Raw genomic sequence first — 115,343 nt, forward strand, 5'->3', positions numbered from 1 at the left:
AGTGCATTGCTTTTACTTTGCCGTACACGTCCAGTTTATTCCCGTTTTTATTATAAACTTCTGCTGCCTGAACAGATGCGGAAGCAACTACGCCCATTACCACTAATGCCAGAGTGCTCTTTTTCATTTTCAATCCTGATTTTATAAAAACGCGCTAATATTCGCTGAGTAATAAGATTCGACTTATTACCCCGTGAAAAACAGGAAGGGTTTTATCGTTCGTGGGTGAAAGTTTTATGACAAAGTAAGAATATGTCTAAAAAAGTATGTTTTAATTTTTCGGTAATAAAATTGTCAAAATCTGCCGCTACGCTTCCTGATCCCGCGCAACAAAGTGACGGGTCATGCGCTAAGGCAGTTGGCAACGGAGCTGACACCTGTTAAAACGTCTGACTGACATCATTTTCCCTTATTGTTGAACGGCAGAGAATCATGAGTGACAGCCAGACGCTGGTGGTAAAACTCGGTACCAGTGTGTTAACAGGCGGATCGCGCCGCCTGAATCGTGCCCATATCGTTGAGCTTGTACGTCAGTGCGCTCAGTTGCATGCCGCAGGGCATCGTATTGTGATTGTGACTTCCGGGGCGATTGCCGCCGGGCGTGAACACCTGGGCTACCCCGAACTCCCCGCGACGATCGCCTCCAAACAGCTGCTGGCCGCTGTGGGACAAAGCCGACTTATACAGCTCTGGGAACAACTGTTCTCCATCTACGGCATTCACGTCGGGCAGATGCTGCTGACGCGTGCGGATATGGAAGACAGAGAACGTTTCCTGAACGCCCGCGATACGCTGCGTGCGCTGCTGGATAACCATATCGTTCCGGTCATTAACGAAAACGACGCTGTTGCCACCGCTGAAATCAAAGTAGGCGACAACGATAACCTCTCTGCGCTGGCGGCGATCCTGGCAGGGGCCGATAAGCTGCTGCTTCTGACCGATCAGCAGGGGCTGTTTACCGCTGACCCGCGCTCTAATCCACAGGCTGAACTGATCAAAGACGTTCACGGCATTGACGATGCGCTGCGTGCCATTGCGGGTGACAGCGTTTCTGGTCTGGGGACCGGCGGCATGGGTACCAAGTTACAGGCCGCGGACGTGGCGTGCCGGGCCGGTATCGACACCATCATCGCCGCGGGCAGCCGTCCGGGCGTGATCGGTGATGTGATGGAAGGCATCTCTGTGGGCACTCGCTTCCACGCCCAGGCGTCCCCGCTGGAAAACCGAAAACGCTGGATCTTTGGTGCGCCCCCGGCTGGCGAACTGACCGTGGATGAAGGCGCGACCGCCGCTATTCTGGAAAGAGGAAGCTCGTTACTTCCAAAAGGAATTAAAAGCGTGACAGGCAACTTCTCGCGTGGTGAAGTGATCCGAATCCGTAACCTTGAAGGTCGCGACATCGCTCATGGCGTAAGTCGTTATAACAGCGACGCGCTGCGTCGGATTGCTGGTCACCATTCCCAGCAGATCGACGCCATCCTGGGCTATGAATATGGCCCGGTTGCCGTGCATCGTGACGACATGATTATTCGTTAAGGAGCCAGAACATGCTGGAACAAATGGGCGCAGCCGCGAAAGCCGCCTCTTATAGACTGGCGCTCCTTTCCAGCCGCGAGAAAAATCGCGTGCTGGAAAAAATCGCTGATTATCTGGAATCTCAGTCGCAGGAAATTTTGCTCGCCAACGAGCAGGATCTGCTGGAAGCGCGTCGCAACGGCTTGAGTGAAGCGATGCTCGATCGTCTGGCGCTGACCCCGGCGCGTCTGAAAGGTATTGCCGACGACGTCCGTCAGGTGTGCAACCTCGCCGACCCGGTAGGGCAGGTGATTGACGGTGGGGTGCTCGACAGCGGATTACGCCTTGAGCGTCGCCGCGTGCCGCTTGGCGTCATTGGGGTGATTTACGAAGCGCGTCCAAACGTGACGGTGGATGTCGCCTCCCTGTGCCTGAAGACCGGTAATGCCGCGATCCTGCGTGGCGGGAAGGAGACCTGGCGCACCAACGCCGCGACGGTAAACGTCATTCAGCAGGCGCTGGAGGAGTGTGGTTTACCGGCGGGTGCCGTGCAGGCGATTGAAAGCCCCGACCGTGCGCTGGTCAACGAGATGCTGCGCATGGACAAATACATCGACATGCTGATCCCACGCGGCGGCGCGGGCTTGCACAAGCTGTGCCGTGAGCAATCTACCATTCCGGTGATCACCGGTGGTATTGGCGTATGCCATATCGTAGTGGATGACACCGCGGAGGTAGAACCTGCGCTGAAGATTATCGTCAACGCTAAAACACAGCGTCCAAGCACCTGTAATACGGTGGAAACGCTGCTGGTGCATCAGGGCATCGCCAGTACCTTCCTGCCAGCGCTGAGCAAGCAGATGGCGGAAAGTGGCGTCACGCTGCATGCGGATGAGAAGTCTCTCGCCCTGCTGAAAGACGGTCCGGCGAAGGTCGTTCCGGTTAACGCGGAGCAGTACGACGATGAGTATTTGTCGCTGGATCTGAACGTGAAGGTGGTTGCGGATCTCGATGACGCTATTGCGCACATTCGTGAACACGGAACCCAGCATTCTGACGCGATCCTGACGCGCACCCTGCGCAATGCCGATCGGTTTGTGAATGAAGTGGATTCGTCTGCGGTTTACGTGAATGCCTCGACGCGCTTCACCGATGGCGGCCAGTTTGGTCTGGGCGCGGAGGTGGCTGTGAGCACTCAGAAGCTGCATGCCCGCGGTCCGATGGGGCTGGAAGCTCTGACCACCTACAAGTGGATCGGCTACGGTGATGATACGATTCGTGGGTAAATAATCGCGGGTGATGCAAAAATAGCCGTTTGATTCAAAAGGGCATTGACGCATCACCCGGTTAGATCTACTCTTTTGCCCCGTGGTTACGCTCGTAACCGGCCTTTCAGGGCCGATATAGCTCAGTTGGTAGAGCAGCGCATTCGTAATGCGAAGGTCGTAGGTTCGACTCCTATTATCGGCACCAGTTATTTCAATTACTTATCTTACATTCAAGTAAACCACGTTCTCCTCCTGTGCCGTATTTGTGGCATTAAGACCAATAATCGCGTCAATTTTGCTCGCGTGCTCTGTCAGGTGTCCGGCAGATAAATGCGCATATCGTTGAACCATTTCCAGTGTCTCCCATCCCCCATTTCCTTCAGCGCCAGAAGTGAAACGCCAGACTGAACGAGCCTGCTCGCCCATGTATGCCTGAGGTCATGGAAGCGGAAATTGCTAATTCCTGCCCGCTTTAGTGCTCCCTTCCATGCCTTATTACTATCTGTCCGCATTTTACTTACCGCTGCCGTTTTCGTCCCGTCACTTCTGTACCCTGGCTTGGTATGAACAAATACCCAGCGCTTATGCTTTCCTTGCTGGCTGCGCAATATTTCGCAAGCTGTTTCGTTCAGCGGAACGCCAATCGCATTGCCGGCTTTTGTTTCGTCGGGGGGCATCCATGCCATGCACTTATCAAGGTCAACCTGAGGCCAATCTAGAACTGTCACATTTGACCTGCACAGTCCTGAGGTAATGGCAAACATAACCACAGGGAAGAAGCAGGGCGCTACCGGGCATACGTGAAAGCGTTCATGACCGCGGAAAGTCCATTCCACTTCGGTGATAACGACCGTGGTTGGGTGGCGACGTTTGAATACCTGCTGCAATCGAAAGCATTAACCGCAATTCGTGAGGGAATAATATGAGACAGGATATCGAGGACAGTATCATCGGCGTACTTCCCATGGGAGGGTTCACTAAAATTTTCTCGGCTTCGGTTCAGTAAATTTCAGTTGCTTAAGAAAGAATGTGCATAAAAATCAGATTGTTAACTTTTAAGTGAGTCGTTAGTTTTCAAGAAAATTCTCCCTTGAAATTTTATATCACTTTACTATCAATAGCTTAATTCAAGTGATGACGATGTTGGAGTAAAGCTAAACTGAAAAAGCTGAAATCCTTTTCACTCTTTTCAGTTCCCTGCTCGCAGTATATCCCCAGTTGTGGCGTGGTCTGGCGCTATCATTTGTAAAATCCCAACTGAAAAAATTTTTGTGATCTGAAAACCGCAGGAGGGTGCAGTGAAGTGCGATTTTGGTCTAGAAGAGAATTCTATGATTAATTGCCAAATAAAATGGCTTGATCACATTTCACCTAACAGTTTGGTTGCAATAGTGTTGGGTTAAATGTCATGATTTCAGGACGATACTCATCAAATTAGTCACTGTTGGGCTTACGGAGAAGACATGGCGAGCAAAGCTATTTTAGTAAATTTGGATGCGATGATTAAGCGTGCGGATTTTGCTGCTGAAACTGATGACGAAACGACTTTTGATACAATAAATAGTATTTCGGTCAGAGATTTGAATGATTTTACTGCTATTTTAAGAAAACCAGATTTTCAACGTGAGACAAATCACTGGTCACCAAATCAAGTGGTATCAATGCTTGAAAGTTATGTTAATGGCGATCTGATACCAGCAGTAATTTTATGGAAAAGTTCATATATATTCGTAATTGATGGTGGGCACAGATTAAGTGTTTTAAAGGCCTGGATTGAGGATGATTATGGTGATGGTCCGTTGTCATTAAAATATTTTGGTGCTGAAATTTCGAAAGAGCAAAGAAGCATTGCAGACAAAACCCGAAAATTGATTAATGAGCGAGTTGGAAGTTGGCGTCATTTTAAACAACGGCTATTAGATGAAGATATATCTGCAACCGAAAGAAATAAAATAACAAATATTTTGACTAGAGGGCTAACTATCCAGTGGGTCAAAGGCAATGCCGATAAAGCAGAAAGTTCATTCTTCAATATTAATATGCAAGGCACACCTCTTGATGAGGTTGAAGAGCTACTCTTAAAAAATAGGCATAAACCGACATCTATATCGGCACGCGCAGTGATTCGAGCAGGGAAAGGGCATCGTTATTGGTCGGCATTTAGTCAAGATTACTCAGATAAAATAGAAAAGGCTGCAAAAAAACTGCATACCATACTATTTGATCCTGATTTGAATACTCCAGTTAAGACTCTTGATTTGCCCCTAGGGGGGGCCAGAGGCGTTAGGGTTGCGATTCAATTGCTTATCGATTTTATTCTTATTGCTAATAGAGATCAGCAAGGTAATCCTAAATCTTTAGATAAACAGGACGATGATGAGTTTGGTGCTACGACTATTCAGTCTTTGACTAATGCCATCAAATTGGCTGAGGTTATTACGGGAAATGGTGATGGTAGCTTAGGATTACATCCAGCAGTTTATTTTTATGGGCCAACAGGTAGACATACCAGTCCCATGTTTTTAGGTACTTCAGCTTTAATAGCTGAAAAGATAAATAATAACGATAAAGGATTCTTTAAAAAATTCACTGCTGTGAGATCTGATTTAGAGTCAATTTTAGTAAAAGATAAGGAGTTGATTTCTATGATTATTCAGAAAAATAGTCATAGGGCAAGGGATTTGAAATATAAAGAGTTCTTGGATAATTTAATAAAGAGATTAGAATTGAGTGATGAAATATCTGAGGTAGAGTTAATTCAACTAGCTGGCCTTCAAGGCAAAATTGTTGCTGGTGATCTTGCAGCAAAATCAAAGAAATTCAGCGATGACCAAAAAAGTAAGATATTTATTAATGCAGCACTATTTTCCGCTATAAAATGCCCTATTTGTAAAGGTTATTTGGATGCTACTAAATCAGTGTCATACGATCATGTCATTCGAGTTAGAGAAGGTGGGGTTGGGCATAGTGATAATGGTCAATTGACACATCCTTATTGCAATCAAGCGATTAAAAACTGATCAGAATCGTTTTGCTTGATATTATTGCTGCAATTGTTATTTTATGCGTTTCAAGGTGTCATATATGAGAATGGTATGACACCTTCCTTTACTGGCCTCAACCTTTATATGAATATGGGACTACTTTAATGGTCTCTAGTCTCACGGTGGGGGCATTTTTTTATATTCCCATATAAAACTTATTTTTTAACAGTTATTTGTATTCTTGAATTATTCTTATTATGGGCCCCATTTCAAATCAAACGGTAACCTTGCATTCCAGTAAATCTCGTTCTCAGACCATGGCAGCAAATATTGCCATTGGCTGCACATTTTCGCGTCATCGTTTTGTACCTCAAAGAAGTTGAACGGCGGCATAACCCTAAAGGCTATACCGCCAGCGCCATGTTATCGCGCCATTAACGCAAACACCCCCCAGCCAAAGTACTCCCGCGTGTACGTCACATGACGTTCAGGCGCTATCGTCAGCTCCGCCCGAACCTCCTGCGCGAAGTCATCGTCTGGGTTTTCCTCCAGCCAGCGCCGCATGGTCATCCATTTTGCGGCTTCGTACCTGTCCCAGCCTTCCTGATCAGCCAGCACCATTTCAACCAGGTCATAGCCCTGTTGATCGAAAGACGCAACCAGACCGGGCAGAGTAAGAAAGTCTGCAATCGACGAGACGCCGCAGGCCTGAGCTATCTCTGCCGTCGCGGGTACCTGACGCCAGTACGGTTCGCCGATGAGCATTATTCCCCCGGGCTTGAGGCTTTTTGCCAGCAGATCCATCGTCCCGGCTACGCCACCCGCAATCCAGGTTGCGCCAACGCAGGCCGCCACGTCACATTTTTCATTCGCGACGTAGCCGGCCGCGTCGTTATGAATGAAATGGACGCGTTCGCTGACGCCGAGTTCCTCTGCGCGCCGCGTGGCCTGCGTGGTGAAGAGCTGGCTCATGTCGATGCCGGTACCGGTAATACCGTAATCACGTGCCCAGGTACAAAGCATCTCTCCCGAGCCGCTGCCGAGATCGAGAATGCGTGTGCCTGGCTTCATGCGTAACACGCGGCCCAGCGTCGCGTACTTCTCTGGTGTAAAGGGGTTATGAATGCGGTGTTCGCTTTCGCTAACAGTAAAAATACGTGGGATATCCATCATCCTCTCCTTAACGATTATCAGGCTGAGCGCGAACATTGTTCAGCCCGGTGGTGTTAATGCGGTAGGGCTGACCGTTAACGGATTTGATCAGCTTTTTGGTTTTGAGCTTTTTGAAAACGGCGAGGGTGCAGTCAGCCAGCAGTAGCCCTTCGCGGCTATAGCATTCAACGGCGGTGACGCGGCCAGAGTTATCGCGGACGTGCACAATACGGCCACCTTTGGCGAGAACGTGTAAGGTACGTTGTTCCTGACGGGATAAATTCATACTGGAAAACCTGTTTAATCATCATGTGCAAAACGTGCAAACACACAGCGGTGTCCGCATACGATTTCGGCGCATTGATAATCAGTCCGGCCTGGAAAGGTCGGGAAGCTGATTATCGGATGATTACATTCTCCAGCATCAAAGCCTCGGATTGAGTTGATAGGTATTTACGGGGTGAATGATAACACCTGTTTATTGTCAGTGAATACCCAGGGGCGAAAAATGTGATCCCGGTTGGTATCGGGCTGAGGAGAGGGGATCATTCCTGGCCGCTCTTAATTTTGCTGTCGACCTGAGGCTGTGGTTTGCTGAAAAGATATCCCTGCACAAGCTCGCAACCCAGAGCCTGAAGCCGCTCAAGCTGCTCTTCGGTCTCAACGCCCTCAGCTATGACGCCCATATTAAGGCTTTTAGCCATACCGGTAATCAGCTTCACAATATTAAGCGCATCTTCCTGCGTAGATATCGGATTGACAAAAGATTTATCGATCTTGATTTTATCAAAATTCAGTTCGCTGAGTCTGGAGAGCGACGAATAACCCGTGCCAAAATCATCAATAGAAATTCTTACGCCCAGTGAGCGTAGTTTTTTGAGGATCGCAATGGGGTTATTTCTGTCACTGAAGAGGGAAGACTCTGTGACCTCTAACTCAAGACGGTTAGCCGGGAGCCCGGTCTCAGCCAGAACGGACTGCACCGTATTAATAAATGATTTGCTGCCTAACTGAACAGGCGAGACGTTGACGGAGATCCTGGCCGGAACAGCCCAGGAGACCGCTTCCCTACAGGCCAGCTTAAGTACAGTTTTACCTATCTCGTTGATCATGCCTGTTTTTTCAGCGGCGAAAATAAAGCTATCCGGGGAGAGCATCCCCTTGACGGGGTGCATCCAGCGAATAAGCGCTTCATAGCCGTAAATTTCCTTGCTGACGGAATTCACAATAGGCTGGTAATAAACAATAAACTCATCATTCTCTATTGCTCTTGCCATATCATTTTCAAGGGTTCTGCTCTCCTGCAACTTCTGTAGCATTCGCTGGCGGAAGACTTTGATTTGCTGAGAACCTTCTTTCTTGGCTTCATAGAGCGCCAGATCGGCAAATTTATAAAGGTAATCTGAACGTCGTTCGTTATCCGATAAAACAATACCCACACAGGTGGCTATTTTGATGAGTTGATTATTAATTGTATAGGGCTTGCTGATGCTATCACTGATTTCTCGCGCGCGTGAAACAGCTGCGGCTTCGGTTAAGCCACTGGAGAGAAAAGCAAATTCGTCGCCGCCCAAACGATAAAATGTCTCTGAAAAGCGGCTCAAAGCGTTAAGGCGCGTGGATACCTCACGTAACAGTAAATCGCCAGCATCATGACCGTAGGTATCATTCACCTCTTTGAACCGGTCTAAATCGAATAACATCACCGTGACCGAAATATGTTTTTCCTCAGCCTGTAGATTAAGTTTATTGAGATCATCCCAGAAGAAAAGACGGTTTTTCATGCCGGTAAGGGAGTCATGATAAACATCGTATTCCAGTTTTGTATTTTGGATTTGCAGGGTTTCTTTGGACAGCTGAAGTTCTTCAGCTAACGTTTTAACTTGTGTATGTGCTTTGAGGATGTTTTTATTTTGATAGATAATCAAAAAGCCCAGTATGAAGCTTAAAATAACCAGTAACAGCGAAAGTGCTGAATAAATATAATACAGAACCTGTATTTTTAGGTTAGTTTCATTGATTGTATTAACATCTTTTGTTAAAGCCGTTGATGAAAGCTGGCTTAGCGGGGCATCCAGTGAATGCATATTTTTCAGATAGAGCTTTAACTCTGAACGGCTCATTTTCTCAAGATGACCATCCAGATAGTTCAGTATCTTTTCCAGGCGTAAGGCGAGCGCCTGATGCGCTTTTTCGCTGTTTATATAACGACCCAGGCCGCCCTCTTTCAATAAATCATTCTGGCTCAGCATGATTTCCAGGCGCATGCGAACCTGGTCTACCGTAACGTCATCAGTCTCGGTTGCGTACAGTCCAATCCATGATTCAAATCGGTAATATTCAGATACCAGTTGGGCTACAGACCAGGACTCAGTGTAGTGAGTCAATTTTTGCAACTCTTGCTGACGATCGTAGACAAGAAAGGCTATATATCCCGTAGTGATAAAAAGAGAAAAAATGATACCAACCAGTATCCTGTTCATTATGTTCTCCTGAACTACTATTCAATCTTCATTTTGCTGACCTGCCATGCCGATCGCGAGTAATAAATCTGATTATTGAGTTCAGGAAGACTGTCATAAGGGTAGACGATGAATGACGGACCTTTATCGCGGATGCGCATATATTCGCCATTGACCTTTAACGCCAGGATGGCGTTGTATTTCTGGAAGTCGCTGAGAGGGATGACGGTAGTATAATCATTGAGTGCAACCACATTCAGAACAGAACCCTTAGCACCCACATACTCCATGAGTTTGCGCATCGGGATACCCTCAAACTTCGTGCGGCCATTATACCAGGGAGAGGTCGTCTGGAAACTCACCATCCCCAGTTTTTCCAGGCTGGCAATATCAAAAACGGCTTTTCCATTTTCGTTCGTATTTTCTATATTACCGGTAATGGTTAAGATGGGTTTGCCCACAGGCTTTGGCAGTTCGCCAGCCCAGCTTAAACTTTGTACCAAAAAGCAGCACAGCATTAGGATTATTCGCATATTGGCCTCCTCTTTTTAACAGAAGTATAAGAATTATAAGTTATTTATCCTATAAGTTTGTCTATTTTGTTGAACGCCACGGCTTTTTGCAAACGATACTTCATTAAATGTATTAAAATCAAATGGATAATCGTTGTTTGCCCCGTGATTGCAGACCTCTGGCTGGAGCTTACGTTTTTTAAAACATAAAAACTCAGTGTAATTAGCCACCCGGGTTTAAAAAATGATCGCTTTGATTTATTGATATATTTACGCACCCCCATTTTTTATCAATGGTGGCATCGTTAAGATTAATTTATTTGTACAAAGAATGATAACGCACCCTCAATGTGAGGGAATAAGAGAGTGCGAGTACCTCTGACGTCATTTGCACTGAGTTTCGGTTAACCCGTCTCCAGCATACTGAAACTGACGATCCGCGAGCGCCCCAACTCTTTCGCCCGGTAAAGCGCCACATCTGCCGCGCGCAGCAGGTCGTCGCTTTGGGCGTGCTGCGGGTAACTGGCGATCCCGATCGACACATCCACCGGGCCAATCTCAGCAAGCCCATAGCGCAGCGACAGCGTATGGACGCCGTTATAAATCTCAGTTGCGCAGGCGTGAGCCGCTTCCTCATCCGCACCCGTTAGCAGCACCAGAAACTCTTCGCCACCAAAGCGGAAGGCCAGGCCGGCATCGTGCACGGCACGCTGAACGATTGTCGCCACGCTCTTAATCACATGATCGCCAGCCTCATGGCCGAAGCGATCGTTAATGCTTTTAAAGTGATCGATGTCGATCATCATGCAGCTCACCGGCTCATCATTGCGCATTGCCTGAGCTATCTGAGTGCGCAGGGTATCTTCCAGGTGGTGGCGGTTACGCAAGCCGGTGAGCGGGTCGAATAGCGCTTTTTCCAGCAGGGCATCGCGCAGACGCTGGTTGGCCAGCGCCAGACCCAGGGCTTCCGCCATTAATTCGAGATATGCGCGGGACGGCGCCGTTTCAGGCGTGATGTTCTGAAACGACAGCAAACCAATGGCTTCCCCCTGCGCAATGAGCGGCACGCACAGTGAGCTGTCTTTTTGTGATTCAGGCAGATGCTGGCAACCGATATCCGGCTCGCCGTTGACCGGTGGATGGCTCTGACCACGGCGTATGGCCCAGCATTGATCGGGGTGGAAAGCATTTTTTTCGCCCTGTGGAGATAACCATTCCGCCGCACAGCGCATCTCCCACGGGTTTCGATCCAGGATATACAGACGTCCGGCGATACCCGGCGCAATGTTGGGAGCAAACAGCTCTGCCACCTCAATCACGTCGCTGACGTTCTCGCACCCCTGCAAGCGCTGGGTCATTCGCGCGAGCAGCTCGCGGATGGCCCAGTCTGCGTCGCGTTCTTTTTCAAGCCGCTGCCTTGCCAGCCCGTTCTCGCGGAAAATGCGAATGGCCTGCGCCATATCGCCTATCTCATCGACCTGGTTGAAATTGGGCGTTTCGACGCCGTAATCCTGTGAGGCCAGGCGGTGAACCACATCGCTGAGGCGCACTACCGGGCGCAGCACGCGGTGCTTGAGAATAAAGCCCATCACGAATAAGAAGAGCAGGGCGGTCAGGCCGACCATCACCTCTGAGGCGGTACGCAGCGTTTTCGACGTGTTGGTCGTCGCCTGGACATCGGCAATAATGCGCTTATCCAGCAGCATACGAAAATGGTCAATCTTGCTCTGGGCGCGTTCCGTTTCAAGTTCGTAGATTTTGCCGAAGAGTAACGCAATGGCCTGTTGTTCCTCACCCCGGGCGACGCTGGCAATTGCTGCCTGCTGTTCATCCTGTAGGCCATCAACAATCTTCAGCCCTTCATACAGCAGCGCCAGCTCTTCGCCCGTTGCGCCCGTATCTTTTAACTGTCCCACTTTGTGTTCAATATTCTTCAGTTCACCTTCTTTCGCCTGGTACGCTTTCAGCACATCGGGCTCTTTTTTGATGGCGTAAAGGCGCGCTAAATCGGAGAGCATCCAGGTTTCTGCTTCAATCTCTTCCGTAAGCTGGTCAAAAATTTGTCGTTGCTTAACAGCCTGACGCTCTACGTTGTCGGCATGGGAAGCCATCAGCATGACGATACCGGAGGCAATGGTCAGGCACACCGTGACACCATAGGCCCAGTTTGTGATCGTGGCGATTCGCACCTGTTGGATCCTTCTACGACAAATGTGGAAGAGCGTTCATTTCAGATTATAGAAAACCCCTGATTTATCGCGAAAAAAAAGGCGGCACAGGGCCGCCTGACAAAACGCGTTTCGTTAGAGATCCGGAGGGTTTTTTCCCTCTTCGATAAAGTCTGCGTCCAGCTCCTCGGCGTTGCCTGCGTGGTCGCGGCCGGAGAAGAGGTTCCAGCAGGCGATAAACAGGGCGGCAATCAGCGGCCCAATCACAAAACCATTTATGCCGTACAGCTCCATACCGCCGAGCGTGGTGATCAGTATCAGGTAGTCCGGCATTTTGGTGTCTTTGCCCACCAGCAGCGGACGTAAAAGGTTGTCCACCAGCCCGACGATAATGACAAAAAAGCCCACAATGAACAGACCCTGCCACAGCTGGTGAGTGGCAAACAGGAAGATCGCGGCGGGAACCCAGACGATAGCCGAGCCGACGGCGGGCACCAGGGAGAGAAACGCCATCAGCGCTCCCCACAGTACGCTACCGTCAATACCGACGATGGCAAAGGCGATACCGCCAAGCGTACCCTGAACCACTGCCACGACCGCCGTACCTTTTACCGTGGCTCGCGAGACGCCGACAAACTTAGCGAACAGGTGCTGTTTGGCGAAGTCAGACAGCGGCAGCGAGTCGAGGATCTGGCGCACCAGATAGGGCCCGTCTTTGAGCAGGAAAAACAGCAGGTACAGCATAATGCCGAAGCTAATAGCAAAGCCGAACGTCCCTTTACCAATCAGGAACGCGCTTCCCGCCAGATACTGTCCACCCTGTAACGCGACATCGGAAAGCTTTTTCTGAATCTGCGCGGCGTTGGTCAGGTTGTGATCCGCCAGGAAGCCGCTGGCCCAGTCCGGTAGTCGGTTGAAAATACCGGCGATGACTTCCGGGAACTGCGTGTTGTTCTGTTGCAGCTTGGTGTAAACCATGTTCAGTTCCACCGCGAGCGAGGAAAGGATCACCATCAACGGAATAAACACGATCAGGCAGATAATGCCGAGTGTTAGGAGAGAAGCCAGCCCGTTGCGATCGCCCAGCGCGGTACGCAGTTTGTTTTTCACCGGGTTGAAAATGATGGTCAGGATCGCGGCCCACAGAATCGCCGAGAAATAGGGTGACAGCACGTCAAAGAAAGCCCAGGTGACAAGGGCCAGGATGAGAATAAAGAAACCTTTGGTCAGTCCGTTAAATCGCATAGTGAGTCCAGGTGAAGAAGAAACTGTGTCGACTATAGAACTGATTTAAAGATTTACCAATAATTGCGCCGAAGTCGTGCCGGGTGGCTTTTTGTTAACAATCGCGGTATAACACCCTTCTTTGGATGTTTAGATGTCCATACGTTTAGAAGGTAATATGCAAACAGAACAACAAAACGGGCAGCTTAAGCGCACCATGAAAACCCGTCACCTGATTATGCTCTCGCTGGGGGGCGTTATCGGCACAGGTTTATTCTTCAATACCGGATACATCATTTCGACAACCGGCGCGGCGGGCACGCTGCTGGCGTATCTTATTGGTGCGCTGGTGGTCTGGCTGGTTATGCAGTGTCTGGGCGAGCTTTCCGTAGCGATGCCGGAAACCGGCGCGTTCCACGTCTACGCCGCTCGTTATCTCGGCCCGGCGACAGGGTATACCGTGGCGTGGCTCTACTGGCTTACGTGGACAGTGGCGCTGGGATCGAGCTTTACCGCAGCCGGGTTCTGTATGCAGTACTGGTTCCCGCAGGTTCCCGTCTGGACGTGGTGCGTCGTCTTTTGCGTGGTGATTTTTGCTCTTAACGTCATTTCCACGCGCTTCTTCGCCGAAGGGGAATTCTGGTTCTCGCTGGTGAAAGTCATCACCATCATCGCCTTCATTATTCTCGGCGGGGCGGCGATCTTCGGTTTTATCCCGATGCAGGACGGTTCACCGGCGCCGGGCTTAAGCAACATTACTGCCGAAGGCTGGTTCCCGCACGGCGGTATGCCGATCCTGATGACCATGGTGGCGGTCAACTTTGCCTTCTCCGGAACGGAGCTTATCGGCATCGCGGCAGGAGAAACGGAAAACCCACACAAGGTTATTCCGGTTGCTATTCGCACCACCATCGCCCGGCTCATCATCTTCTTTATTGGCACCGTGTTTGTGCTGGCGGCGCTGATCCCGATGCAGCAGGCTGGCGTGGAGAAAAGCCCGTTCGTGGTGGTGTTTGAAAAGGTCGGCATTCCGTATGCGGCGGATATCTTTAACTTCGTGATCCTGACGGCGATCCTCTCGGCGGCGAACTCGGGTCTGTACGCCTCTGGCCGTATGCTGTGGTCTCTGTCTAACGAGAAAACGCTGCCGCGCTGCTTTGCCCGCGTCAACAAAAACGGCGTGCCGCTGACGGCGCTCTCCGTTTCCATGCTGGGTGGCGTGCTGGCGCTGTTCTCCAGCGTGGTCGCGCCGGATACGGTGTTTGTGGCCCTGTCAGCCATTTCCGGTTTTGCGGTGGTGGCGGTGTGGATCAGCATCTGCGCGTCACACTTCGTGTTTCGTCGCCGTCACGTGCAGTCCGGGCAGCCACTTTCGGCGTTGCAGTATCGCGCGCCATGGTATCCGCTGGTGCCCGTGCTTGGCTTTATCCTCTGTCTGGTGGCCTGCGTCGGCCTGTGGTTTGACCCCAGCCAGCGTATTGCCCTTTATTGCGGGCTTCCGTTTGTCGCCCTGTGTTATGGTGCGTACTACCTGACCCGAAACATGACCACGCAGGAGCCTGAACATGTCGCAGAATAATCCGCTTACCGCCCTCCTTGAAAACCAGCCGTTTGTCGTGCTGGATGGGGCGATGGCAACGGAGCTGGAAGCGCGCGGTTGTAACCTTGCCGACAGCCTCTGGTCGGCCAAAGTGCTGATGGAAAACCCTGAGCTGATCCGGGACGTGCACCTCGACTATTACCGCGCGGGGGCACAGGTGGCGATCACCGCCAGCTATCAGGCCACGCCTGCGGGCTTTGCCGCACGCGGGCTGGACGAGGCGCAATCCCGGGCGTTGATTGGCAAAAGCGTAGAGCTGGCACGCAAAGCGCGGGAAGCGTACCTGGCAGAGAATGCGCAGGCGGGCACGCTGCTGGTGGCGGGGTCGGTAGGGCCGTACGGCGCGTACCTTGCCGATGGATCTGAATATCGCGGCGATTATGTGCGTCGCGCTGAAGAGTTCACCGCGTTCCACCGTCCCCGCGTGGAGGCGCTGCTGGATGCGGGCGCGGATCTGCTGGCCTGTGAAACGCTGCCTTCTTTCCCGGAGATTAAGGCGCTGGCGGCGATGCTGACGGCGTATCCTCGCGCCCGGGCATGGTTCTCATTTACCCTGCGTGACAGCGAGCACCTGAGTGACGGGACGCCGCTGCGGGATGTCGTTTCTGCGCTGGAAAACTACTCGCAGGTTGTCGCGCTGGGGATCAACTGTATCGCGCTGGAAAACACCACCGCGGCGCTGACGCATCTGCACAGCCTGACGTCGCTGCCGCTGGTGGTCTATCCGAATTCCGGCGAGCATTATGATGCGGTGAGCAAAACCTGGCATCACCACGGTGAAGCCTGCGAGACGCTGGCGGGGTATTTACCGCAGTGGCTGGATGCCGGTGCGAAGCTGATTGGCGGCTGCTGTCGCACCACGCCGCAGGATATTGCTGCGCTGACGGTTCAGCGCTGAGGTCTTTGCCGGGTGGCGGCTGCGCCTTACCCGGCCTACAAATTGCACGAACCGTAGGCCGGGTAAGCGCAGCGCCACCCGGAGAAACAACCGCACAAAATTCACTATCCTTTCCCGCTTTTTTTCTAAAAACGAATCGTCATTAGCGATTCTTTTTTATTCCTTTATCAAAATTCTCGCGCCGGAAATACTGCCCTCATAACAACAAGGGGAGCAGACATTATGGCAATTTCATCGCGGATCACACTTCTCGGCGCACTGGCGCTGTGGGCATTTCAGGCGCAGGCGGTGGACGTCACCGTCGCGTATCAGACTTCCGCTGAGCCGGCGAAAGTCGCGCAGGCGGACAACACCTTCGCCAAAGCGAGCGGGGCGAACGTCGACTGGCGCAAGTTCGACAGCGGCGCGGCGATTGTGCGGGCGTTAGCCTCGGGCGATGTGCAGATTGGCAACCTGGGCTCCAGCCCGCTGGCGGTGGCCGCCAGCCAGCAGGTGCCGATTGAAGTTTTCCTGCTGGCGTCGCAGCTCGGAAATTCCGAAGCGCTGGTAGTGAAGAAAACTATAACGAAACCCGAAGATTTGATCGGCAAACGCATCGCGGTGCCGTTTATCTCCACCACGCATTACAGCCTGCTGGCAGCGCTGAAACACTGGGGCATTAAGCCGGGCCAGGTGCAGATCATTAACCTGCAACCTCCGGCGATTATTGCCGCCTGGCAGCGTGGCGACATCGACGGAGCATACGTCTGGGCGCCCGCCGTCAACGAGCTGGAAAAAGAGGGCACCGTGCTGACCGACTCCGAAAAAGTGGGGCAGTGGGGCGCGCCAACCCTTGACGTCTGGGTCGTACGTAAGGACTTTGCCGAGAAACACCCTGAAGTGGTGAAAGCCTTCGCCAAAAGCGCCATCGACGCACAGCAGCCATACATCAGCAACCCGGATGAATGGCTGAAACATCCCGCCAACCTGGAGAAGCTCTCACGTCTGAGCGGCGTGCCGGAAGCTGACGTGCCGGGGCTGGTAAAAGGCAACACCTATCTGACGCCTGCGCAGCAGGTCCAGCAGTTGAACGGGCCGGTGAGCAAAGCGATTGTCGACACTGCCACGTTCCTGAAAGAGCAGGGCAAAGTGCCTGCGGTGGCGGCGGATTACAGCCAGTTCGTGACCGATCGCTTTGTGAAATAAGGGGGCTGCAATGCTGAACATTACAAACCTGTCTGCCGATTACGGCGGCAAACCCGCCCTGGAAGAGATCAACCTGACGCTGGACAGCGGTGAACTGCTGGTGGTGCTGGGGCCGTCCGGCTGCGGGAAAACGACGCTGCTGAACCTGATCGCCGGGTTTGTACCGTATCAGCACGGCACGATCCAGCTGGAAGGGAAACGGGTAACGGGGCCGGGCGCAGAGCGCGGCGTGGTCTTTCAGAATGAAGGATTACTCCCGTGGCGAAACGTTCAGGAAAACGTTGCGTTTGGTCTGCAACTGGCCGGTGTAGCGCGTGAACAGCGCCTGAGTACGGCGCGCGATATGCTGAAAAAGGTCGGGCTGGAGGGGGCTGAAAAACGCTTTATCTGGCAGCTTTCAGGCGGGCAGCGTCAGCGCGTCGGGATCGCCCGTGCGCTGGCGGCTAACCCACAGCTGCTGTTGCTGGACGAACCTTTCGGGGCGCTGGATGCCTTCACCCGCGAGCAGATGCAAACCCTGCTGCTGCGCCTGTGGCACGAAACCGGCAAGCAGGTGCTGTTAATCACTCATGATATCGAAGAGGCCGTGTTTATGGCGACGGAGCTGGTGCTGCTCTCACCGGGGCCGGGACGCGTGCTGGAGCGCCTGCCGCTTGAGTTTGCCCGCCGCTATGTGGCGGGAGAGCCGGTACGCAGCATCAAATCCGATCCGCTGTTTATTGAACAGCGTGAATACGTCTTAAGCCGCGTGTTTGAGCAACGGGAGGCGTTCTCATGAGCATTGTTTTCAGTGAAAAAACGCGGCGGACGCGCCTTGCCTTACGCTGGCCGTTCTCTCGCCAGCTCACCTTAAGTCTCAGCACGCTGGTGGTGGTGCTGGCGGTATGGTGGGCGGTTGCCGCGCAGCAGTGGGTCAGCCCGCTGTTTCTGCCCCCGCCAGGCCAGGTTCTGGAAAAACTGATTACTATCGCCGGGCCGCAGGGCTTTATGGATGCCACGCTCTGGCAGCATTTAGGCGCCAGTCTGATGCGTATTCTGGTGGCGCTGCTGGCGGCGGTCATTATTGGCGTTCCGGTGGGGATCGCGATGGGACTGAGCCCGACGGTACGCGGCATTCTCGACCCGCTGATAGAGCTTTACCGTCCCGTCCCGCCGCTGGCTTACCTGCCCCTGATGGTGATCTGGTTTGGCATCGGCGAGACGTCAAAGATCTTACTGATATACCTGGCGATATTTGCGCCGGTAGCCATGTCGGCCCTGGCTGGCGTAAAGAGTGCGCAGCAGGTACGCATACGTGCGGCGCAGTCGCTCGGCGCCAGCCGCGCGCAGATACTGCTGTTCGTCATTTTACCAGGCGCGCTGCCGGAGATACTGACCGGGCTGCGCATCGGCCTTGGGGTGGGCTGGTCTACGCTGGTGGCGGCAGAGCTGATAGCCGCCACGCGCGGCCTTGGGTTTATGGTGCAGTCGGCGGGAGAGTTCCTGGCGACTGACGTGGTACTGGCAGGGATCGCGGTGATCGCCGCGATTGCCTTTGGATTAGAACTGGGACTGCGCGCGCTACAGCGTCGCCTGACGCCCTGGCATGGAGAAATACAATGAGTGAACGACTGACCATTACCCCGCTGGGGCCATATATTGGCGCGCAGGTGTCGGGCCTGGACGTAACCCGTCCGCTGAGCGATAACCAGTTTGAGCAGCTGTACCACGCGGTGCTACGTCATCAGGTGGTATTCCTGCGTGAACAGGCCATTACCCCGCAGCAGCAGCGCGCGCTGGCCCTGCGTTTTGGCGACCTGCATATCCACCCGGTCTACCCGCATGCGGAAGGGGTGGAGGAAATTATCGTGCTGGACACCCATAACGATAACCCGCCCGATAATGACAACTGGCACACGGACGTTACCTTTATCGACACACCGCCAGCCGGGGCGATTCTGGCAGCAAAACAGCTGCCGGAGACGGGTGGGGATACGCTGTGGGCCAGCGGGATTGCCGCGTTTGAGGCGCTCTCCGCGCCGCTCCAGACTCTGCTGAGCGGCCTGCGGGCGGAGCATGACTTCAAAAAATCGTTCCCGGAGTACAAGTACCGCAAAAGCGAAGAGGAGCACCAGCGCTGGCTGGATGCGGTCGCAAAACATCCCCCGCTGCTGCACCCGGTGGTGCGTACCCATCCGGTGACCGGAAAGCAGGCGCTGTTTGTGAATGAAGGGTTCACCACGCGCATCGTGGACGTAGCGGAAAAAGAGAGTGAGGCGCTGCTCGGCTTCCTGTTCGCGCACATCACCAAACCGGAGTTCCAGGTGCGCTGGCGCTGGCAGGAGAACGATCTGGCGATCTGGGATAACCGCGTCACGCAGCATTACGCTAATGCGGATTACCTGCCGCAGCGAAGGATTATGCAGCGGGCGACGATCCTGGGGGATAAGCCGTTTTACCGTGCGCCTTGATTGCCGGGTGGCGGCGTTGCCTTACCCGGCCTACGTTTAATTGTAGGCCCGGTAAGCGCAGCGCCACCGGGCAACGGAGCTAGAGGTGTGCTTCTATATACCGCTGATAGCGGTTTGCCTTCAGATAACACAGATCCACCAGCACCAGCCCGTCGATACAGTTATTGAACGCCGGATCGCTGCCGAAATCGATAAACTGCACGCCGCCGGGTTCGCATAGCTCGGAATACTGTTTGTAGAGCGGCGGGATGCCGCAACCCAGGTTGCCGAGCAGGGATTTCAGCTTTGTCAGGTCATCCACGTAATCCACCCCGCCAAACTGTGCCAGCACGTCCGGAAGTGAGGCCGGGTAGGGTTGACGCGAGGCGGCTAAGGGATGGCTGGCCGGAAACCAGAGACGATAAAACGCCACCAGCAGATCCCGTGCGGCAGGCGGTAAGCCGCCGGAGATGGACACCGGACCAAACAGGTAACGGTAATGTGGATAGCGTGCCAGATAGGCGCCAATGCCTGACCACAGATAGTCCAGACCGCGACGCCCCCAGTAGCGCGGCTGTATAAAGCTGCGCCCCAGCTCAATACCGTGCTCAAGTATGTCCTGCATTTTTTCGTCGTAGTGGAACAGGCTGTAGCTGTACAACCCCTCGACGCCGCGCTTTTCCACCTGCATGGCCGTTGGCATAAAGCGGTACGCGCCGACAATCTCCAGGTCATCGTCATCCCACAGAATAAGGTGCAGATAGTCATCATCGTAGCTGTCGGTATCCCGGCGCTTCCCGCTGCCTTCCTCCACGGCACGAAAGGCAATCTCGCGCAGCCGCCCAAGCTCGCGCAGCAGAGGCGCCTCTTCCTGCCCGTTGCGCTGCCAAAGATAGATGGCCTTACCATCGCTGGTTTTGCCCAGACACTCGGCCTGCGCCAGTTCGCGCTTCAGCGTGGCCCTGTCTTCCGGGCGGGCAATGGCGCACTGGGTTTTAAAGACGCCAGGCAATCCCTTGCCAAGACGTATCACGTGCTGACGACACTGCTCGGCCATCTCACGTGATGAAAGGGTAGAACTAAACCGGTCATTCCAGGCAATCTGCTGGCCGATTTTGATCGGCAGCTGACTGTGACGGCGGCGAAACATCTGTTGCATCAGCAGCAGCATGGATACCGTTGGCGAGACCAGGGTACTGGCATAAAACAGCAGGCTGTTGTGCGCCTGGATATGTACCGGGAGTAGCGGCACCCGTAGTTTGCCGGCCAGCTTGATAAAGCCCGGATGCCATTTTTTATCGCGGATGCCTTTGCGCGTTGGGCGGGAAACTTCGCCCGCCGGAAAGAAGATCAGCACGCCGGCGTTTTGCAGGTGCTGCTCCATCTGTATCAGCGAGGATTTTGCGGTTCTGCCGCCCATATTATCTACGGGAATAAATAATGAACTGAGGGGCTCAAGGTGGGACAGCATCCTGTTGGTAACAACCCTCACGTCGCGGCGCACGCGGGAAACGGCATACAGCAGCGCCAGCCCATCCAGGGTGCCGGTGGGGTGGTTCGCTATCACAATGAGTGGGCCGTGTTCGGGGATTTGTTCGAGGTCGCGGGCGGAAACGGAGCAGTGAATATCAAGGTGTTCCAGAACCTGCTCCACCATATCCAGCCCTTTCAGGTGACGGTGGCTGGCGGCAAACTGCTGAAATTCGTCTTCGTGAAGCAGTCTTTTTAACAGACTTTTTTGCCAGGGTGCGGGCCTCGCCTGAGGCCAAAGGTCATCAAGAACGCTGTCGAGACTAAACATTGATCACTCCTCCTGCCGTCTTGCCCAGACAGTAGAAGGAGGAGATGTCGTTTGTATTGCAGTTTGGTGAAGATTAGCGCAGAGAGCAGGCCGGGTAAGGCGAAGCCGTTACCCGGCGCTAAAGCGGATTAACGCAGAATTTTCTTCTCAGCCAGATCCAGCGCGAAATAGCTGAAGATCAGATCCGCGCCCGCGCGTTTGATCGCCCCCAGGCTTTCGAGGATCACTTTCTCTTCGTCGATGGCACCCGCCTGCGCGGCGAATTTGATCATCGCGTACTCGCCGCTCACCTGGTAGGCGCCCAGCGGCAGTTCGGTGCGTTCGCGAATGTCGCGCAGGATATCCAGGTATGCGCCAGCCGGTTTCACCATCAGGCAGTCAGCGCCCTGGGCTTCATCCAGCAGAGACTCACGAATCGCTTCGCGGCGGTTCAGCGGGTTCATCTGATAGGTTTTACGATCGCCTTTCAGCGCCGTGCCGGCTGCTTCACGGAACGGGCCGTAGAAAGAGGAGGCAAATTTGGTGGAATAGGACATGATGGCGGTGTCGGTGAAGCCCGCAGCGTCCAGCGCCTGACGGATCGCCTGTACCTGCCCATCCATTGCCGCAGAAGGCGCAATGAAATCCGCACCCGCAGCGGCGGCAACCACTGCCTGCTTGCCCAGATTCAGCAGGGTCGCATCGTTGTCCACGCCGTGATCGCACAGCACACCACAGTGGCCATGAGAGGTGTATTCGCAGAAGCAGGTATCGGACATGACGATCATCTCCGGCACACTCTCTCTGCAGATGCGCGACATGCGGGCGACGAGGCCGTCTTCTTTCCAGGCATCGCTGCCGGTCGCGTCAGTGTGGTGGGAGATACCGAACGTCATTACCGAGCGGATGCCCGCATTCGCAATGCGTTCGATCTCGCGGGCCAGATGCTTTTCAGGAATGCGCATCACGCCCGGCATCGCGTCGATGGCTTTGTAGTCATCGATCTCTTCTTCAACAAAAATCGGCAACACCAGATCGTTTAAGGTCAGTGTTGTCTCTTCAAACATGGCGCGCAGTGCGGGAGACTTGCGCAGGCGACGGGGACGTGCAATTAAATCGGTCATGGTATGCCTGATGTTTGTGGAACAAAGAGGTATAGTGTACCTGAAAGCAGGGAGCGGTGTTTTACTAAAGTTGTCTTTTAGATTTTCGAAATCGACTAATATTCGCTGTATGTATTTTGTCTATATTATAAAACTTATTCTGGTGTTCAGCGTGGTGTTTAATATTGGTGAGGTTTCTATATTGGTTCGGGATTATAAATATAAATGATTTATTGCTTTTTATTATATGTGCCGAAGCAACTAAAGTAGTTTGCAATCAGTTGAATTTATAATATTTATTCATAATGATTGATATTTCCATGGTTTTATAAGCCTATTTGTCTGAATACGGACTTAATGGAATCATTCATTGAACCTTTTCGAAGTGAAACTGCATAATTCCTTCCGCAATTTAATGTTGCTAAATGATTTGATGGACAAACTTGCTTACGTCCCTGAGGAGGGATGACCCAATGCAAACATGGAAAAAGAAACTGGTTGTATCACAACTTGCATTAGCCTGCACACTGGCTATCGCTTCTCAGGCCAATGCGAAAGATATATCCGGCACAACATATAATACTTTTGGCTATGACAATACCGCGTCCACGCCCTGGTATTATGGTTATGCTGACTGGGGTTATTCAGATGCCACACATGATGGTGACATTTATCCAGTCATCAATAAATCAACCGTAAACGGAGTTATTTCGACATACTATCTGGATGATGGTGTCAATGGCCGTGCGAACGCGTTGAGTATTTCTAACAGCACCATTAACGGCATGATCACGTCAGAGTGTATGACCACGACGTGTGCAGATGGCGTGGATACTGACGGTACCACTCATACCCAGTATGATCGTTTTAGCCTGACTGTTGATAACTCCACCATCAACGATACCTACGAGCATTACGCCTACGATGTCGTCAATGGTGAAACCACTGAAACGCATTATCTGGACACCTATGGTCTGGGTAACGCGATCACGCTGGACGTTGAATCTGACATCGTTATTCAGAACAACTCCCATATCGCGGGCATCACGCTGACGCAGGGTTATCAGGAGCTGGATAACACGCCATACGACGGTGTTGAAGGCGTTGCTAACAGCAGCAATATCTTTACCGATACGCTGGTGGTGAAAGATTCTGTGCTGACCTCTGGTGCGTACAGCGATCTGGGTACCAGTGGCTTCTACGGTCAAACGGCGAAGCCGAGCGACTACGGTGAAACCAACGCCACGGCTGCGGATGATGCGGCGCTGATCGTTGTTGCTGGCGCGTCTGATAACGCTATGCAGACCACCGCTACCTTCGATCACTCTACCATTACCGGCGACATCCTTTTCGCCAGCACCTTTGATAACAACTTCTACGAGAATGGCGATCCGGCAACGGATACCACCGATGACGGCGTCTATAACCCAACTACCAACGGCTGGGATGATACCGACAAGCTGGATGTCATGCTGACCAACGGCAGTAAATGGGTGGGTGCCGCGCAGTCCAGCGTTGAAGCCATCGGCACGGCGCAGATGTATGGTGAAGGCTACAGCGATGTAGACTGGCACACGCTTTCTCCAAACAGCATCTGGCCTGATTCTACCTTTGACAGCAACGGTCATGTTGCAGGTGAAGAAGTTTATCAGAGCGGCCTGTTCAACGTGGCGCTGGATAACGGTTCCGAGTGGGATACCCGTAAGATCTCCAACATCGACGCGCTGACGGTGAACAACCAGTCTCAGGTCAATGTTGAAAACTCCGGCCTGCTGGCAGATTCCATCACCCTGACCAATGCGTCTAGCCTGAATATTGGCGACAGCGGTGGTGTGGCTACCGACAGCCTGTATCTGGATAGCTACAGCCGTGCTGCACTCACTGAAGAGACAGCTGAGCTGTATGCCAACACCATTACCGTGGACAACGGTGCAGAGCTGGCGCTGGGTCTGGGTCAGGTTGATACGCACAATATGGTGCTGACCGATGGCGGTGTGCTTAACGTTGCCAGCCGTGATTATGTGCTGAACAGCGACCTGAACAACGCACGCTATATCACCAACGATCGCTCTAAAGCGGACTACGACTATGGTGTTGTCGCGCTGAACTCTGACGGCCATCTGGCGGTGAACGGTGACGTTGCCGGTAACTATAAAGTGCGCATCGACGATGCGACCGGCGCAGGCTCCGTAGCTGACTACGAAAACAAAGAGATCGTTCGCGTCTATGACAATAACGCGGATACCGCAGCCAGCTTTACTGCCGCAAACAAAGCCGATTTAGGTGCTTATACCTATCAGGCGCAGCAGAAGGGCGACACCGTTGTTCTCCAGCAGGAAGAGCTGACTGACTACGCCAACATGGCGCTGAGCATTCCTTCTGCTAATACCAACATCTGGAATCTGCAACAGGATACCGTGGGTACCCGTCTGACCAACAGCCGTCATGGCCTGGCAGATAACGGCGGCGCATGGGTGAGCTATTTCGGCGGCAACTTTGACGCGGATAATGGCACCGTTAGCTACGATCAGGACGTAAGCGGCATTATGGTAGGTCTGGATACTCAGATCGACGGTAATAACGCGAAGTGGATTGTCGGTGGTGCGGCTGGTTTCGCGAAGGGTGATATCAGCGATCGTACTGGTCAGGTCGATCAGGACAGCCAGACTGCGATGATCTACGCGTCGGCGAAGTTCATGAACGACATCTTCCTCGACAGCTCCCTGAGCTACACCCGCTTCAACAACGACCTCTCTGCTACCATGAGCAACGGTCAGTATGTTGACGGTAATACCACGACTGACGCCGTTGGTTTCGGGATGAAACTGGGCTATGACTGGAAACCAAACCTGTCTGGCTACGTCACGCCTTACGCGGCGATCTCTGGCCTGTTCCAGTCCGGTGATGACTACCAGCTAAGCAACGACATGCGTATCGATGGTCAGTCTTACGACAGTATGCGTTATGAACTCGGCGTGGATGCAGGTTATACCTTCAACTACGGCGGCGAGCAGGCATTAACGCCTTACTTCAAACTGGCTTACGTGTATGACGATGCCGACAACAATGCTGATATCAACAATGACAGCATTGATAACGGCGTGGAAGGCTCTGCGGTTCGCGTGGGACTGGGCACTCAGTTCAGCTTCACGAAAAACTTCAGTGCTTACACTGATGCGACTTATCTGGGCGGCGGCGACGTTGACCAGAACTGGGGAGCAAACCTGGGTGTGAAATACACCTGGTAATATAGAAAGCGCGGGGGATTTTTCCCCCGCTTTTTTATGTGTTTTAAAAATTATAAAGAACCGACAGATACAGATGACTTGAGGTATGCATGAGCGTTAATGCGAAGCCACTTTCTGAATTAAGCCGGCTCATAAAGTGTCTGGAAGTCGCCGGTACCCCATTCAAGATCGAACCACAACAATTAATAACTACCGGCAATAATGATGATGAACCATTGACCGTTGTCATACAATCCGGCCTGACGGCCGTCCACCGTAAATCAGACGAATTACTTATGGGTATTGCGCGGGCACCGTATATCCACGGTTTAAGCGCATGGATAAATGAAAACTATCTTGAATATTCTCTGATGGCACAAACGCCTTGTACCGGGTTTTATTTACCGGCATCTGACGCGTACCAGCTTATTCAGGACGCGCAACTTTGGCAAGAGGCTTTCTGCTGGCTGTCATGGCTTAACCATTTATTGGGAAAACGTGACATGCAATTGGTCGGAAATAATTCCTATAGCCAAATCCGGGCGATGCTGATCAATATGGCCGAGTGGGATGACACGCTACGTTCAAAAATTGGTGTTATGAATCATATTCAGCGTAGCACGCGTATTTCTCGTTCGGTCGTTGCTGAGGTTCTGGCGGCGCTGCGGCAGGGGAACTACATCAATATGAGCCGGGGCAAACTGATCAGTATCAACCGTTTGCCCACGGACTATTGAGATCAGTTAGAGGCCGTAAGCACCTGCGCTTTATTGGCGCTCAGCTCGGCCACCAGATTATTTACGCCATCACTCATATTCACGAAGCGTGTATTTGGCGACCGGGTGACCACCACAAAAGCGCCTACGTTTGATTGCGGAATCATCGCCATGTAGGTGATGAACCCGCCACCTCCACCGGTTTTTTGAATAATCCCCGGTCGGCCATCTTTTGGCGCCATATACACCCAGCCCATGCCGAGGGCATCGGCTTTACCTGGAACATCCATGCCAATGACGCGTCGTAGCTGAGCACGCTGGTAGATGAGCGTCTGCATTCGGTCGGCCTGATTGCTGCGCGCGTAAAAATCCGATGAGAGGAACTGTTGCATCCAGCGCATCATGTCGCCAGGCGTAGAGTAAACGCCACCGCTGCCAATGGCGGCCAGCGTGTTATTGCACGGGCTGGCCCCTTTTTCCGCCACCATCAGACGCTTGCACTGGTCCGGGGAGGGGGTGTAAGTGGTATCTTTCATCCCGAGCGGACGCGTGATCTGCTCTTCAAACAGTTGAGGGTAGGGCTTACCCGACGCCGTCGCTAAAGCGTCGGCCAGCAGATCAAACGCCAGGTTAGAATAGCCGGCCTGCGAGCCCGGGGCCGATTTCAGGGTTGCTGTGCTCAGGTAGTTCCAGCGTTGCTCGCGGGTTGGCCAGACAAAGACAGGGCGATGCGCAGCGCCACCGGGCTGTTCTCGCGGCAGGGCGCTGGTATGGGTCGCCAGATTCACCAGTCTGATCGGCGTTCCCTGATATGTCGGAACGCGAGCGCCGGGCGGTGCATATTTGCTGAGTGGATCGTCGAGTTTCACCACGCCCTGATCGAGCAGTTTCACCAGCATTTCGCTGGTCATCAGCTTGGTTATCGATGCGACACGGATAACGGAATCCAGCTGCGGACGAACGTTATTTCCCGGTCGTGTTTCACCGAAGCTGCGAAACACCCGCTGGTTACCGTCGATCACGACCAGCGCCATTCCCGTCGCACCGCTGCCGTAATAAATAAGGTTCGCGTAGCGATCGGCAATGTCAGAGGCCAGAACCGGGGCCGTCAGAGGCTGTGCTGCCTGGGCGGTGGACAGGCTCACCGCACACAGCGCGGCGATAGAGAGCAGACAACGTTTCAACGAAAAGCATCCATCAAGTGAATAAGGAAAGTTACGGGTAGTTATACTACTAATCGGCGTCGGGCAATGGCCCGATTTGCATAACGATAGCGAGAAAAACGTAACCGTGGGTAAATTTGAACAATTTACTTGCGGCGTGGCTCCCATTTTGTGACATCGACCGTATGATAGACGCTACGATCGCTGTTGCGAATGAAACGCACCGAAACAATTCCTGAAAACTGTGAAGCGAACTAATAATTCACCCGCAGGTCTCACTTTTTTGCCTGAGCCGGGAGGCTGGCACAGGCAAGGTTTCGTGTGGCGATATGTTGAACACAGCAACAGCCATAACAACAAGAAGGAAGCACAATGTTTAAGTCTTTTTTCCCAAAGCCGGGGCCCTTTTTCCTGTCGGCATTTATTTGGGCACTGCTGGCTGTCATTTTCTGGCAGGCCGGTGGCGGCGCGTGGCTGACCCGTCTTACGGGGGCAACGGGCGATATTCCCATTAGCGCAGCGCGCTTCTGGTCCATGAGCTATCTGCTTTTCTACGCTTATTACGTGCTCTGCGTAGGGCTTTTCGCCATGTTCTGGTTCGTCTATTCTCCTCACCGCTGGCAATACTGGTCGATTCTCGGCACGTCGTTAATCATCTTTGTCACCTGGTTCCTGGTGGAAGTGGGCGTAGCGGTCAATGCCTGGTATGCGCCGTTTTACGATCTGATCCAGACGGCGCTGAGTTCGCCGCATAAAGTGACCATTAACCAGTTCTACCATGAGGTGGGGATCTTCCTCGGCATCGCCCTCATCGCCGTGGTGATTGGCGTGATGAATAACTTTTTCGTCAGCCACTATGTATTCCGCTGGCGTACCGCGATGAACGAACACTATATGGCGCACTGGCAGCACCTGCGGCATATCGAAGGTGCCGCACAGCGTGTGCAGGAAGACACCATGCGTTTTGCCTCTACTCTGGAAGATATGGGCGTGAGCTTTATCAACGCCATCATGACGCTGATCGCCTTCCTGCCGGTGCTGGTGACGCTCTCGTCGCACGTTCCGGAGCTGCCGATTGTCGGCCATCTGCCATACGGCCTGGTGATTGCTGCGATTGTCTGGTCGCTGATGGGAACGGGGCTGCTGGCGGTGGTGGGGATCAAGCTGCCGGGGCTGGAGTTTAAAAACCAGCGCGTGGAAGCGGCCTACCGTAAAGAACTGGTGTATGGCGAAGACGATGCCAACCGTGCGTCACCGCCTACCGTGCGTGAGCTGTTCGGCGCCGTACGTCGTAACTATTTCCGCCTCTATTTCCATTACATGTATTTCAATATCGCGCGCATTCTTTATCTTCAGGTTGATAACGTTTTCGGGTTGTTCCTGCTGTTCCCGTCCATCGTTGCGGGTACGATTACGCTCGGTCTGATGACCCAAATCACCAACGTCTTTGGTCAGGTTCGCGGTTCGTTCCAGTATCTGATCAGCTCCTGGACTACGCTGGTGGAGCTGATGTCCATCTACAAACGTTTACGCAGTTTCGAGCGTGAGCTGGACGATAAGGACGTGCAGGAAGTCACCCATACATTAGGTTAAAAAGGAATTGCTATGCCATTTGCCGTACCACGTGCATTACCGCTGACGTTACTCGCCGCTTTTGTGCTGGCGGGCTGTGCCGAAAAAGGGGCTGCCCCGCTCAAAGAAGGGGAGAAGCCCGTTGATGTGGCGAGCGTGGTGCGGCAAAAGATGCCCGCCAGCGTGAAGGATCGCAGTGAGTGGGCTGATGCGCTGGCAGCGACCTTCAAAAGCCAGAAGATCGCGCCTACCGAGGAGAATATCTGCTCGGTGCTCGCGGTGGCGCAGCAGGAATCGATGTATCAGTCAGATCCTGTAGTGCCTGGCCTGAACAAAATCGCCTGGAAGGAGATCGACCGCCGGGCCGAATCGATGTATATCCCGGTTTTCCTGGTGCATACCGCCCTTAAAATCACCTCGCCAAACGGTAAAAGCTACAGTGAACGGCTGGATACGGTGAAAACCGAGAAACAGCTTAGCGCCATTTTCGATGATTTCATCAATATGGTGCCGATGGGGCAGAAGCTGTTTGGCTCACTGAATCCGGTGCATACCGGCGGTCCGATGCAGGTCAGTATCGCATTTGCGGAAAAGCATACCGACGGCTATCCGTGGGATATCGACGGTACGGTACGTCAGGAGGTCTTCTCCCTGCGCGGTGGGCTGTGGTTTGGGACGTATCACCTGCTGAATTATCCGGCCAACTACGATAAACCGCTGTATCGCTTTGCCGACTTTAACGCGGGCTGGTATGCCAGCCGAAATGCAGCCTTCCAGAATGCGGTAAGCCGCGCCAGCGGTGTGAAGCTCGCTTTGGACGGCGATCTCATTGCTTACGGCAGCAGTGAGGCCGGGACCACCGAACGTGCGGTGCGAAAACTCTCGACGAAGCTGGAGATGAGCAACAGCGACATTCGCCGACAGCTGGAGAAGGGCGACAGCCTGGCGTTTGAGAAAACGGATCTGTATAAGCAGGTCTTTGCGCTGGCCGAGAAGAAAAGTGGAAAGGCATTACCCAGAGCCATTCTGCCAGGCATTCAGCTGGAAAGCCCGAAGATCACGCGTAACCTGACGACCGCCTGGTTCGCGAAACGCGTTGACGATCGTCGGGCACGCTGTATGGGACTGTAATCAGTGGCGGTTGCGCCAGCGCAGGACAAGGGCAATCACGCCCAGAACCATGCTGCCCGCGAGGAAGGGAATGAGTCCAAATACGGTGCTCACGCCTAAACCGATTTCAACGCGCGGGCGGCCTGTATCCTGCACCTGCATCAGATGCTCATACACGCCAGGGGCATGCACCAGCATATTCAGCAGTTGGGTTCCTGCCCAGAAACAAAACAGAACAAACAGGGCATAGGCAATATTCCCCGCCGTGGAGGTTTTTGGTTGTTTTCCGCCAAAAATCGGTTTCGACAATGTAAAGTCTGCCATAAGACCTCCCGAAAATATCACTCTGTTTTAATACGCGTCGTACAGGGTGAGTGTGACAGGTCATAGCATTTGTCAATATCAGAATCGTGGGAAATTCGGCTCAGGATTTCTCCTGGATTGTCGATTTCTGCATCACGTCACAAATTGATAACATAAGTGAAACTGCGCTGCATTTCAGAATTTACGTATCCGCCACAGACGCCATTATCAAACTGTGAGAGGATAGTTTTTTTCTGCCGGAGTTGTCATGAAGCTCACTTCCAAATTACGCCGTGACTGGCATTACTACGCCTTTGCGATCGGGCTGATCTTTATTCTCAACGGTGTTGTCGGGCTGCTGGGATTTGAAGCGAAAGGCTGGCAAACCTATGCGGTTGGGCTGGTAACCTGGGTAATCAGTTTCTGGCTGGCGGGATTTATTATCCGCCGTCGTCCCGATGAGACGACGACGGCAGAGAAAGCTGACTAACCGTTAGTTAACGGAACTTTTCAGGGCGCTGTCAGCGGCGTGACGTTCCAGCGCCAGTTCAATCAGGCGGGTGATCAGTTCCGGATAGCTTATCCCGCTGGCCTGCCACAGCTTCGGGTACATGCTGATATTGGTAAAGCCCGGCAGAGTGTTGATTTCGTTAATCACCACCTCGTTATCCGGCGTCAGAAACACGTCGACGCGCGCCATCCCACAGCATCCCAGCGCCTGATAGGCTTCAACGGCGATCGCCCGGATCTTGTCGTTAACGTCAGGATCGAGCGCGGCGGGAACCACAACCTGGGCACCTTTGTCGTCAATATATTTGGTGTCGTAGGAATAGAAGTCACTGTTCAGTACCACTTCACCACAGGTACTCGCCTGCGGGAAGTCGTTGCCCAGTACGGCGCACTCAATTTCACGACCGTTAATTCCCTGCTCAACCACCACCTTATGGTCAAATTCAAAGGCCAGACGAACGGCATCGTTAAACTGCGCTTCGCTGGTGACTTTGCTGACGCCGACGGACGAGCCCTGATTCGCCGGTTTCACAAACAGCGGCAGGCCGAGTTGCGCCTGGATCTGCGCGAAGCTGTGTTTATCGCGGTTGGCGCGAGTGAGCGTCACGAACGGCGCAATATTCAGACCGGCGTCGCGCAGGAGACGTTTTGTGACGTCTTTATCCATGCAGGCGGCAGAGCCCAGCACATCGGAACCGACAAATGGCAGGTTCGCCATCCGCAACATGCCTTGCAGGGAGCCGTCTTCGCCCAGCGTGCCGTGAACGATAGGGAATACTACGTCAATCTGTGCCAGCGCCTGCGCGTTCCCGGCATCGATAAGCTGTCCCTGTTCCACGCCTGGAACCGTTGCGACGCTGACATCAGAAGGATTAAGGGCAATGTGCGCCGGATCGTCAGCGTGTAACAGATACTGGCTGGCATCGTTAACATGCCACTGGCCCTGTTTATCAATGCCCAGCAGCACCACGTCAAAACGGCTTTTATCAATCGCATCAACGATATTTTTAGCCGATTGCAATGACACCTCGTGCTCTGCCGATTTTCCCCCAAAGACAATACCTACGCGCTGCTTTGCCATCTCACTCTCTTCCAGTCTGACGAAAAGCCCATAACATACCACGATGCCCGGCGGGTTTCGCGGCCTTCTGCCATAATGTTTTGGGGATGCTGAAGGGGGGCGCGTGAAAGGAAAAGGTCTGCTTATTCTTATTGTTATTGCCGGGATCGCCACGGTGGGCTACCGCTGGTTGCCGCCGTATTACAATCCTTTCGTGCCGCTTACGCTTGACGATCCGCCCGGAAAAATAACCCAGTTTAAACTTCGACGTTTAACACCGCAGGCATGCGAAAGCCTGTTAGCGCAGGCGAATCAACGCCAGCTTATCCGTACCCAGGCTGTCGCTGACAGCGCCGGTGAGTGTCCGCTGAGTAACGTGGTGCGCGTGCGCGATTTTGGCCCGGTGAGCCTGAACAGCAGCTTTCTGGCCAGTTGTCCGCTGGCGTTAAGTTCGGCGCTGTTTGTCAGCCAGCAGGCCCGACCGCTCACCAAAACCTGGACCGGAAGCGAGCTTACGCGTATTGAACATCTGGGCAGCTTCGCCTGCCGCAATATCTACAGCCGCCCGGATGCGCGGCGCAGCGAACATGCCACGGCGGATGCGCTGGATATCAGCGCTTTCAGGCTGGCAAATGGACAGCGCGTTACCGTCCTGAACGGCTGGAAAGCGGAAAAGACGCAGCCCTGGCTACAGGCCCTGCTCTCGGCAAGCTGTGGCTATTACGGTAACGGTCTGGGGCCGGACTATAATGCCGCCCATGCCAACCATTTCCATCTGGGGATGCGCGGCTATGGATTATGTCGATGAAGCATAATCTTCCGCCAAAAATTGGATAAATTGTGACTTATTTCACAAATATGATGACTGGGAAGATAAAACACCAAAGTCTGCAAGGCCGCATCTCTGGCGCTATGTCATTGCGCGTAACTTGCTAATCTGTCGGCGAATTCGCCTAAAAATGAAGACTATTTCTGTTATGGAATCCTGGAAAGTTAATCTCATTTCAGTCTGGTTCGGCTGCTTCTTCACCGGACTGGCTATCAGCCAAATATTGCCCTTCCTGCCGCTGTATGTGTCGCAGCTGGGAGTGACTTCCCATGAAGCGCTCTCGATGTGGTCCGGCCTGACGTTCAGCGTGACGTTTCTGGTCTCCGCCATTGTGTCGCCGATGTGGGGCAGCCTGGCGGATCGCAAGGGGCGCAAGTTGATGCTGCTCCGCGCCTCGCTGGGGATGGCGATAGCCATTTTGCTCCAGGCCTTCGCCACCAACGTCTGGCAGCTGTTTATTCTGCGGGCGATAATGGGGCTGACCTCCGGTTACATTCCGAATGCCATGGCGCTGGTGGCCTCACAGGTACCGCGTGAGCGAAGCGGCTGGGCGCTCAGCACGCTTTCCACGGCCCAGATCAGCGGGGTCATTGGCGGCCCGCTGCTCGGCGGCTTCCTGGCGGACCATGTCGGGCTGCGTGCGGTCTTTATCATTACCGCGATCCTGCTAACGATCAGCTTTCTGGTCACCCTTTTTCTGATTAAAGAGGGCGGGCGGCCTGTTGTCAGTAAATCCGAACGCCTGAGCGGAAAAGCGGTTTTCGCCTCGCTGCCTTATCCTGGCCTGATGATTAGCCTCTTTGTGACGACGATGGTGATCCAGCTCTGTAACGGTTCGGTAGGGCCGATTCTGGCGCTGTTTATCAAGTCGATGGCGCCGGACAGCAGCAACATTGCTTTTCTGAGCGGGATGATTGCCGCGGTGCCGGGCGTGTCGGCGCTGATGTCTGCTCCGCGTCTGGGGAAACTGGGCGACAGGATCGGTACGGCACGTATTCTGATGGCAACGCTCATCATTGCGGTGATCCTTTTCTTTGCCATGTCATTCGTCACCACACCTCTTCAGCTCGGCATCCTGCGCTTCCTGCTTGGCTTCGCAGATGGCGCCATGCTGCCCGCTGTTCAGACGCTGCTGGTGAAATATTCCAGTGACCAGGTAACCGGCCGCATTTTTGGCTACAACCAGTCGTTCATGTATTTAGGCAACGTAGCGGGCCCGCTTATCGGCGCCTCGGTCTCGGCGATGGCGGGTTTCCGCTGGGTATTTGCCGCGACGGCGGTGGTGGTCCTGCTGAATATTATTCAACTGGCCTTTGCCTTGCGACGCCGCAGGCGAATCGCTGAGGCAAAGTCGGCCCGGTAAACACGATAATATATTATTTATTCTTATGAACGCCGCATTTTTATATAACGAAATGCGGCGCCTTTCTTTCAGGAAAACGTTTCGCTTTCGCGCTGAAATATCTTTTTTGGCAGCGATGTCACTTTTGCATAAGATAAAGCTAATCCATGCTTTTCATTATTCAGAGAGGGTGTTAATTTCAGGGGAAATCACATAAGGAAATAGCACCATGAAAAATCTCATTGCTGAGTTGTTGGTTAAGCTTGCCCAAAAGGAAGAAGAGTCGAAAGAGCTGGTTGCCCAGGTCGAGGCGCTGGAAATCGTTGTGACGGCGCTGCTGCGACAGATGGCAAAACCGGAGCAGGAGGCGTTGATCGACAACGTTGAAGGTGCGCTGGAAAAAGCGCGTCCTGATTCCCAGGTGCCTGCGGAAGATGCGGAGCTGCTTCAGCAATACGTAAAGAAGCTTTTAAGGCATCCTCGCAGCTAACCTGCCTGAGGTGAAATGACGTGTCACAGAATTGTCATGCAGGATGCCTGGCGTCGCTCTGTTTTTATTTTTACACATTTATGCAGGGAAAATTAAATTGAGACAGAGCACACCTTTCACCGCATAATTTCTGTTATTAATTACCGCCTCCCACCCGGCCAAACCGGTTAATGAATATTGTGCCGATACAGGGCTGAAATAACCGCAGAGCCCGGCGAAAATCAGAGTCGCAGGGTGGTTTTTTTCCCGTAACGAGCCAGACTTAACGTGGAACTTCACATAAAGGATGGTGCAATGAAAACAACAATACTGGTTACCCTGCTCTCTGGCCTGTGTCTGATCGCCTCAGCACACGCGGAAGAGAAAACGTTAACGCCCCAGCAGCAGCGCATGACGACCTGTAACCAACAGGCGACATCGCAAAGCCTGAAAGGGGATGCCCGTAAAACGTACATGAGCGACTGCCTTAAAAATGGTGCGGCTAAACCCGGTGAAAAAAGCCTGACCCCACAGCAGCAAAAAATGCGTGAGTGCAACGCCCAGGCGACACAGCAGATGCTGAAAGGCGACGATCGCAGCAAGTTTATGAGCGCGTGCCTCAAAAAACAGGCGTAGTGCTAACGGGTGAGTCACGGCTGTGGCTCACCCAAAATTTCATACTTTCCCCGCTATCCCCCTCTCTATAATTTGGGAAAATGTTTCAGAATATTCCCAAAAATGATGAATGATGAGTTTTATGACAATCACGAGAACATTCGGGAAGCGTGGCACCAGCAGCTTTCTCAGGATGATTCATACCGTTCCGGTCTGCGATTTGCCCGGCGAATACGGCTGGCACGCATCGTTGGTCTGGCGGCGCTATTCGTTCCGCTTGCCAGCGTCCTGGTGAGCCAGTTTCTTTCCGGCGTCTGGTGGTTATTGCTGGTGGGCTGGGTCTTTGTCTGGCCCCATCTGGCCTGGCAGCTGGCTTTTCGTTCGGCTGAACCCCACAGCAGTGAAATTGTTAATCTGAAAATCGATGCCATTATTGCCGGTGTCTGGATGGGGCTAACAGGGTTCAATGCGCTACCAACAGCGGCGCTGATCGTGATGATCGGCATGAATATGATGGGATCGGGGGGATGTCGGTTATTTCTGACAGGACTGGCGCTGCTTGCTCTGTCTGCTCTGCTCACCGTGCAATCCACGGGTAGTCCTGTGGTATTGACCTCTGAACCGCTGGCGTTGTGGCTGACGCTCCCCGTGCTGGTGGTCTACCCCATACTGTTTGCCTGGCTCAGCCACCGCACGGCGATCCGTCTGGCAGAGCATAAGCGTCGGCTTGAGCTGATGAGTACCCGCGACGGAATGACCGGCGTATTCAATCGCCGTCACTGGGAAACGCTGCTGCGTAACGAATTTGAGGCCTGCCGTCGAAGCCATCGACAGGCGACGATACTGCTCATCGATATCGATCACTTCAAGACGATCAACGACACCTGGGGGCATGACGTGGGGGATGAAGCGATTGTCGCCATCACGCGCCAGCTTCAGCTGACCCTGCGCTCAGGCGATTATATTGGCCGTTTTGGCGGGGATGAGTTCGCGGTGATCATGTCCGGCACGCCTGCCGACAGCGCGATTGCAGCGATGTCGCGCGTCCACGAACGGCTGGTCAACATGCCGCTGCACGGAGCACCTATGGCGAGGTTGTGTATCAGCGTTGGGGTTGCCCCCTGGGGGGCGCAGTTCACCCACTATCGTGAATGGCTAAAGGCGGCGGACGTGGCCCTCTATAAAGCCAAAAATGCCGGACGGGGCCGCACCGAAGTGGCCGCCTGACGCCCGGCGTAGCGCATCAGGACTTACTGAGCTTCTCTGATTTTTCCATGCATTTTTCCATCGCCTCGATCACGGCGGAGCGGAACCCGCGATCTTCCAGCACGCGCACGGCTTCAATGGTTGTGCCCCCCGGTGAGCACACCATATCTTTCAGTTCGCCCGGATGTTTACCCGTTTCCAGCACCATTTTGGCCGAACCCATCACCGCCTGCGCTGCAAATTTGTAGGCCTGCGCGCGCGGCATTCCACCCAGTACGGCGGCATCGGCCATGGCTTCGATAAACATAAAGACATACGCCGGGGCAGAGCCGCTCACGCCGACTACCGGGTGGATCATCGGTTCGGCAATCACTTCCGCTTCGCCGAAGCAGCGGAAAATATTCAGTACATCCGCCACGTCTTCAGATGTGACCAGCGCGTTCGGGGTAACGGATGTCATACCGGCATTCACCAGCGACGGGGTGTTTGGCATGGCGCGAACAATCTTACGGTCGTGGCCCAGCGCGCGGGCGAGCTGATCGAGGGTCACGCCTGCGGCAATCGATACCACCAGGGTCTCTTTGTTAAGGCTGGAGGTGATCTCGCTCAGGACTTTAATCATGATATTCGGCTTAACGGCGCCAAAGACAATATCCGCCACCTGAGCCACGTCCTGTGCGCTTTCGGCAGCGTTGACACCATACTCATCACGCAGCGCCGCGACTTTATCCGGGGATGGGGTATAGACCCAAATCTGCCCCGGCAGCACCTGCCCGCTGGCAATCAGTCCGCCGAGGATAGCTTTGCCCATATTTCCGCAGCCGATAAACCCGATTTTCTTATCCATCACGTCTCTCCGTTATTATGCGTTGTTATCTCTCATTGATAGCTTAACAACGAAATGCAGGCGACAATAGTCACCAGAATCATAATGGGGAGAGACTATGGCGATTTGGGTTGATGCGGACGCGTGTCCGAATGTCATCAAAGAGATTTTATTTCGTGCTGCCGAGCGCGTGCAGATGCCGCTGACGCTGGTGGCGAACCAGAATATCCGCGTGCCGCCCTCCAGATACATCCGTTCTCTGCGCGTTCCGTCCGGGTTTGACGTGGCGGATAACGAGATAGTACGCCTGTGTGACGCAGGAGATCTGGTGATCACCGCGGATATCCCGCTGGCTGCCGATGTACTGGCGAAAGGGGCGGCGGCGCTGAACCCGCGCGGAGAACGCTATTCGCCGGCAACGATCCGGGAGAAGCTCACCATGCGTGATTTTATGGATACGCTTCGTTCCAGCGGCGTGCAAACCGGTGGGCCGGACAGCATGTCGCAGCGCGATCGCCAGCAGTTTGCCGCCGAGCTGGATAAATGGCTGCTGGAAGTGAAGCGCCGCCCGGCGTAGCCCACCTCCGGGCGGTTTTGTGGTACAGTGTGGCTTCCACAGGCTTGTCATTCCGTACCGCTTTGCAGTAAAGTTAGCGCAACATCTACTGCAATCATTTCTTTACAGCCTTCAGTTATCCGGCAGCAAGGGGAACACCTGGTTATGAACCCACCCATCTTTTTAGTTGGCCCTCGCGGCTGTGGGAAAACCACCGTTGGTCTGGAGCTGGCGCGTCTGTGCCAGAGTCAGTTTGTCGATACTGACCACTGGCTCCAGGAGAATGCCGGTAAGACCATCGCCGATATCGTTGAAGATGAGGGTTGGGAGAGCTTTCGTGCGCGTGAAACAGCCACGCTGGAAGCGGTGACCGCGCCGTCAACCGTGATCGCGACCGGTGGGGGCATTATTCTGGCGCCGTATAACCGCCAGTTTATGCGCGAAAAGGGTGTCGTGATCTACCTCTGTGCCCCGGTTTCTACGCTGGTGGGGCGGCTGGAGGCGTTTCCGGAAGAGGGACAGCGCCCGGCGCTGACCGCGAAACCGCTGAGTGAAGAGGTCAGCGACGTCCTCGCCGAACGCGATGCACTGTACCGCGAGGCGGCACACCACGTTGTGGATGCGTCAGCGTCACCCGAGAAAGTTGCGATTCAGATTATTACCGCCCTGCGTTTGGCTTGCGCCAGCTAACAGCCGTCTATACTCATAGCTCAGACATAAAAAAAGGATGAGCTATGCCAACCAGACCTCCCTATCCGCGTGAAGCCCGCATCGTTACCGTTGAAAAAGGTAACGGCGATCAGACCGTAACCTGGTACCAGCTGCGTGCCGATCACCCTAAACCTGATTCGCTGATCAGCGAACATGAAACCGAACAGGAAGCGCTGGATGCGAAACGGCGCTATGAGGATCCTGAGAAGTCCTGACAGGAATCCGAATTCGTTACAACCGTGCCTGAATCACACTTTTAACATATCGCTGATGTTAAGCAGCAGTTAATATTTAGTTATTACAGGTGGATTCGGAAAGGCCAGTCGATCTTTACATTACGGTGTAGAGATCCCCTGCTACCCTTGGTGCTGTTTTGTTGAAAAAATGAACAGTGCAGCGTAGTGAGCCTGTACCTGTGTGGCAGTTGTGGTAGTAACGGAAGGCGATCAAAATGAAGGCGACGTTGGCGATCCTCACGATTGGTGTGGTGCCTGTAAGCGAAGTATTACCGCTCTTAACCGAGCATGTCTCTGAACAACAAATTACGCATCTCAGTCTGTTAGGGAAGCTGAGTCGGGAAGAGGTCATGGAAGACTACGCGGTCGGAGAGGGGGAAGATCCCCTGGCAACGTTACTCAGTGACGGTAAACTGGCGCATGTGTCGCGCCAGAAAATCGAACGCGCGCTACAGGGCGTGATCGAAGTGCTCGACAATCAGGACTATGACGTTATTTTGCTGATGAGCACGGCACCCGTTAAAGGGCTCAGCGCGCGTAATGCCATTCTGCTCGAACCGATGCGGATTATCCCCCCGCTGGTGGCCTCAATTGTTGATGGTCATCAGGTTGGGGTCATCGTTCCCGTTGAGGAACTGCTGGATAACCAGACGGTGAAGTGGGCCGCGCTGGAGCACACCCCGCTGTACGCACTGGCAAACCCGTTCTGGGACAGCGAAGCGAAGCTGATTGCGGCCGGGCAGGAGTTGATCGACAGAGGGGCGGATGTCCTGATGCTCGACTGCCTGGGCTTCCATCAGCGGCATCGTGATTTACTGCAAAAGGCGCTGGATGTTCCGGTGCTGCTCTCTAACGTCCTGATGGCGCGCCTGGCGTCAGAATTACTGGTGTAATGATTTTGCGTGACAGGTCATGAGCATGGCCCCTATAGTGGATTTTTCTCTATAAATATAAGGGCCAGTTCATGCTTCAAAGTAACGAATACTTTTCCGGTAAAGTGAAATCCATTGGTTTTACCAGCAGCAGCACTGGCCGCGCCAGTGTCGGCGTAATGGCGGAAGGGGAATACACCTTTGGCACCGCAGAAGCGGAAGAGATGACGGTGGTCAGCGGCGCGCTGAACGTCCTGCTGCCGGGTGAAACGGAGTGGAAAGTCTATAGTGCCGGGCAGGTCTTCAACGTGCCGGGCCACAGCGAGTTCCATTTGCAGGTTGCAGAGCCAACCTCTTATCTGTGCCGCTATCTGAAATAAAAGCATGCCGGGTGGCGCATTCGCTTACCCGGCCTACGTTTTGCCTGTCAGCGCTGCGCTTCGCCGCCGAGACCTTCCACCAGGTTCTGAATCAGCGCCGCCAGCTCGCCGGTCATCAGGATAAAGTCTGCGTCAAAGCGCTGAGCATAATCTTCGCGGTCGATATCTTCGTTCTGATCGCGCAGTTCATCGCAGAACTTAAGGCGCTTCACGGAGCCGTCATCACACATCACAAACTGAATGCGCTGCTGCCAGTCGAGTGCCAGTTTGGTCACCACTTTGCCCGCTTCAATGTGCACGGCGATTTCGTCGCTCACCAGATCCTGTTTCTTCGCGCGGATCACGCCGCCATCTTCCAGCAGCGCTTTCAGCTCTGCTTCATCAAGGATCTGGAAGCCCTGCGCGGCAGTCCCGCTGCGCACCCACTCGGTCAGGGTCAGCTCAATCGGCGTTTCCAGCGCCAGCGGTACCACCGGTAATGAGCCAAGGCTCTTACGCAGCAGCGCCAGCGTATCTTCCGCTTTTTTGGCGCTGGCGCAGTCCACCATGATCAGCCCGTTCACGGTGTCGATCCACATCATGGTCTGGCTAAAGCGGCTAAAAGCGCGCGGCAGCAGCGAGTGCAGCACTTCATCCTTAAGCGAATCTTTTTCGGTTTTTTTAAGCTTACGGCCCTGTTCAGCTTCCAGCTTGAAGATCTTCGCTTCGAGCGCCTGCTTAACCACGGGCGTCGGCAGGATCTTCTCTTCTTTACGGGCGCAAACGATGATTTGCCCCGTGCTGCTGGCGTGGGTCAGCGCATCGCTTTGAGAACCCATTGGCGGAACCCAGCCGGTTTTTGCCATATCCTGGCTACCGCAAGGGGTAAAGGAGTAAGCGGCTAACTGTTTTTCCATCTCTTCTGCACGCAGCGAAACGTCGCGGCTGAGACGGTAAACCATCAAATTTTTGAACCACAGCATGATAATTTCCACGGCCTTGTCGTTAAATCAGCGGGCATGATAACGAATTGTCGCATCGCTTGCATTGCTAATCGGGAAGCGGGCTTCTACTCTGTTGATAATCAAAATAATGAGGAGTGTCTTGTGCGTATTGGGATTGATTTGGGCGGCACCAAAACAGAAGTTATTGCGCTGAGCGAGCAGGGGGTGCAACTGTTTCGCCACCGTCTGCCTACGCCGCGCGATGATTATCACCAGACCATAGAGACGATTGCCCGCCTGGTCGATATGGCAGAGCAGGCAACGGGCGAGACGGGCACGGTCGGGATGGGGATCCCCGGCTCCATTTCGCCGTATACCGGCGTGGTGAAAAACGCCAACTCCACCTGGCTCAACGGTCAGCCGTTTGATAAAGACTTAAGCCAACGCCTGAACCGGGAGGTGCGTCTGGCGAATGATGCCAACTGCCTGGCGGTGTCTGAGGCCGTGGATGGCGCAGCGGCTGGCGCGCAGACCGTATTTGCGGTCATTATCGGCACCGGCTGCGGGGCGGGCGTGGCCTTCGGTGGGCGCTCGCATATTGGCAGCAACGGCACCGCGGGCGAGTGGGGACACAATCCGTTGCCGTGGATGGACGAAGATGAACTCAAATACCGCGCCGAAGTACCGTGCTACTGTGGCAAGCAGGGCTGTATTGAGACCTTTATTTCCGGCACGGGGTTTGCCACCGATTATCATCGTCTGAGCGGTCAGCCGCTGAAAGGTAACGAGATTATGCGTCTGGTTGAGGAGCAGGATCCGGTGGCTGAACTGGCGCTCAGCCGCTACGAAATGCGGCTGGCTAAGTCACTGGCGCATGTGATCAATATTCTTGATCCCGACGTGATTGTACTGGGCGGCGGCATGAGCAACGTCGACCGGCTGTACGCCACGGTGCCAACGCTGGTGAAACAGTGGGTATTTGGCGGCGAGTGCGAAACGCCGATCCGCAAAGCCGTCCACGGAGATTCCAGCGGAGTGCGCGGCGCGGCGTGGCTCTGGCCGGAATAAACGCAAAACCGTTTTTGATGTTTGTGCCCTCTCCCCGTGGGAGAGGGCCAGGGTGAGGGCACCAGAGCGCATCATCCCCCCATTTACTGCACCGCAAACTCCCTGTCCAGCCTGCTATATCCCAGCCCGTTGATCTTCTTCACTTTGATCTGCACCGGAATGCGCTCTTTCATTGCCTCTACGTGGCTGATCACGCCGATAGTTTTCCCGGTGGCGTTCAGCGCGTCGAGCGCATCCAGCGCGGTGTCCAGCGTTTCGCTGTCGAGCGTGCCGAATCCTTCATCCAGGAACAGCGAGTCAATGCGCGTTTTGTGACTGACCAGATCGGAAAGCGCTAAAGCCAGCGCCAGACTGACCAGGAAACTCTCCCCGCCGGAAAGGGTACGGGTATCGCGTACCGCATCGGCCTGCCAGGTATCGACCACTTCCAGCTCCAGCGCGTCGCTGGCTTTACGCTGAAGCAGATAGCGGCCATGCAGACGGTTGAGCTGCTGGTTGGCAAGCCACACCAGATTATCCAGCGTCAGCCCCTGGGCGAATTTACGGAATTTATCGCCGGTGCTGGAGCCTATCAGCGCATTGAGATAGCCCCAGTCGTCGGCCTGACGCGCCGCCTCCTCAATCTGCTGCATAAGCGCCTGCTGGTGCAGACGGTTATCGGCGTCCTGTTTGAGCTGCTGGCGGATCTCCCCCTGATGCGTGGTGTTGTCCCGAAGCTGTTGCGCCAGCTGGTGTAACTGCGCCTGAAGCGTTGCGGCATCGGTTTCCAGCCCCTCGGGGCGCTGTGCCTGATGCGCCTGAAGCTGCATGCTTGCCTGCACCGAAAGCGCCGTGGCCTGCTGGAGCTGGTTCTCCAGCGTCTGCTTTTGTTGTTCAAGCTGGCGGATCGACGTTTCATCCAGCAGGGCGGAGAGAAATGCTTCCCGATCGGCAAAGCAGCTCGCGGTCAGCGCGGCGTTGAACTGAGCCTGTGATTGCTGGAGCCGTTCACGCTCAAGCGTCTCCTGTTGCTGTAGGGTGGTGAGCTGACTTTGCAGCGACACGCATTCGTCGTGGATGCCGCGCCAGTTCTCAGGGATAACCGCGTCGGCTTCTGCATCATTGGTAACCGGCAGCGTCTCCAGAATGGGCATCAGGGCGTTAATACCTTCCTGAATCGTACCGTGCTGGGCCTGTTTTTCCTGCCACAGGGTATATTCGCTTTCGCGCGCGCTCAGCCAGGCGCTTTCAGCCCCTTCATCGGGCACGCTAAGCGACAGCGATTGTAACGAGGCCGCCAGCGCCTGACGCGTCGCCGTCAGCTGCTGCTGGTACTGGCGCGCCTGACCTTCCTGTTCATTGAGCTGGTTTTGCAGCGTCAGACGCTGGCTGAGCTGATACAGCTGGCGTTCATACTGTTCCTGTTCGCTCATCCAGGGGGCAATATCATCCTGAATATTCAGCGCTATGTTCAGGGAGGTGCAGACCTCCAGCCACTCTTTAGTGAGTGCTTGCTCTTCCTCAGAGAGAGCCTGTGCTTCCTCTGTCTCGCGCTGGATCTGCTGGGTCAGCGCATTCACCTGCGCGAGCACCAGCAATCCTTCCTCTTTTAGCGCAGCAACCTCTTTCTCCAGCGCGTCGCGGCGGCGCTGATTGTCAGTCAGTACAAGCGCCTGATACTGCACAACTGCCGGATGTTCGCGTGAACCGCAGAGCGGGCAAGGCTTACCCGCTTCGAGCTGTGCACGATAGTTCTCAAGATCCTTGATTGTCGCCTCACGCTCACAGAGCGCTTTCAGGTCGGCATAGTGCTGATTTTTCTCTTTGAACTGCTGACGCCGCAGGATCAGCGTTTCATTGAGCTTAGCCTGCTCAGCCTGTGCTTTCTGCACGCTTTCCGCATTCTGGCGCAGCCGTTTTTGCAGCGGCTGAAAGCGAGCGTGAAGCGCTGTCAGACGCTGGCGGAGCGCCCGCGATTGTGCCTGTTGCTCCATTGCCGTCGCGAGATCCTCAGCCGTCAGCATCAGCGTACTCTCCGGCATCTCAGCCAGCTTCTGACGAAGCTCAGCCATGCGCGCTGCCTGGGCAACAAGCTGATTTTTATCGCGATTCAGCTGCGTAAAATGCGCCCGCCAGCCGGCAATTTCCTGCCCCCACTGACGGAAACGATCGTGTTCGGTCAGCCACTGCGTCAGTACCGTGTGCTCTGCCTGCAACTGTTCACGGTTGCGCAGCGCACCGTTACGGATACGCGAGCGCTGCGCCGCTCTGTCGAGTAAGCGAGTATTTACTTCAACAATTCGCTCTGTTGTCTGTGCCAGGCGGGTGGTCTGCTCCTGCTGATACTCCCATAGCGGACGTAGCTGGGCGGCGGGCTGCGCCAGCTTGAGCTTCGCCAGTTGGGGCGCGGCGTCCGTCAGAGCCTGTTGCGCCTGCTGCTGCGAAGCGGCTGCGCGCTGCTGCTCACGTATCAGTTCGTCGTTACGCGTAAGCCACTGAAAATCTTTCTGTTGGCTCTGCTGCTGTGCCAGCAGGACTTTTTCTTCGTCAGTAAGTGCCTGCAAACTTTGCTGCAAGTGCTGCTGCTGTTCCTCGCTCAGCAGCACAACCCCTGCGGCCTGCGCTTCGCACATCTCCAGCGCGTTACGTGCCGCTTTGTGTTTTTCAAAAACCATGGCGGAAATCTGGCCGTAAATTTCCGTGCCGGTCAGTTCCTCCAGCAGTTCAGCGCGATCGCTCGGTTTGGCATTCAGGAAGGCGGCAAACTGCCCCTGAGAGAGCAGCATCGAGCGGGTAAAGCGACCATAGTCCAGCCCGGTAAGCGCGGCGGTTTGTTCCAGCTTATCCGTGACTTTGTCGGCCAGAATTTTGCCGTCTTCGCAGCGGGCCAGTTCTACGCGCGGTGCCTGTAAGTTCCCGTCCGGTTGGTTGCGGGCGCGGTTCTGGCTCCAGAAAGCGCGATAAGCAACGCCTTTGACCTCAAATTCTACTTCCGCCAGGCATTCGGCGGTATCGCGCGTCATCAGGTCGTTTTGTGCCTGAGAGACCTTATTAAGACGCGGCGTTTCGTGGTAAAGCGCCAGGCAGATGGCATCCAGCAGCGTGGTTTTACCCGCGCCGGTTGCGCCGGTGATGGCAAACAGTCCGTTGCTGGCGAACGGCTCCGCGGTGAAATCAATTTTCCACTCACCCTTTAGCGAATTCAGATTTTTCAGGCGCAGGCTCAGAATTTTCATGCGTTTTCGTCCTCGTCATGGAGGGAATGCAGGGTCTGGGCAAACAGCTCGTTAAGCCTGGTGCGTCTGGCCTCGTCCACCTCTTCATGCGCAAGCCGCCGCGCGAACACCTCTTCAACCCGAAGTTCGCTAAGCGTTTCACGCTGGGCGTTGAGCAGTATTTTCTCGCGCTGCTCGCGGCTGCGGCGTACCAGCAGCACCTCCACGGGAAGGTCTTCCGTCAGCGTCTGTATTTTACGCTGCATATCGTACAGGTAGTCGTCGGTGGTGATTTCGATATCGAGCCAGACGGGGGGATTAAGCGCTGCGCCGCGCCACTGCTCAAGCTGAGCGGTAATGGCGGCCAGATCGCCTTTCAGCACCGCCAGCGGCTGGGTGACCGGCACCTCAAGCGTCTCAACGGCGCTAAGTTTGCCTCCGGTGAAGCTCACCAGATGCACGGATTTGGCTTTGCCCGTTTCGTCAAAACTGAGCGAAATGGGCGAGCCGCAGTAGCGGATATGCTCGCAGCCGCCGATGATCTGCGCCCGGTGAATATGCCCGAGGGCAATGTAGTCGGCGGGGGGGAAGTTTTGCGCCGGAAACGCGTCCAGCGTACCGATATAGATCTCGCGCACCGCATCACTCTTACTGGCTCCGACGGTGGTGAGGTGTCCGGTGGCAATGATCGGAATGGCCTGATCGCCGCGCAGGGCGCAGGCTTCCGTATGTTGCTGGTGATAATAGCGGGTGATGGCCTGCAACAGATGCTGCTGTTTTTCGCTGCCGGACAGACCTGCCTGGCTTTGCACGATATCGCGCGGGCGTAAAAACGGAATTGGGCACAGCACTGCGCCCGGCGTGCCGTCGCGTTTTTTCAGGATCTGCGGCGCGTGTCCGGCGCTGGCCACCACGGTGGTATTGAGGAACGCCAGAATATCGCGGGATTCATTCAGCGTCGCCACCGAGTCATGGTTTCCGGCGACAATCACCAGGTGACAACCGGTTTGCTGGAGGTTGACCACAAAACGGTTGTACAGCTCACGCGCATAGCTCGGCGGCGATCCGGTATCAAAAATGTCGCCCGCCACAATAATCGCGTCCACCTCGTGAGCCTGAGCCGTCTCCAGCAGCCAGTTCAGGAACGCTTCATGTTCCGCGGCGCGGCTTTTGCTGTAAAAATTTTGACCCAGGTGCCAGTCTGAGGTGTGAAGTATGCGCATAAAAGATCCGTGGCAATAATAAGAAAGCAGGATTATAAACGTTCGGGGAACGGAAAATAACCGCTGTAATAAAACAACAGTTTGCTATTTATAGTGGTAATGTTTTTCATAAATCTGTCATAAATCTGACGCATAATGACGCCGCATTACAGACTTGTAACTTAAATACGATAAGACAGGGCAAAGTATGGCGAGACGTATTCTGGTCGTAGAAGATGAAGCTCCGATCCGTGAAATGGTGTGCTTCGTGCTTGAACAAAATGGCTTCCAGCCGGTTGAAGCGGAAGATTATGACAGCGCGGTGAACCAGCTGAATGAACCCTGGCCCGATCTGATCCTGCTGGACTGGATGCTGCCTGGCGGTTCCGGATTGCAGTTTATCAAGCATATCAAACGCGAGGCGATGACCCGCGATATCCCGGTGGTAATGCTGACGGCGCGCGGCGAGGAAGAGGATCGCGTGCGCGGTCTGGAAACCGGCGCGGACGATTACATCACTAAACCGTTCTCCCCGAAAGAGCTGGTGGCGCGTATCAAAGCCGTGATGCGCCGTATTTCACCGATGGCGGTGGAAGAGGTGATTGAGATGCAGGGGCTGAGCCTGGATCCTACCTCACACCGGGTCATGACCGGTGAAAATCCCCTCGATATGGGACCGACCGAATTTAAACTCCTGCACTTCTTTATGACCCACCCGGAGCGCGTTTACAGCCGCGAACAGTTGCTGAATAACGTCTGGGGAACTAACGTCTATGTCGAAGACCGAACGGTTGACGTCCATATTCGCCGCCTGCGTAAAGCACTGGAACTGAGCGGCCACGATCGCATGGTACAGACGGTCCGCGGCACGGGTTATCGTTTCTCGACCCGTTTCTGAACAATGACAGGAGTGTGACGCGTGCTGGAACGTCTGTCATGGAAAAGGCTCGTCTTTGAACTGATCTTATGTTGTATTCCGGCCCTCATTCTGGGGGCTATCTTTGGCTATCTGCCGTGGTTCTTACTGGTGGCCGTGACGGGATTGCTCGTCTGGCATTTCTGGAATTTACTGCGTCTCTCCTGGTGGCTGTGGGTCGACAGAAGTATGACACCCCCGCCGGGAAGCGGGAGCTGGGAACCGCTACTCTACGGCCTGCACCAGATGCAGATGCGTAACAAAAAGCGCCGTCGTGAGCTGGGAAGCCTGATCAAACGCTTTCGTAGCGGTGCGGAGTCGCTGCCGGACGCGGTGATCCTGACGACAGAAGAAGGGACAATCTTCTGGTGTAATGGCCTCGCGCAACAGCTGCTGGGCCTGCGCTGGCCGGATGATAATGGTCAGAACATCCTGAACCTTCTGCGTTATCCCGAGTTCACGCTGTATCTGAAAAAGCGGGATTTTTCGCGCCCGCACAATCTGAAGCTCAATAACGGTCGCCATCTGGAAATCCGCGTGATGCCCTACAGCGATCGGCAGTGGCTGATGGTAGCGCGGGACGTTACCCAGATGCACCAGCTTGAGGGCGCGAGACGTAACTTCTTTGCCAACGTCAGCCACGAGCTGCGTACGCCGTTGACGGTGCTTCAGGGCTACCTGGAGATGATGCAGGAGCAAACGCTTGAGGGGGCGCCGCGTGAGAAAGCACTGCATACCATGCGGGAGCAGACGTTCCGCATGGAAGGGCTGGTCAAACAGCTGCTGACGCTTTCAAAGATTGAGGCTGCCCCGTCGCTGGCGCTAAACGACATCATTGATGTGCCGATGATGTTGCGGGTGGTGGAGCGCGAAGCCCAAACGCTGAGTCATAATCAGCACACCCTGAGTTTTGACGTTGATAACACGCTGAAAGTGCTCGGCAGTGAAGATGAGCTGCGAAGCGCTATCTCAAACCTGGTCTATAACGCCGTGAATCATACCCCGAAAGGGACGCATATCGCGGTGTGCTGGCAGCATACCCCGGCGGGCGCTGAGTTTAGCGTCGAGGACAACGGGCCGGGGATTGGGCCCGAGCACCTCCCGCGTCTCACCGAACGATTCTACCGGGTGGATAAGGCGCGCTCGCGGCAGACCGGCGGGAGCGGACTGGGACTGGCAATTGTGAAGCATGCCGTCAGCCACCACGAAAGCCGGCTCAATATCGAAAGCACCCTGGGTAAGGGCACGCGCTTTAGCTTCGTGATTCCGGAACGATTAATTGCCAAAAAAAGCGCCTGACGGCAGATGTGTCAGGCTACCTTTCCACGGGCCAGCGATTGCTGGCCCGTTTGCTTTGCAGTCAAGCGAAACGCGGATGAATATTATACGGCTGGTGCTTTTTTGTTCGCATGATTAGCCATGAGTTTTTCTTATACATGGCATATTATTTTGGTCTGAATTTTCATGCTGGCATATTGTTCTGGTTTTACGATCCCTTCTTGCCTTTAAACGTTATAAGCGTTTAAATTGCCCCCCATATACTGTCAGACCGACTGTATTTGCGTGGTAAATCGAAAAACTATTCTTCGCCACACCAGGACGGGAGCATATCCCGCTGAAATTGAGCAAATTTTCCGCTGTATCGTCCCGTGAGGGATGGCGAAAATCTCAACGTATTCAACACCACATCCACAGGCAGTAAGGTTTTATGACCCATCACTTGAAATCGCGTGACATTATCGCGCTGGGCTTTATGACATTTGCGCTGTTCGTTGGCGCAGGTAACATCATTTTTCCTCCAATGGTTGGCTTACAGGCGGGTGAACACGTCTGGACGGCTGCGTTTGGCTTCCTGCTTACTGCCGTGGGCCTGCCGGTACTGACCGTTATCGCGCTGGCGAAAGTCGGTGGCGGTGTGGACAGTCTCAGCACCCCGATTGGCAAAGTGGCTGGCGTTCTGCTGGCAACCGTCTGCTATCTGGCCGTTGGCCCGCTGTTCGCGACCCCACGTACGGCGACCGTCTCCTTTGAAGTGGGTATCGCCCCGCTGACCGGTGACGGCGCGATGCCGCTGTTTATTTACAGCCTCATTTACTTCGCCATCGTGATTCTGGTTTCTCTCTATCCCGGCAAACTGCTGGATACCGTGGGTAACTTCCTGGCTCCGCTGAAAATTGTGGCGCTGATCGTGCTGGCGGTTGCGGCCATCGTCTGGCCTGCGGGGCCCATCAGCTCCGCGATGGACGCTTATCAGAACGCGGCGTTCTCAAACGGTTTCGTGAACGGCTATCTGACAATGGATACGCTCGGTGCGATGGTGTTTGGTATTGTTATCGTTAACGCCGCGCGTTCCCGCGGGGTGACCGAAGCGCGCCTGCTGACTCGCTACACCATCTGGGCTGGCCTGATGGCCGGTGTCGGCCTGACGCTGCTATATCTGGCGCTGTTCCGTCTGGGTTCAGATAGCGCAACGCTGGTCGATCAGAGCGCAAACGGCGCGGCGATCCTGCATGCTTACGTGCAGCATACCTTTGGTGGTGCAGGCAGCATGCTGCTGGCGGCGCTGATTTTCCTGGCCTGTCTGGTGACGGCGGTGGGTCTGACCTGCGCCTGCGCGGAGTTCTTCGCTCAGTATCTGCCGCTCTCTTACCGCACGCTGGTGTTTATTCTTGGCATCTTCTCCATGGCGGTGTCAAACCTCGGTCTGAGCCACCTGATTCAGGTGTCAATTCCGGTGCTGACGGCGATCTATCCGCCATGTATCGTGCTGGTGGTGCTGAGCTTCACCCGCCCGTGGTGGCATAACTCGACGCGAATTATTGCGCCGGCCATGTTTATCAGCCTGATTTTTGGTATCCTAGACGGGATCAAAGCATCAGCATTTGCAGAAATCCTGCCAGCCTGGACACAGCGTCTGCCGCTGTCCGAGCAGGGCCTGGCCTGGCTGATGCCTTCCGTTGTAGCGCTGGTTCTGGCGATTATCTGGGACCGTGCGGCAGGGCGTCAGGTGACATCCAACGCCCATTAATCAACGGCAACAAATTGTTTAACCACGGGGCTTAAGGCCCCGTGGTTTTTTGTTTTTTTCGTGTTGAATGGCAAGATTTTAATGGAAAGCACTAACAAACTTAAACGTGGATTGAGCACCCGCCACATCCGCTTTATGGCGCTGGGCTCGGCTATCGGCACCGGTCTTTTTTATGGCTCGGCAGATGCCATCAAAATGGCCGGTCCAAGCGTTCTGCTGGCCTACATCATCGGCGGCGTGGCGGCCTATATCATCATGCGTGCGCTGGGGGAGATGTCGGTTCACAACCCGTCTGCCAGTTCCTTCTCCCGCTACGCACAAGAAAACTTAGGCCCGCTGGCCGGGTTTATCACCGGCTGGACCTACTGCTTCGAAATCCTGATTGTCGCCATTGCCGATGTGACGGCGTTTGGCATCTATATGGGGGTCTGGTTCCCCGCCGTGCCGCACTGGATCTGGGTCCTGAGCGTGGTGCTGATCATCTGCGCCGTTAACCTGATGAGCGTGAAGGTGTTTGGCGAGCTGGAGTTCTGGTTCTCCTTCTTCAAGGTCGCGACCATTATCATCATGATCCTCGCCGGTTTCGGCATCATCATCTGGGGTATCGGCAACGGTGGGCAGCCAACCGGCATCCATAACCTGTGGAGCAACGGCGGCTTCTTCAGCAACGGCTGGCTCGGGATGGTCATGTCGCTTCAGATGGTCATGTTCGCCTATGGCGGTATTGAGATTATCGGCATCACCGCCGGGGAAGCGAAAGATCCGGAGAAGTCCATTCCGCGCGCCATCAACTCGGTGCCGATGCGTATCCTGGTGTTCTACGTGGGCACGTTGTTTGTGATTATGTCCATCTACCCGTGGAACCAGGTGGGCACCAACGGCAGCCCGTTTGTCCTGACTTTCCAGCATATGGGCATTGCGTTTGCCGCCAGCATTCTCAACTTTGTGGTACTGACCGCCTCGCTGTCGGCCATCAACAGTGACGTGTTCGGCGTGGGTCGTATGCTGCACGGCATGGCGGAGCAGGGCAGTGCGCCGAAGGTGTTTGCCAAAACGTCGCGTCGCGGCACCCCGTGGGTAACGGTGCTGGTCATGACCGTGGCGCTGCTGTTCTCGGTTTACCTGAATTACATCATGCCGGAGAACGTCTTCCTGGTGATTGCGTCACTGGCGACCTTTGCGACGGTGTGGGTGTGGATCATGATCCTGCTGTCGCAGATTGCGTTCCGTCGCCGCCTGTCGCCAGAAGAGGCCAAAGCGCTGAAGTTTAAAGTGCCGGGCGGCGTGCCAACGACCATTGTCGGTCTCATCTTCCTGGTCTTCATCATTGGCCTGATTGGTTATCACCCGGATACCCGTATTTCCCTGTACGTGGGCTTCGCGTGGATCGTCCTGCTGCTGCTGGGCTGGATGTTTAAATGTCGCCGCGATCGTCAGCTGGCGGAAGCACAGTAAGGTAAAAATGCCGGGTGGCGCTGCGCTTACCCGGCCTACACTCCCTTTTGCCCTGGAAAAAATCTCCTCCTCCGTTCTCCTCCCCCAATAATCCCGAACACGATGAGCTATCTTTAATCACCCTGTGGCAAGGTGACGTCAATTTCATCAAAGGGGATTCGTGATGTTAAACGCCTGGCACCTTCCGGTTGCCCCATTTGTTAAGCAAAACAAAGACAACCTTGTGATTACGCTCTGGCTGGCAGGGGACAATCAGCCTGAACGTGTGACCCTGCGCGCCGAAGTGGATAACGAAGAAACGTCGCTGAAAATGCACAAAGTGCGCAGCCAGCCGCAGCCGGGCGTCACGGCGTGGCGGGCAAATATCGATTTGCTCAGCGGGCAGCCGCGTCGCCGCTACGGCTTCAAGCTGCTGTGGAACAACCGGCAGCTGTGGTTTACCCCGCAGGGCTTCAGCCGTTTTCCTCCGGCCCGGCTGGAGCAGTTTGCCGTGGATCACCCGGATAACGGCCCGCAGTGGGTTAACGATCAGGTCTTTTACCAGATTTTCCCGGACCGCTTTGCGCGCAGCGAAAAGCGCACCGCCGATCAGGACAAGGTTTATTACCATCATGCGGTCGGTCACGACATCATTCTGAAAAAATGGGACGAGCCGCTGACCGCCCAGGCGGGGGGATCGATCTTTTACGGCGGCGATCTCGACGGTATCAGCGAAAAACTGCCGTACCTGAAAAAGCTCGGCGTCACGGCGCTGTACCTGAACCCGGTGTTTAAAGCGCCAAGCGTGCACAAATACGATACGCAGGACTACCGCCACGTTGACGAGCAGTTTGGCGGTGACGAGGCGCTGCTGCGGCTGCGGCACAACACGCAAAAAGAGGGTATGCGCCTGATCCTTGATGGCGTGTTCAATCACAGCGGTGATTCTCACGCGTGGTTTGACCGTCATAATCAGTCGATGAGCGGCGCATGCCATAATCCGGACTCACCGCAGCGTGACTGGTACAGTTTTGATGAGAATGGCCGCGCCCTGGACTGGCTGGGCTATCCGAGTCTGCCGAAGCTCGATTTCCAGTCGCCATCGCTGGTGAATGAGATCTACGGCGGCGACGACAGCATCGTGCGCCACTGGCTGAAAGCGCCGTGGAGCATGGACGGCTGGCGGCTGGACGTGGTGCATATGCTGGGTGAAGCAGGCGGGGCGCGGAATAACCTTCAGCATGTCGCCGCCATTACCCGGTCGGCAAAAGCGGTCCGGTCGGAAGCATTCGTCTTCGGGGAGCACTTTGGCGACGCGCGTCAGTGGTTGCAGGCTGATGCAGAAGACGCGGCGATGAACTATCGCGGCTTCACCTTCCCGCTGTGGGGTTTCCTCGCTAACACCGATATCTCTTACGATCCGCAGCATATCGACGCCGAAACCTGCATGGCGTGGATGGAAAACTATCGCGCTGGCCTGTCGCATCAGCAGCAGCTGCGGATGTTTAACCAGCTCGACAGCCATGATACCGCGCGCTTTAAATCATTGCTGGGTAAAGATGTGGCGCGTCTGCCGCTGGCAGTGACCTGGCTCTTTACCTGGCCGGGCGTACCCTGCATCTACTATGGCGATGAAGTGGGGCTGGAGGGGAATAACGATCCGTTCTGCCGTAAAACCTTCCCGTGGGAGAGTGAAAAACAGGATCAGGATCTGCTCAGCCTGTACCAGCGTATGGCGACGCTGCGCAGGCAGAGTCAGGCCCTGCGCTACGGGGGCTGTCAGGTGATGTACGCCCACGATAACGTGGTGGTGTTTGTCCGCGTCTATAACCAGCAGCGTGTGCTGGTGGCGATCAACCGGGGCGAGGCGTGTGAAGTGGTGCTGGAAGATTCACCGCTGCTGGCCGGTAAAACGTGGAAGATCAAAGAGGGTAAAGCGACGTTCCAGGAGAGCGTGCTCACGCTGCCCGCGATTTCCGCTGCGGTCTGGTTCGGCAGCTAAGCGCAGGCAGAATGGTTTTCACCTTTTAAGATGGCGCAAATGCAACGATTTATGTCAATCTTAGCGGATCGTTTACGGTGAAGGTGGAAACATGGACGAGCTTTACATCCTTGGCTGTTTGTTCCTGGTTTTTGCGCTGGTCGTGGCACCCGTGCTCGCGGTGATAGGTTTTAACCGAAGCACGGCGGCGCGGCAGGAGATCGCCCGGCTTCGCCAGCGCATTGAGGCGCTTGAGCAGCGCGGTGTCACTGAGAAAGCGCCGGAGCCGGTGCAGACCGCCGCGCCGGTGGAGACGCCAGCGTCGGTGGCAGAAGCCGTTACCCCACCTGTCGATCCCTGGCGTCCCGAACCGCCCGTCACTGAAGCAGAACCAGCGCTTGTACCGGCGGCAAAACGGCCTTCCGCCTTTGGCGGCATCCTGTCCTCGCTGACGCGCTGGTTTATGCAGGGCAATCCGCTGGCAAAACTGGGGATTGTACTGCTCTTCCTCGGCCTCTCTTTCCTGCTGCGCTATACCGTTGAACATTCACTGTTTCCGATTGAGCTGCGTCTTGCCGCCACGGCGCTGTTTGCCATGGTTCTGCTGGCCGTTGGATGGCGGCTGCGGCACAGGCAGCGGATCTACGCGCTGATCCTCCAGGGCGGGGCGACCGGCGTGCTTTATCTGACCGTCTTTGGCGCATTCCGGCTGTGGCAAATGCTGCCGATGACGCTGGCGTTTGCGCTGCTGGTGGTGATTTGCGCGGCGAGCGTCGGGCTGGCCGTGCTGCAAAAGGCGCTGAGCCTTGCCATGCTGGCGAGCCTCGGCGGATACCTTGCGCCGCTGCTGTTGTCTACCGGAGGCGGCAGCGTTGTGGCGCTGTTCTCCTTCTATCTCATGCTTTCCATCGGCATTCTCGCCATCAGCATCTGGCAGCACTGGCGCGAGCTCAACCTGCTCGGGCTGCTCTTCACGTTTGGCGTTGGCGGGGTATGGGGGCTGAGCGACTACCAGCCTGAAGACTATGCTATCTGTCAGCTGTTCCTGATTGCCAATACGCTTATTTTTGGCGTGTTTAGCGTGGCGCTGTCGCTGCGGGCGCAGGAAAAAGGCAAACAGATTATTGACGGCGCACTGCTGTTTGCTCCGCCGCTGATTGGTTTTGGGATGCAGTATGGCATGACGTCTCACTGGACGTACGGCCCGGCGCTCAGCGCGCTGGGCTATGGTGCGTTTTATCTCTCACTGGCGTTTCTCGCACTGCGACGCTATCCGTCTGTCGGGCGGCCACTGGTTATGGCGGCGCTGGCGATCGGCGGCGGGTTTGCCACGCTTGCCATACCGCTGGCGCTTTCAGCGCGCTGGACGGCGATGGCCTGGGCGCTGGAAGGGTTGGGTATTCTCTGGCTGGGCGTGCAACAGCAGCAGCGGCGCATGAGCTATAGCGGGACGGCGCTGCTGGTGCTGGCGCTCGGCAGCGCGATATGGGCGCAAATGGACGGCGTCACCTCGTTGAGCCTGCTGCTTATTTTCGCAGTGCTCAGTCTTTGCTGGCTGGCTGCGGCCTGGCTGTGGCAGAAAATCGCACAGCCGGGCAGTTGGGCATTGCTGGCCGGTGGGCTGCTGTTCTGGTTAGTGGCGCAGCTGGGCGTGTCGCAGCTGTTCCTGAAGCAGGAGTTATCGGTTCTGGAAGGCGTAATGGCGCTGACGGCGGCGTCGGCCTGGGGATGGCGGCAGGCTGCCGCTCGTCTGGCGTGGCGGGAGCTGGATGCCAGCAAATGGCTGCTGTGGCCGGTGATGCTGCTGATGGTGCTGTATCAGATCTGGCAACAGCAAATCCTGGCGGCCGGCTGGGCAAATCTGGCCTGGGCTATTGCGCTGCCTGCCGCCCTGATGCTGCTGCGGCGCGACGAAGATAAACTTCTGCCGCGCATCTCAATGGGACTGCATCTGTCGCTGGTGTGGATGATTTTACTCGCCATAGCCGCCGAGCTTTACTGGTTTGCCCGCTCCCTGCCGTGGGGCATGGCGGCCTGGGGAAGCGGCATTGCGATGGCTGTTGGCGGTGGGGTGATTATGGCGCTCTCCGCGGCCGTACGGCGTCGCGGGTGGCCGTTCCGGGTATGGCCTGCGCTCTACGCCTGCCTTGCCGCGATCCCTGTGGTTGTGGCGCTGGTGGTATTGCTGGTCGTGACCAATTTGCAGGACGGTGTGGTCTATCAACAGACATGGCTGCCGCTGGTGAACCCGCTTGAGGAAGGGGCGGCGTTCGCGCTGCTGGGGCTGGTGGTGTTTTATCGGGAAGTGGATCGCTACTATCCGGCATCGTTTGCGCAGTCCCGTCCGTGGCCCGCCGTTGTGCTGATGGCCCTGGGTTTCTGGTGGCTTAACGGCGCATTGCTGCGCGCGCTGGCGTGGTACGGCGAGGTGGCCTGGAATTGGGAGTCGTTGTGGCATTCGCGGCTTATCCAGACCACCTTTGCCCTGTTCTGGATGTTGTGCGCGCTGGTGGTCATGATCCGCGCCACCCGTCACGCCTCCCGTCAGCAGTGGCTTGGCGGTGCGGCGCTACTGGCGGTGGTCATGCTCAAACTGATGCTGGTGGACAGCGCGGGCGGTGGCGGCCTGGCGCGCGCCGTCGCGTTTATTGGCGTGGCGATCCTGGTCCTGATTGTGGGCTATTTCTCGCCGCTACCGCCTAAAGCAGGAGAAGAAAAATGAAATGGATGAACGCGGTTGTTTGTACGGCACTGCTGGCCGTGGCCGGTCCGGCATTCTGCGAGGGCGCGCCAGCGGAATCCCCGCGGGATTATGCCTATGGCCTGTCCCTTGATACCTCTGCCTCTTCGCCGTGGTATCGGGTCATGCTGCCGCTGGCGGTTTATCAGCAGAGCACATCGCCCGATCTGCGCGACGTGCGCGTGTTTAATCAGTCGGGCGAGCCGGTACCGTTCAGCCTGGTTACCACGACGCGTCCGCAGCCGGCACCGACCACCACGGCGCTGCGCCTCTTTGCGCTTAACGCCTCGCCGGGCGGAGAAGAGGACAGCGGCGATAAAATTATGCTACGGGCCAGAAACGGCGTGGAAATTGTGCTGGAAGGGCAACACGCAGCGGCTGCCGGACAGCACTATCTGCTGACCCTGCCGGAAAACGCGACGGAGGTTCCGCTCTCTCAGCTCCAGCTTTTCTGGGACACGCCGCAGGGCTCGTGGCAGGGGACGGCATCGGTCTATTACAGCGAGGATCTGAAAAACTGGTATACCCTGCGCGAAGAGATGCCCCTGCTGGACGTGATGAGTGGACAGGATCGCCTGAAGCTCGACCGCATCGATACCGATCTGGTGTTATCGCCTGAGGCGAATCGTTATCTGCTGCTGGTGCTGAACACGGGGCGTTCTGCCCTGACGTTAACCGGCGTCAACGCGATTAACGCGACTGAACAGCCGGAATCTGAGCACATTAGCCTGGCGGGAGAGGGGGAGCGGTTATCCGAAAGCGAAGCCGTGTGGCGCTGGAAACATCCGCAGCCTCTGAGTGCGATCGGCTTCATGCTGAATGGCGACGGTGTTCTCCCGGCAGAAATAGCCTGGCGGGAGGCGGATAAGGATCGGTGGCATACGCTGAAAAAAGAGGTGATCTACCAGCTCGGCGGCAAAACGTCTGAACCTGTTCCGCTCCCTGGCGGACTGGTCGAGGCGGTAAAAATCAAGACCCTCAATGCGCGTTTGCCTGAGAACCTGCCTGGCGTGACCGGGCAACGCGTGCGCTACGATCTGGTGTTTAACGCGCAGGGGAAGGGGCCGTACCTGCTCGCGTGGGGGAACGGGGCTGCGAAACCGGCGAGCGTGGAGACGGATATGCTGATCCCGACCGAACTGCGTAAAACCTACGATCTGGCAGCCCTGCCGATGGCGGATACGCTGGAACCTGTCCCGCTGGGTGGCGAGGCGCGTTTAACCGCGACGTCTGCGGCTGAGCAGGAAAGCAGAATGAAAACGCTGATGGTCTGGGGCGTACTGATTGCGGGGGTGATGGTGCTTGCGGGTATGGCATGGCGCATCTGGCGCGAGGTAAAAAAAGACGGCGCAGCATAAGCCATAAAAAAACCCGCGTATTCGCGGGTTTTTTGGTAAACCGTGCCGATTACAGGCTGGATACGTTCTCGGACAGGTATTTAGCTACGCCGTCTGGGGAAGCCGCCATACCTTCTTTACCTTTTTCCCACTGAGCCGGGCACACTTCACCGTGCTCTTCGTGGAACTGGAGCGCGTCAACCATGCGCAGCATTTCGTCGATGTTACGACCCAGCGGCAGATCGTTCACAACCTGGTGACGAACGATGCCGTTCGCGTCGATCAGGAAAGAACCACGCAGTGCAACGCCAGCGTCCGGATGTTCGATACCGTAAGCCTGCTGGATTTCGCGTTTGATGTCCGCAACCATCGCGTATTTCACCGCACCGATGCCGCCGTTTTCGACAGGGGTGTTACGCCATGCGTTGTGTACAAATTCAGAGTCGAAGGAGACGCCAACCACTTCCACGCCACGCTTCTGGAATTCTTCGTAACGTTTGTCGAACGCGATCAGCTCAGACGGGCAAACGAAAGTGAAGTCCATTGGCCAGAAGAACAGAACGGTCGCTTTACCGTTGGTGTGCTGTTTGAAGTTGAAGTTTTCAACGATTTCACCATTGCCCAGAACGGCGGCAGCTGTAAAATCCGGAGCCGGACGAGTTACCAGAACCATATGATTCTCCTGTAGATACTAAGGTTATTTGGAACGCAACGCGGGCCAGTATAGAGGCAGTACGGGAATAAGACAAAGAGGTGGTAACAATCGTTCCACCAGCTTTTACCTATCAATCGAACCGACTTCACAGTTCTTTATTTTTCGCCTGCGTCATCATACGCGGGTAGAACTGCCAGAAGCGGGTTTCCAGCGCATCATAATGTTCATCCAGGTCATGCCATGAGTCGCGCAGCGCGTCCAGACGCGGTCGACGGCTCGCCATGCCGTTCAGGACGTTCTGAATGAAATCCATCTCGCGGTATCGCTCCAGCCAGCGTTCAGACCAGAGATAGTTATTCAGATTCACAAAGCGCGGCGGGGAGTCCGGCAAAATGATCGACACCTGCGCGTGGGCGTAGCGCACAAACTCAGGCAGCGACATATCAGGCGACAGCCGGGACCAGTGGCGCGACAGGAAATGATCCCACATGACGTCGAGCGTGATCGGCGCCACGCGTCGGGTTTCGGGGCGGAACCAGGCTTTGGCTTCCGTCACTTCCGGCAGGTTATCGGTCAGCACGTCGATGCGGCGGTGCATAAAAATCCCGTCGACAACCTCAGGGGAGTACGCTTCCGCGGGGTTGCCGCGTACAAAATCGGCCAGCAAATTGCCGGAGAGGGAGCTGTCCGCGAGATGAGCGAGATGCATATGAGCGAGAAAATTCATGCGTTTTCGTTGTCCGGTGGCGGCTAGTTGTTGCAGCAAAAGGGTGTGAGCACTAGACTATGCCGCCTGTTTTTAAGTCACGAGTATACGTCATGCGCGTCGCCGATTTCTCCTTTGAACTACCTGAATCCCTGATTGCTCACTACCCCATGCCTGAGCGTAGCAGCTGTCGCTTGCTGTCACTGGACGGGCCAACGGGCGCGCTGACGCACGGTACTTTCACCGATCTGCTCGACAAGCTCAACCCTGGCGATCTGCTGGTCTTTAACAATACCCGCGTGATCCCGGCGCGTCTGTTTGGCCGTAAAGCCAGCGGCGGTAAGATTGAGGTGCTGGTCGAACGTATGCTCGATGATAAACGTATTCTGGCACATATTCGCGCCTCTAAAGCGCCGAAGCCGGGCGCTGAACTGCTGCTGGGGGATGACGAGAGCATCAAAGCGACCATGACCGCGCGTCACGATGCGCTATTTGAAGTGGAATTCAACGACGAGCGCACGGTGCTCGATATCCTCAACGCCATCGGCCACATGCCGCTGCCGCCGTATATTGAGCGCCCGGACGAAGAGGCCGACCGCGAGCTGTATCAGACCGTCTACAGCCAGAAGCCTGGCGCGGTGGCGGCGCCAACGGCGGGCCTGCACTTTGATGAACCGCTGCTGGAAAAGCTGCGCGCGAAAGGCATTGAGATGGCGTTCGTGACGCTGCACGTCGGCGCGGGGACCTTCCAGCCGGTGCGCGTGGACAGCATCGAAGACCACATCATGCACTCTGAGTATGCCGAAGTGCCACAGGAGGTTGTGGATGCGGTGCTGGCGGCGAAAGCGCGCGGTAATCGCGTCGTGGCCGTCGGTACAACGTCGGTACGTTCCCTTGAGAGCGCTGCGCAGGCCGCGAAAAGCGAGCTGATTGAGCCGTTCTTTGGCGATACGCAGATCTTTATCTACCCGGGCTATCAGTACAAAGTCATTGATGCGCTGGTGACCAACTTCCATCTGCCTGAATCGACGTTGATTATGCTGGTTTCCGCGTTTGCGGGGTATCAGCATACGATGAACGCCTACAAGTCTGCGGTAGAACAAAAATATCGCTTTTTTAGCTACGGTGACGCGATGTTTATCACGTACAATCCGCAGGCTTTGAATGAGCGTGTCGGGGAATAAGTCCGCGGCACCGTATTACAACGTTGGACTGTTTTTCTGACGTCGGAGAAAAAATGAAATTTGAACTCGATACCACCGATGGCCGCGCGCGTCGCGGTCGTCTGGTGTTTGATCGCGGCGTGGTAGAAACCCCCGCGTTTATGCCTGTGGGCACGTACGGCACCGTAAAAGGAATGACGCCGGAAGAAGTTGAAGCCACTGGCGCACAGATTATCCTCGGCAACACCTTCCACCTGTGGCTGCGTCCGGGCCAGGAGATTATGAAGCTCCACGGCGACCTGCACGATTTCATGCAGTGGAAAGGCCCGATCCTCACCGACTCCGGCGGTTTCCAGGTCTTCAGCCTGGGCGATATCCGTAAGATTACTGAGCAGGGCGTACACTTCCGTAACCCGATCAACGGCGATCCAATCTTCCTCGATCCGGAAAAATCCATGGAGATTCAGTACGATCTCGGCTCCGATATCGTAATGATCTTCGACGAATGTACGCCATACCCGGCGGACTGGGACTACGCCAAGCGTTCTATGGAGATGTCCCTGCGTTGGGCGAAGCGTAGCCGCGACCGTTTTGACGCCCTGCAAAACAAAAATGCGCTGTTCGGCATTATCCAGGGCAGCGTTTACGAAGATTTACGCGATATCTCGGTTAAAGGTCTGGTAGAGATAGGCTTTGATGGCTACGCTGTCGGCGGTTTGGCTGTGGGTGAGCCGAAGGAAGATATGCACCGCATTCTGGAGCATGTCTGCCCGCAAATCCCGGCGGATAAACCACGATACCTGATGGGTGTGGGTAAACCAGAAGATCTGGTGGAAGGCGTACGTCGCGGCATTGATATGTTCGACTGCGTTATGCCAACCCGAAACGCGCGTAACGGTCATCTGTTCGTTACCGATGGCGTGGTGAAAATCCGTAACGCGAAGCATAAGAGTGACACCAGCCCGCTCGATTCCGAGTGCGATTGCTATACCTGTCGCAATTATTCTCGCGCGTATCTGCATCATCTCGATCGTTGCAACGAGATTTTGGGGGCGCGTCTCAATACCATTCATAATCTTCGTTATTATCAGCGCTTAATGGCTGGTTTACGTAAGGCTATCGAAGAGGGTAAATTAGAGAGCTTCGTGACCGATTTCTACCAACGTCAGGGGCGGGATGTTCCACCGTTGAACGTTGATTAATTTTAATAATGAGGGAATTTGAATGAGCTTTTTTATTTCTGATGCGGTAGCAGCAACGGGTGCACCAGCGCAGGGCAGCCCGATGTCTCTGATTCTGATGCTGGTTGTGTTCGGTCTGATCTTCTACTTCATGATCCTGCGTCCACAGCAGAAGCGTACTAAAGAGCACAAAAACCTGATGAACTCCATCGCGAAGGGCGATGAAGTCCTGACCAATGGTGGCCTGGTGGGTCGCGTAACCAAAGTAGCGGAAAACGGCTACATTGCTATCGCCCTCAACGACACCACTGAAGTGGTTATCAAACGTGACTTCGTAGCTGCCGTTCTGCCGAAAGGCACCATGAAGGCGCTGTAATCCCAACTTTTCCCAAAGGGAACTGCCGTGTTAAACCGTTATCCTTTGTGGAAGTACATCATGCTGGTCGTCGTGATTATCGTCGGCCTGCTGTACGCGCTTCCCAACCTGTATGGTGAGGATCCGGCCGTTCAAATCACTGGCGCGCGCGGTGTCGCCGCCAGTGAGCAAACGCTGATCCAGGTCCAGAAAACGTTACAAGAAGAAAAAATTACCGCTAAGTCTGTGGCACTGGAAGAGGGCGCAATTCTTGCTCGCTTCGACACCACCGACACGCAGCTCCGCGCACGTGAAGCGCTGATGGGCGTGCTGGGTGATAAGTATGTCGTGGCGCTTAACCTTGCTCCTGCAACCCCACGCTGGCTGGCTGCGCTGAACGCAGAGCCAATGAAACTGGGTCTTGACCTGCGTGGCGGCGTTCACTTCCTGATGGAAGTGGATATGGATACCGCGCTCGGCAAGCTACAGGAACAGAATATCGACAGCCTGCGCAGCGATCTGCGCGATAAGGGCATTCCGTACACCACCGTACGTAAAGAAGATAACTACGGCTTGAGCATCACGTTCCGCGACAGCGCGGCACGCGATCAGGCTGTGACGTATCTGTCTCAGCGTCACCGCGATCTGGTGATCACCTCTCAGGGCAGCAACCAGCTGCGTGCGGTAATGACCGACGCGCGTCTGAGTGAAGCACGTGAATACGCCGTTCAGCAGAACATTAACATTCTGCGTAACCGTGTAAACCAGCTGGGCGTGGCTGAGCCACTGGTACAGCGTCAGGGTGCTGACCGTATCGTGGTCGAACTGCCGGGTATCCAGGATACCGCCCGTGCGAAAGAGATTCTGGGCGCGACGGCGACCCTGGAGTTCCGTCTGGTTAACTCCAATGTCGACCAGGCTGCTGCGGCTTCAGGCCGTGTGCCGGGCGATTCTGAAGTGAAACAGACCCGCGAAGGCCAGCCTGTTGTGCTGTACAAACGCGTGATCCTGACCGGTGACCATATCACCGACTCCACTTCAAGCCAGGATGAGTACAACCAGCCGCAGGTTAACATCTCGCTGGATAGCGCAGGCGGCAACATCATGTCTAACTTCACCAAGGACAACATCGGCAAGCCGATGGCGACCCTGTTCGTGGAGTACAAAGACAGCGGTAAGAAAGACGCCAATGGCCGTGCCGTGCTGGTGAAAGAGGAAGAGGTGATTAACATCGCCAACATCCAGTCTCGTCTGGGTAACAGCTTCCGTATTACCGGTATCAGCAACCCGAACGAAGCGCGTCAGCTCTCTCTGCTGCTGCGTGCCGGTGCGCTGATTGCGCCAATTCAGATTGTTGAAGAACGTACCATCGGTCCAACCCTGGGTATGCAGAACATCAAACAGGGTCTGGAAGCGTGTCTGGCCGGTCTGGCGGTGTCCATCATCTTCATGATCTTCTTCTATAAGAAGTTCGGCCTGATTGCGACCTCCGCGCTGATTGCCAACCTGGTGCTGATCATCGGTATCATGTCCCTGCTGCCGGGGGCGACGCTGACCATGCCGGGGATTGCGGGTATCGTTCTAACCCTTGCGGTGGCGGTCGACGCCAACGTACTGATAAACGAACGTATCAAAGAAGAGCTGAGCAACGGTCGTTCTGTACAGCAGGCGATTGAAGAAGGCTACAAAGGGGCGTTCAGCTCCATCTTCGATGCGAACGTAACAACACTGATTAAGGTTCTTATCCTGTATGCAGTGGGTACTGGCGCGATCAAAGGCTTTGCGATTACTACCGGTATCGGTGTCGCAACGTCGATGTTTACCGCTATTGTCGGCACCCGTGCCATCGTGAACCTGCTGTACGGCGGCAAGCGCGTCAAAAAGCTGTCTATCTGAGGAGTGCGTTGTGGCACAGGAATATACTGTTGAACAATTGAACCACGGCCGTAAAGTCTGGGACTTTATGCGCTGGGACTACTGGGCCTTCGGCATTTCAGGTTTTCTGCTGATCTTGTCCATCGTCATTATGGGCGTGAAAGGCTTTAACTGGGGTCTGGATTTCACCGGTGGTACGGTGATCGAAATTACCCTGGAAAAACCGGTCGATATGGACCAGATGCGTGAGTCTCTGCAAAAAGCGGGCTTTGAAGAGCCGCTGCTACAGAACTTTGGCAGCAGCCGCGACATCATGGTGCGTATGCCGCCGGTACACGATGCCAACGGCAGCCAGGAGCTGGGCAGCAAGGTCGTCCAGGTTATTAACGAAACGACCAGCCAGGATGCAACGGTTAAGCGTATTGAGTTTGTCGGCCCGAGCGTTGGTGCTGACCTGGCGCAGACCGGTGCGATGGCGCTGCTGGTGGCGCTGATCTCGATCCTGATTTACGTCGGTTTCCGCTTTGAGTGGCGACTGGCGGCAGGCGTGGTTATCGCCCTGGCGCACGACGTGGTGATCACCATGGGCATACTGTCTCTGTTCCACATTGAGATTGACCTGACGATTGTGGCATCCCTGATGTCCGTTATCGGTTACTCACTGAACGACAGTATCGTGGTATCTGACCGTATTCGTGAAAACTTCCGTAAGATCCGTCGCGGCACGCCGTACGAAATCTTTAACGTGTCGTTGACCCAGACGCTGCACCGTACGTTGATCACCTCCGGCACCACCCTGATGGTGATCCTGATGCTGTTCCTGTTCGGTGGCCCGGTGCTGGAAGGCTTCTCGCTGACCATGCTGATCGGTGTGTCTATCGGTACGGCCTCGTCTATCTACGTCGCGTCCGCACTGGCGCTGAAGCTGGGCATGAAGCGCGAGCATCTGATCCAGCAGAAAGTCGAGAAAGAAGGGGCGGATCAGCCGTCCATTCTGCCGTAAGAGTCTTATGTAGTATTGAAATCCCGGCCTGTTGGCCGGGATTTTTTTTGTCTGCATCTCACAAACACTCCTGACAGTATGCTGTCAGGAGCCCTGTCGTAGACTCCTTCTGAACCCTAACAACAGGCAGGAGGACGTATGAAAAGTGTTATTAACTGGTTTGAAATTCCGGTCGCCGATATGGATCGCGCCATCAAATTTTATGAGTCGGTGATGCAGGTCGCGCTGCGGCGCGAGAAGATGGACGTGGCTGATCTGGCGATTTTCCCGCACGAGGATCCGGCCACCGGCGGCGCGCTGGCGAAATTTGACGGCGTTACACCGTCTTCGCAGGGCGCTATTATTTACCTGCATACTGACAATCTGGCGGCCACGCTCGATCGTATTGCTTCTGCGGGCGGTGAGTGCGTGTTTGGCCCGCTGGAACTGCCGCAAGGCATTGGCACTATAGCCCTGTTTACCGACAGCGAAGGTAATCGCGTCGGCCTCCATCAACCGGTATGAGAGTAAACCGATGACCCGACGCGCTGACCGTTTGTTCCAGATTGTGCAGATCCTTCGGGGCAGGCGTCTGACAACGGCAGCGCATCTGGCGGAAAGGCTTGGCGTGTCCGAGCGCACGGTGTACCGCGATATCCGCGACCTGTCGCTTTCCGGCGTGCCGGTGGAAGGCGAGGCGGGAAGCGGATATCGGCTGATGTCGGGTTTTGATTTACCCCCGCTGATGCTGACCAACAAAGAGTCCGAGGCGCTGATGGTGGCGATTCGCCTGCTCAAAACCTGGGGCGGGGAATCGCTGTCGCGCGAGCTGGAGTCGGCCCAGGAAAAAGTGCTGGCGATCCTGCCAGAAGAGAGCCGCCGCAAAGCTGAGCAGACGCGGATTTACGCGCCGGATATTGCCCTTCAGCCCCATTCCCGTAGTGGTTTCGACGTGATCCATCAGGCGATTTCCTCCCAGCGCGTGCTGGCACTGCATTATCGTGATGAGGCTGGGCAGTTAACCTGGCGTGAGGTGCAGCCGCTTGGGCTGTTCTTCTGGGGGGAGCACTGGCTGTTGGCTGCGTGGTGCGAGCGACGCGATGACTACCGCTGTTTCCGGCTCGACCGATGCCTCAATATTGTGCAGACGGAGAGGCGGTTTAGCGAAAGTGCGGACAGGTCATTGGCAGATTTTTTGCGCAAGGTGAGGCAGTAAAAAGCCGGGGGGCGGCTACGCCTTACCGGGCCTACATTCGGATCGTAGGCCCGGTAAGCGTAGCGCCACCGGGCGGAATCCGCACTGATTAGAAGTTGTAACCCACGACCAGGTAACCACCCCAACCGGTAGAGCGAACGCTGAAGTCGCCGTTGCCAAAGTTCAGGCTGGCGTCGTCGTTCCACTGGCCACCGTTGTGCCAGTAACGCGCAACAACAGAGTAGTGCCAGTGATCGTAGTTCAGCGCCAGGATGTGGCTGGACGCGATGGAGTCGTTAGTGCGCGCTTTTCTGCCGTTCAGGTCGCGGAAATCGTTATCGCCCAGGTCTGAACCCCAGTCAAAGTTGGTGAAGCCGATATAGCTCAGGTTACCGCCCCACAGTTGGGTAATTGGCACGAAGTATTTCACTTTGAAACGGTAGCCGTCCCACTCGTTCTCGTTCGCGGCGCCGTAGTTCTGCCACTGGTATTTTGCGTAGACGTTCATGGACAGGCTCATCGGCAGGCCAGTCTCAATGTCTGTACCCAGACCCATGTACCAGGTGCTCTGGCGACCGGACTTGTTGCGACCCATGTCGTAGATGTAGTTGTTTGCGAAATACCACTCTTTGAACGGACCAAACGCCAGACTGGTACCGGTCAGTTTATCAATGGAGAAGCGGGGTTCGATCTCCATGAACAGTGGGGAACCGTGGTTCCAGATACCTTTCGCGTCGGTGTTACCGCCGAAGAATACCGGTGCGTCCATGTAGCCATAGAAATCAAACCAGTCTTTTTTAGCGAATGCTTCGTACTCGAGGTAGGTATCGTTACGGATCTGCGGTCCGAAACGGGTATGGTAGCTGCCTACAACGTTAACGCTCTGATGCCACCAGTCGGAAAGGTATTGTGGTTTGTCGTTTTCCGCTGCGTTAACAGTGAAAGAGGTGGAGAGTGCCAGAACTGCACCGGCTGCGAGTAATGTTTTTTTCATAATCATGCCACTGATTGAAATTCCCTTCCGGGAGTGAAAAATGCGCGAATTGCGTTTCTAAATATTTCGTATTTCTGCGGAGCCTATTATAGGAATCCTTGCTCACAAAAATATGTGTTGTTTCACATATCTCTCACATACGTAATCGATTGCGTTCACGTTTGCGTACTTTAGACGGGCGGGATTGTAGCGGCAATCATTTATGTTGCCAATCCATACGAAATGTAAATGTTAGCGGAGTGACATTTCACTCCGCCAGAAGGGCGGGTTATTGCGCGGCGGGTTGAATGTCGTGAATACGGATAAAGCCCAGCTGTTCTGGGGTCAGTCCGCTCAGCTGGAGCGGGATATCAACATCGCTCGGCGCCAGCGTGCTGGCGGGGGCGGTGAAGAGCTGATTCTTCACGTTCACTTCCTGATAGCTCTCCGTGGTGCCCTGAATCTGGCCCCACTCTACGGTGCCGCTGAACGCGGGAAGCGGATCGTTGGACTCACCCTGAATGCGTAATGTTGCGCGAGTACCATCGGCATTCGCTGCAACATTCACCACAGACATCTTTAGCATGCCAATCTGGCTGTTCAGACGCGCGGGCGTGTTTGCACCTGGCAATAAATAAACGCCATTGCTGGATTTGGCATTCAGCGCGTTCTGCTGGGTGATCTTCACGGTTTCTTTGTTAAGTTTGTCCATCGCCACGTTAAGCGTATTCACGCTTTGTTTCATCTCGCGGACTTCGCTTTGCTGTGCGCAGGCGCTGAGCGTGAACAGGCTCCCCACCAGCACTATTTTCAGGTAACGTCTTGTCATTGCGTTTAATTCCTTGAAATCACAGATTGCTGCAATGGTAGACAGGATAGTGCCGTCAGGCATAGATCCTTTGTCTCAAAAAGCTCTTCCTTTGTTGTCGGGCCAGTTCAGGGTAAAATAGAAATCAGTTAACCAGATAACAGGGACATCGTATGCATTGCCCATTTTGCTCCGCTGTGGATACCAAAGTCATCGACTCGCGTCTTGTAGGCGAAGGGTCTTCCGTGCGTCGTCGTCGGCAGTGTCTGGTGTGCAACGAGCGTTTTACCACCTTTGAAGTGGCAGAGCTGGTAATGCCGCGCGTGGTAAAAAGTAACGATGTGCGCGAACCGTTCAATGAAGAGAAACTGCGTAGCGGGATGCTCAAGGCGCTGGAAAAACGGCCCGTCAGCTCCGATGACGTCGAAATGGCGTTAAACCATATTAAATCTTATCTGCGGGGGTTAGGCGAGCGCGAAGTGCCGAGCAAAATGATCGGCAATCTGGTGATGGAACAGCTGAAGAAGCTCGATAAAGTCGCCTATATCCGCTTTGCCTCCGTTTACCGCAGCTTCGAAGACATCAAAGAGTTTGGCGAAGAGATCGCCCGCTTACAGGATTAAGCCCATGCACGATGAGATGTACATGGCGCGCGCCATGAAGCTGGCGCAGCGCGGTCGGTTTACCACTCACCCTAACCCCAATGTCGGGTGCGTCATTGTTAAAGATGGCGAGATCGTGGGGGAAGGTTTTCACTACCGCGCAGGCGAGCCGCATGCTGAAGTGCATGCCCTGCGCATGGCGGGTGAGAAAGCGCGTGGCGCGACGGCCTATGTGACGCTGGAGCCATGCAGCCATCACGGACGTACGCCGCCGTGCTGTGAGGCGCTGATTGCGGCGGGCGTCTCGCGCGTTGTCGCCGCCATGCAGGATCCTAATCCGCAGGTGGCGGGCCGCGGGCTGTATCGTCTGCAACAGGAAGGCATCGACGTCAGCCACGGCCTGATGATGCAGGATGCCGAAAACATCAACAAAGGCTTCCTGAAGCGTATGCGCACCGGCTTCCCGTTTATCCAGCTTAAGCTTGGCGCGTCACTGGATGGCCGCACGGCGATGGCGAACGGCGAGAGCCAGTGGATCACCTCGCCGCAGGCAAGGCGCGATGTGCAACGTCTGCGCGCGCAAAGCCATGCTATTCTCACCAGCAGTGAAACGGTACTGGCTGACGATCCGGCCATGACCGTGCGCTGGGAAGAGCTGAATGCGGATACGCAGGCGCTCTATCCGCAGGAGAACCTGCGTCAGCCGCTGCGCATTATTGTTGATAGCCAGAACCGCGTGACGCCGGAGCACCGCATCGTGCAGCAGCCGGGTGAAACCTGGATTGCCCGCACCAAAGAAGATACGCGCGAGTGGCCGGAAGGCGTGCGCAGCATTATGGTGCCGGAACATAACGGGCATCTCGATCTCGTGGTGCTGATGATGTTGCTCGGCAAACAGCAGGTCAACAGCATCTGGGTTGAAGCCGGTCCGACGCTCGCCGGCGCACTGCTTCAGGCGGGGCTGGTGGATGAGCTTCTCGTCTACGTTGCGCCTAAACTGTTAGGTAATGACGCGCGCGGCCTGTTTGTGCTGCCCGGCCTTGAAAAACTGGCCGATGCGCCGCAACTCTCATTCAGCGAGATTCGTCCGGTAGGCCCGGATGTCTGCCTCCATTTAACGACAGCGTAATTGCTCCTGAAATAGGGAAGCAGTGCGCAAAGTATTATGATAAAATCCGCCCCCCTGCGGGGCCAAATGAACCCGTAAAGGAAGAGTATGAACATTATTGAAGCTGCTGTAGCTACCCCGGACGCTCGCGTCGCCATCACCATTGCGCGTTTCAACAACTTCATCAACGATAGCCTGCTGGAAGGTGCGGTTGACGCCCTGAAACGTATCGGCCAGGTTAAAGATGACAACATTACCGTCGTTTGGGTACCAGGTGCTTACGAACTGCCACTGGCAGCGGGCGCGCTGGCGAAAACCGGTAAATACGACGCGGTGATTGCGCTGGGTACCGTTATTCGTGGCGGCACTGCGCACTTCGAATACGTTGCGGGCGGTGCAAGCAACGGTCTGGCACACGTTGCACAGGATGCTGAAATCCCTGTCGCGTTCGGCGTGCTGACCACCGAAAGTATTGAACAAGCCATCGAACGTGCTGGCACTAAAGCCGGTAACAAAGGTGCAGAAGCTGCACTGACCGCGCTTGAAATGATCAATGTATTGAAAGCCATCAAGGCCTGATTTTTTTGTAAGGGGAATTCCGTGAAACCTGCTGCTCGTCGCCGCGCCCGTGAATGTGCCGTCCAGGCACTTTACTCCTGGCAGTTGTCCCAGAACGACATCGCTGATGTTGAATACCAGTTCCTGTCAGAACAGGACGTGAAAGACGTTGACGTTCTGTACTTCCGTGAACTGCTGTCGGGAGTGGCGACTAATAGCGCGTATCTCGATGGTCTGATGAAGCCATACCTGTCCCGTCTGCTCGAAGAGCTGGGCCAGGTCGAAAAAGCAGTGTTGCGTATCGCGCTGTTTGAGCTGTCTAAACGTGATGATGTGCCGTACAAAGTGGCCATCAACGAAGCGATCGAACTGGCGAAAACCTTCGGCGCTGAAGACAGCCACAAGTTTGTTAACGGCGTGCTGGATAAAGCCGCACCTGCGATCCGTCCCCACAAAAAGTGATCCGCAAACCGGAGTCTTGCATTGCCTTTTTGGCAGTGCGGCTCCGGTTTTTTTATTTAATTTGCTGAGGCATAACGTATGGCATGCGGCGAATTCTCCCTGATTGCCCGTTATTTCGACCGTGTCAGAACCTCTCGTCTTGATGTTGAAACCGGCATTGGCGATGACTGCGCACTTCTCAATATTCCCGAAAAACAGACGCTGGCAATCAGCACCGACACCTTAGTGTGTGGGCGTCATTTCCTGCCGGATATCGATCCTGCCGATCTGGCGTATAAAGCGCTGGCGGTGAACGTCAGCGATCTGGCGGCAATGGGCGCCGACCCGGCCTGGCTGACGCTGGCTCTGACCCTGCCGGAGGTGGATGAAGCCTGGCTTGAAGCCTTCAGCGATGCCCTGTTTGAACAGCTGAATTATTACGATATGCAGCTGATTGGCGGTGATACCACCGCCGGTCCGCTGTCCATGACCCTGGCAATCCACGGCTATGTGCCTGCCGGGCGCGCGCTGAAGCGCTCGGGTGCAAAACCAGGCGACTGGATCTACGTGACCGGTACGCCGGGCGACAGCGCGGCAGGGCTGGCGATCCTTCAGAACCGTTTAACGGTTGAAGATGCTGACGATGCGGCGTATCTGGTGAAGCGCCATCTGCGGCCAACGCCGCGTATTCTGCACGGTCAGGCGCTGCGCGAGCGGGCCAGTTCGGCTATCGATTTGTCTGACGGGCTGATCTCCGATCTCGGCCATATCCTGAAGGCCAGCGGCGTGGGCGCACGCGTTGACCTGGATCTGTTCCCGCTGTCGGAGCAACTGCTTCGCCATGTCGAACCTGAACAGGCGCTGCGCTGGGCGTTATCCGGTGGAGAAGATTATGAGCTGTGCTTCACCGTGCCTGAGCTGAATCGCGGGACGCTGGATGTGGCGCTAGCGCATCTGGGGGCGAAATTTACCTGCATCGGGCAGGTGATGCCGGAAAGTGAAGGGCTGCTGTTTGTCCGCGACGGCGCCCCGGTTACGCTTGACTGGAAAGGGTACGATCACTTTGGGTGAGTGTTTTGCCGGGTGGCGGCTTCGCCTTACCCGGCCTACGATCGCACTTTATTTGTAGGCCGGGTAAGCGCAGCGCCACCCGGCAAGTGTTTATTTAAACCCTACCACCGGATGCTGCTGATACGGCGTCTCCAGCTCGGCAATCTGCTCCGGCGTCAACGATAAGTCCACCGCACTCAACAACTCATCCAGCTGTTCTTCCCGCGACGTGCCCACAATCGGTGCGGCGACACCGCGCTTGCTCAGCAGCCACGCCAGCGCCACCTGCGCGCGCGTTGCACCGATATCGTCGGCGATCCCGGCTAAGCGTTCGGCAATTAACGCATCGCTGGCTTCTGTATCGTCATACAGGTTTTTACCCACTTCATCCGATACCAGCCGGGCGGTAGTTTCGCCCCACGGACGGGTTAACCTTCCGCGCGCCAGCGGGCTCCACGGGATCACCGCCACGCCTTCCTGGTAGCAGAGCGGCAGCATCTCGCGCTCTTCTTCCCGGTAAATCAGGTTGTAGTGATCCTGCATAGTGACAAAGCGCGCCCAGCCGTGCTGCGCCTGGAGATCGAGCGCCTGGGCAAACTGTGAGGCATGCATGGACGATGCGCCGATGTAGCGCGCTTTACCGGCTTTCACAACGTCGTTCAACGCTTCAAGCGTCTCTTCGAGCGGGGTGTTGTAATCCCAGCGGTGGATTTGCAGCAGGTCGACGTAATCCATGTTCAGGCGTCTGAGGCTGTCATCAATGGAACGCAGGATCTGCGCGCGAGAAAGGCCTTCCGCCAGATCGCCTGACGGGTAGTACACCTTAGTGGCGACCACAACGTCATCACGACGGGCAAAATCTCGCAGGGCGCGGCCCACAATCTCTTCGCTGCTGCCGTCTGAGTAGCTGTTGGCGGTATCGAAGAAGTTGATGCCGCCGTCAATGGCGCGCTTGATGATAGGGCGGCTGCTCTCTTCCGGCAGCGTCCAGGCATGATTTCCCCGGTCAGGCTCGCCAAACGTCATGCATCCCAGGCAAAGCCGGGACACCTTAAGGTCCGTTTTTCCTAATGTCGTGTATTGCATGGTTCCGCTCCTGCTGTTTAAACAATACGTTTAAGCATAGCAGGAGCAGAAAAGGGGAGGGATCAGGCCAGCCAGGTGCGGATTTTAGCTTCGATACCGGCGGCGTCCAGACCAATGTCGGCGCGCGCCTCATCCTGGGTGCCTTGCGGGATGAAGTGGTCAGGGAGGCCGAGATTAAGCACCGGAACGGCTTTACGGTTCGCCATAAGCACTTCGTTCACGCCGCTACCCGCTCCACCCATGATGGCGTTCTCTTCCAGCGTGACCAGAACGTCATGGCTTTCCGCCATGCTCAGAATCAGAGATTCATCGAGCGGCTTCACGAAGCGCATATCGACCAGCGTCGCATTCAGGTTTTCAGCGACTTTTGCCGCTTCCGGCATCAACGTACCAAAGTTCAGGATCGCCACTTTTTCACCACGGCGTTTCACCAGACCTTTACCGATATCCAGTTTTTCCAGCGGCTGTAATTCAACGCCAAGGGCATTACCGCGCGGATAACGTACCGCGCAGGGGCCGTCCTGATAGTGGTAACCGGTATACAGCATCTGACGACACTCGTTTTCGTCGCTTGGCGTCATGATCACCATATCAGGGATGCAGCGCAGGAAGGAGAGATCAAACGCGCCCTGGTGCGTCTGGCCATCAGCCCCCACAATGCCCGCGCGATCGATAGCAAACAGCACCGGCAGCTTCTGGATGGCAACGTCATGGATAACCTGATCGTAGGCGCGTTGCAGGAAGGTAGAGTAGATCGCTACCACCGGTTTGTAGCCGCCAATCGCCAGGCCCGCAGCAAAGGTTACCGCGTGCTGCTCGGCGATAGCCACGTCGAAATACTGGTCCGGGTATTTTTTGGAAAACTCCACCATGCCGGAGCCTTCACGCATGGCAGGCGTCACCGCCATCAGCATGTTGTCTTTCGCCGCCGTTTCGCACAGCCAGTCGCCAAAGATTTTTGAGTAGCTCGGCATCCCGCCGCTGCTTTTCGGCAGGCAGCCGCTGGTATGGTCGAACTTAGGCACCGCGTGGAAGGTGATCGGATCTTTTTCCGCCGGTTCGTAACCACGCCCTTTTTTGGTCATGATATGCAGGAACTGCGGGCCTTTCAGGTCGCGCATGTTTTTAAGCGTCGTCACCAGGCCCAGCACATCGTGGCCGTCCACCGGGCCAATATAGTTAAAGCCCAGCTCTTCGAACAGCGTACCCGGCACGACCATGCCTTTGATGTGTTCTTCGGTACGCTTAAGCAGCTCTTTAATCGGCGGTACGCCGGAGAAGACTTTTTTACCACCTTCACGCAGTGAGGAGTAAAGCTTGCCGGACAGCAGCTGCGCCAGATGGTTATTCAGCGCGCCGACGTTCTCGGAGATCGACATTTCGTTATCGTTGAGGATCACCAGCATGTCCGGTTTGATATCGCCCGCGTGGTTCATGGCCTCAAAGGCCATCCCGGCGGTGATCGCCCCGTCGCCAATCACGCAGACGGTGCGGCGTTGTTTATTCTCTTTTTCGGCGGCAACGGCAATACCAATGCCCGCAGAAATGGAGGTGGAAGAGTGGCCGACGCTTAACACATCATATTCACTCTCGCCGCGCCACGGGAACGGGTGCAGGCCCCCTTTCTGGCGAATGGTGCCAATTTTATCGCGACGTCCGGTCAGAATTTTGTGCGGATAGGCCTGGTGGCCTACATCCCAGATCAGCTGATCGAACGGCGTGTTATAGACGTAATGCAACGCCACGGTCAGCTCAACCGTGCCAAGTCCGGAGGCGAAGTGGCCGCTGGAGCGGCTAACGCTGTCGAGCAGGTAGCGACGCAGCTCGTCACACAGCTTCGGCAGACTCTCTTTCGGCAACAGACGTAACTCCTGAGTGGAGTCAACTAACGCCAGTGTCGGGTATTTGGCAATATCAAAACTCATCAAAGGCTCATCGAGATTTATAGTTTATTTATCACGCTGGATTATGTAGTCCGCTAGCGCTTCCAGTGCCGAGGTATCCAGCGATTGCGCGGCCAGCTCATTCAGCGACCGGCGGGCATCGTCTATCAGATCCCGGGCTTTACGTTGGGCATGCTCAAGGCCCAACAGGGCGGGGTAGGTACTTTTGCCAAGCTGCTGATCCGCACCCTGACGTTTTCCCAATGTTGCAGTATCGCCCACCACATCCAGAATGTCATCCTGAACCTGGAATGCCAGACCGATACTTTCTGCGTATCTGTCCAGAACCGGCAGGGCTTTACGCCCGCGTTCACCCGCGCTCAGCGCGCCCAGGCGAACGGCTGCACGAATCAGTGCGCCCGTTTTGTGACGGTGGATGCGCTCCAGCTGTTCCAGAGTAACCTGACGCCCTTCAGCCTCTAAATCCAGTGCCTGGCCGCCGCACATCCCGGCGACGCCGCTGGCCATTGCCAGTTCGGACACCATTGCCAGACGATCGCGATCGCTCACCTCAACCATCGGCGCATCGCTCAGAATGGAGAAGGCCAGGGTTTGCAGCGCATCCCCCGCCAGAATGGCATTCGCTTCGCCAAATTTGATATGGCAGGTTGGCTGACCGCGACGCAGATCGTCATCGTCCATGGCCGGCAAATCATCGTGGATCAGCGAATAGGCGTGGATACACTCCACGGCGGCTGCCGGGGCGTCCAGCGTGTTATCGCTGATACCGAACATATTGCCCGTGGCATACACCAGGAACGGACGCAGGCGTTTACCCCCCAAGAGTGCGCCATAGTGCATGGCTTCAACCAGTGGAGTGTTCTGAAAAGGCTGCGGCTCAATGAATCGGCGCAGCGCATCGTTGGCGCGGATGACGCGCGCCTGAAGCGCGTTGGAAAAATCCATTTACTCGGCGTCCGGTGTGAATGGCGTGGTTTTAGCGTCTTCGCTGTCGGAAAGCAGGATCTGCACACGCTGCTCGGCCTGCTGGAGTTTTACCTGCCCCTGGCGCGCGAGCTGCACGCCGCGTTCAAATTCGTTGAGCGCGTCTTCCAGCGGGAGATCGCCACTCTCAAGACGGGTAACGATCTGCTCCAGTTCACTCAGCGCAGTTTCGAAACTGGCCGGTGCGTCGTTTTTCTTCGGCATAGTGAATTGACTCTTAAATTTTTCGCCCTGACATGGTAACGGACTCGGGGCAATTATCAAATAACGCGAGTGGCGCGATGGTGGTATACTTGCGCGCCTGGATGCAGCCACGGGTGTGGGCTGCTGTATCATTTTCCACTACAAGCCTTTATAAGCTTGCCTAAGAAACATTGCCGCCATGAAGTTTATCATTAAATTGTTCCCTGAAATCACCATCAAAAGCCAATCCGTGCGTTTGCGCTTTATTAAAATTCTCACCGGGAACATTCGTAACGTATTAAAACACTACGACGAAACGCTCGCCGTGGTGCGTCACTGGGACCATGTAGAAGTCCGCGCGAAAGACGAAAACAAACGTCTTGATATTCGCGACGCGCTGACCCGTATCCCGGGTATTCACCATATTCTGGAAGTGGAAGACGTTCCCTTCACCGATATGCACGATATCTTCGAAAAGGCGTTGGTGCAGTACCGCGACCAGATCGAAGGGAAAACGTTCTGCGTGCGCGTGAAGCGCCGGGGTAAGCATGAGTTTAGCTCTATTGAGGTTGAGCGCTACGTCGGTGGTGGTCTGAACCAGCACGTTGAAACGGCGCGCGTGCGCCTGACTAACCCGGACGTCACCGTTAATCTTGAGATCGAAAACGATCGCCTGCTGCTGGTCAAGGGCCGTTACGAAGGTATTGGCGGTTTCCCTATCGGCACTCAGGAAGATGTGCTGTCGCTGATCTCCGGTGGTTTCGACTCCGGCGTGTCCAGCTATATGCTGATGCGTCGTGGCTGCCGCGTGCACTACTGCTTCTTTAACCTGGGCGGCGCGGCGCATGAAATCGGCGTACGTCAGGTGGCGCATTACCTGTGGAACCGCTTCGGCAGCTCTCACCGCGTGCGTTTTGTGGCGATCAACTTTGAGCCGGTGGTCGGCGAAATCCTCGAAAAAGTGGACGACGGCCAGATGGGCGTGGTGCTGAAGCGTATGATGGTGCGTGCGGCGTCCAAAGTGGCTGAGCGCTACGGCGTGCAGGCGCTGGTCACCGGTGAAGCGCTGGGACAGGTCTCCAGCCAGACGCTGACTAACCTGCGTCTTATCGATAACGTGTCTGATACGCTGATCCTGCGTCCGCTGATCTCTCACGATAAAGAGCACATCATCGATCTGGCGCGTAAAATAGGTACTGAAGATTTTGCCCGCACCATGCCGGAATATTGCGGTGTGATCTCAAAAAGTCCAACCATCAAAGCGGTGAAGGCGAAGATCGAAGCGGAAGAAGAGAACTTCGATTTCAGCATCCTGGAAAAAGTGGTGGCGGAAGCGTCCAACATCGATATCCGTGAGATCGCTCAGCAGACCGAGCAGGAAGTGGTTGAGGTGGAGACGGTCAGCGGCTTCGGTGCTAACGATACGATTCTGGATATCCGTTCTGTTGATGAGCAGGATGACAAGCCGTTGCAGGTGGAAGGCGTCGAGGTGGTTTCGCTGCCGTTCTACAAGCTGAGCACCCAGTTTGGCGATCTCGACCAGAGCAAAACGTATCTGCTGTGGTGCGAACGTGGGGTCATGAGCCGTTTGCAGGCGCTGTATCTGCGTGAGCAGGGCTTCGCGAACGTGAAGGTGTATCGCCCGTAGTTTCTCGCCCGGTGGCGCGAGAGCTACCGGGCCTGCGATTCTATGCTCTTTTTGGCCGGGTAATCGACAATGGAAAAAAAACATAAGTACTGGGAAATCAAAGAGAGAATCAAAAAAGATATTCTCAATGAAGTCTACAAAAAGGGCGAAAGCATTCCGTCGGAGCGCGATCTTGCCGGTATTTATGACGTTACGCGCGTAACGGTTCAGAAAGCCATGGCGATGCTGGTACAGGAAGGGTATATCGAGCGTATCCACGGCAAGGGCATGTTTGTTTTAAAGAATACTGCCAGCAATATTTACATTCTGAATAATGAAAAGAGTGACAGTATTCTCGGGTTTTCCCGTGAATTTCAGGGGCGGGTCAACGTAACCAGCCGCTTGCTGACGTTGACGACCCTTCACGCCGACGCGGCGCTGGCACAGCACCTCGAAATTGCGCAGGGTGATGATGTCTGGTTTATTCGCCGTATCCGTTTACTGGACGGACAGCCGGTGTTAATTGAAGACAGCAATATTCCTCACAAGGTGGTTGCCACTGTTCCGCAGGCTATTCTCGAAGAGGGATCGCTGTATGGCTATATTGAAGACTTTACCGGTAAGAAAATCAGCGACGCCGATTCACTGATTGAAGCGGATCTTTTTGATGAGGAGCTGGCGGCCCATCTCAATATTCTGCCAGGCCAGCCGATGTTGAAAATTACCGAAGTCACGCGCCTCGATGACGGTAGAGCATTTAACTTCTCCATCAGCTACAACCGGGCAGATATTTTCCGCGTCAAGAATATGCATATCAAACGATAACAGGCGCATCAGCGCCTGTTTCTCTTTTACAGCTTAGCGGCTGCCGCTTTATCGACAATGATCCTTAACCGTGGGTGCGGCTTTAGCAGCGTCGCGGGAACCGCCGGGTCCGGTGCAGAATTGACGGTTGTTGCGATGATGTCGGCTTTTTTCTCGCCGCTTGCCATCAAAATAATGGCCCGTGAGGCCAGGATAGTCTTCATCCCCAGCGAAATGCCCTGACGGATATGACGCTGCTGGCCGAAGTATTTAACCGAAACGGCCTGCGTCACCGCATCCAGGTCCACGATGTGGCAACCGGTATCGAGGGCGGCGCCCGGTTCATTGAAGCCGATATGGCCGTTCATACCGATCCCCAACACAATGATGTCAGGCCCACCGTGGGCCGTAATAAAGTTATCCACACGCTGACACTCTTCCTCGGGGGATTGCGTCAGGCCATCAAAGAAACAGATCTGATCGTCGCGCAGGGCCAGGTGGCTGAAGAAATGGCCCCATACCATCTCCCGGCAGCTGCCTTTATCGGCCTGACCGAGCCCCAGCCACTCATCCAGGCCAACAAATGCCGCACGGGAAAAATCGACCCTACCCTGTTTGCTGGCGTGCACAAGCGCGGCAAAAACGCCCAGCGGCGTATCTCCACCCGCGATGCAAATCAGCGCATCGGGTTTTTGCGTAACGGTTTCAATGACCGCTTTCGCCACGGCGTCACTCAGCGCCGCATAATCGTCTGTCTGTTCTACGTTCATTGTGCGTCCTTACGTTTAGCATACTGGGGTAAATAACGGTGGTTGACCTCAAGATATTCATTAAGGATCTGTTCTGCCGCGGCGGCAGAAGGCACAAGGGGATTTACGCTCAGCGCCAGCAGCGCCGTGTCGTAATTTCCAGTGACAGCGGCCTCAACGGTGAGCTCTTCATAGGCCTTCACGCTCTGGATCAGGCCGCGGATCTTCACGGGCAGCCTGCCATAGGCGAGGGGATGCGCGCCGTTTCGGTCGATCATGGCGTTGGTTTCCAGCGTAACGTGATCCGGCAGATCGGGTGTTGTGCCCCTGTTAGGAACATTTACGACGTGGATCTCTTTTTTATCGTTATAAATAGCGCTGATGATCGAGCATGCAGTATCGGAGTACCATGCGCCTCCGCGCTGCTCCAGCTCTTTCGGCTTGTGCGCGAGATGGGGATCCTGATAAAGCGTAAAAAGCCGTTGCTCAATTTCGCGCGTCTGCTCGCCGCGGGTTCCCTTAGTATTTGCATCGCGCAGCGCGGCGTCGGTCATCTCGCGGGTCAAAAAATAGTATTTGAGGTAGGAGATAGGGTACATATGGAGTGCCCTGGCAAAGCGGGCACTAAACCCAATGTCCGGTATATTTTTCAGGGAGTTATTTGCGCTGCCCGCGGCCAGTTTTTCAATAAAGTCGTCGGTATAATCCTCTCCCTTGAGGAAAATTTGGTCGGCAAAAATAAGATGGTTCAGACCAATAATGCGTGCGTAAACGTCCGACTTCTGCACGCCGTAGGCTTTGGCGATGTCCATCATCATGCTGTTTGCGCCACTGCAAATGCCTATGGTCCGAATGGCCGAGTGGCGGGTGATTGCCTCGGTGACAATCCCGGCCGGGTTGGTGAAGTTAATCAGCCAGCCGTTCGGGCACCATCTTTCCATGTCCTTACAGATATCCAGCAGGACCGGGATCGTGCGTTGAGCTTTCATAAACCCGCCGGGACCTGTCGTCTCTTGCCCCAGAACGCCGTATTTTAGCGGGATTTTTTCATCGTTGATGCGGGCATCAAGAAAGCCGACACGCAGCTGCGTGGTGACAAAATCGGCATCTTTCAGCGCCTCTTCCCGATCGAGCGTCAGGTGGATATTCATTGGGAGCCCGGCTTCAGCTACCATGCGCTGGGCCAGCTTTCCGACAATCTCCAGCTTCTCTTTTCCCTCTTCAATATCCAGCAAATAATAATCGGTGACCGGCAGCTCTGCGTAGCGTTTGATAAAACCGTCGATCAATTCTGGCGTGTAGCTGGAGCCGCCGCCAATAGTGACAACCTTGAGCTTTTTCATCGTGGTTCCTTTTTACAAGATGGGGTCGGAAAGCGTGTCCGCGTTGCGGCGGGCATTCTCTTCGGCCGCTTCGGTTTCAAGTTGTTTGCGCTCGGCCAGTTTGAAAAACGGCAGCCAGACCAGGGCGGAAATAACCAGCGTGCAGACGGACCAGATCACGGCAGGGATATTGCCGCCGGTCACGAACCATGCGGCGAAAATCGGCGGCATGGTCCAGGGGATCTGTAAGACGGGACGACCAATGATGTCGAAGTACATCAGCGACCAGGTTGAGATGCACAGGATCATCGGCGTCAGGGTAAACGGGATCATCAGCAGTGGGTTGAAGACTATCGGGCAACCGAAAATGACAGGTTCGTTAATACAAAATATCGCGGAGGGCAGGGAGAGCTTGCCCACTGATTTGTACAGCCGACTGCGGGAACGCAGCATGGCAATGACCAGTCCCATGGTCGCGCCCGTTCCGCCCAGGCACATAAAGACGATATAAAACCCGTCGGCGGTAATATGGGGAATGGGCTGATGATGCAGATAGGCCTGAGTATTTTCAGCGATGTATTTCAGGAAAATGGGACTGGTGATGCCGGAAAGCACGTTGTCGCCATGTATGCCGCAGCACCACAGCAGCGAAATCAGAAAAATAAGCACCAGCATGCCCGGCAGCGAACCGAGGCCGGAGACGAGCGGGCTGAGCAGCAGGGTGAAGAAGTGGTTGATATCAAAATTCAGGATGACCCGAATCAGCCAGATCAGAGTGATTGCTACCGCGGCGGGGATCAGGCTCGCAAAAGATTGCGCCACGGCAGGAGGCACGCCCTCCGGCAGGGTGATCACGACGTTGTGCCGGATAAAAAATCGCACGATGTGCACCGTCAAAATCGCCAGGATGATGGCAGAAAACAGCCCCGCCGCACCAAGATTGTCAACGTTGAGCTGATAGCTGTCGTTGAGTTGCGCCAGTAAGAACACCACCAGCGTGACTATGCAGCAGGTGATAGCGTTGAGGTTGTACTCCTTCGCGAGGTTGTAGCTGATACCCACCGCAGAAATCAGCCCTATCGCACCAAAGGTAACGCCCACCGGGGCGCTGAGCTTTTCGGCAAACGGGCCAAGCCATTCACTCCAGCCGGGTATCGGTAGATTGGCGAGAATGAGAAACAGGCTACCGGTGATGGTGAAGGGTAAGGTCAGCGCAATACCGTTGCGCACGGCGACCAGTATTTTATTTTCGCCTACGCGAATCAGTACAGGAATGACTCTGTGCTCAAGAAATGTAATCACATTGCTTACTCCAGAAGAGATTTCTGCTCTCCCGCCGCTGTTGATGTTATCAGGCTTTGCTGGCGGATTTTTAAACTGGTATATACCAGTTGAATGCAGTTTTTCACGGTTCTTTTAGCCTGTCAAACAGGCATGCAATGCGGTGCAGATTTGATTATTTGTCTGAAAATAAAGGGTTTTTGAAAGGGTAAAACGGTGGAGAGACGCTTTAGGGCAGGAAAATGAATCACAGAACTGTGACGCTGGCTGCACTATTTCTGTAGGGCAGACGGGCCAGCGCGTTGCCAGCCCGGGAGGACATCAGGCTTCGTAGAAATTATAAATCCCCGCCGCCATCACCAGCGATGACGCCACTTCGTACGCTTTTTCGCGCCCGACCAGCAGGTCAATAATCTTCAGGCCAAAATCAATGGCGGTGCCCGGCCCCTGGCTGGTGAGCAGGTTAACGCGCGGATCCCAGACCACGCGTTTATCCACCCACTGATCTTCCGGAATTGTGTCCTTCAGGCCAGGAAAGCCTGTCATATTGCCGATGGGGAAAATGTCGTGCGGAACCAGCACCGTACCCGCGGCCGCACAGATTGCCGCGACGATACGCCCGGAAAGATGAAACTGACGAACGGTTTCAACCAGCAGCGGGCTGTCGCGGAAACACTCTGCACCCTTCAGCCCACCCGGCAAAACGATCATGTCGTAATCACCGTCCGCCACCTGTACAAGCGGTGCATCCGCCAGGATCTTCACCCCACGCGAGCAGGTAATCGCCAGACTTCCGTCGCTGGCGACGCTGGCGGTAGTAACCTTAATACCACCACGCACCATCAAATCAATGGTGGTGACCGCTTCTGTCTCTTCGCTACCAGGGGCGAGGCATACCAGTGCCGATGCGCTCATACTCACTCTCCTTTCGTTTTACTAACTCAAACAGACGACTGTTTTCCGCAACGGTAATACCGTGTGCCCGGGCGCGTTTTAACAGATAACCGGTAATGTAATCAATTTCGGTATGCCGCATAGCCCGGATATCCTGCAACATTGAGGAGATATTTTCTGCCGTACTCTCAATGACCTGGTCGACATAATAACGTAAATCGGACTCTGAGGTGTGGTAGCCTTCGCGTTCAATGACGGCGGCAACTTCCCGGCAAATCAGCGCTACCCGATCGGGATGCTTGCGCAGCTCACCGTTAGGGCAATCCAGCAGGGCGGTCAGCGGATTGATCGCGCAGTTGACCGCCAGTTTGCGCCACAGTTCCGCGCGAATGTTATTGTGCCAGGCGACGTCAGGCAGCGTGCTTTGCAGGGTATCCGCAAGATAGCTGTAATCGCCGGTCTGTTCACGCGCAGGACCGATATGGGTGATACCACTGGCAACATGGATAATGACGTTACCGTCGCGACGTGCCGCGTGGGTGGTTGTCCCCATCAGCAGCGGTTGCCGGACAGATTTTAGCTCTTCAATGGTACCCATACCGTTGTGAATCAGCAGGATTGGCGTGCTTTCAGGTAACTGGGCGGCCAGGCTTTTCACCGCATCGGAGACCTGCCAGGCCTTCAGCGTGACCAGCAGCAAATCGCTGGTGGCAAGAAATTCCGGATCGTTTGCCGTCAAAGACTCGTTGAAAATTGAACCGTCTGTACCAATTACGTTCACACTGCAATAGGGCTGGGGAATTCGCAGCCAGCCCTGAACGTCGTGTCCCTGTTTGCATAGCGCTGTAAGCCAGAGTTGGCCAAGGGCTCCGCATCCAAGCACTGTTACTTTCATCGTTCCTCCTCACCTGCAACGGCGCCAGGTGCTATGACGCTAAGTATAGCGCCATCAGCTAAGCTTCTCGTTATGCCTCGTTGCGGGTATTATGCAACGCAACAAAAATGAAGGGAGAAGAAAAGATGCCATCTTTCGATATTGTTTCTGAAGTTGATTTGCAGGAAGCGCGTAACGGCGTAGAAAATGCTGTCCGTGAGGTTGAGTCACGTTTCGATTTTCGTGGCGTTGAGGCGACCATTGAACTGAACGACGCGAACAAGACGATCAAAGTCCTGAGCGAGTCTGATTTCCAGGTCAACCAGTTGCTGGATATCCTGCGCGCCAAGCTGCTCAAGCGCGGCATTGAAGGGACCTCACTCGATGTACCGGAAGATTTTGTTCACAGCGGCAAAACCTGGTTTGTGGAAGCGAAGCTGAAGCAGGGGATTGAGAGCGCGGTACAGAAAAAAATCGTTAAGCTTATCAAAGACAGTAAGCTCAAAGTGCAGGCGCAGATCCAGGGTGAAGAGATCCGCGTGACCGGAAAATCCCGTGATGACCTGCAATCCGTGATGGCGCTGGTGCGTGGCGGCGATCTCGGTCAGCCATTCCAGTTTAAAAACTTCCGCGATTAAGACAATCATGCCCGGCTAAACCGGGCATTTTTTCAGGCCTTCAGCGCCTGCTCCACCTCAAAGCGGTTAGTCACTTTGCTGTCAATTTTGACATACGCACTGCGCTCTTCCGGGACAATCAGCACTTCGCTCACGCCCTCTGTCGCTTCCAGACGCTGTTTTAACGCGTCACCGATTGCCACGTCATCGGGAATTTCTACCCGCAGGCTACTTACATAGCGCGGCTCTTTCATGGTGCTGGCAACAAACAGCCAGAGCATCGCCAGCAGCGCACCGGCGAGGAAAACGGTCTGGGAGTCAAACAGACCGTCCACCCAGCCGCCGAGCGACCCGCCGATCGCCACGCCGAGAAACTGGCTGGTGGAGTAAATGCCCATCGCGGTGCCTTTGTATCCTGCCGGAGACTCTTTGCTGATAAGCGACGGCAGCAGGGCTTCCATCAGATTAAACGCCAGGAAGAACAGCTGTACGCCGGCGATCAGTTCCCAGAAATGCGGGCCAGCGCCCCACAGCACAATCTCGGCAATCAGCAATAACGCCACGCAGCCCACGAAGACGCGTTTCATTTTGCGCTTCACTTCGGCGTAAATAATGAAGGGCACAACGGAGACAAACGAGATCAGCATTGTGACCAGATAAATTTTCCAGTGCTCTGCCGCCGGGAAACCTGCTGCGGCAAGTTGACCGGGCAGGGCGACGAAGGTGGACATCAGCAGAATGTGCAGGCACATAATGCCGAAGTTCAGCTTAAGCAGGCGCGGCTCGGCGATGACTTTGCTGAAGCAGCCTTTCACCATCCCGGATTCACGGTTGAGGATGTGGTTTTTACTGTCAGGCACAACCCACAGCGTGAGTGCGATCCCGATGGTCGCCAGCACCGCAATCATCCAGAACAGGGCGTGCAGGCCGAGCGCATGAGTGATAACAGGCCCCAGCACCATGGCAATGGCAAACGTGACGCCGAAGCTGACGCCGATAAACGCCATGGCTTTGGTGCGGTTTTGCTCGCGGGTTAAGTCTGACAGCAGCGCCATCACGGCGGCGGCAATCGCCCCGGAACCTTGCAGGGCGCGCCCAAGAATAATTCCCCAGATGGAGTGGGAGAGGGCGGCGATGATGCTGCCAAGTACAAACACCAGCAGCCCGCCGACAATCAGCGGTTTGCGACCTACGCGGTCGGAGAGCAGGCCAAAGGGGATCTGGAATATCGCCTGCGCCAGGCCGTAGATACCAATCGCCAGACCAATCAGCGCTTCGCTGGCACCCTGTAACGCCATGCCATATGTGGTCAGAACGGGCAGGACCATAAACATGCCAAGCATCCGCAGCGAGAAAACAGTCCCTAAACCCCAGGTCGCACGCAGTTCGCCTGGCGTCATTTTATAATCGTTCATTACCACCTCTACCAAAAAGCAGGCCATAGTTTAGGCGGGGTGATAAGTGCGGTAAATAGGTGTTTGTTTAAGAGATATTACGAGGGTGTGATAAAAGCACCCCCGGATAAAAAATTACGCCTCGACGCGCAATCCGTAGCTTTTGAATTTCTCAAGAACAATGGCAATTTCATCGTCACTGAGTACCGGAACGGGATCCACGATCGCCAGCGTGGCCAGGTAGAGTTTTGCCAGCACCTCTACCTCCTGCGCCAGCCACAGTGCCTTTTCAAGATTTTCTTCGCAGGTTATCAGGCCGTGGTGCTGTAATAGCGTCGCTTTGCGATCGCGTAATGCGACCGCGACATGCTCTGACAGCGCGCGCGTCCCGAAGGTCGCGTAAGGGGCGCAGGGAATGGAGTTTCCCCCGGCGGCGGCAATCATATAGTGAATAGCAGGAATGGGGCGGTTGAGTATCGAGACGGCGGTACAGTTAACCGCATGGTTATGGACGACGGCGTTAGCATCCGGGCGGGTCTGATACACAACCTGATGAAAACGCCATTCGCTGGAGGGCAGTTTATCTTCTTCGTGTCGCCCCTGTGCATCTACATAGACGATACTCTCTTCGGTCAGATGCTCGTAGGGAATTCCGGTCGGCGTAATCAGCATGCCGTCGCGATAGCGAACGCTGATATTGCCGGCGGTGCCCTGATTTAACCCCATGCGGGTCATCTCAAGGCAGGTGTCGATAATGTCTCTGGCTAATCGGGCTCGTTCCATTTTTTATTCTCCGGGTACAGTTTTATTTTTACTGGCGGGAACGTTTGACCAGCTTCATATCGACTTTCGCCGTCTCGTTGACCGCTTCGCCGTCGATGGCTCGCTGCATCAGTTCAAACGCTTTTTCCGCCCAGGTATCTTCATCCTGCTGCATGGACCAGACGCTGTTAGGCAGGAACCCCAGCATGGGGTGCTCATCGAAGGTGCCGATATTGATGTGTTGGGGCACGGTGCCGGTACGCGTCCGCAGGGCTTCGATTGCCCCTTCCAGAACGGGTAACGATGAGGCGATAAACGCCTGCGGAACACCCTGGCTGTCGATAAGCGAATCCATCAGGGCATATCCGCCCTCCGGCGTATTGTCCGGCCCTTCGATGACCCACTCGCGATGGTGAATACCGGCTGTTTTCAGGGCCTGTAAGTAGCCGTTCAGACGGTCCGTAATACTGGGCAGTGCGGTATCGCCCACAAGGAACCAGAGCGGCGTTTTTCTCTCTGCCAGCATGTTGCGGGCCAGTTCATCCCCCCCGGCCTCGTTATGACTCTCAACCAGCGCGTTGTCAGTAAAGCCAAAATCCCGGTCGAGAAGCACCAGTGGTTTTTGGATCTGCCGCAAATGATGCTGCTGGTTTTCCAGCGTCGAGGGAACGATAAACAAGCCGTCCACGTTGCGCGCCATCAGGGCTTTGACCAGCTTGTTTTCGTAATCCACATCGTTGTAAGTACAGCTGATCATCAGCTGGTAGCCCGAACGGCGGCAGCGCAGTTCGAGTTTCTCGGCGAGCGTTGCAAAGAACACGTTCGAGATGTTGGGTACGATGAGTCCCAGCGTCTCGGTTTTGTTTAGCTTAAGACTGCGCGCCGAATGGTTGAGGGTATAGCCGAAGCGCTCGACGTGTTCATTAATTCGGGACTGTGTTTTCACGCTGATCCGATACTGTTCGGCTTTCCCGCTCAGTACCAGCCGCACGGTGGTGACGGATAAATTCAGATCCTTCGCTATCTGTTCAACTGTTTTGGCCATCGCTACGCCTCAATCCTTAACGTACGTAAAAAACTGCTGATAAAGCATACGCATCCTGCCATTACATTTCCTGCTGCATCAGGAGATTAAGCGCCTGCTGCTGGGTCCACAGCATCAGGTACGCCTCATATTTTTGCCGGTGGAAAGCCGCGGTTTCCGGCCGACGGGTGATGATGTCGCCGGCTTTGACCATTTCCCGGGTGGCATCGGTGAGCGTTGCCCATGCACCGCTCGCCACAGCGCCGCAAATGGCCGCGCCGAGAGTGACGGCATCTTCTTCGGCTAAGAGATGAATATCGCAGCCCGTGGCATCGGCATACTCCCGCAGCCAGAGCCGGTTATGGGTGGCTCCTCCACAAATGACAATGCGCGACAAGGTGTGCCCGTGATGTTTCAGGGTATCCATAATATGTCGTGTGCCATAGGCTATGGCCTGTAGCGTGGCCAGATAGAGCCTCGCCAGCGCACGTTCACCGGTTTCTAATGTCAGACCGACCACGCTGCCCCGCGCATCCGGACGCGAACGCGGCGAGCGGTTGCCGTGGTGATCGGCCAGAATGTGCAGGTTGCGGGTGGGATATTTTTCTTCCTGTTCAAGCGCGGCTACCCAGTCGTTGAGCAGCGCCACCGGATGGCGTTGCGCCGCTTCTGCTTTTGCAAACAGGTCTGCGCTGGCTCCGTGCTCGCGCAACGTCCAGTCGACCAGCGCCCCGGCAGCACTTTGCCCGCCTTCCGTCAGCCAGTAGCCCGGCAGCATGGCGCTCCAGTAAGGCCCCCAGACGCCGGGCGTATGGATCTCCGTCTGACTGGCAAGCATATGGCAGTTCGAGGTTCCGCTAATGAGCGCCAGCGTGCCCTCCGGGTGTGAGCCCGTCAGCGCCACGCCACCCGCGTGGGCATCGATCATGCCGCTTGCCACAACCACCTCTTCGGGCAACCCCAGAGCTTGCGCTGCCTGTGGGCTGAGTTTCCCGACGCATTCAGCGACGTCCAGAATAGTATCGGGAATTTTTGTCAGTAAGGTCTCCAGCCCCACCTCCCTGAGCAGCGATTCGCTGAACTGCGCCTCATGCGCAAGGTAGTTCCATTTGCAGGTGAGGGTGCACAGGCTGGCGGCGTCCTGGCCCGTCGCTTTCCAGACCAGAAAATCGGCAAGGTCGAAAAAGCGCCAGGCCTGATTCCATGTTTCAGGATGATGTCGCTGCAACCACAGCAGTTTTGGCAATTCCATTTCAATACTCACCTCGCCGCCCACGTAGCACAGGGCAGGATCGCGTGTGGCATTGATGCGAACAGTTTCTTCGTGAGCACGATGATCCATCCACATAATGATGTCCTGCGATGCCGGACTGTCGGGGGACACGCTCAGGCCGTTACCCTCAGCATCCAGCGCGACCAGCGAGCACGTGGCGTCGAAGCCAATCGAACGAATGGCGTCGGGTGAGATCCCAGAGGAGTCGACGGCTTCCCGCACCACCGCGCAAACCTGCTGCCAGATCTCCGCGGAGGACTGTTCCACGCGCGCGTTGCTGGCGTGAAACTGTGAAATCGGACGGGTCGCGAAGCTCAAACGCTCGCCTTGCGCAGAGTAAAGCCCAGCACGAACGCTGGCTGAACCCACATCGACCCCGAGGAAATAGCCGTCACTCATCATAAACTTCCTTATTTTTTACCAAACGGATGTAACAGTTTATCAATTTCAGGGGTGTTGATATTCTGCGCATTGACATATTTCACTGGAATATCAATTTCCTTAGCCACCGTCTGTCCGGAAATTACCGCGTTCAGCGCCTTTATGCCCTGATAACCAATCTGGTACGCGTCCTGCACCACGAAGCCCTGAATCACGCCGTTTTTGAGGAAGTTAATGATGGCTTCGGTGCTGTCAAAACCGATGACTTTCACTTTGCCCTTCAGATTCTGGCTGTCGATAGCGTTCGCAACGCCCAGGGTTGATCCTTCGTTGGTGGCATAAATACCGGCGATATCCGGGTTGGCCTGAACCATATCAATGGTTTTATCCATCGCCTTTTGCGGGTCGCCATCGCTATATTGCACCGGCAGTACCTGAATATTCGGGTACTTCTCTTTCATTCGCTCGCTGAATCCTTCAGAGCGCTCAATGGCGGACGTCGTTCCGGCTACGTGGGCGATAATACCCACTTTCCCCTTCTGACCTACCTGCTCCGCCAGCGCATCCGCAGCCTGTGCGCCCGCCTTACGGTTATTGGTGGCGACAAAGCTGGCCGGGATATCGGAGTTCACGCCCGAGTCGAAGGTCACCACTTTGATCCCCCGGCTGTTGGCAGTTTCGACCAGCGGGGCAAGGGCGTTTGCATCAAGCGCGGCCAGCAACAGGCCGTTTGGCTTTTGTGCCATGGTGTTTTCGACTAACTGGATCTGCTCGGCGATTTGCGTTTCATCGGCAGGGCCAACGTAGCTGGTTTTGTCACCCAACTCTTTTGCGGCAGCTTCCGTCCCCATTTTGACCGTCTGCCAGAATTCGTGCTGGTAACCTTTACTGACTACCGGCAGGTTTAAATCTTTTGCCAGCGCGCTGCTGGACAGGATGGCAACGAGCGACAGGGCGCTCAGGATATGGCTGGTTTTCATTATTTTGCTCCGTTGTAGGGGTTGGCAGGGCTTGTTGTATCGAGAACCTAACGCATTCTTTTACGTAACGTGTCCAGGTAGACGGCGGCAACGACGACCACGCCCATCGCCACCATCTGCCAGAACTGGGACACGCCCATGAGATTGAGGCCGTTTTTCAGCACGCTCATAATGAACGCGCCTATGATGGTGCCGCCAATCGTGCCCACGCCGCCCATCAGACTGGTACCGCCGATCACTACCGCCGCAATGGCTTCCAGCTCATAACCCACGCCTACGGTTGGCTGGCCTGAATTGAGACGAGAGGCGAGGATCACCCCGGCCACGCCGGTTAACAGGCCGCATAAGGCGTAAACGAAAATTTTCACTCGCTGGACTTTAATCCCGGAAAGATGTGCCGCCGTTTCATTGCTGCCGACAGCGTAGATATAGCGGCCCATCACCGTTTTCTTCAGGATCCACATGGCGATCAGTGCCACGATGACCAGGTAGAACACCGGGTAAGGCAGGACGTCGAACAGGCGACCCTGCGCTAGCAACTTGAACTGCGGGTAGTCAGAAAAATAAATCGCGCGGCCATCGGTCATCACCATATTGATGCCGCGTACCGACATCATTAAGCCGAGGGTGGCAATAAACGGTGGTATGGTCATTTTGGTGACCAGAAACGCGTTCACATAGCCGCAAAGCCCGCCGGCGAGCACGCCTGCCAGAATACAGACCGGCAGCGGCATACCAAACCCGGCGGCGATGCCCACCGCAACCCCTGAGAACGCCACCACCGATCCGAGCGACAGGTCGATCCCGGCGGTAATAATCACAAAGGTTACGCCAATGGCCATGATGCCAATCACCGCCGTTTGCAGGGCGATAGTCATGATATTTTCAGTATTAAAGAAGAACGGTGAGCTGAAGCTGAAAAACAGAACCAGCAATACCAGGCTAAAAAGAGGCGCCAGACGCATCAGGAGCGCTTTATTTATTTTCATCGTATGACTTCCGCTTTGCGGCGATGGAACGGTAACGGACATGATTAATCCTCCAGCGTGGCGTATTGCATGATTTTTTCCTGGGTGGCGTGCTCAGCCTCTATTTCGCCGGCAATGTGGCCGCTGCGCATCACAAGTATGCGGTCGCACATTCCTAATACTTCCGGCAGTTCGGATGAAATCATGATGATCGATTTACCTTTAGCGACAAGGCGGTTCATTAGTTCATAAATTTCCAGCTTGGCGCCAACATCAATTCCCCGGGTTGGCTCATCAAAAATTAAAATATCGGTATCTTTACAGACCCAGCGGGCAATAATGATCTTCTGTTGATTACCGCCGCTTAAATTCAGTGCCGCCTGTTCCAGATGCGGCGTTTTTATTCGCAGCGCATCCACCAGTTTCTGGCTGGACTCCCGGCAGCGTTTTTCATCGACATTACCCGCGGCGCCGGCGTAGTCCGGGTAATTGCCGAGCATAATGTTCATCTCAACGGAAAGGCCGAGGGCGAGTCCCTCTTTTTTGCGGTCTTCTGTTAAATAGCTGATGCCTTTCTCAATGGCGTCAGCCACGTCTTTAATCCGTGTGGGGGTGCCGTTCAGCGTCAGGGTACCGGCGTCGATCGCATCGGCGCCAAACAGGGCCCGGCCCAGTTCCGTTCGGCCTGCGCCCATTAAGCCAGCGAGGCCGAGGATCTCACCGCGCCAGAGGGTAAAGTTGATGTCGTGCAGTACACCATTTCGCGTCAGGCCATTCACCTCCAGCACTTTTTCTCTGCGCTGATGCGGCGGGCGTTTTGGGTAGATGTTATCGAGATTGCGGCCAACCATCATGGCGATAAGCTCGCCGATCTGAACCGTTTCATAATCTACGGTGGCGATGTATTGTCCGTCGCGCATGACGGTCGCGCGATCGGCGATCAGCGCCAATTCTTCCAGGCGGTGCGAGATGTAGACAATCCCCGTGCCCTGAGCCTTGAGCATCCGCGTGACGTCAAACAAACTCTCGATTTCACTTTCGGTCAGCGCGGCGGTGGGTTCATCCATGATTAGCACTTTGGCATTGACCGAAATCGCTTTGGCAATTTCAACCATCTGCTGCTGGGCTACGGTTAATTCACTGACGCGGGCGTCCGGGGCGATTTTTAAATTCAGCGTGTGCAGTATTTTCTCAACCGCCTGTCGCTGGGCGCGTTTATCTAACTGCCAGCGACTATTTTTGCAGAATTCACGGCCAATAAAGATATTCTCTTCCACGGTTAAATCGGGAAAGAGATTAAATTCCTGATGGATAATCGTAATACCTGCGTGCTGAGCACTTAGCGGATCGCTGAATGATACGGATTGCCCTTCAAAGCGAATTTCACCGGAATCGGGTTGGTAAACTCCGGATAATATTTTCATCAGCGTCGATTTGCCGGCACCGTTTTCACCTAACAGGGCATGAACTTCGCCGCGGCGTAAATCGAAATCAACCTGATTCAGCGCCAGCACGCCGGGAAAGCGTTTGGTGATGCGCGTCATCTGAATAAGAGTCTCTGACATTGCAAAATTCCTGTGTTGGAAAGGCAATGAATCACAAGCCATAGTGATTTAGTTATTAAGCTAACTCGACTTAGCTTTCGTCCTTAAAAGCTATTTTAGGGTCATAATTTAGCCAAATAATTTGTATTCAAATTGTGACGTCGTGCAAAGGTATTTTGTTATTTAATTGAATTTAAACGATATGTTTAGTTTTTGCTGAATCGGAATACCTGACGCTGATCGAATTTTGACCTCTCATCGTGAAACTGCTCACAGATCCTGCACATTTATCTTGTCTCATTTTTAGTGAGAACCCTAAGCTAATTCGAGTTAGCAAATTTCACCGCTTTCCGTTCACGGTGCTGCCCGGGCGCTTTTTCACGGCTATGCCCCTGAGACGGATAGGTTAACCAACGTGAGGAAAGGCTATGAAAACGATAAAAGCGTTACCCCGGATTGGCATTCGACCTGTTATTGATGGCCGCCGAATGGGCGTACGCGAGTCTCTGGAAGAGCAGACCATGAACATGGCGAAAGCCACGGCGGCGCTACTCAGTGAAAAATTACGCCACCCCTGCGGTACGCCCGTAGAGTGCGTAATTGCCGACAGCTGCATTGCCGGAATGGCGGAATCCGCCGCTTGCGAAGAGAAGTTCAGCACGTGCCACGTTGGTCTGACGATCACCATCACCCCCTGCTGGTGTTACGGGAGTGAAACCATTGATATGGATCCGCTGCGCCCGAAAGCGATCTGGGGCTTTAATGGCACCGAGCGTCCGGGGGCGGTATACCTCGCAGCGGCGCTGGCAGCGCATAACCAGAAAGGGATCCCGGCGTTTTCCATTTACGGCCACGATGTACAGGATGCGGGCGACGAGACCATCCCGGCAGACGTTGAGGAAAAATTGTTGCGCTTCGCCCGGGCGGGCCTGGCGGTCGCCAGCATGAAGGGGAAAAGTTATCTGTCGGTGGGCGGTGTCTCAATGGGGATCGCGGGCTCGATTGTCGATCACAACTTCTTTGAATCCTGGCTGGGGATGAAGGTGCAGGCGGTGGATATGACCGAACTGCGTCGCCGCATCGATCATAAGATTTACGACGAGCAAGAACTTGAGCTGGCCCTGAGCTGGGCGAAGGCACATTTCCGTTTCGGCGAGGATAAAAACGCAGAGCAGTATCGTCGCAATGAACAGGAAAATGCCGCGATCCTGCGGGAGAGCCTGCTAATGGCGATGTGCATCCGCGACATGATGCAGGGCAACCCTAAACTCGCTGCGATGGGCCGCGTGGAGGAATCGCTGGGCTATAACGCCATTGCGTCCGGTTTCCAGGGGCAGCGCCACTGGACGGATCAGTATCCAAATGGTGATACCGCAGAGGCGCTGCTGAACAGCTCTTTCGACTGGAACGGTATTCGCCAGCCGTTGGTAGTGGCGACGGAAAATGACAGCCTTAACGGGGTAGCGATGCTGTTTGGGCATCTGATGACCGGCACCGCGCAGATTTTTGCTGATGTACGCACCTACTGGTCGCCGGAGTCGGTTGAGCGTGTTACAGGCCAGAAGCTCACTGGACGGGCTGAGCACGGCATTATTCATCTGATCAACTCCGGCTCGGCGGCGCTGGACGGTACAGCGGAGCAGAAAGACGCCGAGGGGAAACCGACCCTGAAACCACACTGGGACATTACTGAGCAGGAAGCCAGCGCGTGCCTGGCCGCAACCCACTGGTGTCCGGCGGTGCATGAATACTTCCGCGGGGGCGGTTTCTCATCAAACTTCCTCACCCGGGGTGGCGTGCCATTTACCATGACCCGCGTAAACCTCATCAAGGGTGTGGGTCCGGTATTACAGATAGCGGAAGGCTGGAGTGTTGAGCTGCCGGAACACGTACATGACATTCTGAATAAGCGCACCGATTCAACCTGGCCCACCACCTGGTTTGCCCCACGCCTGACCGGTAAAGGCCCGTTCAGCGACGTCTATTCAGTGATGGCGAACTGGGGCGCTAACCACGGGGTATTAACCGTCGGGCACGTCGGCGCTGATTTCATCACCCTGGCGTCCATGCTGCGCATCCCTGTATGCATGCATAACGTACCGGAGGCGCTGATTTATCGGCCGACGGCCTGGGGCGCTCACGGTATGGATCCGGAAGGGCAGGATTACCGCGCCTGTGAAAATTACGGACCGTTATACAAACATTAATCCGGCCTGCCAGCCTGCTCCGGCGGGCTGACAGCCTGTGGGGACCGCGATGAAAAAATGTTTTCTGGTTCTCGATTGTGGCGCGACGAACGTGCGCGCCATTGCGCTGGATCCCGAAGGGAATATTGTGGCGCGCGCCGCGGTGGCGAACGAAAGCGAAAGCGCCGCTGAAAATCCGGCCTGGCACCAGTGGTCGCTCGACGCCATCATGCAACGGTTTGCCGTCTGTTGTCAGAAAATCAGCGCAGCGCTGAGCGAGCATCAACTGTGCGGAATGAGTGTGACGACCTTTGGCGTGGATGGCGCACTGGTAGATGAGCGGGGAGAACTGCTTTACCCGATCATCAGCTGGAAGTGCCCGCGAACCGTGCCGGTGATGGAAGCGGTTGCCCGTTCATGCTCCCCGGCAGAACTACAGCAGATCACCGGCGTTGGGCAGTTTAGTTTTAACACGTTGTATAAGCTAGGCTGGCTTCAGGACAACCATCCCGATCTGTTACAGCGTGCTCACGCCTGGCTTTTTATCTCCTCGCTAATCAACCATCGCCTGACCGGAAAGATGACGACCGATCTCACGATGGCCGGTACCAGTCAGATGTTCGATCTGCATCAGCAGCGCTTCAGTGAAACGATCTTAAGCAAGATCGGCGTGCCTCATTCCCTTTTCCCGCCGCTGGTTTCCCCCGGAGAAAGGATTGGTGAATTGCGGCCCGACGCTGCATCCAGGCTCGGATTGCCTTGCGGTGTGCCGGTGATCTCCGCCGGGCACGACACGCAGTTTGCCCTTTTTGGCGCCGGGGCGGGAATTAATGAGCCAGTTCTCTCTTCGGGTACCTGGGAGATTTTAATGGCGCGCACCACGCAGGTTGATACCGCTTTGCTGGGGCAATACCCGGGCGCGACCTGCGAACTGGATAGCCGGACGGGGCTCTATAATCCGGGAATGCAATATCTGGCGTCTGGCGTACTGGAGTGGATCCGCGCGCTGTTCTGGTCGCCTGGTACCGACTGGGACACTATTCTGGCTCAGGCGGCGGCAATTCCGAACGGCGCGGATGGCGTCACGATGAATACCCAACTGCTCGACTCTCCACTCGCCGGCTGGCAGGGCGTTACGCTCACCACCACGCCAGCCCATTTTTACCGCGCAGCCCTGGAAGGACTCACGGTGCATCTGCAAGAAAAACGCCTGGCGCTGGAGGCGATCGCGCAATTTAAGGCGCGTGAACTCCTGCTGGTGGGGGGAGGTAGCCGCAATATGCTGTGGAATCAGCTCAAGTCCAATGCGCTTGGGATCCCGGTGAAGGTTCTTGAAGAGGCTGATACGACCGTGCTGGGGGCGTCTTTGTACGGATGGTGGGGCGTCGGAGAAACGGCCAGCGCTGAGGCTGCTCGCGATCGGGTCCACTATCGTTACCGTTATTTCTATCCTGAGGAGCAACCTTGTGCTTAAAACGATATCCCCTGTGATTTCACCCGAGCTGCTGAAAACGCTGGCAGAAATGGGTCATGGTGACGAGATTATTTTTGCAGATGCTCACTTTCCCGCGCACAGCCTGGGGCCAAAGACGATCCGCGCAGATGGCCTGCTCATCAGCGATTTGTTGGCCGCGGTGATACCGCTGTTTGAACTGGACAGCTATGCGCCACCGCTGGTGATGATGGCCCCTGTCGACGGGGATACGCTCGATATACAGGTAGAAGCGCGCTATCGCAACGCACTCTTTGGTGAGGCGGAAGGGGAGGGGATTACGCGTATTGACCGTTATGCGTTTTATGCGCGGGCACAGAAAGCGTACGCCATCGTGGTGACGGGCGAGACCGCGAAATACGGCAATATACTGCTAAAGAAAGGGGTTACGCCGTACCAATAAAAAACGCCGGGCTAAACCCGGCGTTTTTACATCAGTCTTCTTACCAGACGTAAGTCAGCAGGTGTTGTGAATCTGGCACCATGAAGTCTACGGACATCATCACGGACAGGGAGGTGATGGCGACAATCGAGAACACAAACAGCTTGCGTGCCCAGACCTTGTCATCTTCCACTTTGTAACCGCGCAGGGCCATGCCGAGCCACCATACGCTCACCGCAGCTGCTACCACCAGATATTTATATCCGGCGTAACCGCCCAGAGAGAGCATCAGCGTTGCCACGGCAAAAGCGATGATGTAGAGCGTGATGTGGTTCTTGGCAACCGAAATGCCTTTCACGACCGGCAGAACCGGAATGTTCGCCGCCTGATAATCCTTAAAGCGGAAAATCGCGATGGCGTAGGAGTGCGGCATCTGCCACAAGCTAAAGATAGCCAGCAGGATGAGCGCACCGCTGTCGAACTCGTTCGTGACGGCGCAGTAGCCAATCACCGGCGGCGCCGCGCCGGAGAGAGAACCAATCAGCGTGCCGTAGACGGAGTGACGTTTCATATACAGGCTGTAGACGCCCACATACACCACGAACCCCATCACCCCCAGCCAGCAGGCCAGCGGGTTAGCACCAAACCACAGCAGCATAAAGCCAGCAATACCCAGCAAGGTGGCGTACACCAGCGAGACGGAAGGAGCAATCAGGCCTTTAACCAGCACCCGATTTTTGGTCCTTTCCATCTTCTTGTCGATATCCATGTCGATGTAGTTGTTAAATACACAACCGGACGCAACCACCAGTGACACACCGACCAGCGTGTAAATAAAGAGGGTGTAATCAATGCTGCCTTTAGAGGCCAGCAGGAACCCTCCGATTACGGAGATCAGGTTGCCAAAGATGATGCCTGGTTTCGTGACTTGCAGGTATTGCTTAAACATACTCGCCGCTCTTAGTGAACCATCATGTTGTAGTTAAGGTTCCACATAATCCAGATGGAACCGACTACCAGGATAGCGATGATAATCACGGTAAAGATAAAGGCCGTCATGTTCCAGCCTTCATCGGACTTGGTGTTCATGTGCAGGAAGCAAACCAGATGCACCAGAATCTGAATCACCGCGGTCACCAGGATTGCGCCCAGGATAACCGGCTTAGATGCAGAACCGTTCATCACCATCCAGAACGGGATCACCGTCAGAATGATCGACAGGATGAAACCTGTCATGTAGGTTTTTACGCTGCCGTGGGAAGCGCCATGATCGTTAGAATGACTCATTACATCGCCCCCATCAGATAGACAACAGAGAACACACAGATCCATACCACGTCCAGGAAGTGCCAGAACAGGCTCAGGCACATAATACGGGTACGGTTAGTACTGGTCAGGCCGCGACGGGAGATCTGGAACATCAGCACCGCCATCCAGATCAGACCCGAGGTCACGTGCAGACCGTGGGTGCCTACCAGCGCGAAGAACGCTGACAGGAAGCCGCTACGATCCGGGCCGAAACCTTCCATGATCAGGTGATGGAATTCATAGATTTCCATCCCGATAAAGCCAGCACCAAACAGCCAGGTCAACGCCAGCCAGGAGACAACCTGGCTCTTGTTGTTTTTGTACATGGCGATAGCCGCCATGCCGTAGGTGATGGAGCTGAATAACAGCAGTGCGGTTTCAACCAGAACGAACGGCAGTTCAAAGATGTCCTTACCGGTCGGGCCGCCCGCTGTGCCGTTCACCAGAACGGCATAGGTTGCGAACAGACAGCAGAACAGGATGCAGTCGCTCATCAGGTAGATCCAGAAACCGAAGACTTTCGTCGGTCCTGTATCATGGTGCGCATGTTCATGCGCGTGGGCAGTTGAGTGCGCCAGAGTATCAGTTGCCATTTTTCAGCCCCGCTTTAGAAATCTCGTCAAAATGCTGGTTTTCCAGCTTTTCAACTTCACGGACTGGTACGTAGTAGTCCACGTCCTCGTCAAAGCTCTTCACAATCCAGCTGATTACGATGCCAGCGAAGCCAACAATCGCCATCCACCAGATGTGCCAGATCATTGCGAAACCAAATACCGTTGCGAAAGCGGCAATGACCATGCCCGCGGCGCTGTTTTTCGGCATATGGATCTCTTCGTAATGCTCAGGTTGCTTGTACGCTTCACCTTTTTCTTTCATTTCCCAGAATGCATCACGCTCGTGAATGTGCGGCACTACGGCAAAGTTATAGAACGGAGGCGGAGAAGAGGTCGCCCACTCCAGCGTACGACCACCCCATGGGTCACCGGTCAGGTCGCGGTTCAGGTTACGGTCACGGATAGACACGTAGTACTGAATCAGCTGGCACAGAATACCGCAGGCAATCAGCGCTGCGCCGCCCGCTGCAACCATCAGCATTGGGTGGAACTGCGGATCGATCTGCTGGCTCAGACGACGGGTCATCCCCATGAAGCCCAGCACGTACAGCGGCATAAACGCCACGAAGAAGCCGATGATCCAGAACCAGAACGCGCGTTTACCCCATTTTTCGTTCAGGGTGAAACCGAACGCTTTTGGCCACCAGTAGGTCACACCAGCGAAGCAGCCGAAGACCACGCCACCGATGATAACGTTATGGAAGTGCGCAATCAGGAACAGACTGTTGTGCAGAACGAAGTCAGCACCTGGTACCGCCAGCAGTACGCCGGTCATCCCACCTACGGAGAAGGTCACGATGAAGCCGATGGTCCACAGCATAGCTGAGTGGAACACGATACGACCCTGGTACATGGTGAACAGCCAGTTGAAGATCTTAACCCCGGTCGGGATCGCGATAATCATGGTGGTAATACCGAAGAAGGCGTTTACGTTGGCACCCGCACCCATGGTGAAGAAGTGGTGCAGCCAGACGATGAACGACAGGACGGTAATACATACGGTTGCCCACACCAGAGAGGTGTAACCAAACAGGCGTTTACGCGAGAAGGTTGCCGCGATTTCGGAGAACACACCGAACACCGGCAGAACCAGGATGTACACTTCCGGGTGACCCCAGGCCCAAATCAGGTTGATGTACATCATCATGTTGCCACCCATATCATTCGTGAAGAAATGGGTACCCAGATAGCGATCCAGGGTCAGCAGCGCGATGGTGACGGTCAGAATTGGGAACGACGCGATAATCAGGACGTTGGCGCACAGAGATGCCCAGGTAAATACTGGCATCTTGAACATCGTCATACCTGGTGCACGCATCTTCAGGATAGTCACGAAGAAGTTAATACCGGTCAGGGTGGTACCGACACCGGAGAGCTGAAGCGCCCAAATCCAGTAGTCAACGCCCACGCCCGGACTGTACTCAATTCCCGACAGCGGCGGGTAGGCCAGCCAGCCAGTCTGAGCAAATTCGCCCACACCCAGTGACAGGTTAACCAGGATAACGCCGACAACCGTGAACCAGAAGCTCAGGTTGTTCAGGAACGGGAACGCAACGTCGCGCGCGCCGATTTGCAGCGGAACGACCACGTTCATCAGACCGATTACCAGCGGCATCGCCACGAAGAAGATCATGATAACGCCGTGGGCGGTAAAGATCTGATCGTAGTGGTGCGGTGGCAGGAAGCCGGCTTCGCCCGCAGACGCAAGCGCCTGCTGGCTACGCATCATGATTGCATCCGCAAAGCCACGAATTAACATGACGATACCGACGATGCAGTACATGATACCGAGTTTTTTGTGGTCAACCGAAGTCAGCCACTCATTCCACAGGTAGCTCCACTTACCGAAGTAAGTGATCAGGCCAACTAAGGCCGCGCCACCAATGATAATTGCAGCCACCGTAACCATAATAATCGGTTCATGGTAGGGCACTGCATCCAGTGTCAATTTTCCGAACATTTTCTTCCTCGGCCCCTTAGTGAGCGGTTTCCGCGTGGCTCATGTCCATGCCTTCCATACCCTGGTGCGTGTTGTGCTCGCCTTCAGGCTGGGTCATGTCCATGCTCATGCCGTGATCCATAAATTTGCCAATAACGTCTTTGAACAGATTCGGTTTCACGTTAGAGAAGTACTCCACCTTGTTGTATTCGCTAGGTGCAGCCACTTTTTCGAACGCCGCCATGTCAGACATGGTGTTTGGAGACTGCTTCGCTTTTGCAACCCACTGGTCGAAAGTCGCGCGGTCTGGCGTAGCGATAGCTTTGAACTTCATACCCGAGAAGCCCGGGCCACTATAGCTGGCGGAGATACCGTCGTAGGTGCCTGCTTCATTCGCGATCAGGTGCAGGTTAGTCTGCATACCGGCCATCGCGTAAATCTGGCTGCCCAGACGTGGGATGAAGAAGGAGTTCATTACGGAGTTGGAGGTCACTTTGAACTGAACCGGAGTGTTCGCCGGGAAGGCGATTTCATTCACGGTAGCAATGCCCTGTTCTGGATAGATGAAGAACCATTTCCAGTCCATGGAGACCACTTCAATGGTAATAGGTTTTTCATCGTGAACCAGCGGTTTGCTCGGCTCAAGTGCGTGAGTGGTTTTCCAGGTCAGTACAGCAAGGAACAGGATGATCAGAATAGGTACCGTCCAGACCACAGCTTCCACTTTATTGGAGTGTGACCAGTTAGGGCTATACTTCGCATCTTTATTGCTCGCACGATACTTCCAGGCGAAACCAACAGCCATCAAGATGGCAGGAATAACCACAATCAACATCAGGCCAAAAGCCGTCAGTATCAATGAACGTTGTTCCAGTCCAATCTGTCCTTTGGGGTCTAGTAGTGCAGAATCGCAGCCACTGAGTAATACAGTGCCTGCGAATAATGACAACCATCCCAAACTTTTATTGTATTTCCTGAGTCTCATTTAACGACCTCAATTCCACGGGAGTCTGGTGGCGTTTAAAGTGTGGGGGCATTTTACGGGAAGGTTACATTACTGTAAACATCATTAGCCCTGTGTCAGGAAGGTGTTACCGGGTTCTGCCGCACATGTCACAAGTGTTGCAAATTATGTCGCGTTTTCCGGGGGAAGCCGCACGGAGCGGGCGTTATAACGAAAGGGTGCCCCAGCATACCGCAAAAGGGACAATTGGTATAACCATTGTGAAAAACACACAAATGATTAACAATTAATTATCAATAAAAAGACAACTAAAAAACGAAAATTCAATCTTTCGAATGCTGAATCGTTTAACGGAAAATAGCGTAGCGAAATAAGCTCCAATAATTTCCGAATGCTATCCCGCACAAAACAACAAATATTTTTTTTGCCGATGGCGGTTATTTCGCCGTTATAATTTCGTGTCGTTATTACAACGGGAAATAACCTTTCGCTTTTTACTTCATGTCATCTGCGTTTTCCGCAATGACATGAAATCCAGCATCCCACCGGTCAGGATACCCACGATGGCGAGTAACACCCCTGCATCAAGCAGCTGGGTTTCAAACGGAAGCGACAAGGTGGTCGTCGCATTCAAGATGAGTACCGCGAGCCACACTACCAGCGCAAGACAACCAGCCATCAGCAGACGCAGGGCAAACCGATAGGCAGCCTGATATTCCGTGCGCGGCATGAAGTGTTCCGTCCGCTGGGTATATTCCAGCGTCTGGCGACAGACCAGCAGCAATAAAATCCCCGGCACCGCCGCCACCACCGAGAAGAGATAAAACGTCGGCCAGCCGTGAGCTTCAACAAACCAGCCCGCGACGGGGCCAACGTATACGCGCCCGACGGCAGAAAGGGCAGACAGTAGCGCAAACTGGGTGGCGGAAAATGACTTATTGCACAGCGTCATCAGCAGGGCGACAAATGCCGCAGTACCCATACCGCCACACAGGTTTTCAAAGAATACCGCCGTCGCCATGCTGATCATATGCTTGTCGGTGATCGACAGCAGCCAGTAACCGGCATTCGATGCGCCCTGAAGGATGCCGAAGATCAGCAGAGCGCGGAACAGCGTCAGGCGCTGCATCAATACACCGCCGTACAGCGCGCCGACGATCGTGGCAAACAGTCCCAGGGTTTTGTTTACCACGCCGACTTCGCCCGCATCAAACCCGACGCCGCGGATCAGGAAGGTGGTGGTCAGACTCATGGCGAAAGCGTCGCCAAGCTTATAAAGGACAATCAGCAGCAGGATCAGCCAGGCATTATTGCGACCAAAGAAATCGCGGAGCGGTGCGGCGACGGCCTGCTCCAGCGAGCGGGGGACCGGAATCACATCGCTCGGTTCAGGCGCGAATAGCGTGGCAATAATGCAGGGGATCAGCAGAGCGGCCATCAGCCAGTACATTCCCTGCCAGCCGAGATAGCGGTCGGCAAGCCAGAGGGCCAGCCCGCCGGAAACCAGCATACCCAGGCGGTAGCCAAGCACGCTGATTGCCGCACCGGCGCCACGCTCTTCCGCTGGCAGGACGTCCGTCTTCCAGGCGTCAAAAACAATGTCCTGCGAAGCGGAGCAGAAGGCGATCACCACCGCAAGCGCGGCCATCCAGCGCAGCTGTGTTGACGGCTCAAGGAAACCCATTGCGGCAATGGCCAGCAACAGCAGCACCTGCGTCATCACTAACCAGCCGCGACGGCGCCCGAGGAACGGTGGGGTATAGCGATCCATCACCGGCGACCACAGGAACTTAAAGACGTAAGCCTGGCCGACGAGCGAGAAGAAACCAATGGTTTTAAGATCGATGTTCTCAACCGTCATCCACGCCTGTAACGTGCCGGAGGTGAGCGCAAGGGGTAAACCGGAGGCGAAACCAAGGATCAGCAGAATAGCTGATTTCGGTTGCTGGAAAATACGTAAGTAGTGACTGGACATGTTCTTATGAACTGACCCGGTGAAGCACCGGGTCAGTCAGCAGGATTAACGGGCGTTCTGCTTGATGAAGTCGTGAATGCTGGTGTCCTGTGCCATGTCGGCAATGGTGTCAGTCAGCACACTGTTAACCGCGTCAGCGATATTTTTGTTGGAGGCCTGGAATGCGCCTTCAACGGAATAGCTTGCACGGTAGTTTTTGTTCATTTTATTGCCGTTCTTCGCGGTAGCAATGATGGCGATATCGGCTTTGGTCGCAATGTTGTAGCGAACGTTACCCTGGGAGACGTCAGCGTACAGGTTGTTCACGATGATTTGCAGATCAACCGCGCCGCTTGGGCCAATCATGTAGCCACGGGAGGTCATCTGTTTTTCCAGCACTTCCTGCAACAGGAAGCGCAGGTCGCGGGAGGCGGTCAGCGTGACCTGCTGGTTGTCGCGAGTCACTTTCGCCAGCGCCTGGTCCTGACGCTGATCGGCGCCATTAATGCTGACTGTGACGCCCATCAGGCTTGGATCCTGCTGAGGCAGGGTAATTTTTGGTGAAACGTCAATGGTCGTCGGCGGAGTCGCGCAGCCGGCGAGCATAAAGAGTGCTACCAACGGAAAGAAGAGTTTTTTTAACATTTTCGGGTTCTCAACGAATCGTAAGCAAAGAGAGAAAAATTGCCGCCATCATAACATCGCTAACGGCCAGGGGAAGTGGTCAACGCATGTAAATTCATCGCCTTGTCCGAAAACTGACCACCTTTCCGCTTTTCTCTGCCTGTAAGTGACAAAACGTATGAACCTCATAGTGAACTTCATTCGTTTGGATGAGAAAATCAGACGAAAGCTAAATATTTGTTGTCAAGGTGTAATGGAACCGGTAAAAGCGGCTAATATTTAAAGGGATGGGTGACACCTTAGCGTTGTCGGAGGAGTGATTTCATGATGATACGTGAACAGATAGAAGAAAAATTAAGGGCAGCGTTCAACCCTGTGTTTCTCGAAGTTGTCGACGAAAGCTATCGTCATAACGTGCCGGCAGGTTCTGAAAGCCACTTTAAAGTGGTTCTGGTCAGCGATCGCTTCACGGGAGAACGTTTCCTGAACCGACACCGCTTGATCTACAGCACCTTGACGGAAGAACTCTCCACAACCGTACATGCGCTGGCGCTGCATACCTACACCATTAAGGAATGGGAAGGGCTACAGGATACGGTATTCGCATCACCGCCTTGTCGGGGTGCAGGCACCATCGCCTGATAAATCGGATTTGCAACCGCCGGAGTTTTTCCAGTATGTTGCTTACAGATTTCGTCAAAACGGCCTTCAGGCCGTTTTGTTTTGTCTGAGTTTTGAGCGGATGGCGCGTTTTTAAGGCTAAAAATAGCCTTAAAGTGTGAAAAAAGCCGCAGCAACATGCTCCAACCGTTCTCGACTCACCTAAGTGATGCCGCTATAATGCCGCGTCTTATTGAATGTCTTCGGGATGATTCTGGCGACAGGGAATGTGAATCTGCACATAAGAGAGCATCCCGGTATAACAGACAGATTCAGAGTTGACCGAGCACTGTGATTTTTTTGAGGTAACAAGATGCAAGTTTCAGTTGAAACCACTCAAGGCCTTGGCCGCCGTGTAACGATTACTATCGCTGCTGACAGCATCGAAACTGCTGTGAAAAGCGAGCTGGTCAACGTAGCAAAAAAAGTACGTATTGACGGCTTCCGCAAGGGCAAAGTACCAATGAATGTTGTTGCTCAGCGTTATGGCGCTTCCGTGCGTCAAGATGTGCTGGGTGAACTGATGAGCCGCAACTTTATCGACGCGATCATCAAAGAAAAAATCAATCCAGCCGGCGCGCCGAACTACGTTCCAGGTGAATACAAGCAGGGCGAAGACTTCACCTACTCCGTAGAGTTCGAAGTGTACCCGGAAGTTGAGCTGAAAGGTCTGGAATCTATCGAAGTTGAAAAACCGATCGTTTCCGTGACTGACGAAGACGTTGACGGCATGCTGGATACCCTGCGCAAGCAGCAGGCGAACTGGAAAGAGAAAGAAGGCGCTGTTGACGCGGAAGACCGCGTAACCATCGACTTCACCGGTTCTGTAGACGGCGAAGAGTTCGAAGGCGGTAAAGCGTCTGACTTCGTACTGGCGATGGGCCAGGGTCGTATGATCCCAGGCTTCGAAGACGGTATCAAAGGCCACAAAGCGGGCGAAGAGTTCACCATTGACGTGACCTTCCCTGAAGAATACCACGCTGAAAACCTGAAAGGTAAAGCAGCGAAGTTCGTTATCAACCTGAAGAAAGTGGAAGAGCGCGAACTGCCAGAACTGACTGAAGAATTCATCAAGCGTTTCGGCGTGGAAGATGGTTCTGTTGCGGGCCTGCGTACCGAAGTGCGTAAAAACATGGAGCGCGAGCTGAACGGCGCTGTACGTAACCGCGTGAAGTCTCAGGCGATTGAAGGTCTGGTGAAAGCGAACGACATCGACGTTCCTGCTGCCCTGATCGACAGCGAAATCGACGTTCTGCGCCGTCAGGCTGCACAGCGCTTCGGTGGCAACCAGCAGCAAGCGATGGAACTGCCACGCGAGCTGTTCGAAGAGCAAGCGAAACGTCGCGTTGTTGTCGGCCTGCTGCTGGGCGAAGTGATTCGTACCCACGAGCTGAAAGCTGACGAAGAGCGTGTGAAAGGCCTGATCGAAGAGATGGCTTCTGCATACGAAGACCCATCAGAAGTGATCGAGTTCTACGGTAAGAACAAAGAGCTGATGGACAACATGCGCAACGTCGCACTGGAAGAGCAGGCTGTTGAAGCGGTACTGGCGAAAGCGAAAGTGACCGAAAAAGAGACCTCTTTCACCGAACTGATGAACCAGCAGGCGTAATTTCGCCCCGACGGTTTAAAGTTTGAACAAAAAACCCGTTGCCCTCCGGCGACGGGTTTTTTTTATCACAGCTTTAGTCCTGGAAGGGTGCTAAAACGCCCTTTCAGTGTTAGCGTTACAACAAAACGTTGTTATGCTTGAAATAGGGCATGACGACCCCCATTAGTATGTAATCACGATGATTGAGACTGGCTGATAATCCGTCCATAAGGTTACAATCAGTACAGCAGGTGTTTTCAATTTTGAACCAGGAGACGGAAATGTCATACAGTGGCGAACGAGATAACTTTGCACCCCATATGGCGCTGGTGCCAATGGTTATTGAACAGACCTCACGCGGTGAGCGTTCTTTCGATATCTATTCCCGTCTGCTCAAGGAACGCGTTATCTTTCTGACCGGCCAGGTGGAAGACCATATGGCTAACCTGATCGTGGCGCAGATGCTGTTCCTGGAAGCGGAAAACCCGGAAAAAGACATTTACCTGTACATCAACTCGCCAGGCGGTGTGATTACGGCGGGCATGTCAATTTATGACACCATGCAATTCATCAAGCCGGATGTCAGTACCATCTGTATGGGGCAGGCGGCGTCCATGGGGGCTTTCCTGTTAACCGCAGGGGCGAAAGGTAAGCGTTTCTGCCTACCTAACTCCCGCGTGATGATTCACCAGCCGCTGGGTGGTTACCAGGGCCAGGCGACGGATATTGAAATCCACGCCCGAGAAATTCTGAAAGTAAAAGCGCGCATGAATGAACTTATGGCGCAGCATACGGGTCAACCTCTCGAGCAGATCGAGCGCGATACCGAGCGCGATCGCTTCCTCTCTGCACCAGAGGCAGTTGAGTACGGCTTAGTCGACTCCATTTTGACCCATCGTAATTGATGCCCGCGACGCGAGTGTGCCGCTATACTAAGGTAGGGCGGCACGTTGCCTGTAAGCAGCTTGCGTCTGAGAATGGCATTTGCGTCGTCATGTGCGGCACATAGAACTTAAAAAGAGGTTTGGACTCATGACAGATAAACGCAAAGATGGTTCGGGCAAACTGCTGTACTGCTCTTTTTGCGGCAAAAGCCAGCATGAAGTGCGTAAACTGATTGCCGGGCCGTCCGTGTATATCTGCGACGAATGCGTCGATTTATGTAACGACATCATTCGCGAAGAGATTAAAGAAGTCGCGCCGCACCGTGAGCGCAGCGCGTTACCAACGCCACATGAGATTCGCCACCACCTGGACGACTATGTCATTGGTCAGGAGCAGGCGAAAAAAGTGCTGGCGGTGGCGGTATACAACCACTACAAACGTCTGCGTAACGGCGATACCAGCAATGGCGTAGAGCTGGGCAAAAGTAACATTCTGCTGATCGGGCCTACGGGTTCTGGTAAAACCCTGCTGGCGGAAACGCTGGCGCGCCTGCTGGATGTTCCGTTCACCATGGCGGATGCCACCACCCTGACCGAAGCCGGTTATGTGGGTGAAGACGTTGAAAATATTATCCAGAAGCTGCTCCAGAAGTGCGATTACGACGTACAGAAAGCCCAGCGCGGGATCGTCTATATCGATGAGATCGACAAAATCTCCCGTAAATCAGACAACCCGTCGATCACCCGTGACGTCTCGGGCGAGGGCGTGCAGCAGGCGCTGCTGAAGCTGATCGAAGGTACGGTTGCGGCTGTTCCACCGCAGGGTGGGCGTAAACATCCGCAGCAGGAATTCTTGCAGGTTGATACCTCCAAGATCCTGTTTATCTGTGGTGGTGCGTTTGCAGGCCTGGATAAAGTGATCTCTCACCGTGTGGAAACCGGCTCCGGCATTGGTTTTGGCGCAACGGTGAAAGCCACGTCTGAAAAACCAAACGAAGGCCAGCTGCTGGCGCAGGTTGAACCGGAAGATCTGATCAAATTCGGTTTGATTCCGGAATTTATCGGCCGTCTGCCGGTTGTGGCGACCCTGAACGAACTGAGCGAAGACGCGCTGATTCAGATCCTGAAAGAGCCGAAAAACGCGCTGACCAAGCAGTATCAGGCGCTGTTTAATCTGGAAGGCGTTGAGCTGGAATTCCGTGACGAAGCACTGGACGCGATTGCCAAGAAAGCGATGGCGCGTAAAACCGGTGCCCGTGGCCTGCGTTCTATCGTAGAAGCAGCATTGCTCGACACGATGTACGATCTTCCTTCTATGGAAGACGTTGAAAAAGTCGTGATCGACGAGTCCGTCATTGGTGGCCAGTCCAAGCCGTTACTGATTTACGGTAAACCGGAAGCGCAGCAGGCATCTGGCGAATAATTCACCATTTCATACAATCAGTTAATCAAAAAGGGGGGATTTTATCTCCCCTTTACTTTTTCCGTATTCATGGCGTTGAATGTATGGGAAACATCCCCATATACTGGATTACATGTTAATGGTTGTGTGAAGCACAGTTACATGACCAGTTTACCTGGCGGACACTAAACTAAGAGAGAGCTCTATGAATCCTGAGCGTTCTGAACGCATTGAAATCCCCGTATTGCCGTTGCGCGATGTGGTGGTTTATCCGCACATGGTCATACCCTTATTTGTAGGGCGGGAAAAATCTATCCGTTGCCTCGAAGCCGCCATGGATCATGATAAAAAAATCATGTTGGTCGCGCAGAAGGAAGCATCAACGGATGAGCCGGGTGTAAACGATCTTTTCACCGTCGGGACCGTGGCCTCTATTTTGCAGATGCTGAAGCTGCCAGACGGCACCGTGAAGGTGCTGGTGGAAGGCTTACAGCGTGCGCGTATTACCACTCTGTCAGACGATGGCGAGCACTTCTCTGCGAAGGCAGAGTACCTTGATTCACCGGAACTTGATGAGCGCGAACAGGAAGTGCTGGTACGCACCGCGATCAGCCAGTTCGAAGGCTACATCAAGCTGAATAAGAAAATCCCACCTGAAGTGCTGACGTCGCTGAACAGCATCGACGATCCTGCACGTCTGGCGGATACCATCGCTGCCCATATGCCGCTGAAGCTTGCTGACAAACAGTCCGTGCTGGAAATGTCCGACGTTAACGAACGTCTGGAATACCTGATGGCGATGATGGAGTCTGAGATCGATCTGCTCCAGGTTGAGAAGCGCATTCGCAACCGCGTCAAAAAGCAGATGGAAAAATCGCAGCGTGAGTACTATCTGAACGAGCAAATGAAAGCCATTCAGAAAGAGCTCGGCGAGATGGACGATGCGCCGGATGAAAACGAAGCGCTGAAGCGTAAGATCGACGCGGCGAAGATGCCGAAAGAGGCGAAAGAGAAAGCCGAAGCTGAGTTGCAGAAGCTGAAAATGATGTCTCCGATGTCGGCAGAGGCGACCGTCGTGCGCGGCTATATTGAGTGGATGGTGCAGGTTCCGTGGAATGCCCGCAGCAAGGTCAAAAAAGACCTGCGTCAGGCGCAGGAAATCCTCGATACCGACCACTACGGCCTGGAACGCGTGAAAGACCGCATTCTTGAGTACCTCGCGGTACAAAGCCGTGTGAACAAAATCAAAGGCCCAATCCTTTGCCTGGTAGGGCCTCCAGGCGTGGGTAAAACCTCTCTGGGCCAGTCCATCGCCAAAGCGACCGGACGTAAGTATATCCGTATGGCGCTGGGCGGCGTACGCGATGAAGCGGAAATCCGCGGCCATCGTCGCACCTATATCGGTTCCATGCCGGGCAAGCTGATCCAGAAGATGGCGAAAGTGGGGGTTAAAAACCCGCTGTTCCTGCTCGATGAGATCGACAAAATGTCTTCGGACATGCGTGGCGATCCGGCGTCGGCGCTGCTGGAAGTGCTTGATCCAGAACAGAACGTGGCGTTCAGCGATCACTACCTGGAAGTGGACTACGACCTGAGCGATGTGATGTTCGTGGCGACCTCCAACTCCATGAACATTCCGGCCCCGCTGCTGGACCGTATGGAAGTGATCCGCCTCTCCGGTTATACCGAAGATGAGAAGCTGAACATTGCTAAGCAGCACCTGCTGCCGAAACAGATTGAGCGTAACGCGCTGAAAGCCAACGAGCTGACCGTCGAGGACAGCGCGATTATCGGCATCATTCGCTATTACACCCGTGAAGCGGGCGTTCGTAGCCTCGAGCGTGAGATCTCTAAGCTGTGCCGTAAGGCGGTGAAACAGTTGCTGCTGGATAAGAGCCTGAAGCACATTGTGATTAACGGCGACAATCTGCATGCTTACCTTGGCGTTCAGCGCTTCGACTACGGTCGTGCGGACAACGAAAACCGCGTTGGTCAGGTGACCGGTCTGGCATGGACGGAAGTGGGCGGCGATCTGCTGACCATCGAAACCGCCTGTGTCCCGGGCAAAGGCAAGCTGACCTACACCGGTTCACTGGGTGAAGTGATGCAGGAGTCCATCCAGGCGGCGCTGACCGTGGTGCGCGCGCGCGCGGAAAAACTGGGTATCAACCCGGATTTCTACGAAAAACGCGACATTCACGTTCACGTTCCGGAAGGGGCGACGCCGAAAGATGGCCCAAGCGCGGGTATTGCCATGTGTACGGCGCTGGTTTCCTGCCTGACAGGGAACCCGGTTCGTGCTGATGTGGCCATGACCGGTGAAATTACGCTGCGTGGTCAGGTACTGCCTATCGGCGGGTTAAAAGAAAAACTGCTGGCGGCACACCGCGGTGGGATCAAAACCGTATTGATCCCTTACGAAAATAAACGCGATCTGGAAGAGATTCCGGACAACGTTATTGCCGATTTGCAGATCCATCCGGTGAAACGCATTGAGGAAGTTCTGACTCTCGCACTGCAAAATGAACCGTCCGGAATGCAGGTTGTAACCGCAAAATAGTGACCTCGCGCAAAGAGCGCCAATAAAAATAAGGCTGGTAAGTCATTTCGTACTTGCCAGCCTTTTTTTGTATAGCTAATTTAGATTGCTGATTGGGTTAGCCATCAACAACGGGTGTTGTAAGGTCATAGCAGGACTGATATAACTGCTGCGCGGTCGCGCTGTGAAGGATTCAGGTGCGATATAAATTATAAAGAGAGGAAGAGAACAGTGAATAAATCTCAACTGATTGACAAAATTGCTGCGGGTGCTGATATTTCTAAAGCTGCAGCGGGACGTGCTTTAGATGCTTTAATTGCTTCTGTTACTGAATCTCTGCAAGCTGGGGACGACGTTGCACTGGTAGGCTTCGGTACTTTTGCGGTTAAAGAGCGTGCAGCCCGTACTGGCCGCAACCCTCAGACCGGTAAAGAGATCACCATTGCTGCCGCTAAAGTGCCGGGTTTCCGTGCAGGTAAAGCGCTGAAAGACGCAGTAAACTGATTGCTTTCCCGCTCCAGGGAAGCTGAAAAGTACAAGGGCGCATCGTTTGATGTGCCTTTTTTGTTTGTCCAGACCTGATTTGTGCGAGTTTATGCGAGTTGTGGGCTGACAATTGCCCTGTTTTCTTGTCACAATACGCCTTTACGCGCGACGGTCAGGATTTTCCGTCAGCGTCAGGTAACCAGTCACCTACAGCGGAGTGTTGTTACACCATGATGGACAGCTTACGCACGGCTGCTAACAGTCTCGTGCTCAAGATTATTTTCGGTATCATTATCGTGTCGTTCATATTGACCGGTGTGAGTAGTTACCTCATCGGCGGTGGCGCGAACTACGCCGCAAAAGTGAATGGCCAGGAAATTAGCCGTGGGCAGTTCGAGAACGCTTTTGCTGGTGAACGTAACCGCATGCAGCAGCAACTGGGCGACCAATACTCTGAACTTGCAGCCAACGAAGGCTATATGAAAAACCTGCGTCAGCAGACGCTGAACCGCCTTATCGACGAAGCGCTGCTGGATCAGTACGCGAAAAGCCTCGGTCTGGGCATCAGCGATGAGCAGGTTAAAAAAGCCATCTTCTCGACGCAGGCTTTCCAGTCTAATGGGAAGTTCGACAACGCGCGTTACAACAGCATTGTTAACCAGATGGGTATGACGGCTGACCAGTACGCTCAGGCGCTGCGTAACCAGTTGACCACGCAACAGCTGATCAACGCGGTGGTGGGCACCGATTTCATGCTGAAAGGCGAAACTGAAGAGCTGGCGGCACTGGTGGCGCAGCAACGCGTGGTGCGTGAAGCGACGATTGATGTCAACGCACTGGCAGCGAAACAGCAGGTTAGCGACGCTGAAGTTAATGCTTACTACGAGCAAAACAAGAACAACTTCATCTCTCCGGAACAGTTCCGCGTAAGCTATATCAAGCTGGATGCAGCTGCGATGCAGGAAAACGCGACTGACGCCGAGATCCAGTCTTATTACGACCAGCATCAGGATCAGTTCACTCAGCCGCAGCGTAACCGTTACAGCGTGATCCAGACCAAAACGGAAGCAGAAGCGAAAGCCGTGCTGGACGAGCTGAACAAAGGCGCTGATTTCGCCACCTTAGCGAAAGCAAAATCCACCGACATTATTTCTGCCAAAAACGGCGGTGATATGGGCTGGCTGGAAGAGTCCACTACCCCGGACGAGCTGAAAAATGCAGGCCTGAAAGAGAAAGGCCAACTGTCTGGTGTAATCAAATCCTCCGTTGGTTTCCTGGTGGCGCGTCTGGACGATGTTGTGGCGGCGAAAACCAAGCCGCTGGCTGACGTTCGTGATGATATCGCTGCGAAAGTGAAGCAGGAGAAAGCGCTGGACGCCTTCTATGCTCTGCAACAGAAAGTGAGCGATGCCGCAAGCAACGACAATGAATCACTGGCGGGTGCTGAGCAGGCTGCTGGCGTTAAAGCGGTTGAGACGGGCTGGTTCAGCCACGAAAACCTGCCGGAAGAACTGAACTTCAAACCAGTTTCAGATGCCATTTTCAATGGTGGTCTGGTCGGTGAGAACGGTACGCCGGGCAGCAACTCAGACATCATTACCGTTGACGGTGACCGAGCGTTCGTACTGCGCGTCAGCGAGCACAAAGCCGAGGCAGTGAAGCCCCTGGCGGAAGTGAAAGATCAGGTGGTGGCGCTGGTCAAACACAACAAAGCGGCACAGCAGGCAAAACTGGATGCAGAGAAAATTCTGGCCGATCTGAAAGCCGGTAAGAACGATGCGCTGAAAGCGGCTGGCCTGAGCTTTGGCGAAGCAAAAACGCTGAGCCGTACCGGTCAGGATCCTGTCAGCCAGGCGGCGTTTGGCCTGAGCCTGCCGGCGAAAGACAAACCTGTCTTTGGCACCACGACCGATATGCAGGGTAACGTGGTGCTTCTGGCGCTGGATGAAGTAAAAGCCGGTACGCTGCCAGACGCGCAGAAGAAGGCCATGGTTCAGGGAATTACCCAGAACAATGCCCAGATTGCTTTCGAAGCGATGATGAGCAACCTGCGTAAAGAAGCCAAAATCAAACTGGGTGATGTGGTCACTCAGGAGCAATAATTACGTATCTGCTCGCAGATTTTAGTAACGCTCTGCAAAAACTAAAGGCCGCTTTCGCGGCCTTTTCCATTTCTGCAATCTGTTGTTTGTCCCTGTTTTCCCGTGCGGTTATCGTGGCGTGGCTGTCAACAAACAAGGAGAAAACAGCATGAAATGTGGAATCAAAGCACTGTTAATTACACTGGCTATTGCCACTTCCGGGATGAGTGCGGGCGCGCTGGCCGCGTCCCCCTCGGCTAAAGCGCAGGCTGCACAAAACCAGGCCGATGCAACGTCACAAGGTCATGTTAAAGCCAACGCGACGGCCAGCACGAAAGCCATTGAGGACGAGGGTACGCGGGTCAGTATCAATACTGCCTCTGCGGACGATCTTGCCCGCGTTATGAATGGCGTGGGTCTAAAAAAAGCGCAGGCCATCGTCAGCTATCGTGAAGAGTATGGCCCTTTCAAAACCCTTGACGATCTCAAGCAGGTGCCGGGTATGGGCAGCGCGCTGGTTGAGCGCAATCTCGCACACCTGACGCTGTAATCGCGTAATCACTTGCACTGCGGCAAAAATTTGCCAGGATAAAGAGGTCATACCAGTTATGACCTCTGAACCTATAACAACGAAAGGCTATTGCGCTATGCAGACACAAATCAAAGTCCGTGGTTATCACCTCGATGTTTACCAGCACGTCAATAACGCCCGCTACCTTGAATTTCTTGAAGAGGCGCGCTGGGACGGCCTGGAGAACAGCGAAAGCTTCCAGTGGCTGACCGCACACAACATCGCGTTTGTGGTCGTCAATATCAACATTAACTACCGCCGCCCGGCTGTGCTGGGGGATGTGCTCACCGTGACCAGTGAGGTCCAACAACTGAATGGCAAAAGTGGTGTATTGAGCCAGGTCGTTACGCTGGAGCCAGAAGGGCAGGTGGTGGCCGATGCGCTGATCACCTTTGTCTGTATCGATCTCAAAACCCAGAAAGCGTTGCCGCTGGAAGGGGAGTTGCGCGAAAAGCTGGAGCTGATGATCGCGTAAGAAATGTTCAGGAATAACTGTGCTGTCGACACTTACCGTTCGACAGCACGGTCAGGTAGCCCTTATTTCAGCCCGGTCTTTTTCTGCATCGCGGCCATCACGCCCGCTTTATCCGCAAAATAATGATTCAGACCGTTCGCGCGCAGGTTACAGGCGGCACACTGCCCGCAGCCGTCCCCTTTAATGCCGTTGTAGCAGGTCAGGGTCTCGTTGCGAACAACATCCAGCTTGCCCCAGTAGTCGGCCAGGGCCCAGGTTTCAGCCTTATCCAGCCACATCAGCGGCGTTTCGAAGCGGGTCTCTTTTGCCATTCCCAGATCGACGGCGTGATTGAGTGCTTTCACGAATTCATCCCGGCAGTCCGGGTAGCCAGAGAAGTCGGTCTCACACACGCCCGTGATCACCGCTTCGGCTTTCACCTGGTAGGCATAGATCGCCGTCAGGGTCAGGAAGAGAATGTTGCGGCCCGGTACGAAGGTGTTCGGAATGCCGCTGGCATCCGGTTCGTAATCAGGCACCGGAATGCTGTCGCGGGTGAGGCTGCTGACGGCCAGTTCATTTAACAGCGTCACGTCCAGCACTTTATGAGCGCGGGCGCCCAGTTTGAGGGCCAGTTCACGAGCGACATCGATTTCAGCGCGATGACGCTGACCATAATCAAAAGTGACGCAGTGCACTTCATCATACTGGTGAAGCGCCTGAATCAGGCAGGTGGTGGAATCTTGTCCTCCGCTGAACACGACGACGGCACGTTTCATAGATCATCTCGACAGTTACAGTAAAAGCGTCATGTTAACGCCTGGCTAAAGCGGCGACCAGCTTCTTCACGCGTTTGGGGGAGGAAGCCAGGCTTCGGTGAAGTCAAACCAGCCGCGAGTGTTAAGGCGTATGCCGTTGACGCCCGGAGGCGCGCTGATTTGATACTGGTAGTTAAAGAGCGGCGTCAGGACGGCTGTCTCCATTAACCGGCTGAAGATAGCCTGAAGTCCTGCGTGTCGGTCACGTTCGTCGGCCTGCGTCTGCACCGCATCCAGCGTGGCCTGCAAATGGGCATATGCCGGTGCGCTCAGCAGATGCGGCCA

The 115,343-nt window shown here is 54.8% G+C and carries 103 protein-coding genes, 1 tRNA gene and 2 pseudogenes (1 of these 106 running past the window's edge); 60 read left to right on the plus strand and 46 right to left on the minus strand.

Features of this window, described 5'->3' with window-relative positions; translation table 11 throughout:
* Positions 1 to 127: pseudogene (locus IMQ56_RS01295) on the minus strand (phosphoporin PhoE); the annotation flags it as partial.
* A 305-nt stretch (positions 128 to 432) separates the two neighbouring features.
* Here IMQ56_RS01295 and proB point away from each other — a divergent pair.
* The 3 genes from proB to IMQ56_RS01310 all read left to right on the plus strand — a co-directional run bounded on the left by proB (position 433) and on the right by IMQ56_RS01310 (position 2,988).
* Positions 433 to 1,536, plus strand: a complete 1,104-nt coding sequence (proB, locus tag IMQ56_RS01300) for a glutamate 5-kinase (protein ID WP_015571369.1) — start codon at positions 433 to 435, stop codon at positions 1,534 to 1,536.
* A gap of 11 nt (positions 1,537 to 1,547) precedes the next feature.
* Positions 1,548 to 2,801, plus strand: coding sequence for a glutamate-5-semialdehyde dehydrogenase (gene proA / locus IMQ56_RS01305; RefSeq protein ID WP_126543017.1), 1,254 nt, complete (start codon positions 1,548 to 1,550; stop codon positions 2,799 to 2,801).
* A 111-nt stretch (positions 2,802 to 2,912) separates the two neighbouring features.
* Positions 2,913 to 2,988 (plus strand) — tRNA-Thr (locus IMQ56_RS01310).
* 14 nt (positions 2,989 to 3,002) lie between these two features.
* On the opposite strand, the pseudogene IMQ56_RS01315 reads toward IMQ56_RS01310, so the two are convergent.
* Positions 3,003 to 3,556 (minus strand): annotated as a pseudogene (locus IMQ56_RS01315) (site-specific integrase); the annotation flags it as partial.
* A gap of 690 nt (positions 3,557 to 4,246) precedes the next feature.
* Here IMQ56_RS01315 and IMQ56_RS01320 point away from each other — a divergent pair.
* The gene (locus IMQ56_RS01320) at positions 4,247 to 5,803 is read left to right on the plus strand and encodes a DUF262 domain-containing protein (protein ID WP_058686223.1); all 1,557 of its coding nucleotides are present in this window, start codon (positions 4,247 to 4,249) and stop codon (positions 5,801 to 5,803) included.
* Positions 5,804 to 6,190: 387 nt separating this feature from the next.
* Here IMQ56_RS01320 and IMQ56_RS01325 read toward each other — a convergent pair whose 3' ends face one another.
* From IMQ56_RS01325 to IMQ56_RS01350, 6 genes are all read right to left on the minus strand, one after another.
* Positions 6,191 to 6,937, minus strand: a complete 747-nt coding sequence (locus IMQ56_RS01325) for a class I SAM-dependent methyltransferase (protein WP_047746097.1) — start codon at positions 6,935 to 6,937, stop codon at positions 6,191 to 6,193.
* Between the two features lie 10 nt (positions 6,938 to 6,947).
* Complete coding sequence (locus IMQ56_RS01330; protein ID WP_017694448.1) at positions 6,948 to 7,205, minus strand: YjhX family toxin; 258 nt, start codon at positions 7,203 to 7,205, stop codon at positions 6,948 to 6,950.
* Positions 7,206 to 7,464: 259 nt separating this feature from the next.
* On the minus strand, positions 7,465 to 9,402 hold the full coding sequence (locus IMQ56_RS01335) for a bifunctional diguanylate cyclase/phosphodiesterase (protein WP_045349979.1): 1,938 nt from the start codon (positions 9,400 to 9,402) through the stop codon (positions 7,465 to 7,467).
* A gap of 17 nt (positions 9,403 to 9,419) precedes the next feature.
* Entirely contained in the window at positions 9,420 to 9,914 is a 495-nt protein-coding gene (locus tag IMQ56_RS01340) for a molybdopterin-dependent oxidoreductase (RefSeq protein WP_023303170.1), read from the minus strand.
* A gap of 383 nt (positions 9,915 to 10,297) precedes the next feature.
* On the minus strand, positions 10,298 to 12,082 hold the full coding sequence (locus IMQ56_RS01345; RefSeq protein WP_196063775.1) for a diguanylate cyclase: 1,785 nt from the start codon (positions 12,080 to 12,082) through the stop codon (positions 10,298 to 10,300).
* 114 nt (positions 12,083 to 12,196) lie between these two features.
* On the minus strand, positions 12,197 to 13,306 hold the full coding sequence (locus IMQ56_RS01350) for an AI-2E family transporter (protein WP_017383139.1): 1,110 nt from the start codon (positions 13,304 to 13,306) through the stop codon (positions 12,197 to 12,199).
* 157 nt (positions 13,307 to 13,463) lie between these two features.
* On the opposite strand from IMQ56_RS01350, the gene mmuP reads away from it, so the two are divergent.
* The 6 genes from mmuP to tauD all read left to right on the plus strand — a co-directional run bounded on the left by mmuP (position 13,464) and on the right by tauD (position 19,418).
* Complete coding sequence (gene mmuP / locus IMQ56_RS01355; RefSeq protein ID WP_196063774.1) at positions 13,464 to 14,864, plus strand: S-methylmethionine permease; 1,401 nt, start codon at positions 13,464 to 13,466, stop codon at positions 14,862 to 14,864.
* Positions 14,851 to 15,783: a homocysteine S-methyltransferase gene (mmuM, locus tag IMQ56_RS01360; RefSeq protein ID WP_032647373.1), complete on the plus strand. Its 933-nt coding sequence runs from the start codon at positions 14,851 to 14,853 to the stop codon at positions 15,781 to 15,783. The genes mmuP and mmuM overlap by 14 nt, the downstream gene beginning before the upstream one ends.
* A gap of 222 nt (positions 15,784 to 16,005) precedes the next feature.
* The gene (gene tauA, locus IMQ56_RS01365) at positions 16,006 to 16,968 is read left to right on the plus strand and encodes a taurine ABC transporter substrate-binding protein (RefSeq protein WP_047718014.1); all 963 of its coding nucleotides are present in this window, start codon (positions 16,006 to 16,008) and stop codon (positions 16,966 to 16,968) included.
* 10 nt (positions 16,969 to 16,978) lie between these two features.
* Positions 16,979 to 17,746 (plus strand): taurine ABC transporter ATP-binding subunit, encoded by a 768-nt coding sequence (tauB, locus tag IMQ56_RS01370; protein ID WP_017383143.1) that lies wholly within the window; start codon positions 16,979 to 16,981, stop codon positions 17,744 to 17,746.
* Positions 17,743 to 18,570: a taurine ABC transporter permease TauC gene (tauC, locus tag IMQ56_RS01375; RefSeq protein ID WP_023296000.1), complete on the plus strand. Its 828-nt coding sequence runs from the start codon at positions 17,743 to 17,745 to the stop codon at positions 18,568 to 18,570. The genes tauB and tauC overlap by 4 nt, the downstream gene beginning before the upstream one ends.
* Positions 18,567 to 19,418, plus strand: a complete 852-nt coding sequence (gene tauD, locus IMQ56_RS01380; protein WP_017694443.1) for a taurine dioxygenase — start codon at positions 18,567 to 18,569, stop codon at positions 19,416 to 19,418. Before tauC ends, tauD begins: the two co-directional genes overlap by 4 nt.
* Positions 19,419 to 19,497: 79 nt before the next feature.
* Here the strand turns inward: tauD and IMQ56_RS01385 are convergent, their stop codons facing one another.
* Entirely contained in the window at positions 19,498 to 21,198 is a 1,701-nt protein-coding gene (locus IMQ56_RS01385; RefSeq protein WP_017383146.1) for a lysophospholipid acyltransferase family protein, read from the minus strand.
* Positions 21,199 to 21,326: 128 nt separating this feature from the next.
* Entirely contained in the window at positions 21,327 to 22,301 is a 975-nt protein-coding gene (gene hemB / locus IMQ56_RS01390) for a porphobilinogen synthase (RefSeq protein ID WP_196063773.1), read from the minus strand.
* 452 nt (positions 22,302 to 22,753) lie between these two features.
* Here hemB and IMQ56_RS01395 point away from each other — a divergent pair, with 452 nt between their 5' ends.
* Entirely contained in the window at positions 22,754 to 25,528 is a 2,775-nt protein-coding gene (locus IMQ56_RS01395; RefSeq protein WP_196063772.1) for an autotransporter outer membrane beta-barrel domain-containing protein, read from the plus strand.
* A gap of 89 nt (positions 25,529 to 25,617) precedes the next feature.
* Positions 25,618 to 26,244: a helix-turn-helix domain-containing protein gene (locus IMQ56_RS01400; protein ID WP_032652678.1), complete on the plus strand. Its 627-nt coding sequence runs from the start codon at positions 25,618 to 25,620 to the stop codon at positions 26,242 to 26,244.
* Between the two features lie 2 nt (positions 26,245 to 26,246).
* Here IMQ56_RS01400 and ampH read toward each other — a convergent pair whose 3' ends face one another.
* Entirely contained in the window at positions 26,247 to 27,407 is a 1,161-nt protein-coding gene (gene ampH / locus IMQ56_RS01405) for a D-alanyl-D-alanine-carboxypeptidase/endopeptidase AmpH (RefSeq protein WP_003859164.1), read from the minus strand.
* Positions 27,408 to 27,758: 351 nt separating this feature from the next.
* Here ampH and sbmA point away from each other — a divergent pair, with 351 nt between their 5' ends.
* Both sbmA and IMQ56_RS01415 read left to right on the plus strand, forming a co-directional pair.
* A complete protein-coding gene (gene sbmA / locus IMQ56_RS01410; protein WP_003859162.1) occupies positions 27,759 to 28,979 on the plus strand; it encodes a peptide antibiotic transporter SbmA in 1,221 nt (406 codons plus the stop codon).
* 12 nt (positions 28,980 to 28,991) lie between these two features.
* Complete coding sequence (locus IMQ56_RS01415; protein WP_196063771.1) at positions 28,992 to 30,089, plus strand: DUF1615 domain-containing protein; 1,098 nt, start codon at positions 28,992 to 28,994, stop codon at positions 30,087 to 30,089.
* Here the strand turns inward: IMQ56_RS01415 and IMQ56_RS01420 are convergent, their stop codons facing one another.
* Complete coding sequence (locus tag IMQ56_RS01420; protein WP_003859159.1) at positions 30,090 to 30,392, minus strand: DUF2755 family protein; 303 nt, start codon at positions 30,390 to 30,392, stop codon at positions 30,090 to 30,092.
* 247 nt (positions 30,393 to 30,639) lie between these two features.
* Here IMQ56_RS01420 and IMQ56_RS01425 point away from each other — a divergent pair, with 247 nt between their 5' ends.
* Complete coding sequence (locus IMQ56_RS01425) at positions 30,640 to 30,861, plus strand: DUF2754 domain-containing protein (RefSeq protein WP_015571318.1); 222 nt, start codon at positions 30,640 to 30,642, stop codon at positions 30,859 to 30,861.
* Positions 30,862 to 30,864: 3 nt separating this feature from the next.
* Here IMQ56_RS01425 and ddlA read toward each other — a convergent pair whose 3' ends face one another.
* Positions 30,865 to 31,962: a D-alanine--D-alanine ligase gene (gene ddlA, locus IMQ56_RS01430; protein WP_017383150.1), complete on the minus strand. Its 1,098-nt coding sequence runs from the start codon at positions 31,960 to 31,962 to the stop codon at positions 30,865 to 30,867.
* Between the two features lie 103 nt (positions 31,963 to 32,065).
* Between ddlA and IMQ56_RS01435 the strand changes: the two genes are divergently transcribed.
* The 5 genes from IMQ56_RS01435 to adrA all read left to right on the plus strand — a co-directional run bounded on the left by IMQ56_RS01435 (position 32,066) and on the right by adrA (position 36,423).
* Entirely contained in the window at positions 32,066 to 32,749 is a 684-nt protein-coding gene (locus IMQ56_RS01435) for an extensin family protein (protein ID WP_017383151.1), read from the plus strand.
* A gap of 169 nt (positions 32,750 to 32,918) precedes the next feature.
* Positions 32,919 to 34,133: a multidrug efflux MFS transporter gene (locus tag IMQ56_RS01440; protein WP_015571317.1), complete on the plus strand. Its 1,215-nt coding sequence runs from the start codon at positions 32,919 to 32,921 to the stop codon at positions 34,131 to 34,133.
* Between the two features lie 208 nt (positions 34,134 to 34,341).
* Positions 34,342 to 34,602, plus strand: a complete 261-nt coding sequence (gene iraP, locus IMQ56_RS01445; protein ID WP_003859148.1) for an anti-adapter protein IraP — start codon at positions 34,342 to 34,344, stop codon at positions 34,600 to 34,602.
* A gap of 294 nt (positions 34,603 to 34,896) precedes the next feature.
* Positions 34,897 to 35,217: a phosphate starvation-inducible protein PsiF gene (gene psiF / locus IMQ56_RS01450; protein WP_015571316.1), complete on the plus strand. Its 321-nt coding sequence runs from the start codon at positions 34,897 to 34,899 to the stop codon at positions 35,215 to 35,217.
* A 102-nt stretch (positions 35,218 to 35,319) separates the two neighbouring features.
* Positions 35,320 to 36,423 (plus strand): diguanylate cyclase AdrA, encoded by a 1,104-nt coding sequence (adrA, locus tag IMQ56_RS01455; protein WP_032647387.1) that lies wholly within the window; start codon positions 35,320 to 35,322, stop codon positions 36,421 to 36,423.
* 16 nt (positions 36,424 to 36,439) lie between these two features.
* On the opposite strand, the gene proC is transcribed toward adrA, so the two are convergent.
* Positions 36,440 to 37,249 (minus strand): pyrroline-5-carboxylate reductase, encoded by an 810-nt coding sequence (proC, locus tag IMQ56_RS01460; RefSeq protein WP_015571314.1) that lies wholly within the window; start codon positions 37,247 to 37,249, stop codon positions 36,440 to 36,442.
* Between the two features lie 97 nt (positions 37,250 to 37,346).
* On the opposite strand from proC, the gene IMQ56_RS01465 reads away from it, so the two are divergent.
* The 5 genes from IMQ56_RS01465 (at position 37,347) to ppnP (ending at position 39,983) form a co-directional block, all read left to right on the plus strand.
* Positions 37,347 to 37,805 (plus strand): YaiI/YqxD family protein, encoded by a 459-nt coding sequence (locus IMQ56_RS01465; RefSeq protein WP_150325780.1) that lies wholly within the window; start codon positions 37,347 to 37,349, stop codon positions 37,803 to 37,805.
* Between the two features lie 144 nt (positions 37,806 to 37,949).
* Positions 37,950 to 38,474, plus strand: a complete 525-nt coding sequence (gene aroL, locus IMQ56_RS01470) for a shikimate kinase AroL (protein WP_017383154.1) — start codon at positions 37,950 to 37,952, stop codon at positions 38,472 to 38,474.
* Positions 38,475 to 38,518: 44 nt separating this feature from the next.
* Positions 38,519 to 38,710, plus strand: coding sequence for a protein YaiA (gene yaiA / locus IMQ56_RS01475; protein ID WP_003859135.1), 192 nt, complete (start codon positions 38,519 to 38,521; stop codon positions 38,708 to 38,710).
* Between the two features lie 236 nt (positions 38,711 to 38,946).
* On the plus strand, positions 38,947 to 39,624 hold the full coding sequence (locus IMQ56_RS01480) for an AroM family protein (protein WP_003859133.1): 678 nt from the start codon (positions 38,947 to 38,949) through the stop codon (positions 39,622 to 39,624).
* A 71-nt stretch (positions 39,625 to 39,695) separates the two neighbouring features.
* Positions 39,696 to 39,983 (plus strand): pyrimidine/purine nucleoside phosphorylase, encoded by a 288-nt coding sequence (gene ppnP / locus IMQ56_RS01485; protein WP_003859131.1) that lies wholly within the window; start codon positions 39,696 to 39,698, stop codon positions 39,981 to 39,983.
* Between the two features lie 47 nt (positions 39,984 to 40,030).
* Here ppnP and rdgC read toward each other — a convergent pair whose 3' ends face one another.
* The gene (gene rdgC / locus IMQ56_RS01490) at positions 40,031 to 40,945 is read right to left on the minus strand and encodes a recombination-associated protein RdgC (RefSeq protein WP_006809928.1); all 915 of its coding nucleotides are present in this window, start codon (positions 40,943 to 40,945) and stop codon (positions 40,031 to 40,033) included.
* 123 nt (positions 40,946 to 41,068) lie between these two features.
* On the opposite strand from rdgC, the gene mak reads away from it, so the two are divergent.
* A complete protein-coding gene (gene mak, locus IMQ56_RS01495; protein ID WP_196063770.1) occupies positions 41,069 to 41,974 on the plus strand; it encodes a fructokinase in 906 nt (301 codons plus the stop codon).
* Positions 41,975 to 42,057: 83 nt separating this feature from the next.
* Here mak and sbcC read toward each other — a convergent pair whose 3' ends face one another.
* A complete protein-coding gene (sbcC, locus tag IMQ56_RS01500; protein ID WP_196063769.1) occupies positions 42,058 to 45,189 on the minus strand; it encodes an exonuclease subunit SbcC in 3,132 nt (1,043 codons plus the stop codon).
* Positions 45,186 to 46,391: an exonuclease subunit SbcD gene (gene sbcD / locus IMQ56_RS01505; protein ID WP_017694432.1), complete on the minus strand. Its 1,206-nt coding sequence runs from the start codon at positions 46,389 to 46,391 to the stop codon at positions 45,186 to 45,188. The genes sbcC and sbcD overlap by 4 nt, the downstream gene beginning before the upstream one ends.
* Before the next feature lie 187 nt (positions 46,392 to 46,578).
* Here sbcD and phoB point away from each other — a divergent pair, with 187 nt between their 5' ends.
* The 7 genes from phoB (at position 46,579) to IMQ56_RS01540 (ending at position 57,827) form a co-directional block, all read left to right on the plus strand.
* A complete protein-coding gene (gene phoB / locus IMQ56_RS01510; protein ID WP_003859122.1) occupies positions 46,579 to 47,268 on the plus strand; it encodes a phosphate response regulator transcription factor PhoB in 690 nt (229 codons plus the stop codon).
* 21 nt (positions 47,269 to 47,289) lie between these two features.
* On the plus strand, positions 47,290 to 48,585 hold the full coding sequence (gene phoR / locus IMQ56_RS01515; RefSeq protein WP_017383159.1) for a phosphate regulon sensor histidine kinase PhoR: 1,296 nt from the start codon (positions 47,290 to 47,292) through the stop codon (positions 48,583 to 48,585).
* 409 nt (positions 48,586 to 48,994) lie between these two features.
* Positions 48,995 to 50,314 (plus strand): branched-chain amino acid transporter carrier protein BrnQ, encoded by a 1,320-nt coding sequence (brnQ, locus tag IMQ56_RS01520; protein ID WP_003859118.1) that lies wholly within the window; start codon positions 48,995 to 48,997, stop codon positions 50,312 to 50,314.
* Between the two features lie 81 nt (positions 50,315 to 50,395).
* Positions 50,396 to 51,769, plus strand: coding sequence for a proline-specific permease ProY (gene proY / locus IMQ56_RS01525; protein WP_196063768.1), 1,374 nt, complete (start codon positions 50,396 to 50,398; stop codon positions 51,767 to 51,769).
* Positions 51,770 to 51,932: 163 nt separating this feature from the next.
* Positions 51,933 to 53,750, plus strand: coding sequence for a maltodextrin glucosidase (gene malZ / locus IMQ56_RS01530; protein WP_196063767.1), 1,818 nt, complete (start codon positions 51,933 to 51,935; stop codon positions 53,748 to 53,750).
* Between the two features lie 91 nt (positions 53,751 to 53,841).
* Positions 53,842 to 56,451 carry a DUF2339 domain-containing protein gene (locus IMQ56_RS01535; protein ID WP_196063766.1) on the plus strand — a complete coding sequence of 870 codons (2,610 nt, stop codon included), beginning with the start codon at positions 53,842 to 53,844 and terminating at the stop codon, positions 56,449 to 56,451.
* On the plus strand, positions 56,448 to 57,827 hold the full coding sequence (locus IMQ56_RS01540) for a DUF3999 domain-containing protein (RefSeq protein WP_017383163.1): 1,380 nt from the start codon (positions 56,448 to 56,450) through the stop codon (positions 57,825 to 57,827). The genes IMQ56_RS01535 and IMQ56_RS01540 overlap by 4 nt, the downstream gene beginning before the upstream one ends.
* Positions 57,828 to 57,876: 49 nt before the next feature.
* Here IMQ56_RS01540 and IMQ56_RS01545 read toward each other — a convergent pair whose 3' ends face one another.
* Entirely contained in the window at positions 57,877 to 58,479 is a 603-nt protein-coding gene (locus IMQ56_RS01545; RefSeq protein WP_003859113.1) for a peroxiredoxin C, read from the minus strand.
* Positions 58,480 to 58,606: 127 nt separating this feature from the next.
* Positions 58,607 to 59,188, minus strand: coding sequence for an ACP phosphodiesterase (gene acpH / locus IMQ56_RS01550; protein WP_196063765.1), 582 nt, complete (start codon positions 59,186 to 59,188; stop codon positions 58,607 to 58,609).
* A 92-nt stretch (positions 59,189 to 59,280) separates the two neighbouring features.
* Between acpH and queA the strand changes: the two genes are divergently transcribed.
* From queA to IMQ56_RS01585, 7 genes are all read left to right on the plus strand, one after another.
* Positions 59,281 to 60,351 carry a tRNA preQ1(34) S-adenosylmethionine ribosyltransferase-isomerase QueA gene (gene queA, locus IMQ56_RS01555; RefSeq protein WP_015571304.1) on the plus strand — a complete coding sequence of 357 codons (1,071 nt, stop codon included), beginning with the start codon at positions 59,281 to 59,283 and terminating at the stop codon, positions 60,349 to 60,351.
* Positions 60,352 to 60,404: 53 nt separating this feature from the next.
* Positions 60,405 to 61,532 (plus strand): tRNA guanosine(34) transglycosylase Tgt, encoded by a 1,128-nt coding sequence (tgt, locus tag IMQ56_RS01560; RefSeq protein ID WP_015571303.1) that lies wholly within the window; start codon positions 60,405 to 60,407, stop codon positions 61,530 to 61,532.
* Between the two features lie 22 nt (positions 61,533 to 61,554).
* Positions 61,555 to 61,887, plus strand: a complete 333-nt coding sequence (gene yajC / locus IMQ56_RS01565; RefSeq protein WP_003859109.1) for a preprotein translocase subunit YajC — start codon at positions 61,555 to 61,557, stop codon at positions 61,885 to 61,887.
* A gap of 27 nt (positions 61,888 to 61,914) precedes the next feature.
* Positions 61,915 to 63,762, plus strand: a complete 1,848-nt coding sequence (gene secD, locus IMQ56_RS01570; RefSeq protein WP_017383164.1) for a protein translocase subunit SecD — start codon at positions 61,915 to 61,917, stop codon at positions 63,760 to 63,762.
* A gap of 10 nt (positions 63,763 to 63,772) precedes the next feature.
* A complete protein-coding gene (gene secF / locus IMQ56_RS01575; RefSeq protein WP_003859105.1) occupies positions 63,773 to 64,744 on the plus strand; it encodes a protein translocase subunit SecF in 972 nt (323 codons plus the stop codon).
* A 138-nt stretch (positions 64,745 to 64,882) separates the two neighbouring features.
* Positions 64,883 to 65,248, plus strand: a complete 366-nt coding sequence (locus IMQ56_RS01580; protein ID WP_017383165.1) for a VOC family protein — start codon at positions 64,883 to 64,885, stop codon at positions 65,246 to 65,248.
* 10 nt (positions 65,249 to 65,258) lie between these two features.
* Positions 65,259 to 65,939: a YafY family protein gene (locus tag IMQ56_RS01585; protein ID WP_047365320.1), complete on the plus strand. Its 681-nt coding sequence runs from the start codon at positions 65,259 to 65,261 to the stop codon at positions 65,937 to 65,939.
* Positions 65,940 to 66,027: 88 nt separating this feature from the next.
* Here IMQ56_RS01585 and IMQ56_RS01590 read toward each other — a convergent pair whose 3' ends face one another.
* Together IMQ56_RS01590 and IMQ56_RS01595 are read right to left on the minus strand one after the other, a co-directional pair.
* Positions 66,028 to 66,912 (minus strand): nucleoside-specific channel-forming protein Tsx, encoded by an 885-nt coding sequence (locus IMQ56_RS01590; RefSeq protein ID WP_026080602.1) that lies wholly within the window; start codon positions 66,910 to 66,912, stop codon positions 66,028 to 66,030.
* Positions 66,913 to 67,180: 268 nt separating this feature from the next.
* Positions 67,181 to 67,720 (minus strand): DUF3251 domain-containing protein, encoded by a 540-nt coding sequence (locus tag IMQ56_RS01595; protein WP_026094391.1) that lies wholly within the window; start codon positions 67,718 to 67,720, stop codon positions 67,181 to 67,183.
* A 152-nt stretch (positions 67,721 to 67,872) separates the two neighbouring features.
* Here IMQ56_RS01595 and nrdR point away from each other — a divergent pair, with 152 nt between their 5' ends.
* The 5 genes from nrdR to thiL all read left to right on the plus strand — a co-directional run bounded on the left by nrdR (position 67,873) and on the right by thiL (position 71,479).
* Positions 67,873 to 68,322 (plus strand): transcriptional regulator NrdR, encoded by a 450-nt coding sequence (gene nrdR, locus IMQ56_RS01600; protein ID WP_003859099.1) that lies wholly within the window; start codon positions 67,873 to 67,875, stop codon positions 68,320 to 68,322.
* Between the two features lie 4 nt (positions 68,323 to 68,326).
* Positions 68,327 to 69,430, plus strand: coding sequence for a bifunctional diaminohydroxyphosphoribosylaminopyrimidine deaminase/5-amino-6-(5-phosphoribosylamino)uracil reductase RibD (gene ribD / locus IMQ56_RS01605; protein ID WP_017383169.1), 1,104 nt, complete (start codon positions 68,327 to 68,329; stop codon positions 69,428 to 69,430).
* 87 nt (positions 69,431 to 69,517) lie between these two features.
* Entirely contained in the window at positions 69,518 to 69,988 is a 471-nt protein-coding gene (ribE, locus tag IMQ56_RS01610; RefSeq protein ID WP_003859098.1) for a 6,7-dimethyl-8-ribityllumazine synthase, read from the plus strand.
* Positions 69,989 to 70,009: 21 nt separating this feature from the next.
* Entirely contained in the window at positions 70,010 to 70,429 is a 420-nt protein-coding gene (gene nusB, locus IMQ56_RS01615) for a transcription antitermination factor NusB (RefSeq protein WP_006809908.1), read from the plus strand.
* A 78-nt stretch (positions 70,430 to 70,507) separates the two neighbouring features.
* Positions 70,508 to 71,479, plus strand: a complete 972-nt coding sequence (gene thiL / locus IMQ56_RS01620; protein WP_023296013.1) for a thiamine-phosphate kinase — start codon at positions 70,508 to 70,510, stop codon at positions 71,477 to 71,479.
* Positions 71,480 to 71,569: 90 nt separating this feature from the next.
* On the opposite strand, the gene IMQ56_RS01625 is transcribed toward thiL, so the two are convergent.
* From IMQ56_RS01625 to xseB, 4 genes are all read right to left on the minus strand, one after another.
* Positions 71,570 to 72,544, minus strand: coding sequence for an aldo/keto reductase (locus IMQ56_RS01625; RefSeq protein WP_045907206.1), 975 nt, complete (start codon positions 72,542 to 72,544; stop codon positions 71,570 to 71,572).
* A 62-nt stretch (positions 72,545 to 72,606) separates the two neighbouring features.
* A complete protein-coding gene (dxs, locus tag IMQ56_RS01630; RefSeq protein ID WP_015571294.1) occupies positions 72,607 to 74,469 on the minus strand; it encodes a 1-deoxy-D-xylulose-5-phosphate synthase in 1,863 nt (620 codons plus the stop codon).
* Between the two features lie 24 nt (positions 74,470 to 74,493).
* A complete protein-coding gene (ispA, locus tag IMQ56_RS01635; protein WP_017383172.1) occupies positions 74,494 to 75,393 on the minus strand; it encodes a (2E,6E)-farnesyl diphosphate synthase in 900 nt (299 codons plus the stop codon).
* Positions 75,394 to 75,636, minus strand: a complete 243-nt coding sequence (gene xseB, locus IMQ56_RS01640) for an exodeoxyribonuclease VII small subunit (RefSeq protein ID WP_003859094.1) — start codon at positions 75,634 to 75,636, stop codon at positions 75,394 to 75,396. It abuts the gene before it with no gap.
* Between the two features lie 178 nt (positions 75,637 to 75,814).
* On the opposite strand from xseB, the gene thiI reads away from it, so the two are divergent.
* Complete coding sequence (gene thiI, locus IMQ56_RS01645; RefSeq protein WP_006809903.1) at positions 75,815 to 77,263, plus strand: tRNA uracil 4-sulfurtransferase ThiI; 1,449 nt, start codon at positions 75,815 to 75,817, stop codon at positions 77,261 to 77,263.
* A gap of 69 nt (positions 77,264 to 77,332) precedes the next feature.
* The gene (locus tag IMQ56_RS01650; RefSeq protein WP_017383174.1) at positions 77,333 to 78,067 is read left to right on the plus strand and encodes a GntR family transcriptional regulator; all 735 of its coding nucleotides are present in this window, start codon (positions 77,333 to 77,335) and stop codon (positions 78,065 to 78,067) included.
* A gap of 26 nt (positions 78,068 to 78,093) precedes the next feature.
* Here the strand turns inward: IMQ56_RS01650 and IMQ56_RS01655 are convergent, their stop codons facing one another.
* The 5 genes from IMQ56_RS01655 to panE all read right to left on the minus strand — a co-directional run bounded on the left by IMQ56_RS01655 (position 78,094) and on the right by panE (position 83,187).
* Positions 78,094 to 78,816 (minus strand): glucosamine-6-phosphate deaminase, encoded by a 723-nt coding sequence (locus IMQ56_RS01655; RefSeq protein WP_017383175.1) that lies wholly within the window; start codon positions 78,814 to 78,816, stop codon positions 78,094 to 78,096.
* Positions 78,813 to 80,138 (minus strand): 6-phospho-beta-glucosidase, encoded by a 1,326-nt coding sequence (locus IMQ56_RS01660; protein WP_023296018.1) that lies wholly within the window; start codon positions 80,136 to 80,138, stop codon positions 78,813 to 78,815. The genes IMQ56_RS01655 and IMQ56_RS01660 overlap by 4 nt, the downstream gene beginning before the upstream one ends.
* A gap of 12 nt (positions 80,139 to 80,150) precedes the next feature.
* Positions 80,151 to 81,419 (minus strand): PTS transporter subunit EIIC, encoded by a 1,269-nt coding sequence (locus IMQ56_RS01665; protein WP_017694419.1) that lies wholly within the window; start codon positions 81,417 to 81,419, stop codon positions 80,151 to 80,153.
* A gap of 300 nt (positions 81,420 to 81,719) precedes the next feature.
* Positions 81,720 to 82,313 carry a protein deglycase YajL gene (yajL, locus tag IMQ56_RS01670; RefSeq protein WP_015571288.1) on the minus strand — a complete coding sequence of 198 codons (594 nt, stop codon included), beginning with the start codon at positions 82,311 to 82,313 and terminating at the stop codon, positions 81,720 to 81,722.
* Positions 82,276 to 83,187, minus strand: a complete 912-nt coding sequence (gene panE, locus IMQ56_RS01675) for a 2-dehydropantoate 2-reductase (protein ID WP_045911111.1) — start codon at positions 83,185 to 83,187, stop codon at positions 82,276 to 82,278. Before panE ends, yajL begins: the two co-directional genes overlap by 38 nt.
* A gap of 125 nt (positions 83,188 to 83,312) precedes the next feature.
* Here panE and IMQ56_RS01680 point away from each other — a divergent pair, with 125 nt between their 5' ends.
* Entirely contained in the window at positions 83,313 to 83,804 is a 492-nt protein-coding gene (locus tag IMQ56_RS01680) for a YajQ family cyclic di-GMP-binding protein (protein WP_017383179.1), read from the plus strand.
* Between the two features lie 32 nt (positions 83,805 to 83,836).
* On the opposite strand, the gene IMQ56_RS01685 is transcribed toward IMQ56_RS01680, so the two are convergent.
* From IMQ56_RS01685 to IMQ56_RS01715, 7 genes are all read right to left on the minus strand, one after another.
* Positions 83,837 to 85,198, minus strand: coding sequence for an MFS transporter (locus tag IMQ56_RS01685; RefSeq protein ID WP_032647425.1), 1,362 nt, complete (start codon positions 85,196 to 85,198; stop codon positions 83,837 to 83,839).
* 114 nt (positions 85,199 to 85,312) lie between these two features.
* Positions 85,313 to 85,960: an L-fuculose-phosphate aldolase gene (gene fucA / locus IMQ56_RS01690; RefSeq protein ID WP_017383181.1), complete on the minus strand. Its 648-nt coding sequence runs from the start codon at positions 85,958 to 85,960 to the stop codon at positions 85,313 to 85,315.
* Positions 85,961 to 85,988: 28 nt separating this feature from the next.
* Complete coding sequence (locus IMQ56_RS01695) at positions 85,989 to 86,984, minus strand: LacI family DNA-binding transcriptional regulator (protein WP_015571284.1); 996 nt, start codon at positions 86,982 to 86,984, stop codon at positions 85,989 to 85,991.
* A 61-nt stretch (positions 86,985 to 87,045) separates the two neighbouring features.
* The gene (locus tag IMQ56_RS01700) at positions 87,046 to 88,635 is read right to left on the minus strand and encodes an FGGY-family carbohydrate kinase (RefSeq protein WP_017694416.1); all 1,590 of its coding nucleotides are present in this window, start codon (positions 88,633 to 88,635) and stop codon (positions 87,046 to 87,048) included.
* Positions 88,636 to 88,646: 11 nt separating this feature from the next.
* Positions 88,647 to 89,597: an ABC transporter substrate-binding protein gene (locus IMQ56_RS01705; protein WP_000858088.1), complete on the minus strand. Its 951-nt coding sequence runs from the start codon at positions 89,595 to 89,597 to the stop codon at positions 88,647 to 88,649.
* Positions 89,598 to 89,644: 47 nt separating this feature from the next.
* Positions 89,645 to 90,628: an ABC transporter permease gene (locus IMQ56_RS01710; protein WP_017383183.1), complete on the minus strand. Its 984-nt coding sequence runs from the start codon at positions 90,626 to 90,628 to the stop codon at positions 89,645 to 89,647.
* A gap of 2 nt (positions 90,629 to 90,630) precedes the next feature.
* Positions 90,631 to 92,130 carry a sugar ABC transporter ATP-binding protein gene (locus IMQ56_RS01715; protein WP_017383184.1) on the minus strand — a complete coding sequence of 500 codons (1,500 nt, stop codon included), beginning with the start codon at positions 92,128 to 92,130 and terminating at the stop codon, positions 90,631 to 90,633.
* A gap of 407 nt (positions 92,131 to 92,537) precedes the next feature.
* Here IMQ56_RS01715 and fucI point away from each other — a divergent pair, with 407 nt between their 5' ends.
* Genes fucI through fucU form a run of 3 tightly spaced genes read left to right on the plus strand, consistent with a single transcriptional unit; the run spans position 92,538 to position 96,190 of the window.
* A complete protein-coding gene (gene fucI, locus IMQ56_RS01720; protein ID WP_045327588.1) occupies positions 92,538 to 94,316 on the plus strand; it encodes an L-fucose isomerase in 1,779 nt (592 codons plus the stop codon).
* A 49-nt stretch (positions 94,317 to 94,365) separates the two neighbouring features.
* Positions 94,366 to 95,769, plus strand: a complete 1,404-nt coding sequence (gene fucK, locus IMQ56_RS01725; RefSeq protein ID WP_045327667.1) for an L-fuculokinase — start codon at positions 94,366 to 94,368, stop codon at positions 95,767 to 95,769.
* Positions 95,762 to 96,190, plus strand: a complete 429-nt coding sequence (fucU, locus tag IMQ56_RS01730; RefSeq protein ID WP_047727817.1) for an L-fucose mutarotase — start codon at positions 95,762 to 95,764, stop codon at positions 96,188 to 96,190. Before fucK ends, fucU begins: the two co-directional genes overlap by 8 nt.
* Before the next feature lie 40 nt (positions 96,191 to 96,230).
* Here fucU and cyoE read toward each other — a convergent pair whose 3' ends face one another.
* The 7 genes from cyoE to IMQ56_RS01765 all read right to left on the minus strand — a co-directional run bounded on the left by cyoE (position 96,231) and on the right by IMQ56_RS01765 (position 103,593).
* Positions 96,231 to 97,118, minus strand: coding sequence for a heme o synthase (cyoE, locus tag IMQ56_RS01735; RefSeq protein ID WP_017383188.1), 888 nt, complete (start codon positions 97,116 to 97,118; stop codon positions 96,231 to 96,233).
* 11 nt (positions 97,119 to 97,129) lie between these two features.
* Entirely contained in the window at positions 97,130 to 97,456 is a 327-nt protein-coding gene (locus IMQ56_RS01740) for a cytochrome o ubiquinol oxidase subunit IV (RefSeq protein WP_006809888.1), read from the minus strand.
* Positions 97,456 to 98,070: a cytochrome o ubiquinol oxidase subunit III gene (locus IMQ56_RS01745; RefSeq protein ID WP_003859057.1), complete on the minus strand. Its 615-nt coding sequence runs from the start codon at positions 98,068 to 98,070 to the stop codon at positions 97,456 to 97,458. The genes IMQ56_RS01740 and IMQ56_RS01745 overlap by 1 nt, the downstream gene beginning before the upstream one ends.
* Positions 98,060 to 100,051 (minus strand): cytochrome o ubiquinol oxidase subunit I, encoded by a 1,992-nt coding sequence (cyoB, locus tag IMQ56_RS01750; RefSeq protein ID WP_017383189.1) that lies wholly within the window; start codon positions 100,049 to 100,051, stop codon positions 98,060 to 98,062. Before cyoB ends, IMQ56_RS01745 begins: the two co-directional genes overlap by 11 nt.
* A 16-nt stretch (positions 100,052 to 100,067) precedes the next feature.
* Positions 100,068 to 101,015 (minus strand): cytochrome o ubiquinol oxidase subunit II, encoded by a 948-nt coding sequence (gene cyoA, locus IMQ56_RS01755; RefSeq protein WP_006809886.1) that lies wholly within the window; start codon positions 101,013 to 101,015, stop codon positions 100,068 to 100,070.
* A 478-nt stretch (positions 101,016 to 101,493) separates the two neighbouring features.
* Positions 101,494 to 102,969: a muropeptide MFS transporter AmpG gene (ampG, locus tag IMQ56_RS01760; RefSeq protein ID WP_017383190.1), complete on the minus strand. Its 1,476-nt coding sequence runs from the start codon at positions 102,967 to 102,969 to the stop codon at positions 101,494 to 101,496.
* Positions 102,970 to 103,014: 45 nt separating this feature from the next.
* Positions 103,015 to 103,593 carry a lipoprotein gene (locus IMQ56_RS01765; protein WP_003859052.1) on the minus strand — a complete coding sequence of 193 codons (579 nt, stop codon included), beginning with the start codon at positions 103,591 to 103,593 and terminating at the stop codon, positions 103,015 to 103,017.
* A 303-nt stretch (positions 103,594 to 103,896) separates the two neighbouring features.
* On the opposite strand from IMQ56_RS01765, the gene bolA reads away from it, so the two are divergent.
* From bolA to IMQ56_RS01810, 9 genes are all read left to right on the plus strand, one after another.
* Positions 103,897 to 104,214 carry a transcriptional regulator BolA gene (gene bolA, locus IMQ56_RS01770; protein WP_003859051.1) on the plus strand — a complete coding sequence of 106 codons (318 nt, stop codon included), beginning with the start codon at positions 103,897 to 103,899 and terminating at the stop codon, positions 104,212 to 104,214.
* 331 nt (positions 104,215 to 104,545) lie between these two features.
* The gene (gene tig / locus IMQ56_RS01775) at positions 104,546 to 105,844 is read left to right on the plus strand and encodes a trigger factor (RefSeq protein WP_015571277.1); all 1,299 of its coding nucleotides are present in this window, start codon (positions 104,546 to 104,548) and stop codon (positions 105,842 to 105,844) included.
* Positions 105,845 to 106,104: 260 nt separating this feature from the next.
* Positions 106,105 to 106,728 (plus strand): ATP-dependent Clp endopeptidase proteolytic subunit ClpP, encoded by a 624-nt coding sequence (gene clpP / locus IMQ56_RS01780; protein ID WP_006809880.1) that lies wholly within the window; start codon positions 106,105 to 106,107, stop codon positions 106,726 to 106,728.
* Between the two features lie 127 nt (positions 106,729 to 106,855).
* A complete protein-coding gene (gene clpX, locus IMQ56_RS01785) occupies positions 106,856 to 108,130 on the plus strand; it encodes an ATP-dependent protease ATP-binding subunit ClpX (RefSeq protein ID WP_015571275.1) in 1,275 nt (424 codons plus the stop codon).
* 184 nt (positions 108,131 to 108,314) lie between these two features.
* On the plus strand, positions 108,315 to 110,669 hold the full coding sequence (gene lon, locus IMQ56_RS01790) for an endopeptidase La (RefSeq protein ID WP_014882775.1): 2,355 nt from the start codon (positions 108,315 to 108,317) through the stop codon (positions 110,667 to 110,669).
* A gap of 210 nt (positions 110,670 to 110,879) precedes the next feature.
* On the plus strand, positions 110,880 to 111,152 hold the full coding sequence (hupB, locus tag IMQ56_RS01795) for a nucleoid-associated protein HU-beta (protein WP_002444653.1): 273 nt from the start codon (positions 110,880 to 110,882) through the stop codon (positions 111,150 to 111,152).
* Positions 111,153 to 111,364: 212 nt separating this feature from the next.
* A complete protein-coding gene (gene ppiD / locus IMQ56_RS01800) occupies positions 111,365 to 113,236 on the plus strand; it encodes a peptidylprolyl isomerase (RefSeq protein ID WP_017383192.1) in 1,872 nt (623 codons plus the stop codon).
* A gap of 148 nt (positions 113,237 to 113,384) precedes the next feature.
* Positions 113,385 to 113,765: a helix-hairpin-helix domain-containing protein gene (locus tag IMQ56_RS01805; protein ID WP_023296027.1), complete on the plus strand. Its 381-nt coding sequence runs from the start codon at positions 113,385 to 113,387 to the stop codon at positions 113,763 to 113,765.
* Between the two features lie 97 nt (positions 113,766 to 113,862).
* On the plus strand, positions 113,863 to 114,261 hold the full coding sequence (locus IMQ56_RS01810; protein ID WP_017694410.1) for a YbgC/FadM family acyl-CoA thioesterase: 399 nt from the start codon (positions 113,863 to 113,865) through the stop codon (positions 114,259 to 114,261).
* Between the two features lie 62 nt (positions 114,262 to 114,323).
* Here IMQ56_RS01810 and queC read toward each other — a convergent pair whose 3' ends face one another.
* Complete coding sequence (gene queC, locus IMQ56_RS01815; RefSeq protein ID WP_015571271.1) at positions 114,324 to 115,019, minus strand: 7-cyano-7-deazaguanine synthase QueC; 696 nt, start codon at positions 115,017 to 115,019, stop codon at positions 114,324 to 114,326.
* Between the two features lie 66 nt (positions 115,020 to 115,085).
* Positions 115,086 to 115,343: the 3' end of an SgrR family transcriptional regulator gene (locus IMQ56_RS01820; protein ID WP_196063764.1), read on the minus strand. 1,443 nt of this gene lie beyond the right edge of the window; the window shows 258 of its 1,701 coding nt (coding positions 1,444-1,701); the start codon falls outside the window, past its right edge; its stop codon occupies positions 115,086 to 115,088.

Origin of the sequence: Enterobacter sp. Res13-Sevr-PEC09-46, assembly GCF_015672585.1 — a bacterium.
GTDB lineage: Bacteria > Pseudomonadota > Gammaproteobacteria > Enterobacterales > Enterobacteriaceae > Enterobacter > Enterobacter hormaechei_C.

Bases quoted from the DNA above. Each gene is read 5' to 3' on its own strand.
- thiL (WP_023296013.1), top strand. From the start codon at position 70,508: ATGGCATGCGGCGAATTCTCCCTGATTGCCCGTTATTTCGACCGTGTC.
- IMQ56_RS01395 (WP_196063772.1), top strand. From the start codon at position 22,754: ATGCAAACATGGAAAAAGAAACTGGTTGTATCACAACTTGCATTAGCC.
- xseB (WP_003859094.1), bottom strand. From the start codon at position 75,636: ATGCCGAAGAAAAACGACGCACCGGCCAGTTTCGAAACTGCGCTGAGT.
- IMQ56_RS01545 (WP_003859113.1), bottom strand. From the start codon at position 58,479: ATGGTTCTGGTAACTCGTCCGGCTCCGGATTTTACAGCTGCCGCCGTT.
- mmuP (WP_196063774.1), top strand. From the start codon at position 13,464: ATGCAAACAGAACAACAAAACGGGCAGCTTAAGCGCACCATGAAAACC.
- fucA (WP_017383181.1), bottom strand. From the start codon at position 85,960: ATGGAACGAGCCCGATTAGCCAGAGACATTATCGACACCTGCCTTGAG.
- IMQ56_RS01350 (WP_017383139.1), bottom strand. From the start codon at position 13,306: ATGCGATTTAACGGACTGACCAAAGGTTTCTTTATTCTCATCCTGGCC.
- proA (WP_126543017.1), top strand. From the start codon at position 1,548: ATGCTGGAACAAATGGGCGCAGCCGCGAAAGCCGCCTCTTATAGACTG.
- lon (WP_014882775.1), top strand. From the start codon at position 108,315: ATGAATCCTGAGCGTTCTGAACGCATTGAAATCCCCGTATTGCCGTTG.
- IMQ56_RS01685 (WP_032647425.1), bottom strand. From the start codon at position 85,198: ATGAACGATTATAAAATGACGCCAGGCGAACTGCGTGCGACCTGGGGT.
- tauC (WP_023296000.1), top strand. From the start codon at position 17,743: ATGAGCATTGTTTTCAGTGAAAAAACGCGGCGGACGCGCCTTGCCTTA.
- hemB (WP_196063773.1), bottom strand. From the start codon at position 22,301: ATGACCGATTTAATTGCACGTCCCCGTCGCCTGCGCAAGTCTCCCGCA.
- IMQ56_RS01595 (WP_026094391.1), bottom strand. From the start codon at position 67,720: ATGACAAGACGTTACCTGAAAATAGTGCTGGTGGGGAGCCTGTTCACG.
- ribE (WP_003859098.1), top strand. From the start codon at position 69,518: ATGAACATTATTGAAGCTGCTGTAGCTACCCCGGACGCTCGCGTCGCC.
- dxs (WP_015571294.1), bottom strand. From the start codon at position 74,469: ATGAGTTTTGATATTGCCAAATACCCGACACTGGCGTTAGTTGACTCC.
- IMQ56_RS01580 (WP_017383165.1), top strand. From the start codon at position 64,883: ATGAAAAGTGTTATTAACTGGTTTGAAATTCCGGTCGCCGATATGGAT.
- IMQ56_RS01340 (WP_023303170.1), bottom strand. From the start codon at position 9,914: ATGCGAATAATCCTAATGCTGTGCTGCTTTTTGGTACAAAGTTTAAGC.
- phoB (WP_003859122.1), top strand. From the start codon at position 46,579: ATGGCGAGACGTATTCTGGTCGTAGAAGATGAAGCTCCGATCCGTGAA.
- IMQ56_RS01540 (WP_017383163.1), top strand. From the start codon at position 56,448: ATGAAATGGATGAACGCGGTTGTTTGTACGGCACTGCTGGCCGTGGCC.
- ppnP (WP_003859131.1), top strand. From the start codon at position 39,696: ATGCTTCAAAGTAACGAATACTTTTCCGGTAAAGTGAAATCCATTGGT.
- yajL (WP_015571288.1), bottom strand. From the start codon at position 82,313: ATGAGCGCATCGGCACTGGTATGCCTCGCCCCTGGTAGCGAAGAGACA.
- thiI (WP_006809903.1), top strand. From the start codon at position 75,815: ATGAAGTTTATCATTAAATTGTTCCCTGAAATCACCATCAAAAGCCAA.
- ispA (WP_017383172.1), bottom strand. From the start codon at position 75,393: ATGGATTTTTCCAACGCGCTTCAGGCGCGCGTCATCCGCGCCAACGAT.
- ppiD (WP_017383192.1), top strand. From the start codon at position 111,365: ATGATGGACAGCTTACGCACGGCTGCTAACAGTCTCGTGCTCAAGATT.
- IMQ56_RS01440 (WP_015571317.1), top strand. From the start codon at position 32,919: ATGGAATCCTGGAAAGTTAATCTCATTTCAGTCTGGTTCGGCTGCTTC.
- IMQ56_RS01705 (WP_000858088.1), bottom strand. From the start codon at position 89,597: ATGAAAACCAGCCATATCCTGAGCGCCCTGTCGCTCGTTGCCATCCTG.
- IMQ56_RS01535 (WP_196063766.1), top strand. From the start codon at position 53,842: ATGGACGAGCTTTACATCCTTGGCTGTTTGTTCCTGGTTTTTGCGCTG.
- yaiA (WP_003859135.1), top strand. From the start codon at position 38,519: ATGCCAACCAGACCTCCCTATCCGCGTGAAGCCCGCATCGTTACCGTT.
- IMQ56_RS01710 (WP_017383183.1), bottom strand. From the start codon at position 90,628: ATGTCCGTTACCGTTCCATCGCCGCAAAGCGGAAGTCATACGATGAAA.
- sbmA (WP_003859162.1), top strand. From the start codon at position 27,759: ATGTTTAAGTCTTTTTTCCCAAAGCCGGGGCCCTTTTTCCTGTCGGCA.
- IMQ56_RS01650 (WP_017383174.1), top strand. From the start codon at position 77,333: ATGGAAAAAAAACATAAGTACTGGGAAATCAAAGAGAGAATCAAAAAA.
- ddlA (WP_017383150.1), bottom strand. From the start codon at position 31,962: ATGGCAAAGCAGCGCGTAGGTATTGTCTTTGGGGGAAAATCGGCAGAG.
- nrdR (WP_003859099.1), top strand. From the start codon at position 67,873: ATGCATTGCCCATTTTGCTCCGCTGTGGATACCAAAGTCATCGACTCG.
- IMQ56_RS01655 (WP_017383175.1), bottom strand. From the start codon at position 78,816: ATGAACGTAGAACAGACAGACGATTATGCGGCGCTGAGTGACGCCGTG.
- tgt (WP_015571303.1), top strand. From the start codon at position 60,405: ATGAAATTTGAACTCGATACCACCGATGGCCGCGCGCGTCGCGGTCGT.
- tauA (WP_047718014.1), top strand. From the start codon at position 16,006: ATGGCAATTTCATCGCGGATCACACTTCTCGGCGCACTGGCGCTGTGG.
- IMQ56_RS01805 (WP_023296027.1), top strand. From the start codon at position 113,385: ATGAAATGTGGAATCAAAGCACTGTTAATTACACTGGCTATTGCCACT.
- rdgC (WP_006809928.1), bottom strand. From the start codon at position 40,945: ATGCTGTGGTTCAAAAATTTGATGGTTTACCGTCTCAGCCGCGACGTT.
- sbcC (WP_196063769.1), bottom strand. From the start codon at position 45,189: ATGAAAATTCTGAGCCTGCGCCTGAAAAATCTGAATTCGCTAAAGGGT.
- fucI (WP_045327588.1), top strand. From the start codon at position 92,538: ATGAAAACGATAAAAGCGTTACCCCGGATTGGCATTCGACCTGTTATT.
- mmuM (WP_032647373.1), top strand. From the start codon at position 14,851: ATGTCGCAGAATAATCCGCTTACCGCCCTCCTTGAAAACCAGCCGTTT.
- IMQ56_RS01420 (WP_003859159.1), bottom strand. From the start codon at position 30,392: ATGGCAGACTTTACATTGTCGAAACCGATTTTTGGCGGAAAACAACCA.
- queC (WP_015571271.1), bottom strand. From the start codon at position 115,019: ATGAAACGTGCCGTCGTCGTGTTCAGCGGAGGACAAGATTCCACCACC.
- aroL (WP_017383154.1), top strand. From the start codon at position 37,950: ATGAACCCACCCATCTTTTTAGTTGGCCCTCGCGGCTGTGGGAAAACC.
- tauB (WP_017383143.1), top strand. From the start codon at position 16,979: ATGCTGAACATTACAAACCTGTCTGCCGATTACGGCGGCAAACCCGCC.
- yajC (WP_003859109.1), top strand. From the start codon at position 61,555: ATGAGCTTTTTTATTTCTGATGCGGTAGCAGCAACGGGTGCACCAGCG.
- IMQ56_RS01700 (WP_017694416.1), bottom strand. From the start codon at position 88,635: ATGAGTGACGGCTATTTCCTCGGGGTCGATGTGGGTTCAGCCAGCGTT.
- ampG (WP_017383190.1), bottom strand. From the start codon at position 102,969: ATGTCCAGTCACTACTTACGTATTTTCCAGCAACCGAAATCAGCTATT.
- IMQ56_RS01590 (WP_026080602.1), bottom strand. From the start codon at position 66,912: ATGAAAAAAACATTACTCGCAGCCGGTGCAGTTCTGGCACTCTCCACC.
- IMQ56_RS01695 (WP_015571284.1), bottom strand. From the start codon at position 86,984: ATGGCCAAAACAGTTGAACAGATAGCGAAGGATCTGAATTTATCCGTC.
- ribD (WP_017383169.1), top strand. From the start codon at position 68,327: ATGCACGATGAGATGTACATGGCGCGCGCCATGAAGCTGGCGCAGCGC.
- clpP (WP_006809880.1), top strand. From the start codon at position 106,105: ATGTCATACAGTGGCGAACGAGATAACTTTGCACCCCATATGGCGCTG.
- IMQ56_RS01335 (WP_045349979.1), bottom strand. From the start codon at position 9,402: ATGAACAGGATACTGGTTGGTATCATTTTTTCTCTTTTTATCACTACG.
- IMQ56_RS01680 (WP_017383179.1), top strand. From the start codon at position 83,313: ATGCCATCTTTCGATATTGTTTCTGAAGTTGATTTGCAGGAAGCGCGT.
- iraP (WP_003859148.1), top strand. From the start codon at position 34,342: ATGAAAAATCTCATTGCTGAGTTGTTGGTTAAGCTTGCCCAAAAGGAA.
- queA (WP_015571304.1), top strand. From the start codon at position 59,281: ATGCGCGTCGCCGATTTCTCCTTTGAACTACCTGAATCCCTGATTGCT.
- clpX (WP_015571275.1), top strand. From the start codon at position 106,856: ATGACAGATAAACGCAAAGATGGTTCGGGCAAACTGCTGTACTGCTCT.
- IMQ56_RS01425 (WP_015571318.1), top strand. From the start codon at position 30,640: ATGAAGCTCACTTCCAAATTACGCCGTGACTGGCATTACTACGCCTTT.
- bolA (WP_003859051.1), top strand. From the start codon at position 103,897: ATGATGATACGTGAACAGATAGAAGAAAAATTAAGGGCAGCGTTCAAC.
- IMQ56_RS01660 (WP_023296018.1), bottom strand. From the start codon at position 80,138: ATGAAAAAGCTCAAGGTTGTCACTATTGGCGGCGGCTCCAGCTACACG.
- adrA (WP_032647387.1), top strand. From the start codon at position 35,320: ATGATGAATGATGAGTTTTATGACAATCACGAGAACATTCGGGAAGCG.
- cyoA (WP_006809886.1), bottom strand. From the start codon at position 101,015: ATGAGACTCAGGAAATACAATAAAAGTTTGGGATGGTTGTCATTATTC.
- IMQ56_RS01745 (WP_003859057.1), bottom strand. From the start codon at position 98,070: ATGGCAACTGATACTCTGGCGCACTCAACTGCCCACGCGCATGAACAT.
- IMQ56_RS01465 (WP_150325780.1), top strand. From the start codon at position 37,347: ATGGCGATTTGGGTTGATGCGGACGCGTGTCCGAATGTCATCAAAGAG.
- IMQ56_RS01385 (WP_017383146.1), bottom strand. From the start codon at position 21,198: ATGTTTAGTCTCGACAGCGTTCTTGATGACCTTTGGCCTCAGGCGAGG.
- IMQ56_RS01625 (WP_045907206.1), bottom strand. From the start codon at position 72,544: ATGCAATACACGACATTAGGAAAAACGGACCTTAAGGTGTCCCGGCTT.
- cyoE (WP_017383188.1), bottom strand. From the start codon at position 97,118: ATGTTTAAGCAATACCTGCAAGTCACGAAACCAGGCATCATCTTTGGC.
- cyoB (WP_017383189.1), bottom strand. From the start codon at position 100,051: ATGTTCGGAAAATTGACACTGGATGCAGTGCCCTACCATGAACCGATT.
- acpH (WP_196063765.1), bottom strand. From the start codon at position 59,188: ATGAATTTTCTCGCTCATATGCATCTCGCTCATCTCGCGGACAGCTCC.
- IMQ56_RS01415 (WP_196063771.1), top strand. From the start codon at position 28,992: ATGCCATTTGCCGTACCACGTGCATTACCGCTGACGTTACTCGCCGCT.
- panE (WP_045911111.1), bottom strand. From the start codon at position 83,187: ATGAAAGTAACAGTGCTTGGATGCGGAGCCCTTGGCCAACTCTGGCTT.
- IMQ56_RS01585 (WP_047365320.1), top strand. From the start codon at position 65,259: ATGACCCGACGCGCTGACCGTTTGTTCCAGATTGTGCAGATCCTTCGG.
- IMQ56_RS01740 (WP_006809888.1), bottom strand. From the start codon at position 97,456: ATGAGTCATTCTAACGATCATGGCGCTTCCCACGGCAGCGTAAAAACC.
- tauD (WP_017694443.1), top strand. From the start codon at position 18,567: ATGAGTGAACGACTGACCATTACCCCGCTGGGGCCATATATTGGCGCG.
- IMQ56_RS01330 (WP_017694448.1), bottom strand. From the start codon at position 7,205: ATGAATTTATCCCGTCAGGAACAACGTACCTTACACGTTCTCGCCAAA.
- proB (WP_015571369.1), top strand. From the start codon at position 433: ATGAGTGACAGCCAGACGCTGGTGGTAAAACTCGGTACCAGTGTGTTA.
- IMQ56_RS01765 (WP_003859052.1), bottom strand. From the start codon at position 103,593: ATGTTAAAAAAACTCTTCTTTCCGTTGGTAGCACTCTTTATGCTCGCC.
- sbcD (WP_017694432.1), bottom strand. From the start codon at position 46,391: ATGCGCATACTTCACACCTCAGACTGGCACCTGGGTCAAAATTTTTAC.
- proC (WP_015571314.1), bottom strand. From the start codon at position 37,249: ATGGATAAGAAAATCGGGTTTATCGGCTGCGGAAATATGGGCAAAGCT.
- brnQ (WP_003859118.1), top strand. From the start codon at position 48,995: ATGACCCATCACTTGAAATCGCGTGACATTATCGCGCTGGGCTTTATG.
- IMQ56_RS01400 (WP_032652678.1), top strand. From the start codon at position 25,618: ATGAGCGTTAATGCGAAGCCACTTTCTGAATTAAGCCGGCTCATAAAG.
- IMQ56_RS01320 (WP_058686223.1), top strand. From the start codon at position 4,247: ATGGCGAGCAAAGCTATTTTAGTAAATTTGGATGCGATGATTAAGCGT.
- IMQ56_RS01325 (WP_047746097.1), bottom strand. From the start codon at position 6,937: ATGGATATCCCACGTATTTTTACTGTTAGCGAAAGCGAACACCGCATT.
- malZ (WP_196063767.1), top strand. From the start codon at position 51,933: ATGTTAAACGCCTGGCACCTTCCGGTTGCCCCATTTGTTAAGCAAAAC.
- proY (WP_196063768.1), top strand. From the start codon at position 50,396: ATGGAAAGCACTAACAAACTTAAACGTGGATTGAGCACCCGCCACATC.
- IMQ56_RS01810 (WP_017694410.1), top strand. From the start codon at position 113,863: ATGCAGACACAAATCAAAGTCCGTGGTTATCACCTCGATGTTTACCAG.
- tig (WP_015571277.1), top strand. From the start codon at position 104,546: ATGCAAGTTTCAGTTGAAACCACTCAAGGCCTTGGCCGCCGTGTAACG.
- psiF (WP_015571316.1), top strand. From the start codon at position 34,897: ATGAAAACAACAATACTGGTTACCCTGCTCTCTGGCCTGTGTCTGATC.
- fucK (WP_045327667.1), top strand. From the start codon at position 94,366: ATGAAAAAATGTTTTCTGGTTCTCGATTGTGGCGCGACGAACGTGCGC.
- IMQ56_RS01715 (WP_017383184.1), bottom strand. From the start codon at position 92,130: ATGTCAGAGACTCTTATTCAGATGACGCGCATCACCAAACGCTTTCCC.
- IMQ56_RS01480 (WP_003859133.1), top strand. From the start codon at position 38,947: ATGAAGGCGACGTTGGCGATCCTCACGATTGGTGTGGTGCCTGTAAGC.